Source organism: Chthoniobacter flavus Ellin428 (assembly GCF_000173075.1).
Classification (GTDB): domain Bacteria; phylum Verrucomicrobiota; class Verrucomicrobiia; order Chthoniobacterales; family Chthoniobacteraceae; genus Chthoniobacter; species Chthoniobacter flavus.
The window spans coordinates 172,728-283,346 of sequence record NZ_ABVL01000003.1; the positions used below are offsets into that span (position 1 = coordinate 172,728).

121 protein-coding genes, 1 tRNA gene and 1 pseudogene (2 of these 123 running past the window's edge) are annotated in these 110,619 nt (G+C 60.6%); 74 read left to right on the forward strand and 49 right to left on the reverse strand.

Features of this window, described 5'->3' with window-relative positions; translation table 11 throughout:
- Positions 1–583, forward strand: the end of a protein-coding gene (locus CFE428DRAFT_RS06055; protein WP_006978588.1) for a glycerol-3-phosphate dehydrogenase/oxidase. 890 nt of this gene lie to the left of the window's left edge; 583 of the gene's 1,473 nt are visible here — the last part of the coding sequence; the start codon falls outside the window, past its left edge; it ends in the stop codon at positions 581–583.
- Entirely contained in the window at positions 580–1,329 is a 750-nt protein-coding gene (locus CFE428DRAFT_RS06060) for an MIP/aquaporin family protein (protein ID WP_006978589.1), read from the forward strand. The genes CFE428DRAFT_RS06055 and CFE428DRAFT_RS06060 overlap by 4 nt, the downstream gene beginning before the upstream one ends.
- Before the next feature lie 121 nt (positions 1,330–1,450).
- On the opposite strand, the gene CFE428DRAFT_RS06065 is transcribed toward CFE428DRAFT_RS06060, so the two are convergent.
- The 3 genes and pseudogenes from CFE428DRAFT_RS06065 to CFE428DRAFT_RS40970 all read right to left on the reverse strand — a co-directional run.
- The gene (locus tag CFE428DRAFT_RS06065) at positions 1,451–2,038 is read right to left on the reverse strand and encodes an acetate uptake transporter (RefSeq protein ID WP_006978590.1); all 588 of its coding nucleotides are present in this window, start codon (positions 2,036–2,038) and stop codon (positions 1,451–1,453) included.
- A gap of 343 nt (positions 2,039–2,381) precedes the next feature.
- On the reverse strand, positions 2,382–3,410 hold the full coding sequence (locus CFE428DRAFT_RS06070) for a sulfatase (RefSeq protein WP_006978591.1): 1,029 nt from the start codon (positions 3,408–3,410) through the stop codon (positions 2,382–2,384).
- 128 nt (positions 3,411–3,538) lie between these two features.
- Positions 3,539–3,934 (reverse strand): annotated as a pseudogene (locus CFE428DRAFT_RS40970) (sulfatase-like hydrolase/transferase); the annotation flags it as partial.
- A 793-nt stretch (positions 3,935–4,727) separates the two neighbouring features.
- Here CFE428DRAFT_RS40970 and CFE428DRAFT_RS40975 point away from each other — a divergent pair.
- The 4 genes from CFE428DRAFT_RS40975 (at position 4,728) to CFE428DRAFT_RS06095 (ending at position 8,900) form a co-directional block, all read left to right on the forward strand.
- Complete coding sequence (locus tag CFE428DRAFT_RS40975) at positions 4,728–5,210, forward strand: DUF6431 domain-containing protein (protein WP_420196873.1); 483 nt, start codon at positions 4,728–4,730, stop codon at positions 5,208–5,210.
- Between the two features lie 381 nt (positions 5,211–5,591).
- The gene (locus tag CFE428DRAFT_RS06085; RefSeq protein ID WP_006978594.1) at positions 5,592–7,142 is read left to right on the forward strand and encodes a recombinase family protein; all 1,551 of its coding nucleotides are present in this window, start codon (positions 5,592–5,594) and stop codon (positions 7,140–7,142) included.
- 26 nt (positions 7,143–7,168) lie between these two features.
- Positions 7,169–8,038 (forward strand): ParB/RepB/Spo0J family partition protein, encoded by an 870-nt coding sequence (locus tag CFE428DRAFT_RS06090; protein ID WP_237705455.1) that lies wholly within the window; start codon positions 7,169–7,171, stop codon positions 8,036–8,038.
- The gene (locus tag CFE428DRAFT_RS06095) at positions 8,022–8,900 is read left to right on the forward strand and encodes a plasmid partitioning protein RepB C-terminal domain-containing protein (protein WP_006978596.1); all 879 of its coding nucleotides are present in this window, start codon (positions 8,022–8,024) and stop codon (positions 8,898–8,900) included. The genes CFE428DRAFT_RS06090 and CFE428DRAFT_RS06095 overlap by 17 nt, the downstream gene beginning before the upstream one ends.
- Positions 8,901–9,158: 258 nt before the next feature.
- Here the strand turns inward: CFE428DRAFT_RS06095 and CFE428DRAFT_RS06100 are convergent, their stop codons facing one another.
- The 16 genes from CFE428DRAFT_RS06100 to CFE428DRAFT_RS06175 all read right to left on the reverse strand — a co-directional run bounded on the left by CFE428DRAFT_RS06100 (position 9,159) and on the right by CFE428DRAFT_RS06175 (position 30,533).
- The gene (locus CFE428DRAFT_RS06100; protein ID WP_006978597.1) at positions 9,159–10,352 is read right to left on the reverse strand and encodes an HNH endonuclease; all 1,194 of its coding nucleotides are present in this window, start codon (positions 10,350–10,352) and stop codon (positions 9,159–9,161) included.
- 123 nt (positions 10,353–10,475) lie between these two features.
- The gene (locus CFE428DRAFT_RS06105; protein WP_006978598.1) at positions 10,476–12,377 is read right to left on the reverse strand and encodes a GmrSD restriction endonuclease domain-containing protein; all 1,902 of its coding nucleotides are present in this window, start codon (positions 12,375–12,377) and stop codon (positions 10,476–10,478) included.
- Positions 12,378–12,409: 32 nt separating this feature from the next.
- The gene (locus CFE428DRAFT_RS06110) at positions 12,410–13,393 is read right to left on the reverse strand and encodes a DUF932 domain-containing protein (protein WP_131989749.1); all 984 of its coding nucleotides are present in this window, start codon (positions 13,391–13,393) and stop codon (positions 12,410–12,412) included.
- 65 nt (positions 13,394–13,458) lie between these two features.
- Entirely contained in the window at positions 13,459–14,901 is a 1,443-nt protein-coding gene (locus tag CFE428DRAFT_RS06115; RefSeq protein ID WP_006978600.1) for a serine/threonine-protein kinase, read from the reverse strand.
- Complete coding sequence (locus CFE428DRAFT_RS06120; RefSeq protein WP_006978601.1) at positions 14,898–15,491, reverse strand: hypothetical protein; 594 nt, start codon at positions 15,489–15,491, stop codon at positions 14,898–14,900. The genes CFE428DRAFT_RS06115 and CFE428DRAFT_RS06120 overlap by 4 nt, the downstream gene beginning before the upstream one ends.
- Entirely contained in the window at positions 15,484–17,166 is a 1,683-nt protein-coding gene (locus tag CFE428DRAFT_RS06125) for an ATP-binding protein (protein ID WP_006978602.1), read from the reverse strand. The genes CFE428DRAFT_RS06120 and CFE428DRAFT_RS06125 overlap by 8 nt, the downstream gene beginning before the upstream one ends.
- Before the next feature lie 14 nt (positions 17,167–17,180).
- Positions 17,181–18,332 (reverse strand): hypothetical protein, encoded by a 1,152-nt coding sequence (locus tag CFE428DRAFT_RS06130; protein ID WP_006978603.1) that lies wholly within the window; start codon positions 18,330–18,332, stop codon positions 17,181–17,183.
- Positions 18,329–19,033 (reverse strand): hypothetical protein, encoded by a 705-nt coding sequence (locus tag CFE428DRAFT_RS06135; RefSeq protein ID WP_157447438.1) that lies wholly within the window; start codon positions 19,031–19,033, stop codon positions 18,329–18,331. Before CFE428DRAFT_RS06135 ends, CFE428DRAFT_RS06130 begins: the two co-directional genes overlap by 4 nt.
- A gap of 107 nt (positions 19,034–19,140) precedes the next feature.
- The gene (locus CFE428DRAFT_RS06140) at positions 19,141–20,313 is read right to left on the reverse strand and encodes a hypothetical protein (RefSeq protein WP_006978605.1); all 1,173 of its coding nucleotides are present in this window, start codon (positions 20,311–20,313) and stop codon (positions 19,141–19,143) included.
- The gene (locus CFE428DRAFT_RS06145; RefSeq protein WP_006978606.1) at positions 20,297–23,383 is read right to left on the reverse strand and encodes a hypothetical protein; all 3,087 of its coding nucleotides are present in this window, start codon (positions 23,381–23,383) and stop codon (positions 20,297–20,299) included. The genes CFE428DRAFT_RS06140 and CFE428DRAFT_RS06145 overlap by 17 nt, the downstream gene beginning before the upstream one ends.
- A gap of 4 nt (positions 23,384–23,387) precedes the next feature.
- Positions 23,388–24,590 (reverse strand): hypothetical protein, encoded by a 1,203-nt coding sequence (locus CFE428DRAFT_RS06150; RefSeq protein ID WP_006978607.1) that lies wholly within the window; start codon positions 24,588–24,590, stop codon positions 23,388–23,390.
- Positions 24,590–25,423, reverse strand: coding sequence for a hypothetical protein (locus tag CFE428DRAFT_RS06155; RefSeq protein WP_131989751.1), 834 nt, complete (start codon positions 25,421–25,423; stop codon positions 24,590–24,592). The genes CFE428DRAFT_RS06150 and CFE428DRAFT_RS06155 overlap by 1 nt, the downstream gene beginning before the upstream one ends.
- Before the next feature lie 6 nt (positions 25,424–25,429).
- Positions 25,430–26,971, reverse strand: coding sequence for a restriction endonuclease subunit S domain-containing protein (locus tag CFE428DRAFT_RS06160; protein ID WP_006978609.1), 1,542 nt, complete (start codon positions 26,969–26,971; stop codon positions 25,430–25,432).
- Positions 26,972–26,975: 4 nt separating this feature from the next.
- The gene (locus CFE428DRAFT_RS06165) at positions 26,976–29,027 is read right to left on the reverse strand and encodes an HsdM family class I SAM-dependent methyltransferase (protein ID WP_006978610.1); all 2,052 of its coding nucleotides are present in this window, start codon (positions 29,025–29,027) and stop codon (positions 26,976–26,978) included.
- Complete coding sequence (locus CFE428DRAFT_RS06170; RefSeq protein WP_006978611.1) at positions 29,020–29,415, reverse strand: hypothetical protein; 396 nt, start codon at positions 29,413–29,415, stop codon at positions 29,020–29,022. The genes CFE428DRAFT_RS06165 and CFE428DRAFT_RS06170 overlap by 8 nt, the downstream gene beginning before the upstream one ends.
- Complete coding sequence (locus CFE428DRAFT_RS06175) at positions 29,412–30,533, reverse strand: restriction endonuclease subunit S domain-containing protein (protein WP_042724506.1); 1,122 nt, start codon at positions 30,531–30,533, stop codon at positions 29,412–29,414. Before CFE428DRAFT_RS06175 ends, CFE428DRAFT_RS06170 begins: the two co-directional genes overlap by 4 nt.
- 530 nt (positions 30,534–31,063) lie before the next feature.
- On the opposite strand from CFE428DRAFT_RS06175, the gene CFE428DRAFT_RS06180 reads away from it, so the two are divergent.
- The 3 genes from CFE428DRAFT_RS06180 to CFE428DRAFT_RS06190 are packed head-to-tail and all read left to right on the forward strand — an operon-like array spanning position 31,064 to position 33,073.
- On the forward strand, positions 31,064–31,324 hold the full coding sequence (locus CFE428DRAFT_RS06180; protein ID WP_006978614.1) for a DUF1883 domain-containing protein: 261 nt from the start codon (positions 31,064–31,066) through the stop codon (positions 31,322–31,324).
- A 10-nt stretch (positions 31,325–31,334) separates the two neighbouring features.
- Positions 31,335–32,327 carry a ComEC/Rec2 family competence protein gene (locus CFE428DRAFT_RS06185; RefSeq protein ID WP_006978615.1) on the forward strand — a complete coding sequence of 331 codons (993 nt, stop codon included), beginning with the start codon at positions 31,335–31,337 and terminating at the stop codon, positions 32,325–32,327.
- The gene (locus CFE428DRAFT_RS06190) at positions 32,327–33,073 is read left to right on the forward strand and encodes a hypothetical protein (protein ID WP_006978616.1); all 747 of its coding nucleotides are present in this window, start codon (positions 32,327–32,329) and stop codon (positions 33,071–33,073) included. The genes CFE428DRAFT_RS06185 and CFE428DRAFT_RS06190 overlap by 1 nt, the downstream gene beginning before the upstream one ends.
- A 131-nt stretch (positions 33,074–33,204) precedes the next feature.
- Here the strand turns inward: CFE428DRAFT_RS06190 and CFE428DRAFT_RS06195 are convergent, their stop codons facing one another.
- Genes CFE428DRAFT_RS06195 through CFE428DRAFT_RS06205 form a run of 3 tightly spaced genes read right to left on the reverse strand, consistent with a single transcriptional unit; the run spans position 33,205 to position 37,246 of the window.
- Positions 33,205–34,224 (reverse strand): response regulator, encoded by a 1,020-nt coding sequence (locus tag CFE428DRAFT_RS06195; protein WP_006978617.1) that lies wholly within the window; start codon positions 34,222–34,224, stop codon positions 33,205–33,207.
- The gene (locus CFE428DRAFT_RS06200) at positions 34,218–35,357 is read right to left on the reverse strand and encodes a sensor histidine kinase (RefSeq protein ID WP_237705445.1); all 1,140 of its coding nucleotides are present in this window, start codon (positions 35,355–35,357) and stop codon (positions 34,218–34,220) included. Before CFE428DRAFT_RS06200 ends, CFE428DRAFT_RS06195 begins: the two co-directional genes overlap by 7 nt.
- 11 nt (positions 35,358–35,368) lie before the next feature.
- Entirely contained in the window at positions 35,369–37,246 is a 1,878-nt protein-coding gene (locus CFE428DRAFT_RS06205; protein WP_006978619.1) for an AAA family ATPase, read from the reverse strand.
- 256 nt (positions 37,247–37,502) lie between these two features.
- Here CFE428DRAFT_RS06205 and CFE428DRAFT_RS06210 point away from each other — a divergent pair, with 256 nt between their 5' ends.
- The 27 genes from CFE428DRAFT_RS06210 to CFE428DRAFT_RS06340 all read left to right on the forward strand — a co-directional run bounded on the left by CFE428DRAFT_RS06210 (position 37,503) and on the right by CFE428DRAFT_RS06340 (position 61,324).
- Positions 37,503–38,312 (forward strand): ATP-binding protein, encoded by an 810-nt coding sequence (locus tag CFE428DRAFT_RS06210; RefSeq protein ID WP_157447440.1) that lies wholly within the window; start codon positions 37,503–37,505, stop codon positions 38,310–38,312.
- A complete protein-coding gene (locus CFE428DRAFT_RS37040; RefSeq protein ID WP_157447441.1) occupies positions 38,309–38,458 on the forward strand; it encodes a hypothetical protein in 150 nt (49 codons plus the stop codon). The genes CFE428DRAFT_RS06210 and CFE428DRAFT_RS37040 overlap by 4 nt, the downstream gene beginning before the upstream one ends.
- Positions 38,455–39,057 (forward strand): PD-(D/E)XK nuclease family protein, encoded by a 603-nt coding sequence (locus tag CFE428DRAFT_RS06215; protein WP_006978621.1) that lies wholly within the window; start codon positions 38,455–38,457, stop codon positions 39,055–39,057. The genes CFE428DRAFT_RS37040 and CFE428DRAFT_RS06215 overlap by 4 nt, the downstream gene beginning before the upstream one ends.
- A gap of 80 nt (positions 39,058–39,137) precedes the next feature.
- Positions 39,138–39,473 (forward strand): hypothetical protein, encoded by a 336-nt coding sequence (locus tag CFE428DRAFT_RS06220; protein ID WP_006978622.1) that lies wholly within the window; start codon positions 39,138–39,140, stop codon positions 39,471–39,473.
- A gap of 5 nt (positions 39,474–39,478) precedes the next feature.
- Positions 39,479–39,916 (forward strand): DUF669 domain-containing protein, encoded by a 438-nt coding sequence (locus tag CFE428DRAFT_RS06225; RefSeq protein WP_006978623.1) that lies wholly within the window; start codon positions 39,479–39,481, stop codon positions 39,914–39,916.
- Positions 39,897–41,234 carry a DEAD/DEAH box helicase gene (locus tag CFE428DRAFT_RS06230; RefSeq protein ID WP_006978624.1) on the forward strand — a complete coding sequence of 446 codons (1,338 nt, stop codon included), beginning with the start codon at positions 39,897–39,899 and terminating at the stop codon, positions 41,232–41,234. The genes CFE428DRAFT_RS06225 and CFE428DRAFT_RS06230 overlap by 20 nt, the downstream gene beginning before the upstream one ends.
- Entirely contained in the window at positions 41,215–41,439 is a 225-nt protein-coding gene (locus tag CFE428DRAFT_RS33090; protein WP_006978625.1) for a hypothetical protein, read from the forward strand. The genes CFE428DRAFT_RS06230 and CFE428DRAFT_RS33090 overlap by 20 nt, the downstream gene beginning before the upstream one ends.
- A 196-nt stretch (positions 41,440–41,635) precedes the next feature.
- Complete coding sequence (locus tag CFE428DRAFT_RS33095; RefSeq protein WP_006978627.1) at positions 41,636–43,615, forward strand: AAA family ATPase; 1,980 nt, start codon at positions 41,636–41,638, stop codon at positions 43,613–43,615.
- Positions 43,616–43,884: 269 nt separating this feature from the next.
- Entirely contained in the window at positions 43,885–44,454 is a 570-nt protein-coding gene (locus tag CFE428DRAFT_RS06245; RefSeq protein WP_006978628.1) for a hypothetical protein, read from the forward strand.
- Positions 44,426–45,091, forward strand: coding sequence for a hypothetical protein (locus CFE428DRAFT_RS06250; RefSeq protein ID WP_006978629.1), 666 nt, complete (start codon positions 44,426–44,428; stop codon positions 45,089–45,091). Before CFE428DRAFT_RS06245 ends, CFE428DRAFT_RS06250 begins: the two co-directional genes overlap by 29 nt.
- Positions 45,088–45,336 (forward strand): hypothetical protein, encoded by a 249-nt coding sequence (locus CFE428DRAFT_RS06255; RefSeq protein WP_006978630.1) that lies wholly within the window; start codon positions 45,088–45,090, stop codon positions 45,334–45,336. Before CFE428DRAFT_RS06250 ends, CFE428DRAFT_RS06255 begins: the two co-directional genes overlap by 4 nt.
- Positions 45,337–45,424: 88 nt before the next feature.
- On the forward strand, positions 45,425–45,661 hold the full coding sequence (locus CFE428DRAFT_RS06260) for a DNA-binding protein (RefSeq protein WP_006978631.1): 237 nt from the start codon (positions 45,425–45,427) through the stop codon (positions 45,659–45,661).
- A gap of 59 nt (positions 45,662–45,720) precedes the next feature.
- Positions 45,721–46,080, forward strand: a complete 360-nt coding sequence (locus CFE428DRAFT_RS06265; protein WP_006978632.1) for a PDDEXK family nuclease — start codon at positions 45,721–45,723, stop codon at positions 46,078–46,080.
- A 590-nt stretch (positions 46,081–46,670) separates the two neighbouring features.
- Positions 46,671–47,546, forward strand: coding sequence for a hypothetical protein (locus CFE428DRAFT_RS06270; protein WP_237705446.1), 876 nt, complete (start codon positions 46,671–46,673; stop codon positions 47,544–47,546).
- A 2-nt stretch (positions 47,547–47,548) separates the two neighbouring features.
- Positions 47,549–47,986 (forward strand): GNAT family N-acetyltransferase, encoded by a 438-nt coding sequence (locus CFE428DRAFT_RS06275; RefSeq protein WP_042724508.1) that lies wholly within the window; start codon positions 47,549–47,551, stop codon positions 47,984–47,986.
- A 78-nt stretch (positions 47,987–48,064) separates the two neighbouring features.
- Positions 48,065–48,991, forward strand: a complete 927-nt coding sequence (locus CFE428DRAFT_RS35440) for a pyridoxal-phosphate dependent enzyme (protein ID WP_006978635.1) — start codon at positions 48,065–48,067, stop codon at positions 48,989–48,991.
- A complete protein-coding gene (locus tag CFE428DRAFT_RS06285; RefSeq protein WP_006978636.1) occupies positions 48,991–51,258 on the forward strand; it encodes an ATP-binding cassette domain-containing protein in 2,268 nt (755 codons plus the stop codon). Before CFE428DRAFT_RS35440 ends, CFE428DRAFT_RS06285 begins: the two co-directional genes overlap by 1 nt.
- Complete coding sequence (locus CFE428DRAFT_RS06290) at positions 51,239–52,051, forward strand: class I SAM-dependent methyltransferase (RefSeq protein ID WP_006978637.1); 813 nt, start codon at positions 51,239–51,241, stop codon at positions 52,049–52,051. The genes CFE428DRAFT_RS06285 and CFE428DRAFT_RS06290 overlap by 20 nt, the downstream gene beginning before the upstream one ends.
- Positions 52,052–52,960: 909 nt before the next feature.
- Complete coding sequence (locus CFE428DRAFT_RS06300; RefSeq protein WP_006978639.1) at positions 52,961–53,578, forward strand: hypothetical protein; 618 nt, start codon at positions 52,961–52,963, stop codon at positions 53,576–53,578.
- A 37-nt stretch (positions 53,579–53,615) separates the two neighbouring features.
- Entirely contained in the window at positions 53,616–54,743 is a 1,128-nt protein-coding gene (locus CFE428DRAFT_RS06305) for a type III PLP-dependent enzyme domain-containing protein (RefSeq protein WP_042724512.1), read from the forward strand.
- A 9-nt stretch (positions 54,744–54,752) separates the two neighbouring features.
- Positions 54,753–55,010: an acyl carrier protein gene (locus CFE428DRAFT_RS06310; protein ID WP_006978641.1), complete on the forward strand. Its 258-nt coding sequence runs from the start codon at positions 54,753–54,755 to the stop codon at positions 55,008–55,010.
- A 218-nt stretch (positions 55,011–55,228) separates the two neighbouring features.
- Complete coding sequence (locus tag CFE428DRAFT_RS06315) at positions 55,229–56,185, forward strand: hypothetical protein (protein ID WP_131989758.1); 957 nt, start codon at positions 55,229–55,231, stop codon at positions 56,183–56,185.
- A complete protein-coding gene (gene nadE, locus CFE428DRAFT_RS06320; protein ID WP_337442639.1) occupies positions 56,172–57,044 on the forward strand; it encodes an NAD(+) synthase in 873 nt (290 codons plus the stop codon). The genes CFE428DRAFT_RS06315 and nadE overlap by 14 nt, the downstream gene beginning before the upstream one ends.
- Positions 57,041–58,537, forward strand: a complete 1,497-nt coding sequence (locus tag CFE428DRAFT_RS33100; RefSeq protein WP_006978644.1) for a class I adenylate-forming enzyme family protein — start codon at positions 57,041–57,043, stop codon at positions 58,535–58,537. The genes nadE and CFE428DRAFT_RS33100 overlap by 4 nt, the downstream gene beginning before the upstream one ends.
- On the forward strand, positions 58,512–59,447 hold the full coding sequence (locus CFE428DRAFT_RS33105; protein ID WP_006978645.1) for a hypothetical protein: 936 nt from the start codon (positions 58,512–58,514) through the stop codon (positions 59,445–59,447). Before CFE428DRAFT_RS33100 ends, CFE428DRAFT_RS33105 begins: the two co-directional genes overlap by 26 nt.
- A gap of 3 nt (positions 59,448–59,450) precedes the next feature.
- Positions 59,451–60,386: a 3-oxoacyl-[acyl-carrier-protein] synthase III C-terminal domain-containing protein gene (locus tag CFE428DRAFT_RS06335; protein WP_006978646.1), complete on the forward strand. Its 936-nt coding sequence runs from the start codon at positions 59,451–59,453 to the stop codon at positions 60,384–60,386.
- Positions 60,383–61,324, forward strand: coding sequence for a radical SAM protein (locus tag CFE428DRAFT_RS06340; RefSeq protein ID WP_006978647.1), 942 nt, complete (start codon positions 60,383–60,385; stop codon positions 61,322–61,324). The genes CFE428DRAFT_RS06335 and CFE428DRAFT_RS06340 overlap by 4 nt, the downstream gene beginning before the upstream one ends.
- A 1,696-nt stretch (positions 61,325–63,020) precedes the next feature.
- Here the strand turns inward: CFE428DRAFT_RS06340 and CFE428DRAFT_RS06350 are convergent.
- The 17 genes from CFE428DRAFT_RS06350 to CFE428DRAFT_RS06420 form a co-directional block, all read right to left on the reverse strand.
- The gene (locus tag CFE428DRAFT_RS06350; RefSeq protein ID WP_237705447.1) at positions 63,021–63,428 is read right to left on the reverse strand and encodes a hypothetical protein; all 408 of its coding nucleotides are present in this window, start codon (positions 63,426–63,428) and stop codon (positions 63,021–63,023) included.
- Positions 63,429–63,640: 212 nt separating this feature from the next.
- Complete coding sequence (locus tag CFE428DRAFT_RS06355; protein WP_006978651.1) at positions 63,641–63,862, reverse strand: hypothetical protein; 222 nt, start codon at positions 63,860–63,862, stop codon at positions 63,641–63,643.
- Positions 63,852–64,595, reverse strand: coding sequence for a DUF6573 family protein (locus CFE428DRAFT_RS38765; protein ID WP_006978652.1), 744 nt, complete (start codon positions 64,593–64,595; stop codon positions 63,852–63,854). The genes CFE428DRAFT_RS06355 and CFE428DRAFT_RS38765 overlap by 11 nt, the downstream gene beginning before the upstream one ends.
- Positions 64,588–65,316: a hypothetical protein gene (locus CFE428DRAFT_RS06365; protein ID WP_006978653.1), complete on the reverse strand. Its 729-nt coding sequence runs from the start codon at positions 65,314–65,316 to the stop codon at positions 64,588–64,590. Before CFE428DRAFT_RS06365 ends, CFE428DRAFT_RS38765 begins: the two co-directional genes overlap by 8 nt.
- A gap of 39 nt (positions 65,317–65,355) precedes the next feature.
- On the reverse strand, positions 65,356–66,288 hold the full coding sequence (locus tag CFE428DRAFT_RS06370; RefSeq protein WP_006978654.1) for an ATP-binding protein: 933 nt from the start codon (positions 66,286–66,288) through the stop codon (positions 65,356–65,358).
- A 210-nt stretch (positions 66,289–66,498) separates the two neighbouring features.
- A complete protein-coding gene (locus tag CFE428DRAFT_RS06375) occupies positions 66,499–67,116 on the reverse strand; it encodes an ATP-binding protein (RefSeq protein ID WP_006978655.1) in 618 nt (205 codons plus the stop codon).
- Between the two features lie 55 nt (positions 67,117–67,171).
- Positions 67,172–67,330, reverse strand: a complete 159-nt coding sequence (locus CFE428DRAFT_RS37045; protein WP_006978656.1) for a hypothetical protein — start codon at positions 67,328–67,330, stop codon at positions 67,172–67,174.
- Between the two features lie 2 nt (positions 67,331–67,332).
- Positions 67,333–67,926 (reverse strand): hypothetical protein, encoded by a 594-nt coding sequence (locus CFE428DRAFT_RS06380; RefSeq protein WP_006978657.1) that lies wholly within the window; start codon positions 67,924–67,926, stop codon positions 67,333–67,335.
- Positions 67,927–67,947: 21 nt separating this feature from the next.
- Entirely contained in the window at positions 67,948–68,607 is a 660-nt protein-coding gene (locus CFE428DRAFT_RS06385; protein ID WP_006978658.1) for a class II glutamine amidotransferase domain-containing protein, read from the reverse strand.
- A 37-nt stretch (positions 68,608–68,644) separates the two neighbouring features.
- Positions 68,645–69,259 (reverse strand): hypothetical protein, encoded by a 615-nt coding sequence (locus CFE428DRAFT_RS06390; protein WP_006978659.1) that lies wholly within the window; start codon positions 69,257–69,259, stop codon positions 68,645–68,647.
- A gap of 48 nt (positions 69,260–69,307) precedes the next feature.
- Positions 69,308–69,664, reverse strand: coding sequence for a hypothetical protein (locus tag CFE428DRAFT_RS06395; RefSeq protein ID WP_157447443.1), 357 nt, complete (start codon positions 69,662–69,664; stop codon positions 69,308–69,310).
- A gap of 136 nt (positions 69,665–69,800) precedes the next feature.
- Complete coding sequence (locus tag CFE428DRAFT_RS06400) at positions 69,801–70,682, reverse strand: ATP-dependent DNA ligase (protein ID WP_006978661.1); 882 nt, start codon at positions 70,680–70,682, stop codon at positions 69,801–69,803.
- Positions 70,683–70,811: 129 nt separating this feature from the next.
- Complete coding sequence (locus tag CFE428DRAFT_RS06405) at positions 70,812–71,054, reverse strand: hypothetical protein (protein WP_042724516.1); 243 nt, start codon at positions 71,052–71,054, stop codon at positions 70,812–70,814.
- 258 nt (positions 71,055–71,312) lie between these two features.
- On the reverse strand, positions 71,313–71,441 hold the full coding sequence (locus tag CFE428DRAFT_RS40315; RefSeq protein ID WP_006978664.1) for a hypothetical protein: 129 nt from the start codon (positions 71,439–71,441) through the stop codon (positions 71,313–71,315).
- Positions 71,441–71,863: a hypothetical protein gene (locus tag CFE428DRAFT_RS06410; RefSeq protein WP_202797372.1), complete on the reverse strand. Its 423-nt coding sequence runs from the start codon at positions 71,861–71,863 to the stop codon at positions 71,441–71,443. Before CFE428DRAFT_RS06410 ends, CFE428DRAFT_RS40315 begins: the two co-directional genes overlap by 1 nt.
- A 156-nt stretch (positions 71,864–72,019) precedes the next feature.
- Positions 72,020–72,739: a hypothetical protein gene (locus tag CFE428DRAFT_RS06415; protein ID WP_042724517.1), complete on the reverse strand. Its 720-nt coding sequence runs from the start codon at positions 72,737–72,739 to the stop codon at positions 72,020–72,022.
- Positions 72,654–73,460 carry a ParB/Srx family N-terminal domain-containing protein gene (locus tag CFE428DRAFT_RS06420; RefSeq protein ID WP_006978667.1) on the reverse strand — a complete coding sequence of 269 codons (807 nt, stop codon included), beginning with the start codon at positions 73,458–73,460 and terminating at the stop codon, positions 72,654–72,656. Before CFE428DRAFT_RS06420 ends, CFE428DRAFT_RS06415 begins: the two co-directional genes overlap by 86 nt.
- Before the next feature lie 67 nt (positions 73,461–73,527).
- Between CFE428DRAFT_RS06420 and CFE428DRAFT_RS06425 the strand changes: the two genes are divergently transcribed.
- The 19 genes from CFE428DRAFT_RS06425 (at position 73,528) to CFE428DRAFT_RS06520 (ending at position 85,107) form a co-directional block, all read left to right on the forward strand.
- On the forward strand, positions 73,528–73,746 hold the full coding sequence (locus CFE428DRAFT_RS06425) for a helix-turn-helix transcriptional regulator (RefSeq protein WP_006978668.1): 219 nt from the start codon (positions 73,528–73,530) through the stop codon (positions 73,744–73,746).
- 48 nt (positions 73,747–73,794) lie between these two features.
- On the forward strand, positions 73,795–74,388 hold the full coding sequence (locus tag CFE428DRAFT_RS06430; protein ID WP_006978669.1) for a hypothetical protein: 594 nt from the start codon (positions 73,795–73,797) through the stop codon (positions 74,386–74,388).
- Complete coding sequence (locus CFE428DRAFT_RS40740) at positions 74,385–75,314, forward strand: phage terminase large subunit family protein (RefSeq protein WP_042724518.1); 930 nt, start codon at positions 74,385–74,387, stop codon at positions 75,312–75,314. The genes CFE428DRAFT_RS06430 and CFE428DRAFT_RS40740 overlap by 4 nt, the downstream gene beginning before the upstream one ends.
- Entirely contained in the window at positions 75,311–76,222 is a 912-nt protein-coding gene (locus tag CFE428DRAFT_RS35445; RefSeq protein WP_042724519.1) for a terminase gpA endonuclease subunit, read from the forward strand. The genes CFE428DRAFT_RS40740 and CFE428DRAFT_RS35445 overlap by 4 nt, the downstream gene beginning before the upstream one ends.
- Positions 76,219–76,449 carry a hypothetical protein gene (locus CFE428DRAFT_RS06445; protein ID WP_006978672.1) on the forward strand — a complete coding sequence of 77 codons (231 nt, stop codon included), beginning with the start codon at positions 76,219–76,221 and terminating at the stop codon, positions 76,447–76,449. The genes CFE428DRAFT_RS35445 and CFE428DRAFT_RS06445 overlap by 4 nt, the downstream gene beginning before the upstream one ends.
- Positions 76,450–76,458: 9 nt before the next feature.
- Entirely contained in the window at positions 76,459–77,148 is a 690-nt protein-coding gene (locus CFE428DRAFT_RS06450) for a glycoside hydrolase family 75 protein (protein ID WP_006978673.1), read from the forward strand.
- Between the two features lie 2 nt (positions 77,149–77,150).
- Entirely contained in the window at positions 77,151–77,405 is a 255-nt protein-coding gene (locus tag CFE428DRAFT_RS06455) for a hypothetical protein (protein ID WP_006978674.1), read from the forward strand.
- Positions 77,402–78,844, forward strand: a complete 1,443-nt coding sequence (locus CFE428DRAFT_RS06460; RefSeq protein WP_006978675.1) for a phage portal protein — start codon at positions 77,402–77,404, stop codon at positions 78,842–78,844. Before CFE428DRAFT_RS06455 ends, CFE428DRAFT_RS06460 begins: the two co-directional genes overlap by 4 nt.
- A gap of 68 nt (positions 78,845–78,912) precedes the next feature.
- Positions 78,913–79,710, forward strand: coding sequence for a S49 family peptidase (locus CFE428DRAFT_RS33115; RefSeq protein WP_131989764.1), 798 nt, complete (start codon positions 78,913–78,915; stop codon positions 79,708–79,710).
- Between the two features lie 19 nt (positions 79,711–79,729).
- A complete protein-coding gene (locus CFE428DRAFT_RS06470) occupies positions 79,730–80,251 on the forward strand; it encodes a hypothetical protein (RefSeq protein ID WP_006978677.1) in 522 nt (173 codons plus the stop codon).
- Between the two features lie 12 nt (positions 80,252–80,263).
- Positions 80,264–81,157, forward strand: a complete 894-nt coding sequence (locus CFE428DRAFT_RS06475; protein ID WP_006978678.1) for a hypothetical protein — start codon at positions 80,264–80,266, stop codon at positions 81,155–81,157.
- Between the two features lie 927 nt (positions 81,158–82,084).
- Positions 82,085–82,393 (forward strand): hypothetical protein, encoded by a 309-nt coding sequence (locus CFE428DRAFT_RS06485; protein WP_006978679.1) that lies wholly within the window; start codon positions 82,085–82,087, stop codon positions 82,391–82,393.
- A 2-nt stretch (positions 82,394–82,395) separates the two neighbouring features.
- On the forward strand, positions 82,396–82,803 hold the full coding sequence (locus tag CFE428DRAFT_RS06490; RefSeq protein WP_006978680.1) for a hypothetical protein: 408 nt from the start codon (positions 82,396–82,398) through the stop codon (positions 82,801–82,803).
- The gene (locus tag CFE428DRAFT_RS06495) at positions 82,800–83,009 is read left to right on the forward strand and encodes a hypothetical protein (protein ID WP_006978681.1); all 210 of its coding nucleotides are present in this window, start codon (positions 82,800–82,802) and stop codon (positions 83,007–83,009) included. Before CFE428DRAFT_RS06490 ends, CFE428DRAFT_RS06495 begins: the two co-directional genes overlap by 4 nt.
- 3 nt (positions 83,010–83,012) lie before the next feature.
- Entirely contained in the window at positions 83,013–83,345 is a 333-nt protein-coding gene (locus tag CFE428DRAFT_RS06500; protein ID WP_006978682.1) for a hypothetical protein, read from the forward strand.
- 2 nt (positions 83,346–83,347) lie between these two features.
- Positions 83,348–83,791: a hypothetical protein gene (locus CFE428DRAFT_RS06505; RefSeq protein WP_006978683.1), complete on the forward strand. Its 444-nt coding sequence runs from the start codon at positions 83,348–83,350 to the stop codon at positions 83,789–83,791.
- The gene (locus CFE428DRAFT_RS06510; protein WP_006978684.1) at positions 83,788–84,237 is read left to right on the forward strand and encodes a hypothetical protein; all 450 of its coding nucleotides are present in this window, start codon (positions 83,788–83,790) and stop codon (positions 84,235–84,237) included. The genes CFE428DRAFT_RS06505 and CFE428DRAFT_RS06510 overlap by 4 nt, the downstream gene beginning before the upstream one ends.
- An 8-nt stretch (positions 84,238–84,245) precedes the next feature.
- Positions 84,246–84,452, forward strand: coding sequence for a hypothetical protein (locus tag CFE428DRAFT_RS06515; RefSeq protein ID WP_042724521.1), 207 nt, complete (start codon positions 84,246–84,248; stop codon positions 84,450–84,452).
- Complete coding sequence (locus CFE428DRAFT_RS06520) at positions 84,442–85,107, forward strand: hypothetical protein (RefSeq protein ID WP_006978685.1); 666 nt, start codon at positions 84,442–84,444, stop codon at positions 85,105–85,107. The genes CFE428DRAFT_RS06515 and CFE428DRAFT_RS06520 overlap by 11 nt, the downstream gene beginning before the upstream one ends.
- Before the next feature lie 12 nt (positions 85,108–85,119).
- Here the strand turns inward: CFE428DRAFT_RS06520 and CFE428DRAFT_RS06525 are convergent, their stop codons facing one another.
- Positions 85,120–86,082: a hypothetical protein gene (locus CFE428DRAFT_RS06525; protein ID WP_006978686.1), complete on the reverse strand. Its 963-nt coding sequence runs from the start codon at positions 86,080–86,082 to the stop codon at positions 85,120–85,122.
- Between the two features lie 33 nt (positions 86,083–86,115).
- A complete protein-coding gene (locus CFE428DRAFT_RS06530) occupies positions 86,116–86,331 on the reverse strand; it encodes a hypothetical protein (RefSeq protein WP_042724522.1) in 216 nt (71 codons plus the stop codon).
- 64 nt (positions 86,332–86,395) lie between these two features.
- Here CFE428DRAFT_RS06530 and CFE428DRAFT_RS06535 point away from each other — a divergent pair, with 64 nt between their 5' ends.
- Genes CFE428DRAFT_RS06535 through CFE428DRAFT_RS06590 form a run of 12 tightly spaced genes read left to right on the forward strand, consistent with a single transcriptional unit; the run spans position 86,396 to position 97,642 of the window.
- Positions 86,396–87,757: a phage tail tape measure protein gene (locus CFE428DRAFT_RS06535; RefSeq protein WP_006978687.1), complete on the forward strand. Its 1,362-nt coding sequence runs from the start codon at positions 86,396–86,398 to the stop codon at positions 87,755–87,757.
- 4 nt (positions 87,758–87,761) lie between these two features.
- Positions 87,762–88,475, forward strand: coding sequence for a hypothetical protein (locus tag CFE428DRAFT_RS06540; protein WP_006978688.1), 714 nt, complete (start codon positions 87,762–87,764; stop codon positions 88,473–88,475).
- Positions 88,472–89,119, forward strand: coding sequence for a hypothetical protein (locus CFE428DRAFT_RS06545; RefSeq protein ID WP_006978689.1), 648 nt, complete (start codon positions 88,472–88,474; stop codon positions 89,117–89,119). Before CFE428DRAFT_RS06540 ends, CFE428DRAFT_RS06545 begins: the two co-directional genes overlap by 4 nt.
- A complete protein-coding gene (locus CFE428DRAFT_RS06550; protein ID WP_006978690.1) occupies positions 89,116–90,177 on the forward strand; it encodes a hypothetical protein in 1,062 nt (353 codons plus the stop codon). Before CFE428DRAFT_RS06545 ends, CFE428DRAFT_RS06550 begins: the two co-directional genes overlap by 4 nt.
- Before the next feature lie 2 nt (positions 90,178–90,179).
- Positions 90,180–90,362, forward strand: coding sequence for a hypothetical protein (locus CFE428DRAFT_RS06555; RefSeq protein WP_006978691.1), 183 nt, complete (start codon positions 90,180–90,182; stop codon positions 90,360–90,362).
- A gap of 15 nt (positions 90,363–90,377) precedes the next feature.
- Positions 90,378–92,753 (forward strand): hypothetical protein, encoded by a 2,376-nt coding sequence (locus CFE428DRAFT_RS06560; protein ID WP_006978692.1) that lies wholly within the window; start codon positions 90,378–90,380, stop codon positions 92,751–92,753.
- 2 nt (positions 92,754–92,755) lie between these two features.
- A complete protein-coding gene (locus CFE428DRAFT_RS06565) occupies positions 92,756–93,493 on the forward strand; it encodes an Ig domain-containing protein (protein WP_006978693.1) in 738 nt (245 codons plus the stop codon).
- Positions 93,490–94,263 carry a hypothetical protein gene (locus CFE428DRAFT_RS06570; RefSeq protein WP_006978694.1) on the forward strand — a complete coding sequence of 258 codons (774 nt, stop codon included), beginning with the start codon at positions 93,490–93,492 and terminating at the stop codon, positions 94,261–94,263. The genes CFE428DRAFT_RS06565 and CFE428DRAFT_RS06570 overlap by 4 nt, the downstream gene beginning before the upstream one ends.
- Before the next feature lie 19 nt (positions 94,264–94,282).
- Positions 94,283–95,104, forward strand: a complete 822-nt coding sequence (locus tag CFE428DRAFT_RS37050; RefSeq protein WP_006978695.1) for a glycosyltransferase family 2 protein — start codon at positions 94,283–94,285, stop codon at positions 95,102–95,104.
- Entirely contained in the window at positions 95,101–96,498 is a 1,398-nt protein-coding gene (locus CFE428DRAFT_RS06580) for a glycosyltransferase family 2 protein (RefSeq protein WP_006978696.1), read from the forward strand. Before CFE428DRAFT_RS37050 ends, CFE428DRAFT_RS06580 begins: the two co-directional genes overlap by 4 nt.
- Complete coding sequence (locus tag CFE428DRAFT_RS06585; RefSeq protein ID WP_006978697.1) at positions 96,495–97,349, forward strand: hypothetical protein; 855 nt, start codon at positions 96,495–96,497, stop codon at positions 97,347–97,349. Before CFE428DRAFT_RS06580 ends, CFE428DRAFT_RS06585 begins: the two co-directional genes overlap by 4 nt.
- 2 nt (positions 97,350–97,351) lie before the next feature.
- Positions 97,352–97,642, forward strand: a complete 291-nt coding sequence (locus CFE428DRAFT_RS06590; RefSeq protein WP_006978698.1) for a hypothetical protein — start codon at positions 97,352–97,354, stop codon at positions 97,640–97,642.
- A gap of 122 nt (positions 97,643–97,764) precedes the next feature.
- On the opposite strand, the gene CFE428DRAFT_RS35450 is transcribed toward CFE428DRAFT_RS06590, so the two are convergent.
- From CFE428DRAFT_RS35450 to CFE428DRAFT_RS06600, 3 genes are all read right to left on the reverse strand, one after another.
- A complete protein-coding gene (locus CFE428DRAFT_RS35450; protein ID WP_131989767.1) occupies positions 97,765–97,968 on the reverse strand; it encodes a helix-turn-helix domain-containing protein in 204 nt (67 codons plus the stop codon).
- A gap of 46 nt (positions 97,969–98,014) precedes the next feature.
- Positions 98,015–99,319, reverse strand: a complete 1,305-nt coding sequence (locus tag CFE428DRAFT_RS06595) for a tyrosine-type recombinase/integrase (protein ID WP_006978700.1) — start codon at positions 99,317–99,319, stop codon at positions 98,015–98,017.
- A gap of 51 nt (positions 99,320–99,370) precedes the next feature.
- A tRNA-Glu gene (locus CFE428DRAFT_RS06600) sits at positions 99,371–99,443 on the reverse strand.
- 135 nt (positions 99,444–99,578) lie between these two features.
- Here CFE428DRAFT_RS06600 and CFE428DRAFT_RS39580 point away from each other — a divergent pair.
- The 3 genes from CFE428DRAFT_RS39580 (at position 99,579) to CFE428DRAFT_RS06615 (ending at position 102,781) form a co-directional block, all read left to right on the forward strand.
- Entirely contained in the window at positions 99,579–100,520 is a 942-nt protein-coding gene (locus tag CFE428DRAFT_RS39580) for a DUF1186 domain-containing protein (protein WP_006978701.1), read from the forward strand.
- Between the two features lie 299 nt (positions 100,521–100,819).
- On the forward strand, positions 100,820–101,818 hold the full coding sequence (locus CFE428DRAFT_RS06610; RefSeq protein ID WP_042724524.1) for a hypothetical protein: 999 nt from the start codon (positions 100,820–100,822) through the stop codon (positions 101,816–101,818).
- A 12-nt stretch (positions 101,819–101,830) separates the two neighbouring features.
- Entirely contained in the window at positions 101,831–102,781 is a 951-nt protein-coding gene (locus CFE428DRAFT_RS06615) for a DUF6268 family outer membrane beta-barrel protein (RefSeq protein WP_042724525.1), read from the forward strand.
- On the opposite strand, the gene CFE428DRAFT_RS37055 is transcribed toward CFE428DRAFT_RS06615, so the two are convergent.
- The 4 genes from CFE428DRAFT_RS37055 to CFE428DRAFT_RS33125 are packed head-to-tail and all read right to left on the reverse strand — an operon-like array spanning position 102,778 to position 105,426.
- Positions 102,778–103,122 (reverse strand): EamA family transporter, encoded by a 345-nt coding sequence (locus CFE428DRAFT_RS37055; protein ID WP_006978704.1) that lies wholly within the window; start codon positions 103,120–103,122, stop codon positions 102,778–102,780. The two genes, CFE428DRAFT_RS06615 and CFE428DRAFT_RS37055, sit on opposite strands and share 4 nt — an antisense overlap.
- Positions 103,119–103,577, reverse strand: coding sequence for a DMT family transporter (locus CFE428DRAFT_RS37060; protein WP_006978705.1), 459 nt, complete (start codon positions 103,575–103,577; stop codon positions 103,119–103,121). The genes CFE428DRAFT_RS37055 and CFE428DRAFT_RS37060 overlap by 4 nt, the downstream gene beginning before the upstream one ends.
- Before the next feature lie 27 nt (positions 103,578–103,604).
- Positions 103,605–104,537, reverse strand: a complete 933-nt coding sequence (locus CFE428DRAFT_RS06630; RefSeq protein ID WP_006978706.1) for a fatty acid desaturase family protein — start codon at positions 104,535–104,537, stop codon at positions 103,605–103,607.
- A gap of 7 nt (positions 104,538–104,544) precedes the next feature.
- Entirely contained in the window at positions 104,545–105,426 is an 882-nt protein-coding gene (locus tag CFE428DRAFT_RS33125; protein ID WP_162145242.1) for an arginase family protein, read from the reverse strand.
- A gap of 509 nt (positions 105,427–105,935) precedes the next feature.
- Between CFE428DRAFT_RS33125 and CFE428DRAFT_RS06640 the strand changes: the two genes are divergently transcribed.
- The 4 genes from CFE428DRAFT_RS06640 (at position 105,936) to ltrA (ending at position 110,369) form a co-directional block, all read left to right on the forward strand.
- Positions 105,936–107,921, forward strand: a complete 1,986-nt coding sequence (locus CFE428DRAFT_RS06640) for a DUF4178 domain-containing protein (protein ID WP_006978708.1) — start codon at positions 105,936–105,938, stop codon at positions 107,919–107,921.
- 4 nt (positions 107,922–107,925) lie between these two features.
- On the forward strand, positions 107,926–108,093 hold the full coding sequence (locus tag CFE428DRAFT_RS37065; protein WP_006978709.1) for a hypothetical protein: 168 nt from the start codon (positions 107,926–107,928) through the stop codon (positions 108,091–108,093).
- 8 nt (positions 108,094–108,101) lie between these two features.
- Positions 108,102–108,305, forward strand: coding sequence for a DUF350 domain-containing protein (locus CFE428DRAFT_RS06645; RefSeq protein ID WP_006978710.1), 204 nt, complete (start codon positions 108,102–108,104; stop codon positions 108,303–108,305).
- Between the two features lie 735 nt (positions 108,306–109,040).
- Positions 109,041–110,369: a group II intron reverse transcriptase/maturase gene (gene ltrA, locus CFE428DRAFT_RS06655; RefSeq protein WP_006978711.1), complete on the forward strand. Its 1,329-nt coding sequence runs from the start codon at positions 109,041–109,043 to the stop codon at positions 110,367–110,369.
- A 201-nt stretch (positions 110,370–110,570) separates the two neighbouring features.
- Here the strand turns inward: ltrA and CFE428DRAFT_RS06660 are convergent, their stop codons facing one another.
- Positions 110,571–110,619 carry the final stretch of a valine--tRNA ligase gene (locus CFE428DRAFT_RS06660; RefSeq protein ID WP_006978712.1) on the reverse strand. 2,633 nt of this gene lie beyond the right edge of the window, so 49 of the gene's 2,682 nt are visible here — the last part of the coding sequence; the start codon falls outside the window, past its right edge — the gene reads right to left on this strand; it ends in the stop codon at positions 110,571–110,573.

The following is a 110,619-nucleotide window of genomic DNA, read 5'->3' on the forward strand; positions in this document are numbered from 1 at the left end:
CACGCCGATTCCCGTCTCTACGCTCGAGCCCCGCGCGCAGAGCGAAGAGATCGATTTCATCCTCGAGACCGCGGGCGACTACCTCGCGAAGCGCCCGACGCGTGCCGATGTGCTCAGCGTTTTTACCGGCATCCGTCCGCTGGTCAAGGCGGGCGACGCGTCCAATACCGCTGCGCTCTCCCGCGATCACACCATTGAGATTTCGTCTTCCGGCATGCTCACGATCGCCGGTGGAAAATGGACGACGTATCGCAACATGGCCGAGGACGCCGTGGACCACGCGATCGTGCTGGGCAAGCTCGACGAGCGCCCGTGCCTCACGCGCAACCTGCGCATTCACAATCCCGGAAGCCACGACGATTCCGCGGCGTGGTTCGCGCGGCACGAGATGGCCCGCACCGTCGAGGACGTACTCGCCCGCCGCACGCGGCTCCTCTTCCTTGATGCCCGGGCCGCGCTCGACAAGTCGCCGCAAGTCGCCCGCGAACTGGCCCAGGAACTCGGCCGCGATGAGGCCTGGCAGCAGGCGCAGCTCGCGAGCTTTCAAGAAACCGCCCGGTGTTTCCTGCCCTCCTCCCTATGACACCTTACGTCGCAGAATTCATCGGAACCGCGTTACTGGTCCTCTTCGGCAACGGTGTGGTCGCCAATGTCGTCCTCGCGAAAACGAAGGGAAACAACGCCGGCTGGATCGTCATTACCGCCGGCTGGGGGCTCGCCGTCTTCATCGGCGCGTTTTGCTCCGCGCCCTACAGCGGCGCGCATTTGAACCCGGCGGTCACCGTCGCCATGGCGATGGCCGGCAAGCTCGAGCCGGCCAAAGTCGCCGGCTACCTCGCCGCGCAAATGCTCGGCGCGATCGTCGGCGCCACGTTCGTTTTTTTCCATTACCACGCGCATCTCCGGGTGACCGAGGACAAAGACGCCAAGCTCGCGTGCTTCTGCACGGCGCCAAATATCCGCAGCATCTCGCAGTCGTTCTTCTGCGAGGTGGTCGGCACCTTTTGCCTCATCCTGCCGATTTTCCTGATGACCGATGTGAAGTTTCAGGTGCCGATCGGCGCGGAGCCCAAGGACATCGTCGTCGGGCTGGGCAGCCTGGGCCTCGTTCCCGTTGCCATGCTCGTCTTTGCCATCGGCCTCTCGCTCGGCGGCACCACGGGTTACGCCATCAACCCTGCGCGGGATCTCGGCCCGCGCATCGCCCACGCCTTGCTCCCGGTGCCCGGCAAACGCGACAGCGACTGGGGCTATGCGTGGGTGCCGGTGGTCGGCCCGCTCCTCGGCGCAGTCCTCGCCGCGGCGGTGCACACCATGCTCATTCGTTAGAGTCATCGCTCCAAGAAGCATCCGCTTCGGCGCTCACAGAAGACCGTGCGGGCAAATCTCGAAACCCACGATCCGGCACGGGGCGATTGGATGCGCCGGCGCCGGCCTCTCTTCAGCGCACCTAAACCGGACCCAGGGGCAGGACCGTCCGGCGCGCCAATTCGTTGAGCACCAGGGCCAATCCCGCATACATGGCGGACAGGCCGCAGATAATGCCTTCGTAGCCGGTGAAATGTTTGAAGCCGGAACTGACACCCCCGACTTCACCATAAGCCAGGAGGAAGAATAGAATGGTCAACGACAAAAAGACGAATTGCAGGGCACGGTTCAAGTGCAACGTTCCGACAAACATGACCCCGGTAAAGACGCCCCAGCAAATGAGGTAGGCGGCCATGGCCTTGTCGTCAGCCGCGCCGATCGCACCGGTTTTGGGCAGAAGCACCAGTCCCACCAGCGTGAGCCAGAACATGCCGTAGGAAGTGAACGCAGTAGTCCCAAACGTGTTATTCTTTTTCCATTCCATAATCCCGGCGATGACCTGCGCGAGACCACCGTAGAAAATGCCCATCGCTAAAACCATGCTGTTGAGTTCGTACAGCCCGATGTTGTGCAGATTGAGCAGGACGGTCGTCATCCCGAAAGCGAGCAGCCCCAACGGACCCGGATTGGCCGTCGTGTCCTTCATTTGAATCGAGTTTGGTTCGGTCATATGAGTTGTTGTTTACTAGGGATTCCGAGTTCGGCAGGCAAGGTGAACGATTCGTAACCGAGCAATTGGGCCGAGGCATCTGACCGAACGACCAGCGAAAGCATAACTATCACTGCGAATGCCCAGGGCGCGCGGTTCATCCCACAAGCCGGTCAGAACCGTTGGGAAAAGGCAATCCTCAAATGCACCACTTTGAACACGAGTGGAAACGCGTGAACGCGAGGGACGAGTCTTCATGGTGGAAAGAGCAAGTCCAACGACGCCCGAAGCGACCGCCCGCAAAGCATGGAGCCGCCTTCTCTTGCTCTACATCGAGTGCGGGGCCTTGTCGCCGCTCTTTCCCTTAAGGAGCGTTGTTGTGCTGCGTGAAGGCTTGATGGAGTTGCTTTGACAAGGACTCGACGAGAGCTGCGTTCTCGGGCCGTCCGGCGAGATTTGCGGCCTCATGCGGATCGGCTTCTTCATCGTAGAGTTCACGGGCCAGTGGTTTGCCGCTGCTTTGACTCTGCCACTCGGTGTAGCGATACCGGTCCGTCCGCAGGCTGCGGCCCATCGCATTTTTGCGCGGAAACTGGCTCAAGGCTGCTTTGAAAAGGTCGCGGTCCGGTGCATCCATGAGCGAGGCAAAGCTTTGGCCTTCCAAGTGTGCGGGCTTCGGCAGATGAGCGAGGTCGCAGAGCGTGGGATAGAGGCCGACGAGTTCCACGAGGGCGCGGCTTTTTCCGCCCGGGGCTTTCATTCCCGGCACGCGGATGATGAGGGGGATGCGGGTGGCCACCTCGAAGTTGGTGGCTTTGCACCACTGGCCAAGGTCACCGAGATGGAATCCATTGTCGCCGGTGACAACGACGATGGTGTTTTCGCTGAGCCCGAGGCGGTCGAGTTCTTCGAGCACGCGCCCTACCTGGGCATCCACATAGCTGGCGCAGGCGAAGTAGCCATGCACGAGGCGGCGGGCCAGCGGCTCCGGCAGCGGGCCGCTGGCGGGCACTTCGCGATACTGCGTGCGCAACTCGGTGGAGTCGTTTACCGCGAGAGCCGGCGTGGTGGAGGGCAAGGTGCTGACGGGAGCGCACGGCAGCGTGGCCGGGTCGTAGAGATCGAAATATTTCTTCGGCGCGACAAAGGGTAGGTGCGGGCGCACGAATCCGACCCCCAGAAAAAACGGACGGTCCTTGACCTGTCGCAGGACCGAGATTGCCTTGTCGGCGAGTTGTCCGTCGCCCAGTTCATTATCTGCCACATCCAGCGATTCCACGGGCAGGCCGCGCCGTATCTCTTCCGGCACATTGAGAAACGGATCTGGCTGCCCTGCCGCCGCCGCTTCGTCCTGCATTTTTTTACGAGTGCCCGTCCAGCCCGTGTGCGGCATTCAAAAGGCGTGTTGGGCGGCCAATAATGCGGCTCTGACCAGCATGCTGGAATCTCCCAGCCGCTGTGCTCAATCTTCCCGAGGCCGACGCAGTAGTAGCCATTCGCCCTGAAGTATGCGGGCAGAAACGGAATGTCCGCGAGCTGGTCGCGCACGTCCTTATTCGTCCAGATCCCGCGCGTATCCGGCCTGCACCCGCTGAGCATGCTGTTGCGCGATGACATGCAGATGGCCTCCTGGCAATACGCCCGCTGAAAGAGCACACCTTGAGACGCCAGTCGGTCGATGTTCGGCGTCTTTATCTCCGGAATGCCATAGCAACCCAGCTCCGGGCGAAGATCGTCTGCGATGATGAAGAGGACATTGGGCCTCTTCTGCGCCGCGTGCGCCGCGTTTCCGCAGATGATGGCAAAGACCAAGACGAGGCGTTGGAGAGGAAGCACAAGGTGCATAGGCCGAGCGAGACTGTGAAGGGAAGGGAGTGCGATGCGGGGCTTCATGGCGGGGGTGAGTTCAGCGAACATTCTTTAGTTGGCTCAAAACATCAACCGACTCGCGCTCTGGAAAAGGGAGCCTAACTGGATTGCGTTCGACCGCCCCGCGCGGAAGCGCCTTGTCGCTTTGCTGGAGGCGGATACTGCGGGTCCTACGGAAATGCGGGGACAATTCGCTGCGGGATCGCCTTAACGGGATTGGCCCCATGTTGCCGTAGGCCCTGCGTCTTCCGCCTCCGGCGGTTTGGAGTGACGCTTCGCGTTACGCAGTCGAACTGCGTTCGACCGCCCCACGCGGAGCGCCTTGTCGCTTTGCTGGAGGCGGATACTGCGGGTCCTACGGAAATGCGGGGACAATTCGCTGCGGGATCGCCTTAACGGGATTGGCCCCATGTTGCCGTAGGCCCTGCATTTTCCGCCTCCGGCGGTTTGGAGTGACGCTTCGCGTTACGCAGTCGAACTGCGTTCGAATTCGCCCTGACAGGCGATCGCCAGCTGGAAGCTGGCGACCCTAACGGGATTCGAATCTTCGAATTCGCACCCAAGGCAGAACCGGAGTTCTGCTTTAAGTGCTTCATAATTAACTGTTTCTGATTTTGGTGTTTTTGAGCCTCCGGCAAGCTGGGGCAAGCCGGAGCACGCCCACATTCATGCTTTTTCATGCCTCCGGCAAGAATTCCCGAGGGTGCATCAGGGCGCAGTTGAGAAACCAACGGGTGTGCTGGACGAACTTGACGATTTCCTCTACCAGCACGCTTTGCAAATTATCGTCCGGGTGAAGTGGACGCCAGAGGACTATCTTGTCGCGCAAAGGCATTACAGCATGTCGCGACCCCTTCACTGTCCCAATTGTTCGGCGGCAAAGTCGCTCGTTGCCTTGGGATATTACGAGCGTTGGTTGTCGGGCACCGGTCGCGGGGATCTGCGGCTTCCAGTGCGGCGGTTTCGTTGCCGCGCATGTAGTCGCACGGTCAGTCTGCTGCCGGACTTTGCCCAGCCGTATCGGCTTGTCCGCAACGAGGCCATTGAACGCTATTTCAGCGGTGAGTCGGAGCCTATTGGGGCGCGGCGCCACGTTTTGCTCATGCGCTGCTATTGGCGCAGGTTCACAACTTGGCTGCCAAACCTGAGCCGCGCTGTCGGTGAGGATTTCGGCCGCGCGCCGCCGGCATCGGAACCGCGGAAGTGGTGGGTGTTCCTGATGGACGCGACGGGTGACTTGACGCGAGCGACCGGTCGGCTGGTTGAACACGTGCGAGTCACGGTCTTTGGCAGGTATCAGTGTCATCAGCCGAGACCTTCGTAGATGTCCACACACCTCAATGATTTCCCTCCGCATGGAGCAGTGTAACGGTCCCAAGCGTGACCCATGCACCGTCGCTCAAAAGACTTTCATGAACTTTTCGCCGCTCTCATGGCTTCCGGGCCGACCTGGATTGCGGCGGATGCCGTTCTTCTGAACCCGCGGTGCCTCTCGATACCAAGGGCTTCGTGGGAGGTGTGCCCGAAACACCGAAACATCCGTCGTGAATTCCAGCGGGTGCGAAGCCGCCGGGCTCGGCTCCGGAGGCTTGGCAAAGGATTTTGTTCTTTTAGGCCGACGCCGCCACGCAGGCCCTCCGTCGCGGAGGTTATCGCTCCTCGATCTTCCGGCGGAGGGTTCTGCAGCGCCGTCATCGTCATCCTCATGAAACCCGACAACAATCCCCAGGAGGGCAAGATACGAGCGGCGGCTTATGTCCGCATGTCCACGGAGCATCAGCAGTATTCTACCCACAACCAGCGCGACGTCCTTGACGAGTACGCAACCAAGCGCGGGATGGAGATCGTTGATCTCTACTCCGACGAGGGAAAGAGCGGGCTCAACATCCAGGGCCGGGATTCGCTGGCGCAGTTGATCGCCGACGTGCAGGAGGGACGCGCGCAGTTTTCGTGCATCCTGGTCTATGACGTCAGTCGGTGGGGTCGCTTTCAGGATGCCGACGAGAGCGCGTACTACGAATACATCTGCAAACGCGCCGGGATCGCGGTTCACTACTGCGCGGAACAGTTTGAAAACGATGGCAGTCCAGTGGCGACAATCGTGAAGGGTGTGAAGCGGGCGATGGCAGGTGAATACAGCCGCGAGCTTTCATCCAAAGTGTTCCAAGGCGCCTGCCGGCTCGTGGAGATGGGTTACCGGCAGGGTGGCACGGCCGGCTTCGGGCTGCGTCGGATGCTCATCGATCAAAGCGGCAACCAGAAGGGAATGCTCAAACTTGGTGAGCAAAAGAGCATCCAGACCGACCGTGTGATCCTGGTGCCGGGTCCGGACGATGAAGTCACCACCGTGCGCTGGATGTATGACGCGTTCGTGAATGAGGAAAAGATCGAACGGGAGATCGCCGAGATTCTCAACAATCGCGGAATTCTCACCGACTTCGGCCGCAAATGGACGCGGGGCACGGTGCACGCCGTTTTGACCAACGAAAAATACATCGGCAACAACCTCTACTACCGCACCTCATTCAAGCTGAAGAAGGAGCATGTGGTGAATCCCCCCGAACGATGGATTCGCGCCGACGGAGCATTCCAAGCCATCATCGAGCCGACGCAGTTCTTCACCGTGCAGGGCATCATCCTGGCGCGCAGCCGCCGCTTTACCGATGAGGAGATGCTGGAGAAGCTCCGCGCGGTTTTGAGCAAGCACGGGCAAATCTCGGGGCTGCTCATCGACGAGGAGGAGGATGCTCCTTCCAGCTCTGCGTTTCGGCACCGTTTTGGCAGTTTGGTCCGCGCCTACCGTCTCATCGGCTACACACCTGAGATCGATTATAGCTTCCTTGAGATCAACCGTGCGCTCCGGGAGCGGCACGCAAGCGTGCTGGCCGAGGTTGTCACCAAGCTGCGCGAGCTTGGCGCAGTGCTGCTCCAGGACGAGGACACCGGCCTGCTCACGCTCGACGGCGCGCTGACGGTCTCCATCGTAATTGCCCGGCATCGGGCAACGGATGCGGGGTTCTCGAGATGGATCGTCCGATTCGACACTGCGTTGATGACGGACATCACCATCGCTGTGCGGATGGCACCAGGGAATTCGGAGATCAAAGACTTTTACCTTTTGCCCGCGCTGGACATGACGGAAAGCAACGTTCGTCTGGCCGAGCACAACGGCATCTGGCTGGACGCCTATCGGTTCGATTCTCTGGATTTCTTTTACGGCATGGCCCGTCGCTGCCGAGTGGAGGAACTTTCATGAAACCAAAAGACGAAAATCATGTACAGATGATCCCGATCGAGAGCATTCGGATCATCAATTCGCGGGAACGCGACCGCGTGAAACACGATCAAATCAGGGAAAGCATCGCGAAGGTCGGCTTGAAGAAGCCGATTCAAGTCAGCCGCCGGAGTGAAACGGACGAAGCCGGATATGACCTCGTCTATGGCGAGGGTCGTTTGAAGGCGTTCATTGCGTTGGGTGCGAAGGAAATCCCGGCCATCGTGGTTGATTTGCCGAAGGACGAGCGCCTGCTGCGGAGTCTCGTGGAGAATATGGCGCGCCGTCATCACAATCCTATCGCCCTGGTACGCGAGATCGAACGGCTGCAGGGGCTCGGCCACACCCCCCAAGCCATCAGCAAAAAGATTGGTGTGGCCGACAGTTTCGTTTACCAGTTGCTCAAACTAGTCCGGGCGGGAGAAGAGCGTTTGGTGAACGCGGCACTCACCGGGAAGGTGCCCATCAGTGTCGCAATCGACATCTCGAACACTGACAGCCCGGAAGCCCAGCGTGAATTGCTAAAGGCGTACGAGACCAAGAAACTCACGCTTTCATCCCTGCGAGTAGTCAAACGACTGATTGAGCAGCGGCGCATCTTCGGAAAATCGCGCGGCACCGGCCCGCGCGGCACGGGACAGTCACCGAGCGCCGATACCTTTGTGAACGCATATCGCCGCGAGACGGAACGCCAGCGAACACTCGTCAAGAAAGCCGCCCTCGCCGAAGAACGCCTGCTGTTCATTATCACCGCGTTGAAATCACTCCTCGAGGACGAAGATTTTACCACCCTGCTTCGCGCGGAAGACCTGGACACCATGCCCGAGTATCTCGCCGAGCGCATCAAAAAGAACACCAACCGTGAGCGCGCCGCCTAAACCGTCTTTCGATCCTCGTGGAATCATCCTGCCTCTGGAGAAGCTCCTGCCGGTGCGACAGATCAAGGATTGCGAAAAGAATCTCATTACCTTCCGCACCATCCTCGCATCGTTGCGCGCGGTCGGTTTGCTTGAACCGCTCGTTGTTCATCCGCAGAAGGGCAGCGACCTTTACACATTGCTTGATGGTAACTTGCGCTACCACGCCCTAAAGGAACTCGGTAAGAAGGACGCGCAGTGCATCGTTGCCAACGATGACGAATGCTACACCTACAACTATCATGTGAATCGGCTCGCGCCGATCCAGGCCCACAAGATGATCATGCGCGCGGTTAAAAACGGTGTTGCGCCTGAGCGGATTGCCGAAGCGCTCAACGTCCGCCTGCAACTCGTTGAATCCAATATGAACCTCCTCGTCGGGATTCATCCCGACGTCGTCGAACTGCTAAAAGACAAACAGATCCCCGCCTCCGTCTTCTACACCCTGAAAAAGGTGACGCCGCTCCGGCAGATCGAAATGGCTGAGCTGATGACGAGCGCGAACAATTTCACCAGGGGATACGCCCAGGCGCTGCTCACCGGCACGCTCAAGGAAGATCTCGTAAATCCGGACGAGCCGAAAAAGGCGAAGGGCATGACACCCGAGGAACTCGCCCGCCTGGAGCAGGAGATGGCGATCGTGTCCCGGGATTTCAAAGCCGTGGAGGCGACCTACGGCGAAACCGTGCTCCACCTTACGCTTGCGAGGAACTACGTCGCCAGTCTACTCGGCAACGCCAAGGTCTCTCGCTTTCTCTCCTCCCGCAGTGATTACTTCGCTGAATTTCAGCGCCTCGTTGCGTCGGAGAAGCTGTCGGCGTAAGAGCCTCCGAAAAGCTGGGGCGAGCCGAAGCACGCCACATTCATGCCTTTTCATGCCTTGAGCAGGAACTCCCGAGGGCGCGTCGGGGTGCGGTGGTGATTGCGCGCGACCGTTTCCTTGCTGCGTCAGCACACCGCCTCAAGAGGGCGATCTTGCACTTGCTGCTAACTTCCACTCTTTGAGGAGAATGTTCACAAGGGAAAGGGGACGCTTCCTTTTCGGAAGCCGCAGTGCGCTTTGACAGCGCGGACAGGGACGCTAAGAATTGTTGAGTTTGCGGAGTTCTGCAACTAGCCCGTCCTTGCGCTTGTAAACGTATGATTTCCGCAATAGGTAATGAGCGATGTAGTGGCAATTCGGACAGAGCGTGATCAGGTCTTTCAGCCCCGTTTTTTCCGGCTGTTTCCGTTCGCTCAACGGATCCAAGTGGTGGGCCTGCACAATCTGATCGTCATAATGAAACTCACAGGCGACACAAGTGAAGCGGTCTCGCATCTTGGCGCTAAGAACCAACTTGCCGCTTCGCCGGAGTCGGTACCCCGTATTTCCCATCCTCTCGCCCTCCAGTTCTCCGGCGTCTTCTTCATCCCGGAGTTCTGCCATCACGGATGCCGTGCGCTGATCACGCCTAGTTTTCCTCCCGATCCATAGTGGTTTTACATCCTCTAGATAGAAGAACCAGCGTCGCTTCCTGTCGGAGTCGTCTGTCACTCCATGGGAGTCGTAGAGTTTTTCCCGGATGCGGCTGATCCGACGTTCTCGATCCAAGATCGCCTCCTCGGCGATGACGTGGGCGAATACGGATACGATGCGCGTCTTATGATTTTCGGAAACAATGGCCTCGTAGCGATCCGGAAAGGCAAGATGAAGAAGTATGTGATAGATGCTGCATTTGTTTTCCGTGAAGAACTCAGATTCGGAGTCAATCTCGCCGTAGATGGCGTCGTAGGCCAGCGTCTCGATCATGAGTTTCGCTTCTTCCACGGTCTTGACGGTGGGATCCTCTGCCACGATTTTGAAAATTCGGCAGAGGGAGAGAATTTCATGGTACTTGTTCGTCAAGTGCCACATTCCAGGATTGGCGATAGTGTCATCTCCACTGAAGAAGTACCGGGTTCCTGATACAATCTCGCGATCCGCGAACCAGCGTAGAGCATAGGAACGTTTTATTTCACCCGTGATACTTCGAACTGGCATGGACCAAAGATATTCCAAGTTGGCAAACAAACGCTTCGTGTTTGAGGCCGCGCCTTGAAACTGTTGTTCCGCCTTCTCGTCAAATGACGCTTTAGACGCATCGAAACCTTCGACAAACCTCGACTGGATCTCGTCGAAAGCGTCGGTGAAGTCGAGCGGCTCATTGCTAACGGTGACGTAGCTCCTGCGATCGATAACGACGCTCCGCAGGAACTCGTCAAACACTCGGTAGGAATGATACTTCTGCCAGTTCAAAGGGTAAGGAGTTTTAGGTCCGGCAATGCTTTTTCAAGGCTAACGTCCGATCCTGAATCGCGCGCCGAAATGATCGAGCGGCCATCACGCTGGAAACAAAACATGAATTGGGCCTCCGCGCATTTATGACTCACTTTCGACGGAAACTGTGATGCAGCCATCGGGAAACTCGCTGCCATCTGGCAAGGTCAGTCTCGCAAATAATGCCTTTAACCGTTCGACCTTCTGCGACCGCTGGGAATGACCACAGAAACACAAATCGCTTCCAGGGATCTTCGTGTAGCTGTAGGGTTTGTTCTGCGCCCTGTTCATGAAGTCCGACGTTGGATTCGTTGACAGCGGGAATCTCACGATTGGCATCTCCATGAGCTGATCTCGCATCGGCTTCTTAAACGTATCAAGAAGAAGCTTCAGAAGCTCAACAATCGTATCGGTATCATTGTTTTTCCTAATTATTTGTTCCGGCCGATCAATGTCGAGAGCACCCCAATCAATCACAACTTTTATCCCCTCTCTTCCACCGTTTCGCTCTTCTTGCGACTCGCCGTATTGTTCATCCGCAAAAAGGTCACCGGTGGGAACGCGAGCATCAGCGTAGATGCGGGCAATATAGTCCTGAAAGTGTTGGGTTAGGTTCTGTAAGCCAGCGCGATTGGCATGGCATTCGGGACAGATTAAGACGCCATTCTTTAGAGTCGTTTCACCTCCTGCCGTATGCTCGACGATGTGGTGAATCGTTGCATCACGAAATGCGACCCGGTGGTCCGGACGCGAACACGTTGGATTTTGGCATAGCCCGCGGTCACGATTCCAAATCACCTCCCGTTCCAGGGAGTCGAAAAGACGATTCGGGTCTCGCAAAACAAACTTAATTTTCGGGTAAATTTCAGACAGCATGAACGCGTGCCTGATGCGAATAATCTCGGCGGTGTCAGAACCTGAGCCGGACAACAGTCGGCCAAAGCGTTCATGGTGAGGAAGTGATTCGCGGTTTTCCCTGTGATGTAACCGCGCCGCTGCAACCTCCTGCTTGAAAGCCAAAAAGGCTTCGACAACAGTTTCCTTCCATTCGTTGGTGTAGTTTCCTTGATCTAGCGTATCCGCTAACATCGCAAAATGGAATGCCATCTGGAACGAAATGGGACCCGCCTCTTTCAAGCTGCTGAACTTCGGAAGAGCAACGACGCGATCAAGTAGATCAACAACCCGTTTCGCACCTGGATCGTCGAGAGGAAGATCAAGATTATCAAGGTAGAAGTCATTGATCGTTTTTCCCTTGAGGTCGACAAAATCGATCTCCGACCGTTCCCTAAGCATGACCGTCATCGCCAAACCCGCGAAAAATTTGCGCATCTCAGCATGGCCGTCTACGTAGTGCTCCCCGTCCGCGACTGTTAGGCGTTTTGCACTGGCCTTCTTGAATTGATTGAAGAACGGCTTGGGGTTTGAAAGCCGATGGCCAGGCTTGCCCGCGTGTTGAATCACAAAATTCGTGAAATCGCCGGGCCAGGCGTCTCGCTTTTCTTGTGCTGTCAACGGGGTACCCGCTTGCAAACGAATAAAAAGGTCCCGTACTTCATTCCGCTCTGCTGTAATCTCTACTATGAGTAATTCGTGACTAAGCAGTCTGTTCCGATCTTCCTGTTCAAGTTCTTGAAACTTCTTCCCAGTCCATGCTGGAAGTTGCGCCGGATCGACTGGCACGATAGTGCCAGGTCTCGCCCTTTTCGGATCAGGCAAGGAGAATTCATTCTGAGAGTAGGCGACGATAGAGGCCAGCCTTTGTTGGCCATCAACAATCCAAGCGGTGGTTTCGAACGCCTGGGTATAGTTATTTGTTCGAGTTTCAAGATGGATGTAAAAAATAGGAATTTGGTAGCCGCGAAGCAGTGAATCAATCAGGCCTTGCTTTTGCGCTAAACCCCATTGCAATCCGCGTTGATACTCCGGATTGACGCGCAATTCCTTAGCGATGTAGGCATCACTAAGATTTTTCAGGGACCGGGTTTTCAGTTCGGATTTCATATTACATGGAGTCCAAGGCGGGGTTGCGTCTTTCAGTTTTTCCAGCGCACTGCCAGTTCGTCCGCTTTGACGAGTGCAGTGAGTTTGTTATCTGCTCCAGCTCCGAACCAAGTCCTCTCCAAGCGCTGATCTGGCAGTTCATCCTGCTTGGGTTCCTTGTAATCCTCGAACCGAGTGATGGCATTGTAAGCCCCCCAAAGCGTGCCTTGCACACCAGGAAGCTGGAGATCGGGTTGTGAATCGAACATCTCCTGGAGAAAGCCCCACCGGGGCGGCTTTTCATGGCGCTTCTTTTGAACATCAGTGCGCGGAAACACTGCATCAAAGTATTGTTCGAGTCGCTCCGATGTCATTTTCACGGCAGCAAGCCGGCGAAACGTCTGCTCTGCCTCTTGGAAAACTTGTTGTGTGATGGCAAGAAAGTCTGCCAACTCGTCGAGCTTGAACTGCATTTGTTTGCTGTGGCGCACCCGGTAAGCTTTCTGGCCATCTTCCATCGCCAGCATCAGGGTATTCTGGCACACGACCCTTACAGTGGTAAACTTCACAATGACCGAGCCCTCGCCATTGTGAGTATTCGATAAAAGCAGGTATTTGAAGCAGTCATCCCCTCGCACGACCTCCATCACTTCGGGCATTCGGGCCATCACCCAAATTCTCTCGCCTTCTCCCAACGCACCTGCCGTTTCAAAGTAAGCTTTCCGATCACCCACGATCGGATCGAAGAACTTGAATGCTTCTGAATTCTGGAGCGGCCGGTAGCGACGACTCACGACGCCAAGCAAGACCGGTGATTCCTTCTCCTTTTCGCGAGGCACACGCACAACCTCATAGCGCGAATACTCGCCCTTCTTGTTGATCTTGCGAGCACCCAAAGCGGGCTTCAAATCCACCGTCCAATCTAGTCCTGCTGCTTGAATCATCTCCTCGGCGGAAATGCCCTTTGGCACCTTCTTACCAAGACCATGCCAAGGCACTTCGCCGTAATAAGCCATTGTTTGAACATTTGCAGGCATCAGAAGGGTCCTCCGGTTGTAAGGTTACGCGGGTTCGCGTTAGAATGTTCGTTCATGGTATCTTTTCAAATTGGAATTTGGTACGCGGCTAGTTTCTCCCGAGCCCAAGAATCATCCGGAGTGACCTTGCAGAGTAGCTTTAGGAAGACGACAGCCTTTCCAGAATCGCGGAGCTGCTCATGAACGAGTGCGAGTCTTCGGAGGATTCGTGGCTGATTAGGAGCACGGCGGTTAAGGTCCATCAACACGTCGCGCGCCTCCAGGTAATGTGCTTCCAAGCCGAGGATCGAAGCCTTCTTCAATAGAAGCTCGGGGTGCTCTGGTGTGTCCACGAGGCAGGCATCAAGCACCTGCGCTGCCTTTTCGATCTGTCGTGTATGGAGAAAACTATCAAGAGCCGTCCGACGAACCTCCTGATGATTGGCGAACTCCGGATGGGCTGCGATCAAGCGGAGACACTCCGCAAAACGTCCATCTTCCCTTGCGGCTGCCAGCATGAGCAAAAATGCATGAGGTTCGCGGTCCGATTCGAAGCGTGACCGCGCGATTTCACCTGCCGCCGCGAAATTCCCAGACTCAAACTCCCGCATTGCATCCGTCGACCAATCTTGCGTCGTTGGGAAAGTGCCGACCAACCGCTCCGGGTGGTAGTCGAGCTGCTGTTGCCGGACCCGAGGAAAGTGCTCGAGCATCTCGCTGACGGACGACCACCGTTCGAGTGGTTCACACGCGAGGCAGCGCATCGTGAAATCCTCGATCGCTGGCGAAATGCCGCGGCTGATCTCACGCGGCCTTGGGAATGGCGCGTAGCGAATCACTTGGCTGGAAGTGTCATGCGGGGTGCGGCCGGTGAGGATGTGATAAAGCAGCACTCCCAGGCTATAGACGTCAGCGCGGATGAATGCGCCCGAGCCCCGCACCGTCAGCTCGTTGCCGACAATCTCCGGAGCCGAGTAAAGAATTGTTCCGCCGTTGGCTCGCGTACGGACATACATTTCCTCCGGCTGCAGACTGGAACCAAAATCCGTGATTTTCGCCTCGTCGTTCGAGACAAGAATGTTTTGCGGTTTGATGTCACCGTGGCTGATTCCGAGATTGTGGAGGTGCGCCAGCCCACGAAGCACTTGCTCGTAGAGATCGAGAACCCGCGAGAAGGTGGTCACATAACCGGAGTCAGGTTTTTCCAGGAGCTGCGCGAGCGTTTGGCTCGGGAAATACTCCATCTCAATCGCATACCATTCACGCTGCGGCGGCACGCGGCCCATCCAGTGAATCGCGACCACATTCCGATGGGGCGGAGCACCAACGAGCTTTTGCCCCTCAGCGAGTTCTTCATTCTTGTCCCCTTGTGCCTTCGGAATCTTCACCGCTACGATCTGGTGATCGCTCAAGCGCTGGGCTCGCCAAACCCAACCGTGTGAACCGTCGCCAAGGCATTCGAGCAGCTCGTATCGATCGCCCAGGCGTCGATCGGCGGGAGGAATGAAGAATTTACTACGTGCGCTCATAAGACTCCTCTCTCGATGGTTTGTTGCAGGCGCCAGTGGTTGGCGGCACTTGGCTCGTGGACGAATTGAACGAACAAAACGTCGCCCGATCTGATGCCATCGACGCGCTGCCGCTCACTCGTTTCAAAGCCGTGACGTGCGATCCGGCGCAAGTTTTCGTGATCAGGCAAGCTGGCGAGGCCGCGGGTCCAATATGCGAGAATGAGCAATTCCGCCGTGCTGCCCCAGCGATGCTGGGCCAGGACAAGGTTCTGCATTTTGCCGCGCAATTTGAGGGCATCGACTTCACCGGCATAACGCTCGAACTCAACAAGAAGCCGCGGCTTCCATGATGCAGGCTGCGACCAGGCGGAGTCGGAACGGACGTCGCTGCCGGCAAACGCGAACGGCCCAAGCGGCGGCGCTGGCATCTCGGAGACGGCCTCGAAGCCAGAGTGCTGGCCAAAAGTCGTCCAGAAGCTCACGCCGACACTGTGCAAATTGCAGGAATCGTCCGACCAGCCAGCGCCGAACCAGGTCGGGAAATATCGGCGCGCGACTGCCAGTGTGCGCAGTTCCTCGCGAATTAGCGTTGGCAACCCATCAGTCATGAAACTCTCCCCAGACATTCAGGACCGCCGGGGATTCGCCCCCATGCACCAATGCCTTGCTGCCGATTTTAACGAGCAAAGGTGCGAGAATGGACCGACCGCAGATGAGTGCCTCTCCGGTCGAAAGACTTGGAAGCTCGTCGATGTCCGCCTTTGAGAACATGTCCGAAGTGCGGGCGATGAACCGTTGATCGTCCGGATTCTTCAACCGCATCGCGATCACCGTGTTGCATTGTGAAGTCACGTCAGGGTCCAGCTTGGACGGACGCTGACTGATGATGGCAAAGCCCACACCAAACTTGCGCCCCTCGCCGGCAATCTTGCGGATGATCCGGTGACTGACCGCCTGACCATTAGCGGGCGCAAAATTGTGTCCTTCCTCATAAACGAGGAAGACGGGCCGGATCGGGTCCGTCTTGCTTGATGCCGCTTTGAGGATCTCGCTGGAGACCAACGCCGCAATGATCTGCCGCGCGGTATCACTCAGTCCTTGGAGATCAACCACTACCAGCCGTCCTTTTCGATCGGCAGGTCGGCCCGTGATGTCATGAACGTTTGTCGGCTGCGCGATGGCGGCAGAATAGAAGCTTTGTGCCTCATACAGCACGCGAGCCAGCTTCATGGAGGCGACCGCAGCGCTTCGACTATTCAGCGCCTGGGCCTCTGATGCACTTAACTCAGACCATTCCTGAAGTTCCTCAAGCCCATCACCGAGGAGGTGTCGGAGCCGGTTGATGTCGCGTGGCTCCTCCGGCTGGATGTGCCTCCAATACCGAATCGCCACGTCGAGAACTCGCTGCTGCGGCTCTGTTAGCCCCGGCAGAATTTCGGCGATGTCGTCCATTTCAAAATGGTCGAACTGGAGCGCCAGCTCGGAGTTGGCGCCGGCGTATTTTGCCCGGAAGGAAGGATTCTGGGGTGTATAGACCGCGATACCGGCGCCCGCCTCGTTGAGGCGCTTCATTAGCTCTCGAATTCGTTCGAGGCTGGCGGCATCTCGCGGGTCATCCTCTGGAGTGCTTTCCCCGAAGCGGATTTGCCCACCCTGCAAGGCGCGTCCGTATTCACCATGCGGATCAAAAACTACGACGGTGCCATTGTGCAATGCTACCAGCCGCTCGATGATGCGTCCCACGGTGTAGGACTTTCCTGCGCCGGTCATCGCGAGCACGGCCAGATGCTCTGTGACCAACTTGTTCACGTCGAGATAGACGGGGACGATGTTGGCTCCGCGATCGTATCCAACGAGATTTCCGATGTGCAGGCTCGACTGCTCGTCGAACTGGTAAAAATTGCTGAGGAATTGGTAGTCAACCGTTTCCACGCGAGCGCCTGGATCAAGCGGTCGCCGCGGGATGCGAATCTGGCCGGTGACCGGATCGCGGTAGCCTACCACGTCGATCTTCCCGAAGAGATTCTCCCCGGTCAGCCGTGCACCCGGCATGAGTTCCAGATCGGTTATTGAGCTACCCATGCCGGAGTTGTAGAGCAGGTTCGATCGCGAAAGGCTGAGTACTCGACCGAGCACGTCAGTTTCTTCCTCCTCCTCGCGTTCGCGGTGACGGATGCGGACGAATTCACCTCGGCGACAGGCAAAGGACGAGTTCAGCATCATGCTCAGGTTGGTTGGATCGCCTGTGTCTCCCACGAGCCGTCCGAGGACTTGGTGTCTCATAATTGTGTATTCCTTTAGGTGAGCGGCTCGTCGAAATCGGCGAGCCAGATGTCTTCAACAGATCTGTTCTTCATCTCCGCCCCGATTGATTTCGAGTAGAGCGCGAGAAAGTGTTTGAGGGCGAGGTGCTCACGCGAGGCTAGTTGCAATGGGAGGGGCACCGCGTTGTGGCCAGCGAGAACGGTCAACGCCATCAACCGACCGGCGAGAAGGTCGAGGGCGGTGCTATTCCACCCTGGCTCCGCTCCAAGCAGTTGAACCAGTAAGGGAGTGGTTTGTGTTCCCGCACGATAATGAAACCCGATCACACCTTCCTTGACCACATCGCGCGGCTCCATTTCGGGAAGCTGAAGGTTCATGCGGAAAGCGGCGGTGCGGCAGCATGAGCCGACGATCCCATGGATGAAGCGCCGTTCGCCGATGCTTGTAATCGTCGTTTCCGAGCTGAGGGCCTCTTCGAGGACGGCGAGCTGCACGCCTTCGCAAGCGAGGATCTGCTGACGCCCTTCCGGCACCCGCAGATCTTGCTGTGAGATCGCGGCGATGGCACCGAGCTGTGTCGTATCGACTCCCGCGATCACCGGCCCGTTTGGATTCCACGGGAAAAGGTGTTCTCGGTATTTGGCCCAAAATTTACTGATCGCTTCGACCGCCGATTGATACACGTCGCGGTGCGCCGCACTCTTCCCGCGCTGGATAGGCACCATGCTCCGATTGAGGACCAGCGGGCCATCAACTAAAATTAGCTCATACGGTGACCCGCTTTCCATCGCGGCAGTGGCGAGTTCGTAGCACTGGCGAATACCAGTGAGCTGAAGCCGCTTCGTCTGGTCGTCAAAGTCGATGTCATCGATCACACAGCGGCTGTCCTGGCCGGAGGTTGCGAGTGCGTTGTTCTCAATCGTCACGTCCACGCGCACTCCGGCGGATACATAGACGAATCCCCCGAAGACTTTGTCAGTCTGATAGTCTGAGGCAATGCCAGCCACTCGCAGGGTGAGCGGATTAGGCCGTGGTACCGGGCGAACCAATCGTGCTTTGATAAAAGCCGGTGCGAGCCGTTCAAGGTCGCGGATTTGCTTGAGCAGGCGGCCGACCGTCCCGGGCAGATGAACCTGCGATTGCACGGCGAGTGTCTGAGTGAGGGTATTGGCAGGCGTGTTCATGGCGTCGGCTGCAACTCGCGGGCATAGACCGCGTAGGGACTGGCGAAAAGAAGCGCACGACCGCGCTCGGTGATGTTTCCATTATGGGCCAAGTCTTCGCGTTCCAGCTGATCGAGTGCGCACGCGGCCTTGTCCGGGGAAACGTCAAAAATTGGCGACCAACCGAGCGCATCGAGCGCTTCGCGACGGCTCTGAAAGGTCCGGCTTAGGAGATGGAGCAGTATCGAGTAGTGCTCGGAACGAATGCTGAACGCGGCGGGTGTTGGCGCAGGAGTGCGCGCTTCACCCGCCAGCCGGTGCAGCGCAACGAGCCAATCGCGAAGAAGTCCGGAGTGATCAAGCAAGGCTAGCGACCAGAGCGGCAGTGCGGTGATTGCGAAGACGCCGGAATGCGGATGTGCGCGATGGAACTGCGTGAGCGAACCATCAATCGTTTCGCCAAGATCGGGCGCACCCTGTAACTGCCCTTCCAGCCGGTGGCGTGTTTCGTTGAGCACGAACTGCACGATTTTCGGCGGCGTGCCCAACAAAGCACCGACCTTGTTGATCAAGCGCGCGCGCCATCCACCGGGATCGCAGACGATGTCGGCTCTGAAGGGTGGCATGAGCAACACGGTGCGCCCCGGCGCTTCGCACCATTTTAGCCAGCTCGCTCGTGACGACTTGTCTGCGTTCTGAATCTCTTCTCCGGACAGCAACACGAGGCCGTCAGAGGTCGGCGGCGCCGGCGTCGGCGAGGCATCGAGGAGCGAGGCGAGCCGGCGACCGCGGGCGCTCTGCGAGAACACGTCGCTGATCCAGACCGTGTTCACTCGGCAGGTCCTCCCAAGGCGTAGGTGCGGCGGAGCAATCGCCCTTTCACCAGCGCGTCAGCTTCACTCGTTGAAAGCTCGGGCTCCTGCCGATTTTCCAACGCTGTGAATGTCTCCGCCCATCGCTCAAAGGTAACGCCAGTCGAGACCAGGGCCGCACCCCCTTCCTGGCGGCAATCGGCGGCGCGCTGCGCGACCAATTCTTTCGCCGCCTTCAGCGTTGGTTGTGACGCAAGATCATTGACGCTCGCAGACGGTACCTGCGGTCGTTCGAGTGCGCGCATAATCGCGTTGAGCGCTGCGACCAGGACATTGATCCCGGACTCCGCCAATAAGTGCTCACGATACCCGGTGAGTCTATTTTCCGCAGTGAGCACGTCGCCGCCGAGTGCGCCGAGCGTTGCTTTCGGGCTTTCGAGGAGCTTCCGCGCTTCCTGCATCAGGGGCTGAAAATTGCCGAGCTTGGCGGGAGCATCGAACTCCTGGAGCAGCCGCTCTGCTTCGACGGGCAATTCCTCGGACAGCGCATCCGCGATGATGCCGGGTCGCGCCTTGATCGTGTTCCAGTTTTCGAGCGGATCAAAATCTGCTGGTGCGTGCAGCGTCTGCGCGTCGATTGCCCGGATTCTGGCCGTTTGATTTTCGAGATCACCCGCCACTTTCTCGAAGGTCGCACGGAACTCACGGTATCCGCTCGCGAGGTGTCCCCCGATCTCCGCGAGCGGCTTGGGTGGGTCGCCGTCGAGACCAACCTCGCGAGCCAGTGCGTCGAGTTTTTCGGTGGCGTGAGCCACGTCGAGATTCTGAAGGTGGTAGCGGAGCGTCCCCGGCTCCTCGTGCTGCTTGCGTTGTGTGCCGCTTTCACCGGGCGTCTCGCGGAGCGCACCGTCGAGGATGTTCCGAATCTTCTCCAATGGCCGGGTAAAGAGCGCACGCGGGAAAGCCGGCAACGCGTGGGTCTCATCTTCGATCGTCTGCTTGAGTTCCTGAATCCGCGCCACGATGCGATCACGCTGTTTGTTCACGTGCTCTGCGAAAAGTGCGGCCTTGCCAATCCGCTCCCAGAGCGGCACCGCGTCGTTCTCGAAATTCAGCGTCTTGAGATTATCGGCGGGCCGCAATTCGCGGAACCGATCGGCGCGGTAAACCCAGTCAACGGCCTGCTGCACTTCCAGGGCGAAGTCGTGCGCCAGTGCGCAGCAACTCGGCGAACTGCACCGGGTCGCTGGTGGTGGCATACTTCGCTTCGACGGTGTCGAGTTTTTCGAGGCACTCCTTTGCCCGGTCCAGCTTTTCCCTGGCGCCGAGTGTCTTGACGCCGGTCGGCCCGAAAAGAGCGCGCACACGATCATCGCCGAACACCACCACAAGCTGGTCGTTTACGATCTTCGTGTAGGTGTCGTTGAGCCAGTTCTCCGCCGCTTGTCTTTCTCCCGCGAGATGCTCGCGAAGGATAACACAATAACGCTTCTCATTGTCACCGACGGCGGGATCAAGCCGGGCAAAGCCCATCTCGCAGAGAAGTGCCATCCACTGTCCGAACACCTCTTTTTTTCTGAACTGTGGCTCGAAGGCGTAGCCCCAAAACCACTCGCGTTCTGCAACATCGAGCGACCACGTGCGACCGGCGAATAGGCGACGCAAGAGCGTGGCGACGAAGGCCGGCAGTTGGGGCTCGGCTCCTTCATTCAACCGATCGAACAAGCCGGCGCGTTCTTCCGCACGATACGAACTCCTGGCCGCGGCGGAGCTTTCCATTCGGCGCAGCAGATCGAGAATCTCCTCGACCTTGAGCCCGCTGTGTTCATCGGCATGAGCAAGCGTTCGGCGCGCCTCATCGCCGAGAAACATCCAGCGCCAGGCGCTGAGCAATTGGTCGCGGTCTTCATCACGCAGCACGCCGCCCGGTCGGAAGGGCCAAGCGATGCGTCCGAGCTTATCCAGCGCCTCCCGCCAGTTGCCGACGTGATCCTTGAGCAAACGATAAAAGCTCTGTGCGCGGGTGTGAAAGGCCGAGGTAAGCTGCCCGGAGCCCAGGACGAAGCCGCTCCACGTGGCCCGCGGGAGACCGATCTGATGGAGCATAGTCTCCTCGCGAGGCGATAGCTGAAAGACAGTAGCGAAGGTGCGGGAATCGCGCACCTTCGTCGATGCGGCCGAGGCGATTTGATCCGCGAGAGCGCGCGACGACGTTAAGACCACCACGGGCGTTCGACCCAGCTTGTCGAACTGCGCCGTCACCACGTCACAAAGCTTCTCGTATTCCTCGATGTTCCGCACCCATGCGAGCACCGCGCGACCATCAGGATGCAGCTTCAGCCAATCCGCACGGAGTAGTCCCTTCTTCGTGCCGCCGACGGTCTCGATCGCGACGAAGTCCCCGCGCAGCGCCGGTGTGACTGGATCGTATTCCCAATGATCATCGAGCACCCGCATTGCACCGGTGAGGATCTGGCGGGCGCGTTCATTTTCGTTCTGCGCCTTGACGGCGACGAGAGCGGACTCGAGCGCGGTGTTGCCTTCCGTGTCGCGAAGCACCTGCGTCTGCGCGTTGTCGCGGCGGAGCCGCAGGTTGACCCGCTGAAGCATCGAGGCAGACGGTCCGAGATGCGTGGCGCGCTCGGGCGGAAACTCCGTCGTGTTGTGGAAAAAGAAACGCCAGAGAGCACGGGCCGCATCCTCCACCGCCGGATGCGGATAAAGCATCGCTGCAAGGTCGCAGAAATCCCGCTGTGCCAGCGGAACGAGTAAAACGTGCCGGCCACCTTGCGGCGGTTGACCTTTGGTCTCGTGGATCGCGTAGGTGCCGAGATTGGCGAGGAGCTGCCGCAGGTCGAAGAAGCTGGTCGATGCCGCCGAGTTTCCAGCGCTCTTTCTCCCGCTGAACCGTCCGTCGCGCAACGCCTGCGCACATTGCTCCTCCGACCAGTCCACGCGCTGAAAGTATTCCGAGATTTCCTCGCCGTATTCGTTGTTCGCCTTGGTCAGCAGCTCGCGCTGTTCGTCCGTCCAAGCGGTGAGCGGTCGCGGGAGCTGGCCGTAGAGAAATTCCTCGACCGGTGCCTTCTGCGCCGCGGGAACGTTGATTCCGCGGAGCACGGTGTGGTCGAGCACATGCGTCTTCACGCGGGCGGATTTCGCCACGCACTCGCTGAAAATTCGCCCGAGCGTCGCTTCGCCACCGAGATCCCGCAGCACCTGATCCACGGAGGACATGATGACATTGAACCAACCGAAGTTGCCGCCGCTCATCGCGTAGGCAGCTTCGACGACGCCGGTCGGATATTCCTGCGCCAGCCGCCCCTCTTCGCGGAGCTTGCGCACGAAATCGCTCACGTCGGCGAAGGCATTGCGGCTCAGGTCCACGAGTTCAAAGCGCCGCGCCGTGGACTGCACCTCGCGCAATTCGTCACCGATAGCTGGCGAGCAGAGCGCGACGTAGCGGAGCCACGGGAGTTTATGCCGCGGGTCTTCCTCCTTGATCGCCCGGGCGATTAGTTTGATCGCAGCACCGTCGAGCCGGCGGAGGTCGCCTTCCTCTTTCCCAAAGGTCACGGACTCAGTGATCGTTTCCAACTCGTCGAGCACCACAACGACGTAGGCGATGCCGAATGCTTTAAAATAGGCGTAGGCTGCTTCGCACAGGCGTGTGACCAGTGTCTTGTCGCCATAGAGTTTTTCCGGCGTGTGTCCGGCATCTAGCTCCAGCGCCGCGGCGAGCTTGTCCTTTTCAAAGCCGAGAGCGAAGAGCCGGTCGTAGGCTTCCTTGGCGATGTTGCCCTGGATCGAGCCATCGAACTCCTCCTTCGCGAGCGGTAGCAGTGCTTTGTAGAGCCCGTAGCCAAACCAGTTGTCTGTGTTTTGGTGCTCATTCGCGATCTGCGTGTAGCGGATGAATAGGCCGAGATACTTGTCACGATCGGGCGCGTCGCGGAAGAGCGCGGAATCCGCGATGTTGCTCCCCGACTGACGGGTGAACCAACCGCGACCCGCATCATTGATCTGTCCGATGAGTTCGTAGCCAAGACGCGATTTACCCACGCCCCACGGAGCCACCGCGGCGAAGACCTGCACGAAGCCTTCCTGGTCGTGTTCGACCACATGGATGAAGTGCTGGAAGGTTTGGAAAAACTCACCCTGACCGACGATCGGATGCGTGAGAGGATAACCGGAGACACCACCGGGAGACCACTGGTGCTGGCGGCGTAAAGCTTTGGAGTCTGGAACAGAGGCCGGCATAACTTCAGGCTGTGACGAGAGTGGCAGGTTTATCCAGCGCCGAGCGGCTGGCTGGAGCTTTTTTAATTAGACGTTCCTGTGCCCATTGCTCGGCCGCGGTGCGCAGCGCGCGGGCGAGCCGTTCACCGGCGCGATAGAAATGGTTGCTGCCAAAAATGCGCAGGCAGGCGCTGCCGAATTCCTCCGCAATCCAGTATCCGGGCCGGCGGGCGACGCGTCCGCGTTCGTCGAAGGTCCACACTTTGCACCGTAGCAGCTCGCGGATGACTGGGGCAAGGCGGGCGTCGAGGGTGGCGGCATCTCGCGTGGGAGCGATCAGGCCCACGCCGAGGATGGCCAGAGCGCGTTGAAGCAGTTCGCTCAGTGGACCGCACACGACTTCGCGAGCATCCGGCAGGGTCACCACCACATCCACACGCGGTGGCTGATGAAATTGCGCGATGTCGGCCACTTCGAGCGCCAGGCCGCCGGTGAGCCGCTCCGCCGCCCACGTTTCTTGCGCGAAGACAAGCTGCGCGAGCAGCATCGGCCACGGGCGCATCACTACCCAGCGCAGCACGGCTTCGTGGGGAGCATCGTCGGCTTCCCTTTCGGCTTTTGAGAGCGGCGCCCAGGTCCCGTCGAGAACCGCGGTTGCGTCATAGCAGGGCGCTTCGTCGGCATCGGGAAGGCGGAGGAGGCGGTTGCGCACCCAGGCCCCGGTCGGGTCGAGGGGGCGGAGGTCCACCGGGGCGATAATCTCCGAGGTTGGCAGCGATGCGGTTGCAGCGAGGAGCCTCAAGAGCGGCGGCGTGACGACGGCATTCTCGGCTGACGCGCCCAGCAGGCTGCGTTCGAGTTCCGCGTGGGCCGTGGGTTTGAGCGAACCTTCCGGTAGGACGGCGCGCACTTCTTCGGCGGCGGGACCGAGCGGGCCGATGAGGTTACAGAGCGACGCAACATCTCCGCGTAGGCCGGCCTCGTGGACGCGGGCGGCGATGACGCGGAGCCAGCCGACACGCACCGCCGGTTCGACGGCGGCGAGGGTGGCCACGGCTTCGGCTTCGTTCGGGAGCGCGGACCAAAGCTGCATGAGCGCGGGCGTAGCCACGGCACGGTTGCCGTCGGTAGAGAGCGCCCAAAGCCCGCGAGCCCGGCTGGCGGGAAATTCCCGTAAGTCGGACGCCGCCGTTTCGCCGGTCTGCAGGAGCCGAAGCAACCCGCGCATCAGGATCGCCTCCTTTCCAAGGCTTCGGTCTCTCGATCCAGATAAGCGTCAGCTTCCGGGAAATCCTTTGCCAGCAGGTGAATCAACGCCTCGATCCGGTTAGCTTGGATTTCGCGGTCTTCCTCAAAGAACATGCTGTTGATTCCGATAAGGCGCATGCGCGCGGGAATCCAAAACAGCGAATCTTTGAACCGAGCTCTCCAAATGCCACCACCGCTCATTCCATAGGGCTCAGGGAGGTCTTGCCATTCGCCCGTGAACACGTCGAGCACCCGCTCCGGATATTCCATTCGCATATTCAATGGGCGTGATCCCGGCTTGCCCCAATCAAAGTCCTCCGGAACGTTTGTTTGGTAGAGGAACGAGTCGTAGAGGTGGATTATGCCGTGTTCGGTCTTGTGCGCGGCTTCTGGCATTCCAAAAGTCATCGTCAGGTCTTCCGCCAGGCCTTCTGGAAACAATTCGAAGTCATCCAACGTCAGCCAGGATTTATGCGCCAATTGCCGCAGACACCATTCGGACGGGCGGAGATAGCCCACGTCGAGATCATCATCGCTCACGCCGCTCATAAAATCCTTCTCCTCGGGTGCGGCACGCAGATTGGAAGGTTTTTCCTGCGCCACAATCTGCAGCCGCTCCACGTCATGTCGCTCGATCACATGCGCCGCCGTCACGATTAGAGGAGTGTCGTTCGCACGCACCAACATTCCCGTGCCATGGTCATAAGGCGTCTGCTCATTATGAGCAGCGATCACGACGGTCCGATCGAACAAATACCGGTTAATGGCGGGCTTTGCCTCCTTCATTATCGCGATTTTCGTCTGATCAGTCACAGCGTCCTAAGTGGCTTGAGGTTGGTCGCTCTGTTGCAAGGCGCCATAAAGCGTCTCGATGTCGGGAAAGAGCGGATCGCCGGGCAGGTCAAAGCCAGCACGAGTGAGACGGGAGAGGAGAGCGCGGTCGGGCGCAGTGTCGCCGCGATCTAGTGCTTGCTGAGCAGCAGCCAGTTCTGCCTCCGTCACGCGGCCTTCGATGAGGGCTTCAACTAGTTGCTTTGAAGCAGTCGTCAGGCGCACTGCAGTGCGTCGCAGGTCAATAGATTGCCGTCGACCGGAAGAAACTGATTGGAAGAAATATGGGCTAACGCTTGCCGGGTCAGGCACGGGGAAAACGCGAAGGTTCTCTAATGAGAAAAATGCATTTATCGCTCCGTAGACCTGTTGTTCGATCAACACTTGGCCGAGGTTCGACTCGCAAAAGGCGGCAACGAAGTCCGCTGTCGCCAAATCGCGAATCGGAACACGCGCGATGTCTTGGTTGATATTGCAACCTCGAAGTTCCTCGTCGATGGCTGCCGCGTCACCGACGGTTCCTTTGATTGAGATAACCAAATCTCCCACAGCCAATCTGCTCCGTTTGATCGTTTCTTCGCTGTCCGTGTCCATTCGTGGAAGCGTGTCCCGATAGATGTCGCCGTCATGAAAATCTTGCCCCCGAATCCAAGGCACACCCACAGCGCCAAAGCGCGCATCCCCTGGTGTCCCCCCATTAGTGATGCCGGGATAAAGCGCCCCTAAAAAAGCGAGAGCGGTGCCAGATTTGCGGATTGCCGCCTCGGCGTGCACGAAGCGCGGGTTGTGATACCATGCGTCCACGCGCCCGTTGAGCCGCTCAGGCCGAACCCTATAACCGCGCGTCATCGGTGCTGGTGAATAGTGGCTGAAGTATTCGTTGAAGGACGCCGCGACTCTCCGCGCTAAAGCCTTCCCTGCCTCCCTCAAGCCCTCGGCCTGGCGCACTTTCTCTCCGACGTAGCGTTCACCGTCCGAACTAAGCTCCGGTAACAAGACGTCCTTTGCATCCGTCACGCCCAAATACTGAATGATGCTACCCAGCGAGCGTCGTTCGAGTTGCCTCCGCCCGTAAGGAGTGAACAAAAAAGCTGCAACGAATTCGGTGTCGTGACTGCCATTGGGATGAATGGCGATGATGTGCTGGGTGATGTTCGCACGCGGAATCCAGTCCGGGACGACGCAAATTTTTTCGCCGACGCTGGCTTTGACGATGAGCAGGTCGCCGGGGCGAACCTCCGACGCAATCAGGTCATGATGCACCGCCTCATCAAGGTGAGCCATGCCATCGTAGATGACAGTCATCTCGCCGACATTGCCGACACGGAAAAGGGGAACACCCGAGGCAAGGTAAAGCTCGCTCGGCAGTGCGGACCCGAACGGGCCGGCGAAGAACTTGCCGGTCTCGCGAAGTTCAACGGAGCCGAACTCACGCAAGATGCGTTCGTCGCGAATGTGCTCGGGCCGGTAATAGTCCGGGTCGAGCCGCTTGGGCGCGAGAAGCAGAGAAGGAACGCGGGTGGCCAGCATCTTGTTACTCCCCGCGGATGTATGAACCCGTGATCCCTGCGAGATCGTTAGGTACGCCTTTGCTGTAGTCTTCGACATTGTTCTTCACCTCGTAGCCGAGGTGGTCGGCCACGCCCATGAACACATCCTTCTGCGGCTCATCGGCAAAGTGCTCGGGGTCATTGGGACGGGCGTGACGTTTCTGGAGGTAGAGGTAGCTGGTCTTGGCTCCGGTCCCGGAGAGTTTGAAGGTGTCTGACGGCAGAGACACGACCGCTTTGACGATCGCCTTGCCCCCGTGGAACTCACCGGTGACCGGGTCTTTCTTCCCCATGATGTATTCGCGAACGTAGCGCTCGCCGGAATTGCAGAGGACTCCATCGGGCAGGATGATGATGAGTCGTCCGCCGGGCTTGAGCAGTTCCAGGCAGCGATCGATGAAGAGGACGGCGGGATCGATGCTGGTGGGGCTGATGGGAGTCCACCGGCCCTTTTTGTCGGGGCTCGCGCCCATCGCCTTGCCGGCGACCGTCGGTGTGTAGCGATAGACCTCTTTTTTCCCAATCGGGAACCAACCCATGCCTGCCACAAAGGTATAGGCCGTCTTGTCGCCATCGGGTTCGAGGTCGGTGCGAAAGCGTTTGAGAATCTCGCCCATTTCGGTCTCGTAGCGCTCGCGAGCTTCGTGCTGGCCTTTCTTGAACTTGGGCGTGCCGAATGGCGGATTGGTGCAGATGAGATCGAAGGTGCCGGGTTCGAGCTGATCGGTGGTGAGCGAGTTCTGGACGTAGAAGATGCGGGCCTTGGGCGCGCCGAGCAAAGCCATGTTCACGCGGGCGAGCGTGACCATGACCGGCGCCGAGTCGGCTCCACAGAAGCTGTAGGTGAGATGGTCCTCGAAGAGTTTCTTCCGCTTCACGTCGTCGAGGTTCAGCTCGGCAAGAGCGCGCTGGAGCCGGCCGACGGCGACGACTCCGAAGCCGTAGGTGCCGCACGCCGGATCGCAATAGCGGAAGACGGGCTTGTCGCCTTTGTAGGCGGCGAGCAGCTCGGGGGTCTCGGCGAGGATGTCGTGGAAGGCGATGTCGAGCATCGACTGCTTGACCGGCGCAGGTGTGAGGTAGATGCCAAGCCCGCCCTTGCTGTCGAAATTGCCGCGCAGGAAGACATCGAACGCCCGCCCGAGGGCATCGGCCGCCATGTCGGCGAAGGTGCCGTTGGCTTTGATTTGGACGCCACGGTTGTCGGTGACGGGGCCGAGGTTTTGGATTAGGTCGAGGAGCGTCTCGTAATTGCGCTGCTGCTCGAGCTGGAGGTGGACATTCTTGTCGAAGATGGGGTGGGACTCGCCCTTGTCGTCGGTGACGACGTAGTCCGCGTGGCCCTTGAACTGATCGAACGCGGCCTGGATCTCGGCGACGGCGGCTTTGCCGTTTGCCCGGACGTAGTCGGCATCGAAGACATCGGCGAAGCGGCGCTTCCGGTTTTCGTGGGTGAACTCAATGTTCGGATGATGAAGCCGGAAGGATTCGAGGAAGAGGAACTTGGCGACTTCGAGAATGATGTCGTTCTTGCCGTTCACTCGGTCCTTCACGGTCTGATAGACTTGCTCGTGGAACGAGTTGAAGCCGTTCATCAGGCGCTCGTATTGGCGCATCGACCAGCGATAGGTCGGGTCGGCTTTGAGGCGTTTGTATTCGCCGATCTCCTGGACAGTGGGAAGCTGGTCGATCTCGTGCGGCGGATGATTCGCGATGTCGAAAGTGCGCTCGTGCTCGCCATCGGTGGCGATGGCGAAGACCGGGTAGGCATCCTCGGCCGTCTCGGTCGGCGTCAGCGCCCAGGCGCGGGATTGCACATGCTCCGGTCGCGCCTTATCCCACTGCTCGGGCGTGAGCGCGAGGAGCAGGAGGCGTGGGGTGAGCACGCCTTTATGCCGACCCCAGACGATGGCGGCGGATTCGTCGTCGCCGTCGGTGAGCGGCTGTTCGAGATCGAAGCCGCGTTCGGCGAGCTTGGTGGTGAGGGACGCGAGGGCGTCCTTGGCGGTGAGTGTTTCAGTTTCAGTTTCAGGCATGGTCGAGGAGTTGGACGAGACCGGGGCCGAACAGGCGAAGGGCGCGATGTTCGCGGGTCAGAGCTTTGAGTTGCGCAGTCGAAGTCTGGAATTGAGCGGGGAGGAGTTTGCGGATTTCGTCCGGGTGGAGTGGCCCTCCGCCGCGGGCGCGGAGAATGCCGATGACGGCTTCGAGCAGCGCCTCCTGCGGGGAACGCTGGCCGGCAGATACGGCGATGTCGTTGCCTTCACTCCTGAGGTGGATCCCGGGCGCGACGGTGAGAAAGAGCCGGAGTTGTTCGCGAGTCCAATTACTGCCCGATTCACGGACCATGGCGTGGACCTGCGAGAGCGCCACGGGTGCGGCGCGCAGAGTCGGGAGCAGTCGATCGAAAATGGCGGGGGTCATGGGCGCCGGAGTGTGGCTTGTTGGATAGCACGCGCGCGATGCAAAACGGAGCGCCATTGGCCATGGAGATCGTTCCGCCGACGGAGCACGCGCGCGAGCGTGCGTTCCCAGCGGACGAGGGTTTCGTGCGGAAAGCGCGGGAGGAAGACGTGGGCAAGATCGGCGGCGCGGATGAACTGCTGAGCGGTGCCCGAGGTGAACAGGCGGATTTGCCGGGCGACGGGTTCGGTGGCGAGGATGAGCGCCCATGCGCCAGGCGTGTCGTGGAAACGCAGCCGCGCCCAATGATCGACGGCGAATACCGGAGCTGGCGGGTCGTCGGCCAGCCAGGCGACACGGGGATCGGAGCCGAGCGTGGACATCAGCACATCGCCGGCGTGAAGCGGCCGGCCGTAAAGCCGGGAGCCGGCCGAGGTGGAACGAGGTTCATCCGGGATGTTCAGGTCGAACGAGCGGCGAACATCGCTGAGGCGCAGTGTACGCACTGGCTGGCCGGTTTCACCGAGCCGCTCCGACGGGGTCGGAAAGACAAGGTCAGGCAAGCGCTGCCAGTCGGCGTCCCGGTGAAGAGTCTCCGCCTGGGCGTTAGCCGCGACATGCACCGGGACCAGCGAGTCATCAATCAACTCGCAGGAGAACCAATCGCACCACGTCGGCGCGCCATAGCGAGATGCGGTTTCGTTCCAGCTCGTCCGGGCAACTTCGTTCTCGACGGTAGTACCGACCTCCCCGTGGAGTCGCATCAGCTCGGTGTCGGCCTCGGCCAACGCTGCTAGGGCCACCCAGGCTTCCTGCGCCAAAGGCGCGAGCACTGCTGGCGGCGGAGGCAACGCGAGATCGCGCAGCACAGAAAGCCTAAGCCGCGGCAAAACGGCAGCTCCCGACCGGCGTACCAGCATATCCGTGAACGCCGCAGTGTTCAGCCAAAGAAGCCACCAAAAGGCCACGCTGCGGTCGAGGCCACGTAGGATTATGCAGTTTGCATCCACGGGATGCCGATGATGCACGGGCATGACCCACGCGGCGCGGATCGGCGCGATCTTCGTAATGAGAACGTCTGCAGGGCGAATGCACCGCGAATGCTCGACCTCGGGCACTTCGCCATGCTGGGAGTCCATGGACAGGAAAAATTCTCCGATGTGGGCGGATCGGTACAAAATGGAGGCCTTCCCGTCGGCATCCGGATCCGCCCTCAGCCCTTCCAGGAAGTGGCGGGACGCTCCGCGAACTTTATTACTAAAGAATAAAAGATACGGACTGCGACAGAAGAAGGCGGCGTCCAGAACGTCAAAACCCGCTATGGCACTAGGGGAGATGCGCGAAGTGGCTGACGTTTCTGATTCCATGCAGGCTCACACCTTGCAATAGTTTGCGCGAACGTGCAAGACAAAATGAAATGTGAGTTCGCATGTATGAACACATTTCTGATTGACGACGCCAAAAAACCTGCCAAGATCGGGACCGTGATTCACCGATTCGCGAGTGCGGTCGGGGAAGAGCATCGGGTGGGAACGCGGAGTTACACGCGCCCCACCCGACGCTGGAGACAGACCGAAGCCCGTCCGTGAGAAGACTTCAGCTTCGGTCGGTCTGAAAGCGGAATCAAGACAAACCAACGCCGGTAACCTCGGCAGCAGTTCAGACCGATATGAAATATCTACACGAAGAGTTCGATTGTGCGGGCGGCGAGACCGTCCGCGTGGACCTCAACAAGCAGGCCAACGTGCGCCTGCTCGACGACAACAACTACCGCCACTTCCGCTCCGGCGGCAGGTATCGATGCGGAGGCGGCTTGGCGAAAACGACGCCGGTCTTGCTCACCGTTCCCAACGCGGGTCGCTGGCATGTCGTCGTGGACCTCGGCGGTTACGCCGGCAGCGTCCGCGCGTCCATCACCCTGCTCAACTGAGGAAACGACCATGGCAAAAATTCATTTCCTCAACGTTGGACATGGCGATTGCACCGTCATCGAACACGGAAACGGCAACCTGTCGGTCATCGACATCAACAACGGCACTGAACTCGACGACGATTCCGCCGATATCCTCCTCCACGCTTATGCCCGCAACACCACGGACTACTTGGCGAAATGGATGGAGTGGAAAATTGGAGGGGTTCAAACGACCAGAATTCTCGCGGAGGCGGGATACGAAATCGAACTCACGAACCCGATTGAATTCCTCAAGAAGAACTATCCGGGACAACCGATTTTCCGATACATTCAAACCCACCCTGATTTCGACCACATGCGTGGCCTCGCGGCTCTTGAGAACTCTGGCATCCCGGTGCTCAATTTTTGGGACGTGGCGCACACCCGGAAGTGGAAGGAGGGTGAGGACAAAGAGAGCGACAAAGCGGACTGGGAAGCCTACCAGCGCTATCGTTCGGGGAAGAACAGCGCCACGGTGCTCAACCTGCTCCGCGGCTCCCATGGGAAATACTACAACCAGGACGACACTCCTGGTTCCGGCGGCAACGGTCTCCACATCCTCGCGCCCACCACAGAACTGGTCGCGGACTTCGACGAAGACGGGAAGCGGAACGAACTGAGCTACGTCCTCCAATATCGGGTCGCCAACCGCCGGATTATCTTCGGTGGCGACGCCGAGCAGGCGGGCTGGGAATCCATCCACAACCATTACGGCGCGAATTTGAAATGTGATGTGCTGAAGGCCAGCCATCACGGTCGCGATACGGGATACTATCAACCGGCGGTGAAGGACATGAGCCCAACGGTGGTCATCGTCTCGGTCGGCAAGAAACCCGAGACCGATGCGAGCGACAAATACGCCCAATATTGCCAGGAGGTCGCTTCCACCCGCTGGTATGGAGACATCACCCTGGAAATTGATGGTGAGGGAAACATGGCATGGACGACGAGCAAGCAGCGCAAGAGTAGGAGGGCGGCCTGATGAAGACGAACTACTTCGACCACTATAGTTTCCGGGCTCGGCTCCAGCCGGCGTTTCTGGCGCTGGTGCCGCTCGCCGTGGGCGTGATGGCCTGGGCACAGCCCGGAGCAAAATGGGTGACGGCACTGTGGAGTTTGCTCGGCGCAGCGGGCTTTACCTTCTTCCTCGCGAATATCGCCCGAAACAGGGGGAAGAGCATCGAGCCGAAACTGTGGGAATCGTGGGGCGGCACACCGACGACGCAACTCCTGCGGCATCGAGGCGAAGGAAATCCCGTCCTTCGGGAACGCTGGCATCAGCAACTCGCGAAGCTGCTCGGCCGACCGATGCCGACCGCGGCAGAGGAGGTCGAGGACCCGGCTGCCGCAGACGCCCTGTATGAAGCCGGAACGAAACTACTCATCGGGAAAACCTACGACGCAAAGGCGCATCCGTTCGTTTACCGGGACAACGTGAACTATGGCTTCTGCCGCAACCTACATGGCCTTCGCGGGCTCGGCATCGCTGCCTCGGTTGTCGGTGCTCTCGTGAGCGTCGGCGCGGGTGTCTGGTTTGTTGCGCAAGGGAAAGCACAACTGCTCCCGTGGGGCTCTGCCGGTATCTGCGTTGTCATGCTCCTCTGGTGGGTCTTCACCGTGACCGCAGCGTGGGTAAAAGTGCCGGCGATGAACTACGCGCAGCATCTTTTCGCGGCGACGGAGAGCCTGACAAAAGCGAAGAAAGTGAAGCAACCACGCGACGATTAGGCGTGCGTCTTCAAATAATTTTCGACGCGAAACTCAATCCCGCGAATGCTCTCCCACGTGTGCGCTTCGGGCCTGAGAACAGTTCGTAAGCGTCGTGGTAGAGCTTTGTGTCATCGATCTGCTGCACCGAGCTAACGGATTTGATAGTGCCCCACTTCTCCGGCCCCTACGAACTCGATTTGTGGCCCAAGGCTCGCCAAATCCCGTTTCGCGGTGGCGATTGAGACGGTGAACTGCTTCTCGTAATCTCGTCGTGTCAGCCGCTTGCCTTTGCGGAGCTGGGTGAGGAACCACTGCTTTCGTTCTTCCCCATCCGATTTCTCCGGCACAGCCACCTTGCCGTTCTTGCGCGTGACGCCGGCAGCAACCTCGACGGTGAGTTTGGGCGAGAGCTGATACCCGCGAGGCGTGGTGGCAATGATGTCGTTGCCGTCGCACGCCAGCCCGGCCTGTTCGGCGAGCAACTCAGATGCTCGCTTGCGGAACGTCTTCACCGCTTCAGCGATGGCCTTCTCCCCGCGCTCCACCTTGATTCGGTCAGCGAGGTCTTTGCCGGAGCAGGCTGGGAGGACGCATTTCGCCGTCCGGACGCAGAGCAGATTGATGATCTGCCAGATGCGACCGCTCGTGTTTTCGCAGAGTCGGACGCCGCACAATTCAACCGCCTCAGCGGTGACGATGAAATCGCCGCCGGTGAATGGCGTCAGAGCATGGCGTTTGGTCGTCGAAATCCGCGTGCGTTCGGTCGATGGAAGCCGGCGAGCGATGGCGTCGCCGATGGCTGTTTCGAGATTGTCGAAGGGCTTCTTCACGAAGTCGCTGGCACCGAGCTTGAAGACGCGCGTGGCGAGGTCGGGGCTGTCGTGACCATGCGCGGTGACGACGATAACGGGCGTGTGCCGATGCAGGACTGAGCCGCGAATCTGTGACAGCAAGTTCGTGCCGGTCGGGATGAGCGGGGTCTTGCCGAAGCGCGTCGGGAGTTCGAGATCGAGCAGGATGTAGTCGTAACCTTGCTCCTTGAGCCGCAGGAGCGCGTCGTCCTGGCAGCCGACGGAATCGAACGTGTGACCCATTGATTCGACGCGGTCTTCAAGCGCCTCACGGACGCCTGGATTGTCGTCGATGATGAGGGCGTGCAGTTTCACCATAGCGTTTCCTCCCGGCCTTCAATGGGCAGCAGCACAGTTACCCGCGTTCCTTCGTTCTCCACGCTGTCGATGTTTATCGATCCTCCGTGGGCGGCGATGTTCCGCCGGGCGATGGGCAGGCCAAAGCCAGTGCCGCTAAGCTGCTTCGAAGTCCGCCCCGGCACGAAGCGGCGGACCTCTTCCAGTTCGAGCGCGGAAAAGCCCATCCCATCGTCGGCAATCTCGACCTCGATCCACTCGCCTCGCAAGGCACGGGCAACGAGACGTATTTCGCCAGCACGGAAGCGGTTCGCGTCAATGGCGTGAGCTTCAAACGCGTTCTTCACCAGATTGCGAAAGGCGAGGACGATCTGGACTCGAGAGACGCCGACGGTGAGGTCCAAAGGCACCTCGGCGGAAAACTGCACGGACGAAGCATCGCACCCCCGAGCGGCAAATTCCTCACGCACCATGTTCACGGCCTCATTCACCAAGTCGGCAATGCGTTCCGTTCGCCGTTCCCGCGACGGTGCTTGCGTGTAGAGGCGCATATCGTCGAGGAGACGTTCGAGGTAGCCGACGTGGGTAGTCATCCGACCCGCGAGCCTTTGAGTCAGCGCGGCATCGGTGCCACCACTGCGGACGAGCTGCTCGATGTTGGATTTCATCGCCGTGGCCACGCTCCTCATCTCGTGGACCGACGCGCCGACGAGTCCTTCATACATCCGCTGCGCCACATCGCGGGCGAGCCGCGCAATCTTTATACCCTGCGATTTTTCCAGCCGAGCCAGATCGTCTTCCACTTTATCCAGCCCGCGGCGGCGTTTCGCTTCAGTGTTCTGCCCACGTCGACGGCGCTCGACCGCACGTTCGGCGGAACCTTTGACGAAAGCATTTTCATCGGCGGTCAGTTGTGCGGCGAGTGGGGCGAAATCCGAATCGGGCAGGACGTGCAGGGCGTCGGCGACTTCCTTCCGAACCTCCCACTTCGTATCGCCTGCGAGCAGCCGGAGCAGCGCGGAAGCCGACGACGGCGCGGTTTGGCCTGGACTGAGCAGCAGTGCTGCGTCGCGCACGAACTGCGCGCGGCGGGTCCACGCGAAGGCGTTTCGATCCGCTGTCAACGCGGCCACTGCATCATCCAAACTGGGCACGGCCTCGGACATCAGAATTGGTATCGCTTGCCGCGTTTGCGGAATGCTTCCTCCCCGCCTTCGAGCAGTGTGACGATGCTGTCCTTGCACTCATCCACGGTGCCTTCGCGCGTCTTTCGTCCGTGCTCGCCATCGGACTCCATCACGACGACGCGCTCGGCCTCTCCAAGCACGGGGATGTTTGGATTGTGGGTCACGAAGATGAGCTGCCGGGTCGCTTTCACCGCTTGGATATTGGCCACAACAGCCTCGAAAATGAAGCTGTTATCGAGGTTGTCCTCCGGCTGATCGATGAGCAGCGGGTTTTCGCTTTCAAGTAGCAGGATTGGCAGAATCGTCGTGCATTTCTGGCCGGTCGAAAGCTGCGTCGAGGGTTTGTAGCCTTCGCCGTCGCGCAATTCGATGGTTGGCTCATCGAGTAACTCCACGGTTTCCAGCTCAGCGAGCGTTGTCGGACGATTGAACGTGACCATCATCTTGGCAGCCTGGTCTGCGTTGAGTTCGCCACGATCCATCAGCAAGCGCGAATCGCCCGCACGCACGAGAGCCGCCAATTGCGTTGGAGGCAGCAGCCGGACGAGCTTTTGCGCGATCATACCCCGCTGCACACCGGCGCCTTTGAGCGTGTCTTCGATGAGACGCTGGTAGGTATCCGGGTTGCCATCCTGCGCCACGGTCACGCGGATATTCGGTGCGAGAGCACGGTTCAGCCGGTCGGCGATGCCCTTGCGAAGATTGAAGCGCCGATCGCGTAATTCGGACAGTTGCGTGATCAGCTTCTGATGTGACTCAGAGTGTTTCGCGAGTTGCCGGGCAATTTCGTCCGCTTCGCGTTTGCGCTCACCGAGTTCATTGCGGCGGCGTTCAAGAGTGGCGCGCTCTGCCGACTGTGCTTGATGCTGCTTGTGTTTCTCGATCAACTCGCGGAACGCGAGTTCCTGCTGCTCGTGTGCGTTTTGCAGCTCCGTCTTGAGGGCGCTCAGATTCGCGAGAAAATCCTCAATTGTGTGGCGCGCCTTGTTGAGGTGGCCGTCGGTCGTGGTCGCGCTCGCGAGCATTTGCGTGTGCAGCCGGGTCAGGATCGCGGCATTAGGGCCGGTGAGCAGGTCTTTAGGAAGGTGGGTTCCGGTGATCGCCTTGGCATGTCCGATGAGTGACTGGATCTGCTCTACGTATTCGCAAAGTGAAGTGCTCGCTGTGCGCACAGCCCGAACTTCCCGGTCGCGGTTCCCCTTGAGCCGGTGGGCTTCGTTGATCACGGCTGCGTCGTTGCCTTGCCCACCCGCGAATGCGGCGAGCTTCGCCTCAATCACGGGCAACTGCTTGGCTTCTTCCTCAGCGGTCGCGCGCTTCGTGGTCAGCGTTTCAACCTCGCGGGCCAGCGCTGTGATGTTCTGGCAGACCACGCTGATATGCGCATTCAGACCGACAATGTCGTCCGCCGTGAAACTGTCGATGAGGTCGAGTTGATACCGACTCTGATCGGCGATGGATTCGACTTCGTTTTGGCTGAACACATCGGCGCGGAAGAGCGACTTCACTGCGATGCCTGTCGGCTGACGTTTCAGGTCCAGAACAATGGGGTCCTCGTCGACTGCCCGGCTGATGATGTAGTGGAGCCCGTCCGCGGTTTCGATCTCGAGTTCAATCCGGCCGCCTTCGAGGTTGCCATCGACGAGCGCCTCAATGCGTTTCCGAGCCGAAGCGGCCACTTCGCGACGCGGCAGCGCGTCCATCGCGTAGCGGATGAGTTCGAGGATGGTCGTCTTGCCGGTGCCGCGCGCGCCGATGATGCAATTGAGGCCGGTGGCGAGGTCGATGCGCACGCCATCGAGGAAGCCGCCAATGATCGAGAGGCTTTTGAGTTGGTGTCTGCGTTTCGTTTTCATCGAGACGACCAATCTTGCGAAAAGCCGGTATCACCAAGCGAAACCCGGCTCGGTATCACAGTCCATATGGCGCGCGTGATACCGGTATCACGGATCGGCTGATACCGGCATCGTCAGCCGGGCGGCGCCATCCGGCTGACCGTACGGGATTGGTAATTCGGAACCGCACCGGGAGGACACGATACCGGCACTCATGGGATTTCTCGGCCCGTCACGCAAACCGCGGGGCACCGAAAATCAAAACCAAATCGCAACCATGAGTATTCTCGCATCCACCATCCATCGCGGCCCGCTTGTTCGGGCGCAGAAGACAGTCATTTACGGCCCCGAGGGCATCGGCAAGACCACCCTTGCGGCGCAGTTCCCATCGCCTGTGTTTCTCGACACCGAGGGCGGTACCCATCATCTCGACGTGGCGCGTTTCCCCGCGCCAAAGACTTGGGATGACGTGACGAAAACTATCGCCGCACTCGCGTCCGAGCCGCACGAGTTCAGGACTCTTGTCGTCGATACGGCGGACTGGCTTGAAAAGCTCCTCATCGAGGACGTCTGCCGCCGCGCGAACAAAACGAGCATCGAGGAATTCGGCTACGGCAAAGGCTACGTGGTGCTCGCGGAGGAGGTAACAAAGTTCCTCGCATCGCTCAATGCGCTGCTCGCTCGCGGAATGCACGTCCTGCTGCTCGCGCACTGCCGAATTGCGAAGTTCGAGCAGCCCGACGCGGCGGGCGCGTATGATCGCTACGAGCTGAAGCTCACCAAGCAGGTCGCGCCGCTGGTGAAGGAGTGGTGCGACATGCTGCTCTTCGCGAACTACTTCACGAAGATCGCGGAGAATGACAGTGGCAGAAACGCGGTGTCGGCGGACGCGAGCGCAAGCTCTATACGACCCACACGGCCGCGTGGGACGCCAAGAACCGGCACGGCTTCGAGGAAAATCTGCCGTTCGAGTTCGCCGCCGTTGCGTCGGCTTTCGGTGCCAGCACAGAAATCAAACCAGTGGCTCCGGTCGCGAATCCCGTCGAGAGGCTCGCGGAGTTGGTCTCCGGAAAAGAAGACGTGGTGAACGCATTCCTTGTCGCTCGGCAGCAAATCAAGACCGGGCAGACGTGGCGTGATGTCGCACCCGACTACGCCCTGCGCGTCATCAGCAAACCGGATGATTTCCTCCGCGCCGTCGAAGCGCAGCTCGCGAACGGAGGTGCGAAATGACCCTTCGCCCCTCGAATCTCCCGAAGCTCGCCATCTGCGCGTGTTTTGAGCCGAATCCGGATGCGGGCTCCGCAGCAGCACGCGGTACCATGCTGGATGGTGTGTTCCGGCGCCGCGTCCACGGCGACAAGTCCGACGACACGGCCGTCGCGAAGGACGAACTCGACGCGGTGGATTGGGCGATCAACCAGATCGCCGCGATTGCCGGCACGACGGAAATCGTCACCGCAGAAGCCCGCTGCAAAATCGAGTGCCTTGGCCTCACCGGGACGGCGGATGCCTGGCTGCCGGAGCTGGGCATGAGCGCGGATCTCAAGACCGGTCAGCTCCGAAACTACCGGGAGCAGATGGCCGCCTACGCACTTGGTTTCATGGAAGCAACCTTTTGCAGCGAATGGACGGCGCATTTGCTGTTCTGCGATCAGCGGCAGTTCGTCACGTATCGTTTCAACTATGAGGAAGCGAAAGCGGTTGTGAGTGAAGTGATCGCCCAATTCCACGACCCCGCGAAACAGCCGGTGCCGTGTGACTACTGCTCGTGGTGCGCGAAAGCTGAGACGTGTCCAGCCCGGCTTGAACTTGCGGCGGCGGGGCGCTGACGCCCGCCGGGCCGGCGTTCAACTTCGAGGCCGTCCTCGCGGACGACGAGCAGCTTGGTCAATTCCTCTCCGCCTGTGCGGTGCTCGATGATTTCCGCGAACGCGCGGAGGAAATCGCGAAGAAGCGCCTCATTGGCGGCGACAAGATTCCGGGCTGGAAGCTGAGCAGCCGGAAGGCGCCGGAGTTCGTCTATCACGATGCGGTCGGACGCTACATCGACCGCTTTGGTTTCGGCGCGGTACTCGGCGCTTACGGCAATCTCAGCGGCGCGAAATTCCGCGAGCTGTGGGCCGCGAAGATGCCGGCTGACACGCCCTTTCCCGAGGAACTCATCCAACGCGGAGCCGGCTCGGTCAGCTTGCGGCGCGTCTCCACCAAACCCACGACCACCAAACCCACACTCACTAACGCCTAAACGCCATGCCTTCCTACCGCTCATCCGAACCCACCGCCCGCCCAGATTTCGTCGAGCCGGGCGAATACACCGTCGAAGTCGTCAACGCCGAGGAAACCGTTTCCCAGAAAGGAAGCGACATGATCGAGCTGAAGCTCCGCGTGCATCCCAGCGGCGCGACCATGTTCGACCATCTCGTGTTCATGGAGTCGGCGTTTTGGAAGATCGACTCCTTCCGCGCCGCGACCGGCGAATCGGTCACGCCGGACGAAGAAGTCGATATCCACGCCGATGACCTCATCGGTCGCACCGGCCGCGCGCGGCTCACCATCGAGGAATTCAACGGTCGCAAGCGCAACAAGATCGCCGCCTGGCTGCCGCCGAAACCGGCAGCATCCGCGCCGGCGGCAGTCGCAGCAACTGCAGGCACCAAGCCCAAGGACGATGACAACATCCCCTTCTAAGGTCGCATTGCGCGGCTATCAGGTCGCGGCACACGAAGCGATCCAGCGCGGCTTCGCGGAGCATCAGCGTCAGTTGCTGGTGCTCCCGACCGGCGGCGGCAAGACCGTCGTGCTCGCACATCTTGCGGCTACGCATCAACCGCGGCGGACGCTCGTGCTCGCGCACCGCGAGGAACTCATCACGCAGGCCGTGGACAAAATCCGCGCCGTCACCGGACTGATTCCCGAGGTTGAAATGGCCGACTTCCGCGCCAGCCTGAACGCTCCGGTCGTCGTGGCCAGTGTGCAAACGCTGGTACGCAGCTCGCGGCGCGAACGCTGGCCCCACGATCATTTCGGCCTTCTGGTCGTGGACGAAGCCCATCACTCGCTCGCGGACAGCTACCTCAACACGCTCCGCTACTTCGATGAAAACGCTTTCGTGCTCGGCGTCACCGCGACGCCTGATCGTGGCGACAAGAAGAATTTGGGTCGCTACTACCAGAACATCCCGTACGAGGTGACACTGCTCGATCTCGTGCAGCAGAATTGGCTCTCTCCCATCCGGGTGAAGACGGTGCCGCTGGAAATCGACCTGGACGACGTGGGCACGACCGCCGGCGACTACAACGCCCAGGATCTCGGCCATGCCATCGAGCCCTACCTGGAGCGCGTCGCCGACGTGCTCGCGGAGCACGTGCAACGGAAGATTCTCGTCTTCCTCCCGCTGATCTCGCTCAGTCGCGGCTTCGCCGAGCTCTGCCGCCAACGTGGACTGCGTGCGGAGCACGTCGATGGCACGAGCGACGACCGGGGCGACATCCTCGCACGCTTTCGCCGCGGCGAAACGCGTGTGCTCACTAACGCCATGTTGCTCACCGAGGGCTATGACGAGCCGAGCATTGATTGCGTTGTCTGCCTGCGGCCGACAAAAATCCGCTCGCTCTACAGCCAGATCGTCGGGCGAGGCACTCGGCTCTATCCGGGCAAGGATCACCTGCTGTTGCTCGACTTTTTGTGGATGAGCGAGGAGCACGTGCTGATGAAGCCGGCGAACCTCATCGCCGCCGACGCCGAGGAAGCAAACGCCATCACCGAGGCGCTCGGCTTTGGCGGCGATCTCGAGGAAGCGAAGGGCAAAGCCGACGCCGACCCGTGCGGCCACGCTGCGCCAGCGCCTCCGCCAGAATGCAAAGCGCAACGCGCGGACATTCGACGCGCTGGAGTTCGCCCTGTCGCTGGGCGACGTGGACCTGGCCGACTTTGTGCCGACGATGCCCTGGCATGGCGACCCGGCCACGAGCCGACAGCGCGAGATTTTGGGCAAGTTCGGCGTTGATCCCGGCACGCTTACCTGTAAAGGCCAGGCAGCGGCGCTGCTGGACAAGCTCTTCCTCCGCCGCGACCTCGGCCTCGCCAGCGCCCGCCAGGTGCTCTGGTTGCGGAAGCTCGGCCATCCGAAACCGGAACTCGCCACCTTTGACGAAGCGAAGCAATTCCTCGATGCGAAGTGGAGCAAACCCGCCGTGCCGGCCCAGCCATGAGCCGCCTACTATTCAACGAGTTGGAGGCGAGGCTGTCGCGCGTCCACACGATCCTCACGGAGCTTCTATTGAACGAGCAGTGCCTACCCACAGATGCGTCAGACCTTGCCGATGAAGCCGAGGAACTGACGAACGAGGCAAGGGATATCCTTCATCAAGGGTATGCCTACTTCGACTCACAGCTCGGAGACCGCTTATGAGCTTCCGATACCACTCGCGCCCGCCCCTACCGCCACGCACGCTCGATTATCTCGCGCGTGGGGCGGCCGAGGGGCAGCGCAACGCCGAGTTGTTCGACGCTGCGTGCCAGTTCCGCGATGCGGGTTTCCGCGCCGAGGAAGCCGAGCAGCAATTGCTCGCCCGCGCCACGCTCGATGGCTTGAGCGAAGCCGAAGCGCGCTCGGCGATCCGTTCCGCCTTTACCCACGGTGCCCGCGAGCCGGCGGTGGGTCATGCGGCTGAACCTGGGGCCTTGCCGCCGCCGAAACGCGTGTCCGCGGTACAGCCGCCAAAAGCGCCACTAGCGCCGGTGTCGCTGCCTTCGCCCATTGAGGGTGGATTCACCAAACTGCTCGACGCTTGCTTTGCCGCCGAGGAGTTCGTCGCCATCGCCCCGGCGCGCGAAGACGAGGCTGGAGACGTCGTGCCGACGCGCGGCGTGACGATGACACGGGAGGAATGGAAACAGCGCATCGTCGCGCGAGGCGGTATCGAGAAGTGTTTCAGTACGACGCTCGGATTGTTCGTGCGCATCAATCCGATGGCGAAAAACGGAGCGAAGAACGAGCACGTTACGTCCTTCCGGCACGCGCTCGTCGAGTTTGACCGCGACGATGGCGGCACGCAGATCCCGAAGGAACAGCAACACGCCGCCATTCTCGCTAGCGGGCTGCCGGTCTCGGCCGTCATCGACTCCGGCAACAAGTCGCTCCACGCCTGGGTGCGCGTGGACGCGCCCGATGCGGCGGAGTACCGGCGGCGCGTGGACATCATCTGGGATTGGTTTGAAGGACGCTGCCTCGATCGCCAAAACAAGAATCCATCACGGCTGTCCCGCTGTCCCGAGGGCCGACGCACCGTGGAGGGCGAGGTCCGCATGCAGCAACTCCTCGCCCTCCATGTCGGCGCGAAATCGTGGTCCGAATGGGAAGCAGCGCATGCGGCCGATGGTCTGCCGAAGATCATTGGCGGCGCGGAGTTCATGGCCGTGCCGAAGCCGGAACCGCCGCAACTCATTACCGGCGTGCTGCATCAGGGCAGCAAGATGATCCTCGGCGGCGCGAGCAAAAGCCGCAAATCATGGACGTTGATCGACATGATGCTCTCCGTGAGCACCGGCGTGACGTGGTGGGGTTTTGCCACGCAACGCGGGCGTGTGCTCTACATAAATTTCGAGCTGCCGGATTTCGCCTTCCAGCATCGGTTGCAAGCCATCGCCAGGCACAAAGGCATTACCGACTTTACCGGCATCGATCTTTGGAATCTGCGCGGGTTCGCCACCGATTTCTCCGTGCTCATCCCGAAGATTCTGGCCCGGGTGAAGGATGAGCGATACGCGCTCATCGTCCTCGACCCCGTCTACAAGGGCCTCGGCAAGCGCGACGAGAACAAGGCCGGCGATATCGCATCGCTCTGCAACGAGATCGAGCAACTCGCCGTTCAATCCGGAGCGGCTGTTGTCTTCGGTGCGCACTACTCCAAGGGCAACCAGGCGGGCAAAGATGCCATCGACCGTATCGGCGGCAGCGGCGTTTTCGCGCGCGATCCCGACGTGATCCTGACTATGACGCCGCACGAGGATGACAATGCCTACGTCGTGGATCTGACGCTGCGGGCCTTGCCGCAGGTCCCATCCTTCGTTGTGCGGTGGGCTGGCTGCATCTTCCAACGTGACCAGCACGCGGACGCCACGCGGGGTGAAGACCATCGCCAAACCTGGCGGCAAAAAGAAACCCGAGCCGCAGGCCCATTACCGGCGCGGCAGCCATGCCGACCGCTATGGCGCCATGTTCGAGCAAATGCCGCCAATGGCGAACCACGCGGAGATGGAGCACAGCGATGTGCTTCACCATATCCTGCGCACCATCGAGGCCTCCGGCGAGAGCTGCACGCCGGTCAAAGCCAAGAACGTCTTCGACAGTCTGCGCCACAAGAGCTGCGGCATTATGGTCTTTGAAATGCCGTGCTGGCGGGGTCGCAAATACCGCCCGGAAGGAGGCGCGCAATGAGCGCGTTTTCCGTCGTAAGTCGTTCCAGGGAGCTTTTCCCTGGCATTCCCCAGGGGAAACTTTCCCTGAGTTTCCCTTGGGGAATTCCCTATTTATTCTCTTACGAGAATAAAGCGCGAAACCGCTTCCACGGTCTTCGCGCGCGCCATCGCGCTCACTTGGAGTTCGCGCGAGCGCAAGTGGTGTCCGCCAGATCGCCAAACGGAGTCGTCAACCCATGAGCTACCAAGCCGACGACTACTCCAAAAAGCAGACGATCAAGGACGCCTCCTACGCCCGCGACTACAAGGCCTGGCTTGCCACGCTCACGCCCGAGGAACGCTGGCGTGTGGCGGAGCTGGGCCTCGACGCCCCGCTGCTGCCCAAGGACGGCGGTGGCTTCCTCGACAAGGATGCTGCGGATTCGCCAATGGCCTCCGAGGCACCCGCGCCGATCCCCGAGGACGCGCCGCCGGAAGCCACTGCCGGGATTCTCGGGACCGAGGACGTCTGGGACGTTCTCCGCCGACTGGTTGGCCAGTTATTGGCCGAACGCAACGCGCGCCTCAGTCTCGAATGCCTCGCGCTGGTCAGCGGGCTTTCTTTTCTGGGCGACTCGATGACCGCAGTAGCCCGGCGCCACGGCGTCACCCGCGCGGCGGTCTCAAAACGCTGCGTCGAACTGACCGAACATCTCAATCTCCTGCCTTCGCGCGCCATGCGCTCTTTGACAGCCCGCCGCGCCTATCGCGCGGCCCAGGTTTCCACCCGCACCCACTATGAACGATTTGGCCATCATCACTCCTAAAGTCAGGATCACACCGCTGGGCCTCGATGTTCTAGAGGACCTCACGTTCGAGGAATGGAGTGAACTCGCTCCTCACCTCGGCCAGGCCGCCCGCTCCATCTCCTTCGTGATCGGCGACTGGCTGATCTATGGCGACCGCTTTGCCGTCCAGTTCCCGCTTCCCGGTTTCACCGAGAAACTGCCCCGGACGGAACCCGAGCGCTATGAGAAGGCGATGGTCAATACCACCCTGGATCGGGTCACGCTGCGCAACTACGCTTACGTCGCCCGGAATGTTGGAAAGTCGTGCCGAAACGACTTCCTCTCGTTTGACCACCACCGCGCTCTTGCGTCGCTGGATGAGACCAGTCAGCGGCACTGGATTGCCACCGCTTTGGCCGAGATCGACGCCGGACGGCGCATGACCGTTCGCCGTTTCCGGCGCTCCATCGAGGCCGGGCGCGTCCTCGGTGTGGAGGAACTCTACACCGATACCGGCGACACGGGTCTAACCAATCACATTCCGTTCGTGAACGGTTTGGTAGGTTGGTGGGCGCGGATGCGCAAGGCCGGATGGCTCCGGACCGCGACCGCCGAAAAGCGCGCTGCACTCAAACGCGATCTTCAGCCAGTGGCCGACATCATTTCCGAACTATGATCACCGACATCCAAGACCTCGAACAACAGAAAGCCCTCGACCACATCCGCGAACTGATGACCGCCCACTGGCGCGAAGCGCAGGACGCACAGGACGACGACGGCAAATTCGGTATCGCCTTCAAGGCTACTTTCGACCACGGGGCATCGCCGACAAAGTTGAAGGTGACCTGCCGCATTGCCAAGACGATCAGCGACGAAATCGAGAGTGAGGTCGAAGATCCACGGCAGCCGAAGCTGTTGTGACGAGCAAAACGGCCGTACCAAGCGTCAGCAATATGAAAAGTGCTATCCCGGACGGCTTTTGAGACAAAAGCGTTCTCCACCCCAAAGTATGTCTGATTTCGATTCATCGCAGCGACCGCCACCGTCCCCGCCGATTGCCTCAGAAAAGGTCTCTATCGAGCGAAAAATCTTTTTCCTCGACCTGAAAGAGAATCAAAGAGGGCGCTTCCTCAAAATCACTGAGGATGTCGGCGGGCGGCGTGATACGATCATGCTACCAGCGGAAGCTTTTAAGGAATTCGTCGAGGCGTTGGAGCGACTGATCGATTTTGAGGCAAAGCTTTAGAAGGCGATCCGGGCGGCTCTCGAAGGTAACTGCCTTTATTTTGACAGCCGCCAGGGAGCGTGAAGCTCCTACGTCATCGAGACGCCATTCCGCCGTCCCGGCTCGAACGGAAGTTCTTCCTCTTCTGGCAATCGCTGGGCGGCCCCGATCTAAAACGCGAGTTCCGATTCCACCAGACGCGCAAATGGCGCGCGGATTTCGCCCACATCGAGAGCCGCACCCTCATCGAGATCGAGGGCGGCATCTACATCCAGGGCCGACATAACCGTCCGCAGGGCTTCGCTGCGGACGCCGAGAAGTATCTCGAAGCGGCCCTCGACGGCTGGTGCGTTCTTCGCCTGACCGAGCTTCAGATCACCGCTTCCACCGTTGAGCGGATCATCGCGCTCATCCAAACGGCAGGTGTAAAGTCGGTGTAAAGTCAGAGCCCAACTTTACACCTTTTGGAGGCTCGTTTTGGCCACGTTTCCGGCCAGATATATCCGGTATAAACGGCTCATCAAAAGCACTTTGTAATCGCGTTTTCAGTGCGTAGCAGGCCGATTTTGCGACGACAAAAAGTGGAAGGTTCAAAAACACTTCCTCATAGGATTTGAGTGATGGTCGCCTCACCCAAGTGCCAGAACGAACTCGGGAATAGATTTCCTCCTCACCGCAGTCGTAAACGGAAAATCGCCTCGCCGTCTGCTGAGTTTCCGCCAAAGTAGGGGAAATGTCACAGGCGGATTCTATTGGAGCCTTAACACTCAACCTGCTGGGACGCAAGTTTCGGCAGGGGCGGCCACTATTTGCTCCCCCGGCTCAGTCGGTGCGCAGTTATGGGGCCGCGTACGCCGAAATCTGGTTCCCATCTGGGGGATGCCACTTCGACGCGAAGGGCGAATGCACAATGTGCAATTATGGGCGTTCGAGGAAGGTCAGCGCCGCGACGATGATTGAGGCGGTACGGGCGGGACTCGCCAGTCTGCCAATAATCCCAAAAACTTTATGGGTGAGTGCGTTCAATGTCTTGGACGATCGCGAAGTCTCCCCGGAAGCGCGCCGCGGTATTTTTGCCGTGCTCGAAACTACGCCGGTGGAGCGTGTGTTGCTCGAGACGCATCCGTTGAGTGTAACCACAGAGAAGATCCAAGAATTGCAGGCTTTAATTCCTGGAAAATCCCTCGGCATCGAACTTGGGATTGAAACGATGGCAGATTTCGCGCGCAAGTGGTGTATAAACAAGCAACTTACGAAACAAGAGATTCGGCACGCGATCGCGACCATCCAGGCGGCGGGCGCAATTCCCTATGTAAATCTTTTAATCGGCACGCCTTTCCTCTCGGCGGCCGAATGCCTCCGCGAGACTCGGGCTTCCATTGAGGCCCTGTTGGCGCTCGGCGTCCGCGACATCTGTCTTTTTCCCACCCATGTCAAAGAATTCACAGTCGTCGAGCAACTTGCCCGCCTCAACCTTTACCAACCACTTCCGCTGTGGGCACTGGTAGAGTTGCTCGTAAGCGTGCCTCCCGAGACCAGATGTAGTCTTTACTACGCTTGGGTGACCGATGTCGACCATCCCGGAAAGCCGGTCTCCATCCCCCCGCGCACAGGAGCCGAGGTCTACGCCGACGTCGTCTCTTTGCTTTATGCGTACTTGGCGACGCGTGACGACGAGCAGATCGCGAGACTCGCTGCTTTACGAACGCCGTGCCGTGATGAGTTTTGCACCCGCCTCGCGCAGAAGCCCGCTTCGCCGCTGCCGCAACGCATTCTGGAAGGGGTCGAGGCACTTTGCGGAAGTGCCTTGCCTGGTCACTTCGAACGCTACAAGCAGGAAATCATTCAGGAAATTACGAATGACTGGGAAATCGCGTGCCAAGAAACGCACCATCAACTATGTTAACAATGCGCTCAGCCGCCGAACACGAGGTTCCGACACTGCATCGGCTCGGTCTGTCGAGCTTTCAAAATCGGGATCGTTTCGATTGGGGTTGGACTGAGGAGTATTTGCAGTACCTGCTGAGCACTTCAAGCGGGTTCCTCCACGTGGCGGAGGTTGCCGGAGAACCGCAGATCGTTGGTTTGCATTGCGGTGTCTGGAACTACCCGGAATGCCGGGAGGACCAGTGCCGCTTTTATTGGCTGTACATCGACAGCCGATTTCGCCGGCGCGGAATCGGAACACAGTTGATTCAGTATTCGCTAGCGCGCGCCGCAGAAAGAGGCAAGCGGAGCGCCATCGTGGGAATATGGGGTTCGGATGAGCCGGCGAGGCAGGTCGTTGAGCACCTCGGTTTTCAGCAAGTGGAAACGTTGAATCTGATGCGTCTCACGCTGGATTAAACGAGTTGGAGACAATAGGCTGCTTGTCTTCCACCAATCTTTTCCCAAGTGAGTTCTACATCCGGCCCATCCCCAATTTTGATCGCGGAAACCCCGCTGCACGCCGCGGAAAATTATCACCCGCCGGGAAACTTGTTTGTGAAGCTCGAGGGCGAGCAGCCTACGGGCAGCATCAAGCATCGTGCGGCAGTTTTCATGCTAGAAGCAACTCGCCGCGAACTGCAAGATGCCAAACTGGAGCTCATCGAGTCGACCTCTGGCAATCTCGGTGTTGCGCTCGGCTCGCTTGCACCTCATTACGGATACGAACTTCTCTGCATTGTGGACCAGTTGATTCCGTCCTCGAAACTCGATAGGCTGCAGCGGGTCGCAAAAATTCAGAGTGTTCCGGCGACCGGTCATTCCGATGCGCGTGCCGCCCGTATTGCTTTGGCGGAGGAGCTAAGCCATCGCCCGGGCTATTTTTGGGTCAACCAGTATGCCAGCGAATCCAACCGGCGCGCGCATCTCGAATCGACCGGGCCAGAGCTCTCGCGTCAGGTCGGAGCTTCATTGAGGTGGCTCGTCTGTTCCATCGGCTCGGGCGGCACGGCCTGCGGTTTGGCCGCTTGGTTCGCTCGCCAGAATCCCGCCGTCTCCGTGGTTGCCGTGGAACCTTGGGGGTCCACCATTTTCGGAACGCACGCGGCACCTTACCTCTCCGTCGGAGCGGGCTTGCACGAACCGAGCGCCATCGTGAAGCGGTGGGGCAGTCCGCTGGCAGCTCATGCGCAGGTACCGGATTCTGCGGCCATCTCCGAGGTTAAGCGTTTCCAGGAACTCGAAGGAATCGCCCTTGGCATTACCTCCGGCGCTTGTCTAGCCATCGCCCGGCAGCTGGCCGCTTCGCACCCGGGGGACATGGTCGTCGCGCTCTCGGCCGATTACGGAACGGCTTATCGCGATATCATCGACGCCGGCCAAATCATCGACCGCTATCCCTTCCCCATAAACTCACTCAAATAGTGCGCCCGCCGTCCACCGATCAACTTTCCGTCACGGGGGTACGACTTCACAACCTGAAGAGCGTTTCTGTCTCGATTCCACATTTTCGGCATACCGTCTGCACCGGTGTCTCGGGTTGCGGCAAGAGTTCCTTAGTTTTCGACTGCATTTACGCCCTGTGCGAATACGAGTTGCTGCAGTCGCTTTCCACATACGCTCGCGGCGCCATCCCACTGCCTGTCGTGCCGGACGTTGAGCACGCAAGCGGGTTGCTCCCACCGGTTGTAATCGATCAAGCGGACTTGGGACGAAACCCGCGGTCAACCATCGGTACTTCTACGGAAGCCTACACGTTTCTACGGCTTCTTTTCGCCCGTGCCGCCGTGCCGGTGCTCGACGCCAGTGCGTTCTCCTTCAATTCTCCCGAAGGAGCGTGTCCGGCTTGCCGTGGGCTCGGCCAGATTTTGACGCCAGATCCGGAACGCCTTTTCGATCTCTCCAAATCGCTCGGCGAAGGCGCCATCCGACACCGCGCGTGGAAGGTTGGAGGCCGGTACTGGAACATCATCAAAGCCACAGAGTTTTTTGAGATGGACGCTCCTCTCGGTCAGTGGCCCAAGGAAAAGCTCGATCACCTTATGCACGCGGCCCCGGCCGAAGTTGCCAACCGTGTGCCCGGATTCGTTCAACGGTTTACCTTTGAGGGGGTGGTTGAACGCCTCCGCGAGCGGCTCGCCGACGATCGCGGACTCGATTCGGCGGACTACGACGCGCAGTTCTTCACAACACAGTGGTGCGCGACCTGCGGGGGAACAAGGCTCCAGCAGAGGGCGCTGGCCTGCCGTCTGAATGGACTCAATATCGCCGATGCAGCGGGGCTTGCTGTTCCAGAACTGAAGAACTTCGTCCGCAGCCTGGAGATGAGCACCCTCGCCACCGTCGTCGATTCGCTAAGTCGCATCCTGGAAAACCTGGAGATGGTGGAACTCAGTTACCTCACCTTGGATCGCCCTATTACCACCGTTTCCGGTGGCGAAATGCAGCGGATCAAGATTGCGCGGGAGCTGGGTTCCCGTTTGATGGGCATACTCTATATTCTCGATGAGCCTTCGAGGGGTCTTCACGCCAAGAACGTCGAGGCGGTGAATTCGATAATCACCAAACTCAAAGAGCGGGGGAATACGATCCTGAGTGTCGAGCACAACCGCGCGGTCGTGGAGTTGGCTGATAACATCGTCGAACTCGGTCCTGGCGCCGGCTCGCGGGGTGGCCAAATCACCGAGACGGGAACTCCAGCGGATTTCAAAAACAGCAGCGGGCCGACGGGCAGGCTCCTATCTGCGGCGAAGCAGCACATCTCACCGCCCCCGCCGAAAGCGTTTACTGAGTGGCACTTTTTTAGCGATTTGCGGCGCAATAACTTGAAGATTGAGAAACTCAAAATTCCGCGCGCGGCACTCACTTGCCTCGTGGGGGTTTCTGGCGCAGGAAAATCGTCACTCCTGGAGGAGATGCAGTTACGCGATCCCGCTAGCGTGCGCGTGGCTCAGCGGCAGATCGGAGCGTCCGTGCGCTCGAACGTCTGCACCTATCTCAATTTTTTCGACGAAATTCGCAATCTGTTCGCCAAGAAAGCAAATGCGTCCGCAAGCCTTTTCGCGTTCAACAGTGACGGCGCTTGTCCCGAGTGCGGCGGACGCGGCAGCATCACTCTCGATCTCCACTTTCTGGGCAGCGCAATGGCACCCTGTCGCACCTGCAATGGAAAACGCTACCGGGCCGAAGTCCTTGGGTATACTTGGCAGGACCGCAACATCTCCGAAGTCTTGGAACTTCCTGTAGAGGAGGCCGCCACTTTTTTCCGGGAAGGGAAGAAAATCCGCAGCGCGCTGGAGTTGCTCTTGGGATGTGGCCTGGGCTATATCCGGCTTGGGCAGTCGCTGGACACCTTTTCCGGCGGCGAACTGCAAAGAGTGAAGTTGATTTATGGTCTGAACGATCCCACTGCTCTCTATCTGCTTGATGAGCCGTCGCGCGGGTTGCATCCGGACGACATCGAACGCATCGTCTCTTTGCTACGTACGCTCACTGCTCGCGGCAAGACCGTGGTTGCCTCGGAACACTCGTTGGATCTGGTTGCTCGCGCAGACTGGGTGGTGGAATTGGGACCCGGGGCAGCCAATGCCGGCGGGAAGGTGATCGCTGCTGGCACGGTTCGAGAGATCATAAGAGCGACGACAAGCATCACCGCGCAATATCTTAAGTCCTATGTCAGACCTGGAACTTGAGGGCTCGCCGGCAGTGGCTCTGGCCGACTACGATTCGATTGCGCGCGTGTACGATCTCTGGGCCTCTTGCGATCCAGCTTCCAAGCCGTGCTGGGATTTCTATCGCAGGGAAGTGACGCGTCATGGTGGAGTTTGCCTCGAAGTCGGCGTGGGAACCGGTGCTGTCATGCTTGGGGCGGGTCCTACCGTCGCTCACTATTACGGGATCGATCTTTCCCGCAGCATGCTCGCAGAACTGGAAACAAAACGGGCTAGCCTGCCTCCTCTCCCTTTCTCCTACACACTCATCCATGGCGACGTTCGACAAATCCGGCTGAGCGGCCCCCCGCCAACGCTAGCGATTGTTCCCTTTCGCACTGTGGGGCATTTTCTGACTGCAGACTCTAGGATAGCTCTGTTGCGCCACTTACGGGAAATCTGTGCGCCGGGAGCACGCTGCATCCTCGATCACTACAAGTTTAACCTGAAGTGGGCTCAGCAGCACGATCGCGTTACCCGATGGATGGGCGAGGGAACCATCAATGGCCAAACTTTCGTACTCTCGGACACGTATGCTTATGATTTCGCGCGCCGCGAGATGGAATGTCTGCTCTGCGTGGAGGAGATCGCCAGGCATGGGACGGTGGTGAACAAGCGATACAGCGCGTTTCGTTTTTCGTGGCTCGAAGACGACGAAGTCTATCGCTACGCGGAAATAGCGGGGTGGCGGGTCGAGCAACGGTGGGGTGACTTTGAGTATTCCGATTTCTCCGGCGACGCGAAAGACCAGGTCTGGCTCTTACGTGCGCCATGAGGCCGAACGATTGCTACTCGCTCGCCCGTACATCGGCCCGGAGTTCCACATTCCTGTCCCTGCTAGCGCATGCAACTGGCTTGCCTGGAGCAGCCGTTTGGACAGGATACCTGGCTTCGTTGAGTCTCGATCTGGATCTCCCTCGGCGCTGGCTTGCCTCCTGCGTGCCCTATCTCGATCTACTTTTACAGGCCATGGCCTACATGCCTTCCGGCGCGTCCGTTGGCGAGGTCGAGTCGGGGCAGATCGATGATTTGGCCCGTGGCTTTTCGACCGGCGAACACCTCATTCTCGGTCCCTTGGACAGAAGTTCCTTGTGCGGACGACCGGCGCCTTTGCTATGGGAAGGCGCGCCAACTTTTGTGCAAATCATAGGGTGCGAAGAAAATACGGGCGCGATGATCCTTCGCCTACCGGGGACGCATTCGCTTTGCAGCTTGTCCGCAGAGGCATTGGTAGCGCCGCCGGGAATGCGGAGCGCGTGGTTTGCTGCCACCCCGCTTGGCCTACAGGCTTGCGAAGAGCACCTCCGACGCCTTCTGTCCTCCTGCCGTTTGGAGGTAGTTTGCCTTGCGGATCTGGCACGGTGGATGCGTGCGCTGTGCGAACGAATTGCCGGGTGTCCGCTAACCTCGACGGAAAGGCATTGCCTTCGGGCTGCTCTTCGGGCTCTACAGGAGTGTCTGTGCGATGCTACTCTGTTTGCGCAGCGGCTCCAAAAGGTGGCGCAGTTTCTGCCGCCTGCCGAGCACGCATTCCTCATCGAACGGGCTGTATCAGCGATGCACCTGCTCGCACGCGCTCCGTCCGTCCTTGTAGGCTTCGACGTAAATCCAGCGTCCTGGCTGGAGGAGCTTGGGCGCGTGCTGGCGACGACGACGGTGGTGAGACTGGCACCCAAACAATAATATGCCAATTTCCCATGCAAACGTCCTGTTCGGACTGGATTGCGCCAGCGCACCTGTGCGCGGTTCCGTTCCGGCCGAAAACCTGCTGTTGAAGCTCAATCCTGCGCTGCTTCCGGAAAGCGAACCTGCGGCCATAATTATCGCTGCCGAGGCACCGATACTGTCCGATGCGACAATCTCCTACCAGACACTCGTGCATCTGCGGCAGCCCCGCGCTTCCTCACTTGTTTTTCTCACGAGCGCCGGTGAAACGCTCGCGATGGCGCTCCTCGCTGCGAGCCTCACACTTGATGGTGCCGAAGCCGGTGCTTTTGTGCTGGCCTACATTCTTGAAAGCGTCTCCCCCGCTCCTGTCGGCGCGCGGGATTACGAGGCGTTCGCTTTCCTGATCCATCGGGTTCCCCCGCCGGACTGCGCCGTGTTGGTGGCGGAACTTAAGGAAGGCACGTCCAAGAGTTTCGCCCGTGAGGTTCTTTCCGCGGCGGCACTGCAGCGGATTGTCGAGCATGCCCGTGCGGCTCGGCCTCTCAGGCAAACCACGCTGCTAATCGGTCGCGCTCCCGGGTTGGACGGGGAGCAAAAATGTCATTTGCTGCGCCTACATGAGAAAGAAATGTGAAGCTTTCTGGCAACGATGGGCAGCCGAGCCGGGGAACTTGTCTGCCACGCTCGAAACGCCGAGGTATTTCTATTCGGGCGAACTGCTCACCCTCGCTTGGCACGCCCTGCACTCGAGTCTGCCCGCGGACGCGCAACTGCTGTACTCGCTGAAGGCCAACCCGCATCCGACGATCGTACGCTACTTTGCCGAGCACGGTGCGCTTTTCGATGTGGCCAGCCGTGGGGAAATGGAACTGCTCCTGGCGACCCAGGGCTCGCTGCAGCGGGCGGTATGGATCAGCCCGTGCAAAAGGGAAGCAGACTATCTCTGGGCGGTGCAACACGGCCTAGGCGCATCCGTGATCGATTCCAGAGAGGAAATAGGCACCGTGCGCCGGGTTGCGGCGACCCAGCCAGACACCATGCCCAGCTATCTGCTACGCGTTCAGCGACGCGCGGCTTCCGCGGGGACTTCCCTCTGGGCGGACTCGCAGTTCGGTGTCACTTTGGATGAGGCAATCGAGTTTACGCACACCCTGCGCCGGGACGGGATCCAGATCGCCGGGTTGCACGGCTATTTTGCCTCAAACCTTTTCGCCGAACAGGAGATTGCCCAAAATACCCAGGACTTGATGGCGCAGGCGCTCACCTGGCAGGCGTCTACTGGCACCTCGATGCGTGTCCTTGACGTCGGAGGAGGGTTTGGCTGGCCGCTTGGCGTTGAGGACGGCGAGCTTTCGTTACCGAGACTCCGGGACTGCCTAGCCCCCCTGGCCGCGGAGTTTTCCCCAGGCACTGCATTGTGGTTCGAATCGGGCCGTTTTCTCACCGCCGGCGCGGGTGTGCTCGTGCTCACCGTGATGAGCGTAAAAGAGCGCCCCGGCACGACCTCCGTCGTGCTAGACGGCGGAATGAATATCTTCGGCCTTCCCTCGATGCGCCTGGGATTTCGTCCGCTGACGGTGATTCTTCTCGCGCGCGAGTGGGCTGGTCCCCTGCAGCCGCACACGCTTTTCGGCCCCTTGTGCACCCCGGGGGACAAATTTTGCGAGAAAGTGCTGCTGCCACCGCTTAAGGCCGGTGACCGCTTGGCTATTCTGCATGCGGGTGCTTACGGAGCCACGGCGGGGCGCTCTTCATTTCTCTCTTTCCCGGACGCGCACGAAACTGTACTTGCCGGTTGACCACATCCCATGAACGAAGTCACCGAAATCGAAGAGTTGAAGCGGCTGCTTGCGCAACTTGCCCCAGGGAATCAACCCGCGATCCTCTCCCTTGCGCCCGAAGACAAGCTGCCGTTGGACTCGATGGGAATGGTTAGTTTTGCGGTCGCCTTAGAAGATTATTATGGGCTCAGATTCCGGCCCGATGTCCACGATCTCGTTTCAATTTTTTCCAACCTGCGGTCGCTTGACGAATTCATCGCTCGCGAACGCCAGGCCGCCACATGAGAGACACCAATCCTTTTCTCTCCGCGGTAATGCGGAAGGTGCGAAGCGGCCGTCCCCGGCTAGAGACCGCCGAACCTTTCTTCACGCGGGTCGAGCCGGTCCCCCGGGGAAACTACGTCGAGATTTGGTTCCTGACCTCGGGTTGCACTTGGGATGCCCGCGGCGGATGCACCATGTGCAATTATGGCGCCGGTCCTCAAAACATTGCGCCACTGTTCATGCAGCAAGCCGTGGAGCAGGCGCTCGCGGTGCTTCCAGTCGCTCCTGCCGAGCTCATGGTATCGCCGTCCGGTGGCATGCTGGATGACCGCGAAGTTCCGCCGAAAGCTCGCCAAGGAATTTACGCCGCGATGGCGAAGAGCACTGCCGATCTGCTGCTGATCGAGACGCGCTCGGAGACGGCTACCGAGCGCCATCTCGACGAGTACCGCGCGACCTTTCCACACCGATCCCTAGCCATTGAGTTTGGGTTGGAATCGGCCTCTTCGTGGATCTCGACGTTCTGTGTGAATAAGGGCGCCGAGCCGGACCGCTTTGCCGCCGCCGCCGCCGCCGCACATCGGCGCGAGATCGGCGTCTATGCAAACGTCTGTATCGGCACGGCCTTTCTCTCGGCGCGTGAGTCTGTTGAAGACGCGGTGCAGACCGCGCGGTGGGCCTTCGCGCACGGAGGCGAGCGGGTGGTCCTTTTCCCTCTGCACATCAAGCGATTCACACTTCTGGAGGTCTTGCACCATGCCGGCCTATATCCGCGCGTCTCTCTCTGGTCGCTGGTAGAATGCCTGCGCCGCTTGGGTTCGGAAAACAGTCACCGGGTCGAGATCGCGTGGTACAAATCGTACTACACGCAAAAATCGAAGATGACCTTCTCCCCTACGACCTGCGACATCTGCCTGCCGACCGTCCTGACGCTCATGGACACCTATCGCCAAACGCAGGATTTCGCCGTTATCGAGAAGCTCGCAGCCTTTTCCTGCGCTTGCCACGAGGAATGGAGAGCCGCCATCGAAGCGGAGCCTTCGTCGTCGCTGCCGGAACGCGTCCTGCGCTCGTACGAATTTCTAGACGATCACCTCGGCGTTGGTGCGCGTGATGAACTTGCGAGCGTTTCGCGTCGGCTTTTTGTAGAAGAACCCTTCACCTATGCTACTTGGAAGGCCCATGATCTCGCTTGAAGTCGCGCAGAATTTTCTCCGCCGGAACGTTCCTTCCGGCAGACCTATGCTTGTCTTCCTTTCCGGCGGAGTCGACTCCGATGTCGTGGCCCGTCTGGCTGTCGCCACCTTCGGCGCCGCGCGCGTCGTCGGCGCCACCTGCTTGCAAGCCGCGCAAGATCCCGCTCATCCAGAGAATGCCGCGCGGCTCGCCCGCACTTTGGGCATCGAATACGCGCAATTGAACTTGGGGCAGATGCCAGCCGAACTCGCCGCCGAGCTGGCGCGGGCCTCTCCCCGATTCGACGATGGGGAAAACGGCTGGCTGATCGAGGCGAGAGCCAAGTGCGCTTTGCGAACCTCCATCGCCGCACTCTACCACGATCGGGGCTACTACATCTTAGGGTGTGGCAATCGCACAGAATTGCGCTTGGGGTTCTTCATGCCACTTGGGGACGGAATTTGCCACGCCGCCCCAATCCTGCACTTGTTCAAAACCGAGGTGTATGTCCTTGCCCAGGCATTGGGCACCGACTCCCAAGTGATCGAGCAACCGCCGTCTGCGGGTTTTTGGCCCGGTCAGTCGGACTTGGAGGATATCGCCTACTGGATGCTCCATGGTGGCCCCATCGTCCGGCCCGTGCATTTTTCGGAAGAAGATATCGCGGAGGTCGAACGGATGCGCCGCGTCCTGAGCTTTGCAGGGCTCGACGCGGCCCTTAAGGAATACGAGCGCGGCTCTGCTCCCGCCTTTGCGGCGTCCGTCTCAGGTCTGGAGCTCAAGATCGTGGAACGTGTTTACCGCGTCGCCGAGGCAGCGCGGGCGCTCAAGCTAATTCCCATGTGTGCGTCGCTTCTCTCGGAAGCTGCGCCGACATGAAGACGCTGGCGCTCCTTCTCCGAGCCGCGAGCGCTGACGCCGGATCCGCCGTAGCCCTGCTTTCGGACCGGCATCGGCTCTCTTATGCAGATACGTGGCGGCAAGTGGAGCAACTCGGTTGCGAGTTGCAGGCTGCGGGACTGACGCCTGGGAAGCGTGTAATCGCGATCACATCCCTGACCGTCGAGACTGTGCTCATGTTGGTCGCCATTTCGTGGACTGGCGCCATCATCATTCCGGCCGTCGCCTCGGGGCCTGGAGCCGATCTGAACGGCGTTAGGCAGTTCAGTCCTTGTCATTTGATCGGCACAGCCGAGCATCTCGAACCCTTCGATGTAGAGCTTTGTGCAGAATTCAGGGTGGGTGAAAAGCGTTACTTCCTAGGCCGGTGGGAAGACGACCAAGATGGTGATGCACCGACCCGCGACGAAACCATCTTCCTCACCTCGGGCACCACGGATGGCCCGCTGGGTGTGGTCTGTTCGCAAGCCCAAATCGCTTTCTGCCAAGCGGCAATCCAACAACGGCTCCGTTACGTTCCACAAGATCGCGTGTTGATCGGCGGCCCACTTTCATTCGATTACCACTACTATCAACTGCTGCTCGCCTTTGCCGCGCGCGCGACGTTAGTCGTCTGCGATCAGGTGCAAAACCCCCTGGCAATGGCCGACCGAATTCTCCGGATGAAAGTCACCGTCCTGCCGTTGATCCCATACAGCTTCCGCCTGCTGCTAAAGTCGCGCATGCTGGAAAGGGGCGACTATTCCTGCGTGCGCCTGCTCTCTGCCACCGGAGAGGTGTGGCCCAAGCGCGAAATCGAACTCCTTGCGCAAGCGTTTCCCGCTGCCAGCGTATTTCCAATGTATGGGCTCACGGAGTGCAAGCGGGTCAGTATCCTCGATCAGCGGCTCAATCCGGAGTTACTCGGGGCGGTGGGCTTTCCGCTCACAGGGACACGAGTGCAGATTTTTGACCCCAACCACAGCGCATTGTCCACTGGCGACGTTGGCGAGATCGCCGTTGAAGGACCTCATTTGGCTGATGGGTACTTTCAGCGTCCCGAGGCCACATGCAGACGTTTTCATCAGCACCCGGATGGGAGACGCTTCCTGCTCACGGGCGACCAAGGCTACCTGGACGAGCGGGGCGCTCTTTGGTTCGTCGGGCGTGATACCCAACTGATCAAATACCGGGGCATTCGCACCTCCGCGGCGGCGATTGAAACCGCCTTCCTCCAGTGCCCGAATGTCCAGCGCGCCGTCGCGATGAATGTTCTCACGCGGTCCGGAGAAAAGGTCGCCGTGATGATCGAACTGGCCGATCAGAGCGCTGCCGGCGACACGAAGATCGCGGAGACTGTGCGAAGTCTGTGGCCCTTACACGGGCAGCCGGATTACTTTGAATTCGGCTTCATTCCTCTCCTTGCCAATGGCAAACCAGCCCGCGCCAAGGTTGCCACTTTACTCCATGAACGGTGCACCCGAATCGAATGAACGGAACCCGTGGATCGAAGGAGCTCTGTCGCTCCGTCAACTCTCGTATGGATGCCACGTTCTGGCAGCCTTTCAGCTCATGCCGGAACTCGAGGAATTGCTGAGCGCTACCGAACTAGCCGGTCTTACGGGACTCTGTTTTGGTTTGTCTCACGTCGACAGAGATCGCGCGCGTCAACTCGTTCCTAGTGTTTCTCCTCTTCCGGCATTGTCCAGCGCCTTGGGTGCCTTGGGAATTGCCTCGTCGCTGAAACACTGGGGCGAACAGGAGGGCGATGCCGCGTACCGCGATCTGGCCGTGCAGACCGAACGCCGTCCCACGTTGGTCGGTCCGTTGGATATGGGACTGCTTTTCCACAATCCGTCGGCGCTGGTTTACCGTGGTCTTGATCACATGCTCGTCGCGCTCGAGGTGCACGAACACGAGATACTCGTAACCGACAGTGAAGGATTTCCCGCCGTCGTCATTCCACGGGAAGAATTCTTGACGGCGTGGCGGGCTATCTCCGTTCCTGAATCGCATCGCTCTTTCAATAGTCTATGCGTCGACAGAGTTTCGCCGTTTAGGGATGAGGAGCGTGAACGTGCGCACCTCCGGGAGGCGCTGCTTGCGCAGCGCCCTGCTTCCAGTGCGCACGTCGCGGCCATAATACAGCGGATCAGCGCCAGCCAATCTGAGGACGAGGGCAGTGGATTGGAACTCAATCTGGCGGCTCTCTTGGAGAGAGCGTCATGCACGTTGCAGATTACCTATTATTTCTCCGACGGAGATTGGGCTACCATCTCTGAAGCTCTGCTCGAATTGGTCGCGACGCTCGGCGGCATTCTCGGCCCGCCGCTGGCTCCAGGGCGCCGCATGGCCGCCCTCAAGGGTGTGGCGCGCTATTTCGACCGCCTTTGCGCAGTATAACCCATGCAGATTATTGCGATCACCTACGCCTTGGGTTCAGAGCAAATTCCCGTTGAAAAGCTCGGACTTCAGGCCGCACTTCCTCCGGCGGCGATTGCTCAAATGCTGGACAATGGTTTGCAGACGGTTCCCGTTTGGCCTGGTGAAAAGCGCCCCCTGGCTTTGCAAAGCTTTATCGCCAGCTTTGGACGCGAACAATGCGAAGCGCTTCATTCCCTCAAGGCGGTGATCGTGGCCAAAACTCACTTGGGAGCGCACACGTTGCGAGCCGAGGATGCTCGCGATTGGTTTTCCAGCCGGGAGGGCCATCCGGCGCTCGCAATGGAGGTTACGGGCCAGCCCTGCGCCATCCTGCACAGTGGCGTCGAACTCGCACGAAGGCTTCTTGCGCGATCGAATGGAGAAGAACCCAGCTGCGTCTTGCTGGTCGGTTGCGACGTTGCGGAAAACGCTGCAGAGCGGTGCTATTTTGGAAGCGCCATGGGGGATGCCTGTGTAGCGATGCTATTGAGCATGCGGGCGGGAGGACCAGCCATACTGGGATCCCACGTCGAAACGAACATTGTAGCGCCCCTCGGAGAGCAAAGCGATCCGAACGAGATTGCTCGATTCCGCCAGCATAATGTATTTTGGATTCGCGAGGCCATTTTCAGAGGGTTGGCGAAAGCGGATCGCTCGCTTGATACCCACTGCATCATACTTCCTCACACTCCAAACAGGCACATCGTCGAAGCCATCCGCCAGTCACTGGCTCTGCCGCACGACCGCATCATTTCGGAGTTCATGGCAACGACTGGTCATTGCTGCTCGAACGACTCATTCATCACCTTTGCCCGCCTCGTGGCCCAAGGTAGACTCCAGAAATACTCCACAGCAGTGCTTGTGAATGGCGGATTTGGTGGTACTCGTGGCGTGACGGTGATCGAGCCCTCATCATGAAGCTTCCGCTCAACATCCACCTCTACATCACCCCGTATTGCCCGGTGCCATGCCGGCACTGCTATTATGAGGCGTTGCGGCCCGGGGCACCTTACAGTGGACAGCTTTCGGCAGAGCAAATGGCCAGCGTGATTGTGGCGCTGGATACGGAATACGACATGGACGTTCATTTGGAGGGAGGGGAAGCATTCCTGAGCGACGACCTGGCCGAGCTTCTGGCACGCGTGCCGACGGACACATGGCAAAAGATCACCATCACAACCAGCGGCGCCCTAAAGCCGAAATTCGACGTCAAACTCCTGCGCTCGGTCGGAGATTTGCGCGTGTCGGTGGAAGGAATGAACGCCGAGCAGCATTTCACCTTACGAGGAATGCAGATCGATCGCACCGAGAGCTTCATGCTCGATCTCCAGCGCGATGGCGTTCGCTTTTCCATCCGCTCGACCCTGTTCACGGAGAACGTGCAGCATTGGATGGGGCTTGCTCAATACGCCCGTCAATTGGGAGCTGCCCAATTGTCCTGGTATGAACTCCAACCGGTGGGCCGCGCGAACCAAACGGCCGAGCATGGCTTCCTGACCCCGCAACAGATCGATAGTTTTTTGGCCTCGCTCAGTGCGCAGAGAAGTTCGGACCTTCCGCTCCTGTGTCGCTTTCAGTTTCCTGAGCGGCGCGTGGAAGCCGTCGGCCAACGAACACGCTCATTGAGCGCCTCGGGTTGGCACGTGCGAAGCCTGCCCGATATCCCTAGCCTCACGATCAACCCCAATGGAGATATCGGCGTCAGTCCCTGGAAGATTACTGCTCAACATGTAGGCGACCGGTTCGGAAACGTGAGGGACTCGGGATGGTTGGAAAAGGTCCGAAAAGCTTACGGGGAAGGCAATCTACATGACGCCTCGCCGAGCACCTCTAGGCTTCGCATCAGTTCCGATTAAGACCTGCGCAAACCAAGATGGCGTGAGCGGAAACAGTAAAATAGACATCCCGTTATTGAATCGGGTCACGTCCCCGGGTTCCGTCCGACTCGCCGACAGAGAGGAGGCAGACGTGTGTGTCGAATTCTTTGCTCGTCACCTCACTGAGGACAATGTTTTCTCTCGGGAATTCCTGTGTCCGATGGGAGTGAGAGCGGCAGTGACCCGCGGGCAAGTCATCGTTTGCAAGGTCGGTTTGGAAGTAATTGCGGCAGTCCGGTTTTACTGTCGCAAACGAACTGCCTGCGTTTCAATTTACCAATTTGCGGTGAACCCCACCTGGCGCGGCCATCGGCTTTCGCTAGAGATGATAAAGGCGGTGCCTCGGGGTTTGCGCATTTCATGTTGCTCGCCATCGTCCTCCTTAAATGAGTATTACGTCAAAACGGGGTGGACGTTGCGCCGCCGAAGCTGTCAGAAGAACGAGTGGACATTGCCATGCAGCAGCGCAGAGCAATCACCACCCCTTTGAGTGGTTTCCAAAGCGCCGGGCTCCGCATGCGGGCGGACGAATCCGCGCGACCCTCTTTGGCGCGCAAACCTCGGAGTGACCCGCCGCGCCGAGATCGCGAGTTTCAGCTCGTTACCGCTAAAACAAGTGAATGCCGTGCTGGGTGCGTCCGTTGGTAAATTGCCGTGAATTATCTTTCCGCACCACCGGGCAGTAGACTTTGGTTAAAAACTTTGACTCATCTAATGCAGGCACCATTGAGCCAGCCCCTCCCCCTGCAATCAAAGAGCCATATATTTCGAGCCAGTCTCCGCCTGAGTAGGCGAACTCAGTGCTCGGAAGCTGGTCGTGGAGCAACGTCTCTACAGAAGGCCGGATGTTCGCATACGGACCCTCCACTACAAGCTCCGCATATTGTCCTCCCTGCGTATATGTTAGTGCAAGCGCAGACTCGCGCCCCGCACCATCCTTGTCGAGAATCTCTCGCAGAGCAGAGAACGGGGATGCATTGTTCTGCAAGAACAGACACAACGAAAACGCGGTCAAGGCTGAGTGATCTCCCCTCCACTCGCCGCGCCATCTTGCGCCGTGTGTGATAAGTTGCCCCGGTGCCAATTCACAACCGAGGAGCGAAGTTCTTACGCCAGTCCTTTGCTCCCAATTCACAAAGGACGCATGAAGATCTCTCATTTCAGAATCCGGCGACCGCCCGCTCGTAAAGTGGGTTGGGATTGACGCAATACGCAACGAGGGCAATTCTAGAATTTGCATGGTCTATTCGACAACTTTTAATAAATGGAAGAGAAGCGCAGACGATTTGTGCCTCTGGAGTCAATTGACCGTCAACCAAAATTCTTAAAGGTGGACAGACGGGTTTAGGCGGTTGGAACGGAGCATGATGCTCTTGGCTTTCTGCGTAGAGGCACGTTCAAGGCTTTGGCGCCTGCGTCTTGGAAAGGGCCGAGATTGCGCGTTTAACAGGCGAATTCGGCCTGCGATTTCGGTGAGATGGGCGCTTGTCTCGGACGCACGAAGCACGAACGGCCTTCTGTTTCCAACACGCCGAACGCCCACCGGCTCGTGGCCGCAGGCGCTTGCGTTCAGCCCGGGCGTCTCAACTCTCGTCCAGGTTGCCAAACAGCCGGGCTGGGATGGCTTCAACGCCTTCTGGTCATGCCGGAAGAAATCCGCCTTTCGCTTCCCGTACTACCCCAGAAACCGATGCTTGCACCACCCCCGGCACTCCTCCATCGCGCTCCGTAGCTGCACCGGGTAGCTCGAACCTGCCTTCTTCATCACCACGCCTTCGAAGAAATCGCAGCCAAGCGCGCGGTTCGCCTCGCGAAGCCTCGCGTAAAACGTCAGTGCACCGGCTTGATCTTCAACGCGCAGATTCGGCGTTAGGCACACAGCATTGATCGGAACTGAGCGCGTCGTATCTCCCGAGAACACCGGATCGCGAGGCAGCAAAGATTCCAGCATCGCCCGCCGCTGCTCGTAGCTCGGCGTTTTGGCTTCTTGAACCACATCCAGCACGACGAGCGTGCCACGACCGAGATTGTGGCGGCGTTCCAACGCTTCACAATCAGCCCAAACGAGGCCGCGGCTGGCCAACTTCGCCAGGGAAGCCAGCGCGGGCCAGAAGCAATCTGCGATTGTGAGCAATGCACCGTGCCGATTCCACATCGTCCCGGTCGGCGTGTGGATGAGTGCGCGCCACCCGTTCAATTTTGGCTCAGCATACCACAGCCCGCGTTTCGGCGGAGCCAACTCGAGTCGCCCGCCCTGAATCGGCCGTGCGGGATACGTGATCAGCGGAGGCACGTTCATGGCCTTGGAACCTCCGTCTCGGAAGGGTCGGATTGCGCATTTATCACACGAATTTGGCCTTCGATTTCCGCGCCAAGTATGGAGGGATTGGCGTTCGTCTCGGAATCACGAGCGGCCTTCTGATGGATGGCTTTCGCGGCAGCTTCGAGATCATCGAGCGTGGTGACGCAGCGTTCGCCGTCGAAGATCGTCAGGACAATTGGTTTGCTAGTCTTCATCTGGGAGCATCACGGTTATCGCAGGCTGCGGATCGTCGAGATCGCTGGGACCACACACTGCCTTCAGGTTCACGAGTGGCGGCGTACGGTCGCGATTGTCGTTGCGGACATGCAGGCCGAAGAGCATCTGCGGGCCGCTGGTTCGTCGGGCGGCGCAACGCAACATCCACATCACATCCCACAGCCGGCCTTTCTCATCCTGGCAGCGTACGCCCTCGGGCACTCGCACGTAGTTCTCCCACACCGCCCGGGTGAGATAGACCGGGAATTTCAGCCCGGCCTCGCGGGCCATTTCGCTCACGTCGATCTGGACGCCATCGGAGAGCGCGTCCTTCCGGGTGTAGCTGTAAATCACGTCACCGAACAAGCGGTCATCGGGGACAAACTTGTGCCGGCCGGCGTGCCCGGCGCCAAGCTGGCAGCGACGGCCGCCAAACTTACTTTCGTAAGCGTCGCACTGCATATTCGAGCCGCAGTCGTCGCATTTCAGGTGATCGGGCGGTTGACCGGAACGGCCGCAGGCTGGGCACGTTGAGCCACTCTCTTTCTCCTGCCACAGCACGATTTCCAACGGGCCATGAACGCGCTCCATCGCCTGCCGCAGTTCCGCCGCCGACTCTTCATCGGCGGCGGTGAACACTCCCGCGAGGTTCGGGTTGCTCGTCACGGTTTTCGTCGGCGAACTGACCCAGTGGCCGTCAGCGAGCCGCAGCGTGAACTTGATCTCATTCATCTTCGTTTCCTCCGCGTCCGAGTTTCGTCTTCACGCTCGCGCTGATCGGCACGACCTTGTCGAGTTCGTGGTTCTCAGCGACCGAGAACAGCGTGTGTCGCGCGGTGTGAAACTCCTTCGTCGGCTTGATGGTCGCCTTCGCCGAGAGCGCCGTGCTGGCCCCGTGCCGGGCAAACAACTCCTGCAGTTCCGCGAGCAGCGGCTCGACCGCAGCATCCGGAATGAGATCACCTTTGATCTTCAACTCGAAGGACTGCTTGAAATACCGGGCCGCGTGCCCACCGGCGATTCGCGTGATGGCGGGTTCGTCGCTCGTGCCACGGTAGGAGTTGGAGAACCCCACGCGCACGACCTTGCCGTCTTCCGACCGCGCCTCGACCGACGAGGCCACGGCGTGCTGGCCGTGGTAGTGCTGGAAGTAGAACGGCTTCGCGATAGCGATCAGCTCGGCTTTCTCCAGTTCGAGTGCGCCTTCGAGCGCTTCGACCTGGGCGCTCTTGTCGAGGATGCTGGTGACCAACTCGCCGACTTGGCCGTCGGGGTCGGGCAACAGCGGGTAGGCTTTCGCCGATTTGCTGGCCGGCGTCTGCGTGGCGAACCCTGCGAGGCTGACCTTCTTTAAGGCCGGAGCGGGTGCGGGTGTGGGTGCTTTCGGTTCTGCGGGTCCGGAGCCGGACTGGCGTTCGGGCGCCGCACTGGTGGTTGCTTTCGTTTTCTTCATTGGTTTTTCGGTTTGGTTGTTTCTGGTTCTCGCCGTCGACTACGCGGACTGCGTAGCTTCACGGCAAAAAGTGGTGCGGTGATCGGCGTGGGCGGACTTCACCTTGGCAACTTCGGCGATCAGGGCCGTGCCGGTGACCTTCCACCGCTGCGGGTCGTCCGCCGTGGAGCCCGCGAAGATCGCGTTCAGGCAGACGTTCAAAATGTCGCCGCCAGACAGCCCCTTCGATTCCGTGGCGAGGATGTTCAGGTCGGCGAACACGCGCTCGCGGTTCGGCAGGTGCAGCTCGAAGAGCCGCCGGCGCATCGCCTTGTCCGGCAGCCGGAACTTGATGTGGCGTGAAATGCGCCGGAGCAGCGCCGGATCGTAATTGCCGAACAGATTCGTCGTCACAATCACCACGCCGTTGAACCGGTCGAGTTCCTGCATCAGCACATTGCGGTTCTGATTGATCGAGGTCGCGCAGCTCTCCCCGATGTTCACACGGCGGGAGAGCAGCGAATCCGCCTCATCGAAGAACAGGACTGCGCCGAGTTCGCTCGCCCGCTTGAAACACGCGGCGATGTGCTTGGCCGTGTCGCCGAGGTATTTCGAGATCACCGCGCTGTAGTCCACTTGATAGAGCGGCTGGCTGAGCCACAGCGCTACGCCGAGAGCGGCGCGCGTCTTGCCCGTGCCCGGCGAGCCGTGGAAGTTCAGGATGCAGCGGCCGTCCTGCGGCTGAAGGCGGCTGATGCTCCACACGGCCTCGAGGTCGGCGCGACGCTGGATGGCGCGCAGGCCGGCGGCGATGTCTTCGCGCACGTCCGCGTGGAGTACTAGGTCATCGAGCGCGTGGTGCGGCTGCGGGGTGACGAGCACGCCCAGATCGGGCGCTTCGCCATTGGATGCGCCGTTATTGCGGCGGCGCGGGTTACGATGGTCTGCCGCGGTCGCGGCATCCGGTGGCAGGGTTTCTTCGTGTTCAGGCATAGGTGGTTTAAGGTTGCGTCCTTGTCCTCGTTCGCGCCGCTCGCGGAAGTCCATCGCTGATAGGCTCCAAATTTTTCGCCTTTTGCTTCACGCCCTGGCGCTTGGCGCGAGAAGTGAGTCGCGGGCGTTTTTCGTAGGTCCGCTCGCAACGGGCGCAGACTCCCGACCCGTCCTCGCTTGGTCGGCCGCAGTATCGGCATCGGGTCTCTTTCACAGCAGCCCGCCTCCTTCCACATCGAGCCACGTCTCCAGATCAGCCATCGCCGCGCGCACGCAGCCGCCGCTTCCGACGGCAATACGCAGGGCCACATCGCGCGGCACTTTCCAATGCGCCCGCAGGAAATCCGCGATTTCCTCGGTGCCCGGCGCCGTCAGCTTGATCGACTGGAACCGGGTCTGGAACCGCTCCGTCAGCAGGTCGAGCTGCAGGTTGCTCGTGCCGATCAGCGCTTTCCCGGGCGGCAGCTTATCGAGATACGTCAGGAGGATGTCCTGCGCGTCCTTTGAGCAGCGGTCCAGCTCGTTGATGATCTTCACCGACCAGTTCGAGAACAGCGACCCGTAAGGCAGCGTCTCCATCCAACTTCGCACGGCATCGACGGTCACTTCCTTACCGTTGAAGCTCTCAATCCCGAGCGCCGTGCCGGTCAGTTCGCGCGCCACGAGTTCGGCGACCGTAGTCTTGCCGACGCCGGGCGGGCCGTAGAGCAGGAGCTTGCAGGCCGCATTCCGCACATCACGCACCCGTCGCGCCTTCGAGGCCTGGGCTGCACACACCGAACGGGCCTGACCGATCAGGTCGTCCGCCGACTGCGGCCGCCAGTTCATCGGTGAAGGCCTGGGCTCTGGCTTCAGTGGCGCAGGCTTGTGGCCGTTCCTTGAGTTAAGCCGCAACCGCATAGCCGCCTCCTTTCAGGCTCACCAATTCGCGCAGCTTCTCGGCCACGGTGGCCGCGCCCCTTTTATAGAGCGCGACCACCACCAGTTCGCCGTCGAGCCAAACGGCCCAGTGCCGCGTGCCGTAACGAGTGACTGTGACCACGGCTACCAGCCCTCCCGGCGCACGCGTGCCTTCACGGTGTTGATCGACAGGTCGAAGTGCGCCGCCGTCTGCTTCGGGCTGCGGCAGTGCTTGTAGAACCGCTTCACAGCCCGCCAATCCGTCATCGCGGGCAGCGGCGTCTCCGGCTCCGCGCTGCGTCCGTTAGTGGCCGGTGTATCAGCCTCTCGGGAGCGCGTGGAATCGCGTTGGAAGGCGTCGAAGCGACGGCTGGATGGGGAGTGAGTCCCATTCGTCGAGGCCGCGGTCTGTCGGCCTTCGAGTGCGGCGAGACGCTGCTCGATGGGGCGCAGCCGGTCGGCCACGGCGACGTTCGCCGCGTCCCCGACGATCTTGCTCACGTCGATGGACGAGCAGCCGCTCCTGCGGGAGCCGATCACTTCGAGCACCTTGGTGGCGACGATCTCACGGATCAGTTCCACGGGGATTTCCGTGATCGAATAGACCACGCCGGTGAGCGACTGCAGCCCGAGCAGACTCTTCATCTGCTCGCGTGCCGTCCGCGGATTCTCGGCCTCGATGCGATCATCGAAGACGACTTTGCCAGCCTTGCTGGCGATCAATTTGAACAACTTCATTTTGGTTTCTGTGGATGCGGGTCAGCTTTGGTGATTGCCGAGTGCCAGCGGGAGCTGCCCCATGTTTCCCGTTGGATTCGGTTTGCGACGCGGCTCCGCAGACTGCGGAGTTTGTGCCGAAAAAGATGCGCGCCCCGCGCTCGCGGTGAGGTAGGGCAGAAAGCTAGTGTTGCTGACGAGGAAGCGGCGCCACGGCTGCCAGTCGCCATAGAGTTCAATTTCCTTGTCCGTCATCACCGCCCAACGCCCCGGCAGCTTTTTGAGCAGCTTCGTTCCCTTGTGATGCACGAGCGCGGCCACCGCGCGGCTGTCGCTCATCGGGCCTTCAAGGTCGCCGATGACTTCCGACGCCGCTTCCCAGTTGCCCCATGTGCCGTTGTGGAAGAGCACCGATTTGCACACACCCTCATAGCCCAGCGCCGCCTCTGCGGTCACGGGAAACGGATGGCAGAGCAGCGGCTCGACGCCACCAACACTCGCCCACCGAAAATGGATGACCACTTCACCCGGCACCTGCTGAATCAGATGGTTCACTTCCCCGGGCGTGAGCGACTTCTCCCAGTGAATGCGGCGCTTCTCGCGCCATGCCACACCCGCTCCGTGCGGATTGGCGGCGTGACACGCGCGGAGGACAGTCAGGTCAGGGCGTTGCTTGGGCGGGCAGATCAGGACGACACACATGGGAAATGGATGGGCTGAGGATTGAGAAAGGCGGGGTTCACAGCCGGGCCTCCGGGTAGCGCTCATCGAACTTGCGGCAGAGGCGTAGCGCCTCCGGGCCGTAGCTGGGGAAATCGCGGTGCAGCCGGCCGAACAGTCCCAGCGCGCAGGGCCGCGCGCCGCCGGTCCACCCGAGGTAATCCCAGAGAAAATGCATCGCGCTCTCGGCGGTGGCCGTCCGCTTGGCTTGCAGCTTGTTTTTGCGAAACGCGCCAAGGCACTGGACTTGGGCGGCCCGGCGGCAGAGCCCAAGCACCGTCGCCAAGTGATGCAGCACCTTCTCGAGGCTCGTGGTGCCAGCGAACACGCGGAACTCCACCGCGCCCACATACTCGTCGCCGCGCATCCGAAAGGATTTTTGGAGGTTCAACATTCCGCGCCCGCAGGCCACTGCCGCGGCTTCTTTGTCCGCGACGCTGCTCGTGTTCACGATCTTCCTCATGTGGCGCTCGACATCGGCAGCAAGCGTGTGGCTGTAGCGGCTCAGGTGGCGTCCGGTGCCCGTCTGGCCATAGAGCGACATGGCGTGCCACTGGGCGATGTGCGCGAGCTTCCGGACAAACTCGCTCACCTTGCCCGCCTCCTGGCTGCCGATCACCGACTCGATGCCCACGGTGATATGTACACCGCACGAGGTATCGACGGGTCGCGCCGATCGCGGTCATCCAATCGATGAAGCTGGCCAGAGCGCCTCAACGCCCTCGGTTCCGTGGAGGATAGGCGAAACAAACTCGCAGGGCATCTCGCCCGGCTCACAGGTGATGGAACCGTCGCGATCAGCCCGCCACGTCGCACCGTTAAAGGTGGGCGCGGTGAGAGTCTCTCCGTTGGTCGCACGGGCGCTCCTCACCGGATAACCGGCGTGATAGCCGCCGACGGCGAGCCCGCACGTACGCGGCACTTTGGTTTCAAGTTCAACGCCGAAGCGGATGTTCATCGCTTCAACGTCCTCGGGTTTCCGCAGACTACGCGGAGTGCGTAGTTTTTGCGCATGGCTTGGGATGGTGGTTGCAGACATGCCCTTGCCTCGTTCAGACGGCCCGCGAACGGGAAGCCGAAGTGATCGCCATATTTTTCACCATTTTGCGGAGCGGCCTTCGGTTGGCGCGAAAGATGAAGTTCAAAAAGCCTGCTAACGCTCGCGGCCATTTTGTTCACAGGTCCCATGCCTCGCGGAACCCGACGAACTTGGGGAAACGCGGCGCTTCCTTCGCGCCGCTGGGCTGATGCTTGAACTTCACCAGCCGGCCAATCAGCGACTCCCGCTGATGCCACAGCGTCACACGATCAACGCCGCCCAGGACGTGGTTGTAGCCCAAGCGGAACTCCACGTCCGAATCGACGAGCTTGACGATGAATCCGCCGAGTTCGCCCCGGCCCACCTTGCCCGCCTGCGCCGAGCTGCGCTTGGTGCGCCCGAAGGCGTCACGCTGCGCCTCGTTCAGGTTGCTCATGCCTTCGTAGGTGTCGAGCACCACGGCTTCCGCATCCTCGAACCGTTTGATCTTTAGCAACCAGCCCTCGCGCTCGGTCGAGCGTCCGCATTTGTAGGGCGATTCCGGCGTGCGGATCATTACGCCCTCGTAGCCGTCTGCGAGACAGTCTTCCTCGTAGTGTGCGAGCTGCGCGGCATCGCGAATCTCAACCGGCAAGACTTTCTCGACGTGTGCGAACTGCGGCAGCCGCTTGAGTTCCTGCATCCGGCAGGCATAGGGCACGTCCACGCCGTCGCTCACGTAATCGAACACGGCGAAGGTGAAGTCCGGCTCCCCGGACTCGCGCCCGATGTGACCGGCGGTTTCACTGAACGTGGTCCCGTTGACGACCAGCTCGCCATCGAGGCCGTCGGGTAGGTTCGCTTCAATCCAGCCGCGCGTGAAGCGGTTGGAAACGGGCTTGAACGAGCGCGTCAGGGCGCGCCCGTTGATCTTCAGGCAACGTATGCCGTCGAGCTTCGGCGTGGCGAGCACGGGGAAGCTCAGGGCATCGGGGCGCTCGCACTTTCCGGCGAGCATCGGCTTGGTGATGTGGTTCATCGTTTGGTTCCTGGTTTTGGTTTCTGGTCTAGGCTGCGGAGGAACACGCCGAGTTCGGCGAGCGACTCCGCGAAAATGGCGCGCATCAACCGGCGGAGGATTTTGTACGGCATACGCGGACTGCGTAGTTCACGCACAAAAGGAGAGCTGGCCGTCCGTCGTGACCGCGCTCAGCCGGCCGACGAGCGTGGCGAGGTTGAACTTGCGCAGGCTGCGCTTCTCCACGTCGAAAACGGTGATCAGCCCGCCGCCGCGCAATTTTTCCGGCGAGGTGACAAAGCGCATCGTGCGCGTAGCGCCCGAGGCTTTAATGAAGGTGCCGACAAATTCAGTGCGCCTGCCGGCTTGGGCGGTGGTGGATTGCATATACATGGCCTTGCCTCGTCCGCCGCCCCTCGCGGAGTCCATCCGTTTGCTTCTCCTTATTTTCCACCATGTTTTCGAGCGCCCTTCGGTTGGCGCGAAAGATGAAGGCGAGCCGGAATCCTGCTGGCAGCCTACGCCATTTGCGGAAAATGTGCCGGCAAGTTGCCCGCTCGTTTATCACCCGAAATTGCCCTTCGATTTGGACAGCGGCAAAAGAGTCAGCGCCCGCGGGTGGTATGGTGATATTGCCCGCAGCCGCACAGATCAGTCGTCGATAATATCGTCGAACAGCCCCGGCTGGAATGGTTCCAGTGCCGCCTGCTCATCGCGGAAAAACTCGGCCTTGGTCTTGCCCATCTTGCGGCCCTTCTGCGTGTGGCAGTCGAAAGGCATTATTCGGGAATCTTCTCGCGCCCGCCCTTGAGTAGGTCGCCGGCGAGCTTATCCGCATCGAGGCCGGCCATCTGGTCATAGACGAAGTTCTGCAAATGGTCGGCGTCGCGATTCTTCTTCGCCGCGCACAGTAGGATCACGGCCTTGCTGATAAAGATGCGGCCTTTCGGCTGCTTCGCCGGCACATTGGCGTTCACGACCGCGTAGCTGTCGTGCAGAGCCTTCACCTCTTGGGTCAGGATGCCCCAGCAATCTTCCGCCGAAACCGTGAGTAGTCGCTTCCAGACATAATTGCCGTAACCGCTGGCCCACAGTTCCAGTGCCCAATAACCCGCAAGACGAGTATCTCCCCGGCGAATAGCCTTCTGCATCGCCGAGGAAACCTCGCCAAATTCATACCCGCGTTTGGTTAGGAATCGCATGTCTTGATTTTCGTTCGCCAAGAACGTGAGGCCAAAAAGAAAGGAGGGTGTTGAGGGGTGCCGCGAGCGGTCGGACGATGGGTTTGAGGACATTCCTTCCTCCTCGTCGTCCGGCCCGGGTGGTGTCCATCGCGGAATAGCTCCATTTGCATCGCGCTACGCATCGAGGCTGAAGGACTGGCGCCGGTGCACGTCAATCGCGGTCTTGTCCTGGCTCTGGTAACTCTCGAACCGGATGTGGGCCTTCCATTTCCGCTTGAGGTACCGTTTCTCAGCCGCAATGCGATCGGCGGAACGGAAGAGCGAATTGCCGCCGAGGTTTTTGTCCCGCTCCTGCACGAAACAGAAACGGGCCTCGTTGAACACGAGACGATTGATCATCAGTTCTTCGAGCGTGGCGTCGATGTCACACTTGCACTTGAGCAATTCATCCCATCTTGGCACGCCGCCGCTCGCATCACGCACGACACCAACTGCCCCACCGACCCAATGGTGAACACCAAACGGATCATTGCGCTGGAGCAGCCGCGGATCGCTGCGCTGATGCCACCCAAACAATCGCGCCCCGGCGCCGCGCGCACAGTAGACGCTGTTTTCCAGCATGGCCAGCGTTTCGTCCGTCGAGAGCTTCCGGCAGCGCAGCGACACCATGCAGACACACGCGGTGATGTCGTCGTCGAGCATCACAATGGCGCCTTCGGTGAAGTGCGCGAGGATCCAATTCCGCACGGCGCTGACTCCGGTCACTTCGTCGGGAATCGTGACCGTCTCCAGCGTGACGTGCGCGTAATCAGCCCGCTCGCTTTCGGGGACGACGAGCGTCGCCGTCGGGAACAGGCGATGGCTGGTGATCGCCCGTGGGCGGCTGCGGGACATGATCACCAGGCGCAGGCTCAGTGGGGTCAGTTCCGGCCAGTCCTTCGGGGAGAGACGGTTGATTTCCGCTGGCCGCAGCGGCTTTGCGGGCGAGTTCGAGGAGACGTTTTCCATGGAGCACACGGCCGAGGCCGATCTTTTTGGTTTTGCGGGTGATCGAGAAATCCACTTCGCGGACACCGAGGAGCTGGAGTGCGAGCATCCAGTCGCGGAGATCGTGGAAAAAAAATGCGAGATAGTCGTGATGTTCGAACGCCTGGATCTCCATCCGCGGCACCGTTTCCACGTCATCCTCCGGCTTCTCGTCGTAGAGCCGGGCGATCTCATCTTCCATGAAACCCGTGAGTTCCACGTCGAACGAAGGGTCGCTCGTACGGATGGCTTCGATCACACGCTTGAGATCGTCTTCATCCAGCTCCGCCAGTTCCGAGAGGCGGTTGTCGGCGAGCAGGTCCGCGAGTTCCTCCGCCTCGCTCGCGTAGTCCTGATAATCCACCGGCACTTTCTCCGCGCCCATGAGCAGCGCGGCCTCCAGGCGTCCGTGGCCGCGCACGATCATGCCGCTGCGTTTGCTGACAGTGATCGGTCCGCGCCAGCCCTGCTCCTGAATGATGGAGGCGAGAAGCTGAATCTGATGCGCGCTGTGGCGATTCGGATTGGCCGGGTTCGGCTTGAGGGTCGCTGGATCGACGAGGGCGTTGTGGGCGCAGTGGACTTTCACGATGCCCGCCGCGTGTCAAAGCGGCCCGCCTTGACCGAACTACGCTACCTGCGGACATTGGGCGGCGATGAAGCACAAAAAGTTCAAGGAGACGCTCGTCGCGTGGCGCAAGGATAACGCCTACACGCAGCAGGAAGCGGCGGACCGGCTGGGTGTTTCGCGGCGGTCGCTGGAGAATTGGGAACAGGAGCGAGCGATGCCGCAGGGCTTCGGACTCAGCGCCATGCTGAAGATCATTCAGGAGCCGAATGCGAAATCGGCGCGGCGGCACAAGCGCGGAAAGTGAGATAATCGTTTCGGCACGATTATCGTGTGTTGACGCACGGCGGGGCGCATGGACGCCATTCCGCCGGACGTAGCCAAGAAACTCCTCAACCGCGACTTCGCCAATCTCGTCAAACGAGTGCAGGCGGGCGGGAAGATTAGCCGCGCCGAACGCGCGATGTTGCAGTCGCTGGCGGCGGGCGCCGGCGGTGACGGCCCCGCCTACGTGCGCAATTTCGTCGAGCTGGCCGAGACGCTGAAGGTCACCCGCCAGACGATCAACGGCTGGAAGAAATTCGAGGATGCGCCGAAGCCCGAATCAAACGGCCTGCATGACGTGGCGAAATGGAAGGAATTCATGCGTCAGCGCGGGCTCAAAGGCGGCGAGGAAACCCCGGACATCCAGCAGGCGCTCAGGGCGCGGAAACTTCTCGCCGAGGTCGAGGAGCGGGAATTGCGGCTAGCGGTGAAACGCGGCGAGTTCATTTCCGTTGAGCAGGTGCGTGGCGACTGGACGAATCTCGTCGGCCAGGCGACTGCGTTGCTGCGCCGCAAGTTCGAGAACGAGCTGCCGCCGATCCTTTCGGGCCTCGACGCCACCGGCATCCAGGAGGAGTGCCGCAAAGCCATCGACGAAGTGCTGGCAGTGCTGCACGCGGAATGAACGAGAAGCTTGTCGCCATCTGGCGCGAGGCATGGCGGCCTCCGGATCGCCGACCGCCGTGGGCGTGGGCCGAGGAACACATCGGTTCGATCCCGTACTCGCCGATTCCGGGCCGCTTTCGCTCGGACAACTCCCCGCAGATCCGCGAGCCGCTCGAGGCCATCGTCGATCCCAAGGTCCGGCTCGTCTTCATCATCGCGGCGATTCAATCGAGCAAGACGAGCGTGGGCGAGATCGGGCTTTGCCACATCATCGCGAATCTCCCAGGCCCAGCGCTGTGGCTCGACCAGACGGACGACGACGCCAAAGACCAGGCGGAATCGCGTCTGCACAAGCTTTTCGAGGATTGCGCGCCAGTGCGGGCGCTCTTTCCCGGTGACCGGCACAAGAAGCGGAACACCACGATCCATTTCCGCAATGGCATGACGCTCTGGGTGCTCGGTGCGCACAACAAGACGAATCTTCAGCGCCGGTCGATTCGCTGGCTTTATCGGGCGATGAAACATGGCGCTGGCTTTCTCGGTCACATGGCCGAGGGCCGAGGGCGCGCGTCACCGCATTCGGGCTGGCTGGGCAAGTGCATCTTTCATGTCGCAGGGTGGCGAGGAAAACGACGATACGCATCGGAAATTCGAGACGACCGACATGCGGGAGTGGGACGTTCCAATGCCCGAAATGTGGCACGCGGCAGCCGTGGTCGTGGGAACAAATCGAGTGGTCCAAATCGGCGCGTGATGACCAGGGAGAATGGGACTACGCGGAAGTACGGCGGACGGCGGCGATGCGCTGCGCCTCCTGCAACCACTACTTCGACGATAGCGACCGCACGCGCCGTGAACTCAACGCCAACGGTCGCTTCATCCCACAGAACCCACGCGCCGCGAAAGAAAGCGTCGGCTTCCACTGGAACAGCATTTCCGCGATGAGCTGGGGCGCTCTGGCGGAGCTGTATCTGCGCGCCAAGGCCATTGCCCGGCGCGGCGACATCAGCGCGCTCAAGCAATTTTACCAGAAGAGGCTGGCGTTTCCGTGGCGTGAATACGAAGAGGACTACAAGCTGGAGATCACGCGAGGCGGTTACCGCAAAGGCGAACTCTGGGAGGACGAAGCCGGCGTAAACGGCCGTGGCCAGCTCGTGGCGGCACCTTTCGAGCCGGGCGACATCGCCGCTCCGCTGCGCATCCTGACTGTGGACTGCCAGATGGATCATGTGTTCGCCGTGGTGCGCTCGTGGAGCGCCAATGGTTCATCGCGACTGATCTGGAATGAACGGCTCCTCACGTTCGACGATGTGGAGGCGCTGCAAATGCGCTTCGGCATTCATCCGAGCCTCGTCTTTCTCGATGCCGGCTACGCGACCTACGACGTGTATAGGGAATGCGGCAAACGCGGCTGGGTTGCGCTCATGGGCGACCGCCGGCCAACGTTCGTCCACCGCACCAAAACAGGGAAGTCCGTGCAGCGGTTCTACTCGCCGAGACGCAAGGTGGTCCTCGGGCACGCCAGCCATTGCTACGTCCATTACTGGAGCAACCTGAACCTTAAGGACACGCTGGCCCGACTGCGGCGCAACCAGGACCCGGAGCGGGGCGCGACCTGGGAGGTGCCCGACGACATCGACGACGAGTATCTCGCGCAGATGGAAAGCGAACGCCGGGTGAAAAAGGGCGGCAAATGGATATGGGAACGGGTCGGCAAGCGGCCGAATCATTACTGGGATGCCGAGTGTCTCCAGGCGGTAGCGGCCACGATGCTCAAGCTGATCGGCCGCGAATCGGTGAGTGCCGAACCCGTGAAGGAAGGAGCCGCAGTTGACGCGGCGGAGTCGGCATGAAACACGACTCTTTCTTTTATCCGCTCAAACTTACCCTCGGTTTCCTGGCGATTGTCGCGGTGGGACTTCTCGGAGGCTGCGCCGGCAGCGCCCTCGACCGCGAATTTCGCTCGAAGGTCAAATCCGACACTGTCGACGTCCAGGGCACCTACGACCCGGCCACCGATTCAGTGGGCGGCGAGATTCGCAACACTCTCGAGTTTCGCGACCCCAAAACCGTCCGCTGATCGCGCGCCATGTTCACCGTCCCGCCTGCCTCCGCCGCCACACTTGGCGGCATTGATTTCAGCGTCGCCACGCCCGTGGCCGGCTTTTGCCAATCGCTTTTCGATACGTTTGATCGCCAAGACAGCCAAAGCGATCCGAGCCAATGCAAAGCGATCCTCCGCTTCCCGAGCGGCGTGATTTCCTGGAGTTCCAAGCTCGCCATCGATGCCGACGGTGTTGCCGCCGACCCCGGCCGCCGCTGTGGCACGCAACTCGACCCGCTCGACGGCCAGAACGACACGTCGTTTCATTTTCCGAACGGTTGCCCGCTCTCCAGCGAGCGGCATCCCTTCATCGTTCTCCCCCTCGGCGTCTTCCGTGCCGCTACGGGCCTCTCGATCGGCGATCTCGCTGTCGTCATCTATCGCGACATTCTCACCGCAGCGATCTGCGGCGATCTCGGGCCGAGCCACAAGATCGGGGAAGGCTCGATCCGCGTGCATGAAGCGTTTCATCCACCCGCGCCCGACCCGTGTGCGGTGCGAAATCCCGACGGCAGTTGCCGCCGCATTCACGATGCGAGCATCGAGCAGGATGTGCTCTTCTTTGTCTTCCCCGGTTCCGCCATCGGTTCCGCGCTGACTCCGGACAACGCCGAGATGCTCATCAAAGCGCGCGCGTTCGCGCTGTTCGCCCAACTCCACAGCCCATCGGCATAAGCATGGCCGCTCCCGATTACTCCATCGGCTTCACCCGTGAAGAGGTGGAGGAGATTCTGGCCGCGCAGAAAGCAGAACTGAAGCGCGCGCTTGCGGCCTGGCAGGAGTCGGGTTCGACCATCACCAAACGCCGGATCGACGAGATCCACGCGATCATCGAGGCCTGCCAGATCGCGCTCAAGAAACTTGCCCCCGAGGTCTATGGAAAACGGGCGCGCGTCGACACGAGCGCGGTCTTCGGCTTTCTCCCGAAATGAACCCGTTGCTCAAATTGGCGCGTGCGATTCTGCCGCGCGCGTGGTTCAGCCCGTATGAGGGAGCCAATTACTCGCCGCGCCGCGCGCGCGTGCCGGGGTTCTTTCCACGCGACGCGAAGCTCGACCTTTCGTCGGGGCCGCGCCGGGAATTGGTCCGCCGCTCGCGCTACCTGCACAAGAATTCCGGGTTCGTGCGCGAACTGGTCGGCAGCATGGCCATCTACGCTACGGGTGACGGCATCAAGCCGCAGGCGCTTTCTGCGGATGCCAATTGGAACAAAGCCGCCCATGAATACTTTGCACGCTGGGCAGCGCGGTGTGAAATCACCCAGCGATTCTCGTTCGCGGAATGCCAGTCGCTCGTCTGCCGCGGCATGGACGTGGACGGTGAATACTTCCTCCTCAAGACGCGGGACGCCCTTGGGGCGGCAAAGCTCCAGCTTATCGAATCGCACCGGATCGGGGATGCCGAGCAGGGTAATACAGAAGATGGCATCGAGTTCGATGCCTACGGCGCGCCCGCATTCTACCGGATCTTGCTCGATGGCGGAGGGTTCAAGGACATCCCCGCGCCGTTGATGCTCCACGTCTTCGAACCGGAGAATGTGACCGGCGTCCGCAATGCGCCGACCTTGCAGCATTCGGTCAATCATCTCCTGGATGAAATGGAGCTAATCGCCCTGGAGAAACACGCGGTCAAAGACAACGCCGACGTGGCGCGGGTGCTCAAAACCGAGCGCGGCGATCTCGATGAGGACGGAGACTTCACGATCCGGCAGCCGGGAAACGTCGACCCGGCGGCAACCGAGCCGAGCGCGTTGCAACGGATCGTCGGCGGCAAACTCGTGGCGCTCAAACCCGGCGAATCCTTGGACAGCTTTCAATCGAACCGGCCAAGCCCGACCTTCACCGGATTCCTCGAATATCTGCGGCGGGATTCCGCGCTTGGCCACATCCCGTACGAGTTTGCGGCGGATTCGAGCAAGGTCGGCGGCGCGGGTGTGCGACTCGTCGTCGCTAAAGCCGACCGCCGGTTCAGTTATCGGCAACTCATCCTCATCGAACGGTTCCTCAAGCCGGTGTGGCTCTTTGTCATCGGCGACGCCATCGCCACGAAGCGTCTGCCCGAGGTCGTGAATTGGACGAAGGTCGCATTCACTACGCCGCGGCGCATCACCGTCGATGCGGGCCGCGAAGCGCAGCAAAACCGGGCGGACGTGGAAACCGGCTTAAAAACCATCGAGGAACATTTCGCGGAACAGGGCATGGACTTCGCCGAGGAAATGGAGATTCGCGCGCAGAACGCTCGGGCGCTGCTCGATCTGGCCAAGAAATACGACATTCCGCTGGAGATGCTTTGGAACCCGGATGGCGGCACCGCCGCAACGCCCGCTGTCGGCGAAAGCGACGACCCGCCGCCTTCGGGCGTTGCGCGATAAGCGAGATAATCGTTTCGGCACGATTATCTCCCTGTTTTTGACAGACGGCGTGGGACGTGACCCAGCTCTTGCACTCCCTCTACCATCAGCCCTGGCTCATCACGCCCGAGGCTCACGCTGCAATGCGCCGGGCGGCCCGGGCCTGCGACCTCTTCAGCGATCCGCCGGCTGAGCCGCCGGACTCCGATCTTCTGCAAATCGAGAACGGCATCGGCATCATCCCGATCACCGGCGTGCTGATGAAGCGCCCGGATATTTTCTCGCGCGTACTGCTCGGCGCGGCCGACATGGACGAAATCAGCGAGGCTATCAACGAGGCTGGCGACCGCGAAGATGTGCAGGCGGTTCTTTTGGACATCGACTCGCCTGGCGGCACCGTCACCGGCACGCCCGAGCTCGCGGCCGCGGTGGCGGCGCTCTCAAGAGCCAAATACGTCTATGCGTTCTCGGACGGGCAGATGTGCAGCGCGGCCTACTGGATCGCGTCACAGGCCGATGTAATCTTCTCGACGCCCAGCGCGCGGGTCGGCTCCATCGGGGTGCTACTCCCGATGCTGGATGAGACCGAGGCGTTCAAGCAGGAGGGGCTGAAGGTCGATCTCTTTGCCGCCGGCAAATACAAGAGTGTCGGCGTGCCGGGCGTGGCGCTGACCGACGACCAGCGCACCTGGCTCCAGTCCATGATCGACGAGATCAATGGCGAATTTCAGGCGGCGGTGCTGGCCCGTGGCCGTGCCATCGATCCCGCCGCGATGGAAGGGCAGGATTTCTCGGGGCAGAAAGCGTTTGAGAATTCCCTCACCGCCGGGGTCATGCTGGATCGCGCCACGGTGCTGACCAAGATGCAGGCGCGGCATGTGAGTTGACAGCGAACGCCGGGAAACAATGAAAACTCTCGACGAGCAACTCGAAGACGCCCTCGCACGGGTCAAGCAACTCGAAGCCGACGCCCAGGCGAGCAGCACGCTGCTCACCGAGGCGGCCCGGCAATCGGACGAGTTGCGGACGAAAGTCACGGCGTTCACCAAGGAATCCGACGCACTCACCCTGGCCAATCAGGAACTCTCCGAACAGCGCGACCAACTTTCCCGCGACCTGGTGGCCGCCAAACAGTCACTTACCTCCACGGCAAACACGATCGAGGAACTGGCCAAGGCCAAGGAACAAATCACCACGCTGACCAGCGAGATCGAAACGCTCAAGGCCAACGCCAAGACCGCTGAGCGTATCGCCGCCGAGCACTACGGCGCCGCCAGTCCGCAGCCCGTGCCCGTCACGCCCCGGGGCGATGCCGAGGCCGAAGCTCTGCTCACCCGGTTCAAGGCCATCACCGACCCGAAGGAGCAAACCACCTTCTGGCGCTCCCTCACCGCCCAACAGCGCACCCAGATCCTCAACGCCAAGTAACCGACCACTCCCATGCCGAACACACTCACCAATGTAAATGACATCAAGGTCGCGCAAACGGCGCTCCAGCCGTGGATGGCTGCGCTCCTGCCGTTGCGCGCCTTTTCGACCAACTTTTCGCCCGAACCCGCCGATAAGCTCGACACCGTGCGGGTGCCCGTCGTGGGCGCTCCGTCCCAGTCCAGCGATTTCGTCGACAGCTACACGGGCAACCCGGATTCCACGGTCACGGTAATCCCGGTGCAGTTGAACCGGCACAAATTCAAGACGATCCACGTCACGGCGCGGGAGGCAAGCGAGACGGCGCTCAATGTCCTTGAAACGCTGGTTTCCAGCGCGGTCAAGCAGCTCGCGACCGATGTTCTCCAGGACATCTTCTCGACGATCACCGCAGCCAATTTCGGCAATCCCGCCATTCCCGCGGTTGCTGCCGCCAATTTCGACTACAAGAAGGTGCTCGCCATCCGCGGTGCGTGCAGCAACGCGAAGATGCCCGTGACGGATCGCGGCCTAGTGCTCGATGGCGCCTACTACACCAATCTGCTCGGCGACGATGTGGTGGCGAAGAGCTTCATCCAGCCGGTCGCACAGCCCGGCGTGGTCGAGGCGCAGATCCGCCGCCTCGCTGGATTCGACATGTATGAGACGGTCATCCTGCCGGACAACGGAGAAAAGCTTGTGGGCTTCGCCTCGCACCCGAGCGGCATGGCCGTCGCGATGCGCTACCTTCCGCCGGTCGCCGATTACGATGAATCGGGCGCGGTCACCGATCCCGAGACGGGCCTCACCTTCGGCTACCTGCGCTTCACGGAGATTCAATCCAACCGGATCTTCGTCACAGTGGAATGCCTCTACGGCTTCATGCCTGCCGTCGCGAACGGCATCCAGCGCATCGTTCAGCCGTAAGCGCGGCACGAAACATTTCGGTGGTTGCAAAAGCCCCGCTGCTGGAAACGGCAGCGGGGTTATTTCTTAAACCGCGCCCGCCTCCCGACGAATCGCATGTACGCTTCGGTTCCATAGCATGCGCAACGGTTGAAAAGCACCGATCCGCGACCAGAGCATTCTAACTTCCCCGTTGCGATTTAAGAAAGAGCCGGCGACTCCAGGGCGGATGGCGTGACGTGAAATAAAGAATTGAAACGCGAATCCGCGAAACGTCAGCAGACAGCCGTTGTGTCCCTCAGTTCTAGTGCTGAAAGGCTGCGAAAGTAGCTGGCGCACGTCGATTTCCGGCTCAGGCAAAAAGGGCGCTACCAAACATCCGTATTCATCGGGCTCCCCTGGGTCTTCTTTGTCCAACATGCGTCGCATGATTTCCTCGTGAGGCCCAAGATCGACACATCGAAAAAATGCACCTTTCGCAACTCCTACGCGCCATAAAAGTGACAACAAAAAGAGCTTTAGCCGAGGGTAATCTAGACCACGGAGAGTGACAATTCTGTCCTCTGGCTTCTGAGGAAGAGGAAGCACGACGCTCAACACGCTCTCAGACGCATACTGTTCGTACCTGCTAAAGCGCCTTTCGCAATTTTCGCACAACAGACGCTCCCAAAAGCCAGTCTGATGCGTCGTGTCCGAGATCCGGCCTGATTGAAGATCACGAACGACAACCATGCGAGGATGAACCGTAGGATCAAGCACCGCCTTGTAGGCCAAATCGGGCAAGATGTGTGATCGGCATAGCTTTGCGGATCTCCCGCAAAGCGCGCAAGATTGGGAAGATGGATTCAAGATTGTGGCACTCTTTATAGTGCAGAAGTAAGACGACCGCAAAGCCGCGCTCGGACTTCAATTCTGGAGCGCCGCCGCCTTTGACATCCGCGCGGGAGCATGTCGCTCCAGGATGAAAAAGCCGCCGCCCTCACCGAGATTCTAGCTGTCACCGGCGAACCCGTCGTGTGGCAAGGTCAGACCTACCAGGCTCTGGTCACCGACAATCCGCTGAGCCTCGAACTCGCGCTTGGTGGCTTCGTGGCCAAAGGCGATTGCACGATGAAGATCCCGCGCGCGGCGTTCACGGACGAGAAACCGAAGATCGGCGATCCGATTCAATTCCAGGAAACGGACTACCGCATCACACGCGTCACTGACCATCCGCAGTATCCAATGCTGGTGCTCGTGGCCGAACCGAAGGAGTAACGATGATCGACCACGCTCTCGACGATACGCTGCTTGCGTATCTCAAACAAATGCCCCAGCTCACGGCGCTCAACGGTTACACCGGCCAGGAAAACGCAGAACACAAGCTGCCGGCGCTCACGGTCAGCACCACAACGGCCGAGGCGCTTGCCGGCTCCGACCTGGCTTTCAAGGGCGAAGTGGACGTGATCATCGAAAGCGAGGCGCACGACACGACTGCCGATGCCCATGCCGAGCGCGTGGAATCGGTGCGCGCAGCCCTCGCGGATCGCGCCACGGTCATTGCCGCGCTGAACGCGACGGAAAAACTGCACATCTATGGCTATGCCCCAATCGGCACCGAGCCCACCGTGGGCGACGCCCGTTTCAACACGAAGATCAAGTATCGGTTCGGCTTCGGGCCAGCATGAGCGTTGACACCGAAAGCGAGGCAACCGTGAACGCCATCCAGGAAACCCTCACCAAACATCGGCAGGAAAAGGCCATGATCGAAAAGCGCTCGGCGGGCGATCAGCAACGCCTGCGCGAACTCGACGCCATCATTGCGGCGCTGGAAGCCATTCCCCCGGCACCCACCGACGTTCTGGCCGAAGCACTCACCACGAACCAGAACTAAGCCATGCCCGCCAGCGACGTATCATTCGGCATTACGCGCCATGAAGGCGCGCTCATCGACTCGGTGGAGACCGACGACAGCGTGCAGGTCAAGGAATTGGCGGGCAGCGACGGCGAAATCGCCCGCGTCCGGCCCTATCGCAAAATGACCGAGGGCTCGGTGAAGGGACACGGCACACTTTCGGTGGTACCCGGCGTCGGCGACCCCGGCGTGACCGGCGTGGGCAGCACGGGCGTGACCGTGATCACGAACGTGAAGCAGAACGAGACCAACGAGGATTTCGACGGCTGGGAATACAGCTTCAAGAATTACCCGAACGCCGAGGCCGTGAGCTAACCATGAAAAAAGGCGATCAACTTTGCATCCTGCGCGCCGATGTGAACACCGAAGCGGACGCACTCAATATCCTGCGCCTGGTCGGGGCGCTCACGGCAGTCGGCGTTCAACTCGATGACGATTGCCCGTATCTGGAAACGCGCGAGCTGGTCGAAGCCGGCGAACGCCGTTTGGTCACTTGGACCCTCAAGGCCCGGAGCATTTGCGGCCGGTTTGAAACGCGCAAACTCATCGACGCCTGGCACGATCCGGTCTGGACGACGCAACACCTGGAGCATCCCTTCGCCTACATCAAGACGGCGTTCCAAAACGCCAGCTTGCTCGGCGCGGAAGTCGCCCGGCTCGCACCGGTCGCACTCATCCGTAAAGGCCGTCGATTCGCGCTCGTGCCCTTCGATGCGACGCCGGAACGCCGCCAGGAACTTCTCACCGCTCTCGAAAAATGAACGCTGCCGAAAGAACGCAAGCCAATCTCGACACGTTCGTCGAACCCGCGCCGTGCGCAGGCGGTATCACGCTGCGCCCGTTCTCCGCTGGAACACTTACGCTCTGCCGTGCGCTCGGGCTCACCATGATCACTGGGGCCGCCAAGGAGGAGCTTGAGGCGATGTCGGCCGAGGACAAGCAACGGCAGCTCACGACGTTTCTGTTCATTCAATCCCAGCCGCTGGGCGTGGTGAAAAAGGCCGTGAAGATCGCTCGCGAAAATCGGGCGGCATTTGAGGAGGAGTATCTGCTGCCATTTGAGCTGGACCTGCCGGTGGCGGCGATGTTCGAGACTATGAGCCAGCTTGAGCAGAGCCTCGTTTCCATCGAGGCCGCGCAGGTGGAAGTCCACGCCCGGCCAGGCGGACGACAGAACGAGTCGAAGACTCAGCCAACCCCAAACTGATTGAGCCGGTGTGGACGGCGAGTTTCGTCTTCACACTGGCGCGAGAAACCGGGTGGCCCGAGCACTTCATCTTCTGGGAACTGCCGCTCGCGCGACTTCTGCAATACCAGCACTGCGCGCTGCGGGCCTACGACGTATGGACGGTGCCGATTGGTCCGGCGCCTGACGCGCAATTCGACCGGTTGCTCACCGGATGGAGGCCGCATGAAAGCTGATGTAAAATTCGATCTGCGCCCGATCCAGCGTGCCATTAAGAAGCTCCAGCCGCAGGTCAAGAAATCTCGGCGGGAACTGACTGAGCAGGCCGCCAAGGGGTTCGTGAAAGAAGTTATCGAAATCACGCCGCCCGGTGGGAGCGGCCGGCGCGGCAACGCCGCGAAAAAGACGGGCGAAGCCGCCATCAAATACGATCTGGCACGGGTGATGATCGCCGTGCGGGCGGTCAAGAACGTGATCCTGCAAGACCCGCGCGCGATTCATGACCGTCTGCGCGACATGCGGACCGGGCGCATCAACCCGCGTAATCTCAAGCACCCGTATCCGGTCGAGGCCTCGGCGCTGCGAGCGTTGCAGCGCGAACTGCTCGCGCGCGTCGGTAAGCTCGCCGGGGGCTGGAATGCGGGCGCGGACAAACTTGGCGCGAAAGTGCCCGCGTGGGTTTCACGCCAGGGCGACGGGCGCGGCGCAATGAGTGTTGTGAACTCGATCCGGCAGTTTCGCATCACTCTGACCAACTCCGTGAAATACGTGACCAACGTGGCCGACTACGTGCGGCGGGTCGAATCGGCCATTGGGATCCAGGCGGCAAAGATGGAACGGAAAGCGGAGTTCCTTTTGACCCGTGCTTTGAGACGAGCGGGTTGGAAGTAGATTGCTAACATCCTAAGCCGCCCGAATCTTTAGCTTCGGAGCGAGCAGTCTATATCGGTCGCGACAACGTTCCCACAACCCGGCGCTTTTCAGGGACGCGATTGTTTTGCTAGCAGATACGTCTCTTGCATGAAGCCTGTGAGTGAGCGCCCAGTTAACGACCGCTTCAGGACCTCGAGCCGAATTCCCCCAAGGAGTTGGACTATCCGTCAGCAACGAGTGATAGGCAGCCATATACAGGAGACCTTTTTCACCCATGTCGTTGAGCAGAAGTGAGCTAACTTCGGCAGCCAATTTTCTACAAACACCAGAATATAGAATGACGTCGCGCGGACGCAGGATTACTCGATCGCCCGAAATATTAGGCAGCGGCATCGATGGCGTTCCCCGAGGCGTATTCACTTTCTTCCACTTCTTCGCAAAGTCAGGATCGCTGAGAGATTTGGCGAGTTCGCCAGTCATACGTCCATTGCGATGCGCGATGCAATTTCTGGCGCGGTGAAAGAACTGATAGACGGCAACAAGCTCTTCGGTGGGTTTCGATTTCCAGCCGCAAGCATTCCATAGTTTCACTAGTGGAAGTGTAGAATAGTCGTCAGCCGCTTCATTCACCACAGTAGTCGCTTTCCGTTGTTCTTTGCCGTGACTGCGATGCGCCACCCAACGACTCATTTCGGCATCAGTCGATACTAAAAAGTCCTCCATGGCGGAATCAACACGGACAATGGCCATCTCGACGAAAAAAAGCGTGGCATCTGCCAGTTCCTTTTGCGGGTCGTAGTGATTCAGTCCGCCCCACGGTTCGCCTGCGCCCTCGATTAGTGCTGAGAGCAGCTTACTACCCACATGGCCAGTGCCGACCGAACGTTCAGTGAATGCGAGAGATCCCGCGATCGTTTTCACCAGACGATTCAAGGACTCGTGGAACCGATGAAAGGCGTAAAACGGCTCAGTGTTCGCTTTGGAAATGTCCATCCAGCTTATGATGTCATTGTTGGCGAGTGCTCGTCACGCCTTGAGAATGCGAGATGTTTGCGTTGACGCGGCGCGGCAGGCATGCCGAAAGCCACCGCCGTATTCGATGCCGACGACAGCCGCCTGGGAGCGGCGCTCGTGCGCATCAACCAGCGGATGCTCGCCCTCCAAGAGCGTGTGGCGAAATTCGCCGGGGCTTGGGTGGCCGTTCAGTCCGTATCGCATCTCGTGGCCACCGGATTCGAGCACCTGCGTGGAGCGTTCGAGGTTGGGGACAAGCTAAGCGAACTCTCGGCCAATACCGGCGTGGGCCGTGGGCGATCTTGTCGTGCTCCAGCAGGAATTCGCCAACGCAGGAAAGTCGGCGGAGGACCTCGGGCCTGTCTTCGCCAAGATGGCCAAGTCCGTCCACGGCGATGCCGCCGCGGAAACGATCGAGAAGCTCGGCTTGAACCTCGACGCTCTCAAACACAAGACACCCGCGGAGCAGTTCCGGGCGTTGGGTGCGGCCATCAACCAGGTCAAAGACCCATCGCAGCGCGCGGCCATGGCGATGGAGATTTTCGGGCGCAACGGCGCAGAGATGCTCGCGGTGTTTGCCTCCAACGGGTTTGAGGAAGCCGCCGAGCAGGTCGGTTCCCAGGCGCAGATTCTCGGGCGTGACGCGACACTCTTCCATGACGTGAGCGACAAACTCAACGCTACGGGGGTTAAGGTGCGCGGGTTCTGGGTTGGCGTGGCCGATCAGGTCGCCCCGGTGCTCAAACCACTGCTCGATCAGTTCATGAAGATGGATCTGGCGAGCTGGGGTCAAATGGCGGGCGAAGCCGTGGCTTTCATTGTCCAGGCATTCGCCGATGGAAAGATCGGCGACATCCTTTTCACCTCGGCGAAGATCGCCTTCGCCAACGCCGTGAACTTTCTCGCGGGGGCCATCATGGCTGTCGCCCAGGCGCTCTGGCAGGCCTTTTCCGAGTCGATCAAGAACGCCATTGCCCTCTTTGAAATCCTGACCACGGCCGATTTCTGGGTGGGCATGGGCAAGGCGCTGCTCGGCATCGCGCAAGGTTTCATCGCTTTCCTGCTCGAAGGTGTCGCCAAGCTCCTCGATTACCTGAAGGAAGTGCCGCTCGTCGGCGACAAGGTGGGGGACACCGCGCAATCGATCCGGCAGACCGCACAATGCTTCCGAGACGCCGGGCAGGACAATCGAGACGCTGGCGCCGACTTGCTCACGCCTGCGGTCGACAAGGCCGCCGAGCGGATGCGCGACGCGGTGGCCAATATCGGCAAAGCGCTGGGCGAAGGTTTCGGCAAGGGCAACACCGCCATCGACACGAGCGAGTGGCAGCAACACATGGAGGACGCCATCGACGGGGTCATGGCGCGCGTGCAAAGCGTCTCCGAAAAATCGCGCGCGGACGCGAAACCGCGCCCGGAGAATACCGGGGCGTACGACGAGGAACTCGACGCCAAGAAGAAGCCGTCCGTGTCCGCCTTGCAGAAAATCGGCGGCGGCGGACGCGCGAGCTACAGCACGGGTGACCCGATGCTGCGTGAGGCACAGCGGCAGACGCGCGAATTGAGCACGCAGACCGGGCTGCTTCGCGACGTGAAAAAGCTCCTCGATAAACCACCGGTTGCGCCACCGACGCCGATGCCGGTTTTCGGCTAAGTCCATGTCCTCGACTCCGCTTCAAACCACCGGCATTACGGGCGGCATTTCTGAGACAGGCATCGCGACTATCGAGGTGCCCGTCTTCGTCGACACGCTGGCTGAGGCGCTCACGGTGCTGCCCAATCTCGGCATCCTGCTGCCTTACCGGTCGCGCAATTTCAGCCAGGAGGACGATGGCACCTACAAGGTCGTCTTGCATTTCGAGGGCATCGCCCCGCAGGGTCCCGACGACAACCAGGTCACTTTCGAGCTGGATACATCCATGGCCGAAGACCCCATCCAGACCCATCCGTTCTTCGACACCCTCAAGACCAAGTATGCCTGGGACGCGGTGAAGGAACAGTTCGCCGAATTGCTGCCCGACACCGGTGGCCAGCAAACGGCGCTGAGCGGCGGCAGCCAGAAAACGAAAAAGAACCCGCTTTTTGGCGTGGAAAACTGGCTCTCTGTGGGTGCCACCTTTCGCAAGACCTACTCCGCGCTTACCATCCCTTCGACGATACTGCGCGGCATCGGCACGATCGTGGACCAACCGCCTGGCATCGCTCAGTTCAACATTCCATCGGCGGCCAAGAAACGGAATTGGCTCAAGCTTGCGCCGAAGATCAAGCGCAAGGGCAACGCGGTCGAGATCACCGAAGAATACATGCTCTCGGGTCCGAACGGCTGGATCGCGGACGTATATGGCCAGGCGCAACTCGAAGGTGGCCAATGACCGAACTGCCCTTTGTCCGGCGCGGCCAGCCGATCACTGCCGAGCTTTGGAACAAGCTCGTGGCCGCCGTGCGCTCCGTGCGGCTGCTGCCGGGCGACGGCGCGCGGCTGCGCTCGACTCCGGACGGAACGCTCGTCGGCTTCGATGCCGCGCCATCGCCGTGGCCGCATGCGTTTCAAGTCACACTTTTCGGACAAACCGCGGCGCAGATCAGCTCAGGACTGGTCAATGGGATCGAACCGAAGATCGGCGATGTCCCGATGAGCGGAACCGACAAACAACCTCCGCCCCGGCTGGAATTCGGCAAGCTTAAGCTCGATCCTAACAATCGCGGCTACGTCGCCATCGAGATCACCTGCGACGACAAATGGAAAATCACCACCATGGAGATGGTGCAGGTGGCGTACTTCGATTCCGAGAACGGCGAAGACCCACCGACGAGGAGTGGCGGCGTGAGCGCGATTGGCGGCATTCCCGGCATCTCCGGCCGGCGCGTGCGCTATCCCGTGGCCATGCTGGTCCAGCGCAAATCCGGGCAGCTCGACGTGGTGCAAATCGTCTTCTTCAACCTGGCCCATCGCGCCCAGCCGCGGGACAACCAGAGCGATGCAGCGCGGCATTTCTTCTGGCCGGGCGCCGCATGAAATCTTTGATTTCCGCCGAAGCTTGGAATGGGCAGGTGCGCGCGGTCCGGCGCGCTCGCGTCACCCCGGGGCAGGGTTGCATCATCGAGCAGACCCCGAACGGCTGCATCCTGAGCGGTGCAGGGAAGATCCGGTGGCGGCATCCGTGGCAGGTCAGCGCCCAATGGAACGTCGATCCGACGATTCAACCTCTGGGCGGGCAATGGACAGCGACGCTCTGGCCCGGCTTCGTGAACGCGCAGGACGTGACCATCGAAGTCGAAGTCGCCTCCAAACCCAACGTGCAGAAGCAACCGGTTCAGGTGCCGCTGACTGAGGAAGACCCGCCGCTATTGATCCTCTCCGGCTTCCGCGATCCGGCGGCGCCCGGCCTGCCCCAGGCATCGGACGACGGCGACATCATCATCCCACCGGGCGAGGGGTATCCAAAGTTCTTCGATTCCCTCGGCGTCGTGCCCGCTTCCAACGGCGGCACCGGCCTCGGCGCACTCGACTCGACGCCAGACCCGACCCGCACGCGGCAGATTCGCGGCTGCGACATCGCGCTCGTTACGCCGCGCCTGGCTACCCACCAGCAGGTCGATGTGCTCGACCCGGGCACCGACGCGCAGAGCGTTTCGATCTCAACGGTGTTCGACAACACGGCACTCATCAACGCCAAGTCTGCGCACTGGCTGATCGCCACGTCCAAATGGGAGCCGCCGATGGAACCGACCGATCTTGACCGTCTCATGGGCACGGCCGTCGAACCGCAGACCGATGAAATCAAGATCGCCACGGTCTGGCTGGTCTCGCCGCCCGACGTGGGGAGTGATGCTCAGCCCGATGAGACGTGGACGGCGTATCCCCAGCACTTCGTATTCTGGAATTTGAATTACGCCAGCCGCGCGCAAATTTCCGCAGCCCCGCCGCAGCCGTTGAAGCTGGTCACTGGTCTCGCCTTGGGTGTCGCCGACACGCTCATCAATGGGCTGCTCTCGCCGCTCAACGATGCCAACGCTGAAGTTTCCGCCATGCTGAATGCGGCGAATTTCAGCGGGCGCTATTGGAGTATATAGCGATGCCTGGACTCGATCCTCACCAGCGTCGCCTCGAACGCGAAGCCCAGGCCGTTCAGCAGAATCTACCGCCACCGCTCGACCCGCCGTTCCCTTTCCAGCCCACGCCCTTCGATCCGTGGTTCTTCGGGATCGAGAACGATCCGCCAGCGGCGACTGGATCGCCGCCCGCCAGCACGGATTGACACGCCCCGCCCGGCGTGAGCGACCTCGAACTCTATGCTGATCTTTCGACCCGCACGCTCGTGGCCAGCGACGGCAGCACGTTGACGCTCCCGACGTTGGTTCTGGGCGACCAGTGCGTTTGCTCGCTGAAAATCCTCGACCGCATCGACGGCGGCGATTTGACCGCACGCGATCTGAACGTGCGCACATTGCGCGCCTCGATCGGCAACGTGCTCGCACCTCCGACCGATGGCGCGTTCACGCTGCGTTTCGCGGGCGATCCATCGGACGCATTGAATCCGGGCTCCTCAGCGGCGGAGATGAAGGCCGCGCTTGATACCCTCGATCCGAACGGCACCTATCAATTGCAAGAGGTCACCGCCAGTGTGCCGGGCTGCTGGCTGCTGCGCTTTGCGAACACAGGCGCGATTCCGCTGGCCGTGGCAGCGAATACTCTCCAGCCAGAATCCTTCGTTCGCATCCGCGCCTTCGAGCAGAGCGGACGGCGCTGGCACGAAATTCGGCTCATTCAAACACCCGTCGTTTTCACCGGGACGTACGAGCGCGTGCTCCCACCGCCGCCCACCATCACGCGCATCCGCAGCGGAAACTCGCAGGGTGACTTTCAGGTCGATGAAATCCAGGCGCTCATCGTGCCATCGAATTTCAACGGCACTTACTACCTGGCGTGGAACTTTCGCACGACCAAGCTGCTCGGAATCGACGACGGCCCCGATCAAATTGCCGCGGCGCTCAACGCCATGTTCGCCGATGGCGCCACGCGCTTCACGGTGAGCAATCCGGAGCCCAACTACGCTTACATCGATTTTGGCGGCGACCTGGCGGGCACACCGCAGCCGCTCATGACCGTAACCGTGCACTCCTTCCAGCCGGGAGTGCTCACGTTCACCCTTGATCTGGCACGGGCGGAGCTGGCTTCGGCATTACGCAACGTCGCGCAGATCGAACTGCCCTTTGAGGTGGAACTGGAAATGGTCGATAACGATCAGGACGCAGCGGATCCCACGGTGCCGGGGCGGCTGATCACGCTCTTCCAGAAACCCATCACCATCGAGCGCGAGTTGATCTGGGATGAACTCGCGGACATTCCGGCGATTGACTGGATGCGGCCACCACAGCCGCGGGACTACATCCCATTCACGCGGGACCAGATCATCACCGGAGCGCAGCACTACATCTCCGTCATTGGGGACGGCGCGCGGAGCAGTATCCAGCTTGATCACAACCTTGGCACGTCCGCGCTGCATCTCACCGTGCGGGAAAACCAGGCCGACGGCCGCCGTCTACTCGACAACGAGTTTGAACTGCATTTCCCGAGCAACAACGAAGTGGTGCTCGATTTTCCCGCCGGTTCGCCACCGGCACTCGACGGCCTCGTCGTGACGATCTCGACCGCTGGCCCGGCCTCGGCGTTCCAAAATCACACGCACACCATCGCCCAAATCATCGGGCTACAGGACGCGCTCTTCGCCCTCGGGGCACGGCTGGCGGCCATTGAGGACCTGCTGCCTACGGTGCAACCCACCCTTCCGGCGGCCAACACGCAACCGCTTCAGATTCAACTTCCAGATAAGACCGAAGTTTTTCCCGGAAAACTGCCGGCGGGCTTCGATCCGAAATCGCTTTCCAGCAGCACCGCTACTACCACTGCGATGCCACGGGCTGCCGGACTCCTTCCGGCGATTCACAATGTCACCGTGCAGCCGATTGCCGTTCCGCTGCCGCCTGCTGCGGCCAGCGCCGGAAAGGTTTTCCAGAACAACACGGCAACGCCGCTGCTCGTGCCGGGCGGACTTGGGCGGCGTGGTGCTTATCTGGAAGCGGGCGGGTTCGCGGGCAGCGATGGCCGGGTCTGGTACCGCCTCACGCACGTCGCAGCCACGACCTCGTATTTCCCGACCGACTTCGAGCGCGAACTGTTCCTCTTCCACGTCAACGAGCAGATGCTGCGCGCCGGACAGGCACTCACGCTCGAGTTTGATCTCGCGTTGCAACTCCTGCAGGCGACCGGAGCGCCCCACGAAACGCGCGGCCAGTATCTGATCGTGATCGAACTGGGCAGCGCGCCGAGCCAGACCACGCCTGCGCCCACTGCCGAGAACCTCCTCGATGTGCAGTGGCAGGACACGCCGTTGCTCTCACAGCGGCTCATCGTCTCTTCCCTCCAGCTTAAGCACCACTTCGGCGCGAACATCCGGCGCGACATTAACGGCGCGCTACTCGCCGACCGCCTGCTTTACAATGTCTGGGCCGGGGGCGCTCCCACACCCGCCGGGCCGAACTTCGTCGTTCGGGCGCGGCTCATTCAGTGGGACACGGAGAACTCCGTACGCGGTGCCAAGGGCAACATTTTCTATGCGTTCACCGGCGCGAAAGCCTCCATCGCCTGACCATGGCCATTCCCGTCATCACCACCACCCAAAGCGTGCTCGGCTATCGTCAGTGGCAGACCTGGGCTTTCCAGCCGTGGGCGGATAACACGCCGACCTATTGGCTGTGCACGCCACTCCCCTCGGGCCTCAAGTTCGATCCGGCGACGGGTCGCATCCATGGCGCGGCGACCGTGCCCGGCGTCTATGAATTCTCTCTGCGCGCTGGGAACACCAGTGGTGTCAGCGATCCGATGCTCTTCACGATGGGCATCGAGGCGGCAAGCCAGGCGCAGGACAGCGAAGTGGAACTCTTCATCGACGTGACCTCGCGGCTCGTCGGATTCGAAGCAACGTCCCTGGCGGCCAGCACCACTCCATTGCTCTGGCTCAAACGCGGCGACACGATGATCTTTCACGTCACCTTCGTGAAGAATGGCGCGACGGCTGATCTCGACCTGGCAACGCTCAAGTTCGCCCTCAAGCAGCTCGAACCGGAAAGCGTGCTCGTCGAGGGCACGAGTTGGCAGCGGCTCGGCACCGGCGATACGGCCGCCTTTCGCGTGAGCATCACTCTGGCCAGCGATCTCCTCGACTCCGCCCTGAGCGACAACGAGGACGACGCGGGCACGCAGTTCAACGCGCTCGCGGAGTTCGAGTGGACGGAAAACAACCCCTACGCGGTCGGTCCGCCGCTGCTGCGCTCCAGTTCGCGCACCTTCCTCGTCGTCATGGCGCGCGACCTGATCCGTGATGCATGAAGAATCTCAACTGGTTCCAAGCGCGTGACCTCGCGCAGAAGCAGGGCCGAGCGGTGCGTCGCGATGCCTGGCGCAAGTGGCTCTATTACACGCCATGGTATCTGTGGTTCATCGCCGAGAACGATGCCCACGGCGTGCAACACCGCTGGGTCGTCAAGAACGGCGATTTCGGTTCCGCCGAATTCATCGCCTTGGATTGGACAGATGAACCGTGGCCAGACGAGCCCGATCCTGTGAACGGCCCGGTCACGCCCCCGAGCCCGGGTCCGAGCTGGGGTCCATGGCCGCCGATCAGTTCGAACCTTCCGCACCCGATCCCCCCGATCGTAATCTTCAGTGGAGGCGGCGGCCCGCCGAGCGGCCCACCCACTGATCCTCCGCCCCATCACAATCCCCCTCAAAACCAGCCGGCGACGGTCAGCGTATCCGTGGACTACATCAACATGGACGGCTACGATGAGGAAAAGGGATGCATCCAGGACAATGGTGGGGGCAGTCACTCCGGTAGCTTTTCCGTTAGCGTGACCGTGTCCGGCGGGCCACCCGGCGTCGGTACCCTCGACGTGCGCATGGGCACGCAGAGCCCGCAGCTCGGCACCGCGTGGGATGGTTACAACGGCGATTTTGAATTCGACGATATTCCGTTTTCGCCCGGCGGCTCGCTCACGGCCACAGCCAATTACTCGATCAACGGACAGACGGCCACCGGCTCCGGCCAATTCCAGGTCCCGGACACCTGCCAACCCGACTACGGCGACGACGGCCAGTGATTGACATGGCGGCGTCGGCATGAAGCCACCCGCCTATCAGTCGCCTAATTCGGCCCAATCGGATCGTCCTGCTGGCGCGCGCGACGCGCACGCCATTCTTCCACCTCCACGGGCCCGTTCCCAACCGGTCCGCTATCTCGAAGGCGTCACCACCTGCGTGAACTACGCCGATTTCCTCGACGTGACGCTTTCCGAGAATCTCCACCACTTCAACGAGTTCGTCGTCGTCACCACTCCAGATGATCTGGCGACACAGAACGTGTGCAGCAAACACGGCGTGATCTGCGTCGAGACGAACGTCTTCTCGAAGGACGGCACGCACTTCGCCGCGGGCAAGAGCCACGCGATCAATCTCGGCCTCTCCCATCTCAAGCAGACCGGTTGGCTGCTGCATCTCGACGCCGACATCGCGTTGCCAGATCGCTTCCGCGCCATGCTGGACAAGGCGGCGCTGGATCCGACTTGCCTGCACGGCGCCGACCGACTGGAGGTGCGCTCCCATGATCGGTGGGCGCAAGTCCAAGGCGACGAGGGTTATGCTCGCCAGTACCGCTACCGCTTCCTGCTCTCGGCGCCGGAGTTGCCGCTGAGCCCGCGCTTCGTCCACGACGTGCACGGGTTCTGTCCGCTCGGCTATTTCCAGCTCTGGCACTCCAGCCAGCGCCGGCAGTATCCCTACAACCAGGGCGGGCGCGAGCAGACGGATGTGCTCTTTGCCACTCAATGGGAACCGGAGGACCGGCGCATCCTGCCGACCGTCCTCTGCTATCACCTGCAATCCGAACCGGCGCCGCTCGGTGCCAACTGGCATGGCCGCCGCACGAAACCCTTCACGCCGTGAATATCGTCTTCGGTTTGACTGTTCACGACGAACCTGCCGGCCAGATCGACTGGTGTCTGACCTGGTTGCGCCGCGCGTATCCGTCCGCGCCAGTCTTCGTTGTCAGCGACGGGCCGCATCCCTATGAATCGGCGGTGCTGGCCGTCTGCCGTCAGCATCGAGCGCACTTCGAGCGGGGTAAACGGCTCAAGGTGCTCGAGGCCGGTGCGGCGTGGTGGCAGCGGTTCTTCACGCTTGGCCACGCCTATCGCCCCGACTGGCTCGTGAAGTTCGATGCGGACACCAGGATTCGCCGGTGTGTGGATTTCTCGAAGGCTGCGTCGACGGCGGATGTGATCGGTCGCGTCACGACTCCGGGCCTCCCCCACGAAAATGTGCAGGGTGGGTTCCAGGCGATTCGCGGTTCGGCCGTAGAGCGCATCCTCGACAGCGACGAATGCCTGTCACTCCTTTGGCGTGACCCGGCAAGCTGGGCACGTGGTGAGTGTGGCCGGCTGATTCGTCGCGGGGAGATTTCGACGGATTTCACCTTGATGGCGATTCTGCGCGCGCTGCGAATGCACTGGGCGAATCATGACGAGATCGATTCCCACTGGCGGGCACCGCGAACCTGGTGTCCCAGCGCGGCGGTGACTCATCCGCACAAGGGCATGACGCCGGCCGACGCCGAGCCGCCGGGAATCAGTCTCTGCATGACCTGCTACAACCGGCTCTCGTTTCTCCAGCAGACGCTCCCCCGCAATCTCGCCTGCCTCGACCCTCGCGATGAAATCGTGCTCCTGGATTACGGCTCGACCGATGGGCTGGGCGATTGGGTGCGCATGGCGCTGCTTGATGCACTGCGCGACGGGCGGCTGAAATACTTCCGCGCTGAAACGAGTCGCTGGCATGTTTCGCACGCGAAGAATGTGGCGCATCGGCTCGCCACCCGGCGGGTCGTCTGCAATCTCGATGCCGACAACTTTGCTCCAGCGGGATTTGCCGACTGGCTGCGCGAGGTGTTTCTCGATGGCCCGGCGATCACGCATGGAGATGCGCAGAGCTATGGCGGCGGCTACGGCCGGATCGCGTTGTTTAAGGAAGACTTCCTGCGGCTCGGCGGTTACGACGAGCGCTTCGTCGGCTGGAGCTATGACGATGAGGATCTGCGGCGGCGGGCCATGGCCAGCGGTCTGCGCGCTGTGGTCACGCCAGCACCGTTCATTACGTTCTTGCATCACTCCCACGCGATCCGGCAATTCGCACCCGGAGCGACGACGCAAGAAGAGGACCTCGCCTTCGGCCGCGCAATTTCCCGCGGTTCGCTGGCGCAGGGCCGGTTGCGTGCCAATCAGGGCCAGGTCTGGGGCCGGGCGCTGGTCCGGTGCTTTGACGGGGAACTCGTCGCCTCATGAAGAAGCTCGTCTGCGTGTCGTCGTATTCCAGCGGGCTGAAGCATCGCTTCGCGCTCCTCAACCAGGTAAGGAACTTCGGCCACCTGCACGGTTACGATGTGCATTTCCTCTGGGGCGTGAGTAGGGGTGTGGCCTATTGCCACTGGGAGGAACTTTTCGGGCCGCTTGAGGGAATTCGCGTGACCAACGTCAGCGAGGCGGAGGTGGATCGGATCGGTCGGCTTCAGAAAGCGGCTCCCCTGATTGAGTACGAAGGCGAGCGGCTTGATGTGGTGAGCGATGGGTGTCCGCTCACTGATCGGATGTTCGCGTTCAACCTTCCCGCGACCGATTATCTCGAAAGGCTCGTGCCGAACTCCGCACGCCCGAAAATGCGCCTCCTCGCTCCGCCGAATGACGCGATCCGGGTGAGCGTGGATGCCCTGGCGCGCAAACACCGGCTCGCACAGCGCACCGGCATTCGCGTCCGCGTGACCGAAGCGGCGCACGATCCGCGCAAGCCGCACCGCAACAAAGCCGAACTCGATCAATGTCTCGTGCCGTTGCTGCGGCTGCCAGCCGACATGCCCGCGTTCATCGTGACCGATTCTGAATACGTCCAGTGCAGGCTCGCGACGCACTTCGTCGATGCCGTCTGGCTGCCGAAAGAGTTCGATCTGACCGAGAATGGCAGCCACTACGTTCACCGGTCCGACAAGGCCGCGATGTTCACGTTCCTCAAGGAAGCGTTCTGCCTCTGCGCCTGCCGGCGCGTCATCAACATCGGCGGATTCCTCAACGATCAAGCCGCGTGCGTCTGGCTCCCACCGTATCAAGAAACTCCAGCGCCTTTGACAGCGCTAGCGGTGTAACCATGGACATCAACGAAGCCATTCAAACCATCGATCACGCCGCCCACCAGGACGACCGCTGGATGTTCGTCGCCCTGCTCTTGATTGGCCTGATCACGATCTATTTCCTCGCGCGGTACTTCATGAAGCAGATTGCGGAGCTTCAGCAGGAGATCGCGGCCGTGCGAACCGAGTTTGAGAGCCATCTCAAGACGGCCAACGCTGACATGGTGGCTGCGCTCACCAAGAGCACCGAGGTCATCGCGCACAACTCCGCGATTCTGGAGCAGATCCAGAAAAAGCTCGGCGCGTGATTTGAGAACCGGAGCAGAGGTTGAGGCCAACCTTGACCGCCGCCAGTGGAGCTAATCACGGCGGCGCAAGCAGCCCCGGTTTCATAAAAGGGGAGATAATCGTTTCGGCACGATTATCTCCTTCATCCGGCGATGCCCCGAGTCAGGCGCGCGAGGGCGGCGTCGATGGCCGACTTGCGAAACCGCAGCGCGCGCCCGATGCGAATGAACGGGATGTGTCCCCCGATCCGCCAGTTGTAGAGTTGGCGCGGTTTGATCCGGAGATAATCCGCGGCTTCCTGCTCAGTCATCAGGCGATCTTCGATTGCTGCTGTTTGCGTGCTCACGCCGGATGGCGGTGTGTCAAACCGCCATCCGGCACCAAGCGCTGGCTCACGCCACGGCCGTGATCGGGACGATGTTGGCGGGCGTCTCCGGCAGCACGCCGAACCACAGGTTGCCCTGGCTCTTGGTCACGACCTTCCGGTAATTGCTGAACACTTTCTGCGGCGAATTGCCGAGTTCCAGCGACAGCTTCGAGACGTCTTCCATGACCGCGAGCCGGTAGCTCGCGTAGCTATGGCGCAGCCCGTTCTGCTTCCACTTGAACGGCGGGGCCTCCGGGTCCTGCTCTCGCCGCACGGCGTCTGCCTTCTTGGCGGCCGTGCCGAATGCCTCGGCAAGGCAAACGGGCAGGCTGTAGTTCAAGACCGGGCCGTGGCGTTTCACGAAGGGACGAATCCAGGCCGAGAGCGGTTCGAGGATCGGCACGAGTCGGCGCGACGCGGTCTTGGTCTGGTCGCACCCAATGTCGATCACCCCTTCCTCCCAGTTAAAATTCTCCCAGTTGAGCCGGAGCATTTCCGCCGAGCGGATGCCGGTGAAGGCGCCGATGAGGATCGCGAGTTTCGGTTGTCCCTCGGACACGGTGAGCAGCTCGCGCAATTCCTGCGGCGTGAAAATCTGGATCGGCTTCGACTTGATCTTCGGTTTCTCCAGCCAGCGCGCTTCCGTCTCCCGATCGCGAGGCAGGTAGCCGCGGCGGCGGGCGAAATTGAACAGAGTGATGATGAGGCGTCGGAAGTTGTTCCTCGTGGCCAGGCCGATGGAGAGCTTGCGAAGCCATTCCTCGATGTCGCGCGTGCAAACGTGCGAAATTGGCGTCTGGAAATCGGTGGCGAAGACCCGCAGCCGCCAGCCACAGTCATCGAGGTAGACCTGGCTCAAGCCGTCGGCGGTTTTCGTCGCGATGAATTCCTCGACCACTTGCGACACCGTGCGGATCAGGTCCGGGCGCACTGCGTTGTGGAGGAAGAACTCGATGGCCTGGCGCACCGTGCCGTTGTCCCCGAGCTTCTGCAGGATGTCGGCGTATTCGCCGGCGACGACATGCAGCGGCACGGCCACCGGGCCGAGCCGGCGTTGGGCTTCACGGTAGGTTTGGGCGTCCGTGATCGAGATGGCCGGTGCATTCACCTGCCCGGCGGCGAGCTGCTCAGCCTGGGCCTTGGCGAAGTCTTCGGCCTTCTGCGGATCGGCGAAGAGCTTCCGATACGGCTTTTCACCAACTCTCCAGTAAACAGTGTAAATCGGGCGCTTTTTGAGGGTGCCCGAGTAGATCTTGAGGTGCACGGAACCTGCCTTGATCGTGCGAATTCGGGCTCGATTTCCGGGGGCCGAAGCGCATGGTTTTTTCATGCTTTCTTCATGCCTGTCAACGCCTTCGACGTAAGTCGTTGGCGCTGAGAGCGACCCTAACGGGATTCGAACCCGTGTTACTCCCGTGAAAGGGGAGTGTCCTAGGCCACTGGACGATAGGGTCTTTTGGAAAAGAGCTCGGGAATCTGGCGAGCTTGCCCCTGCCTTGCAAGCAGATTCTCACACGATATTTTTGGGCCGGTCCGTTCGCTGCGCCCTGCTCTTGCGCACAGGTCTTAAATCTCTTCCATTACCCGTGATGACCACCGAAGAGGTTCTAAATCAATTCCGCGATCCCGGCAACGCCATCCCCTACGAGGCGATGATAGAGGTGATTGCCAGTCCTGAGGAGTTTGTCCCGGTACTCATTCGCGAAATCGAGGTCGCCGCCGAACTGGCGGATAAAATTGACCCCGACGATTGCCTGCCGGCGTTCGCGCTTTATCTCCTCGCCCAACTCCGCGAAAGCCGCGCCTTGGAGCCGGTTCTTCGCTACTTCGCCCTCGATGAAAAGACGGAGATGGATCTCTTTCAGGATGTGATTTCCACCGACGGCAAAGACATTCTCGCCGCGATAGGTCGCGATCGCCCCGAACGCCTGCGGGAATATGCCCTCCAGCCCGACCTGAGCCTCATGGTGCGCACCATGGTCTGGGACGCCCTCGTCTGCCAGGTGCAACGTGGCGAACAGCCGCGCGAACCGCTGGTCGCGTACTTCCGCGAGTTGTTTGCCAGCAATGCCTGGCTCGATGACGAAGAGTTGTGGAGCCTTCTCATTGCGGCTTGCCTGGATCTGCATCCGCGCGAACTCCTGGAGCCCATTCGCGGCATCTACGAGCGCGATCTCGTCGATACCTCTTTCGTGGGTGACTTCGACACGGTCGAAGCCGAAGCAGCCAGAGATCCCGAGGAGTGGCGACGCAGCTTTGTCGAAGCCCATCCTCCGTTGACAGATGCAGCGGAAGCCATTTCCTGGTGGAGTTGTTTCCAACCGCCGGATCCTTTTGACGATTTTGGAGATGATGACGGAGACGGCCTCGGTGATATCGAATCCGATCCCTTTTATTTGCAAGACCCTGGTCCGCCCGGGGAACCCTTTCAACGCACCGAACCCAAGATCGGCCGAAACGATCTTTGCCCCTGCGGCAGCGGGAAAAAATATAAGAAGTGCTGCCTGCATAAGCAAACGGAAGGGCAGTGAAATAGATCTCCTTTTCCTCCTCTGTGGCTCTCCGCGTTCCCGGCGGCTCGCCCATTACCGGCTGCCACCATTCCCCACCTCCGCCTCGGTCCTCTGCGTTAAAACCGGGCCGACGTTTTAATTGCCGCTCCGCTGTCGCGGACGAGCACCGCCCCGGAAAACACCACCGCATCGGTTTGCTTGCCAGAAACCCGGAAACGCCCCTACCCTTTGCCGCCCGGGTGGATTTCGAGCCCGTGTCCATTACCGTAGCCCGCATGCATCCACTCTCTCGTTCTCTTTGTGCTCTCGCTGGCGTTTTGGCGTTCGCGGCTCTGCCGCAGGCCAGCGCCGATCCGCTTGCCGAGCTGGCCGCGGTCTCCGCTTTTAAGTCCGTGGATCTCGACAAACTCGCGGCCGGCACCGTGCAGATCGCCCGCGGCCCGGCCATGAATTTCCCGCGCGGCCTGGCCGTGGAAAGCGTTTATGTCATGCGCGTGCCGGTGCAGAAGGCGCTGCAGATTCACGAACAGTGGAATCCGAACAAACATCCGGAGCTGAAGGTCTACCTGCACAGCGAGCTTTCCTCCAAGCCGACCGCGGCGGAATTCCAGAAATTGACCAGCGCTCCGGCCAATGGCTCGGTGAAGGCGCTCGTCGCCGCCACGGATAAGCTCGGCTCCGGCTCGACCTCGCTGCAGTTGAGCAATGCCGATGTCAAAGCCTACGCTAGCACGCCCGGCGCGACCTCCGGAGGCACATTTCCGCCGAAGGTGGCTGGGTTCTGGACCAATCTTCTCCAGCAGCGCACACAGAACTATCTTTCTGGCGGCGCGGCGCGGATGCCAGCCTACGAGACCGGTGGTGAAACGGTGCGGCTCTCGGAAGAAGTCGCCCGTCTGCTCAAGGATGCACCCAAGGTCCGCAGCCAGTTCGGCGCCTTGATCGAGTCCAACCCGCTAACCGGCAGCAAGGGGACTGCGCCGCAATCCATCTACTGGGAGATGTTCGATGAGGAGGGCCTGGCGGCGATCAATCTCGGGGCGCTTTACGTGCGCACCAGCGGCGACAGCTGCCAGGCGGTCGACGGCCAGTTCTACGCCAGCGGTGGCTACTACACGCTGCTCACCTTTTACCAGTTCTGGCCGGTGAAGGTCGGCGGCAAGGACTGCGCGCTCATCTGGCGTTGCGATCTCATTTCCGCCGCCGAGCTGGGCACGCTGAAGGGGGTCGAGCGCATGGGCTCGAGCACCGCGATGATGCGGGAAACGAAAAAAAGCATCGAAAGCCTCTTGAAGGATTCGAGGCAAACACCTTGAGTGATGAGGTTTATGCCGCCGTTCACGAGTAGCCAGCCGGTCGGACACCGCCCGAAATCGCCCGCCATCTGCGCGGCGGGGCTTGGCGCGCTGTTTTCGCTCCTCGCCGTGGCATCCGCCGTGGCCCAGGAGAAAGAACAGACGACCACCACCAGCGGCAAGCTGTCGCTGGAATCCGATTTCTCCTTCGGTCTGGTCGGCAATTCGAATTTCCGCCAGCGTTCCGAGGAAGGAAAAGCTTCCGCATGGGACATGGGCGCGCGAGATGTCGTGTCGTTCCAGGCGCATGAGGGTTTTCTCCTGCGCTTTGGCCTCGAGTTCCATCGCTACAATTTCGACGTCCCGACTACGCTGAATCTGCCCAGCAAGCTCCAGGAGTCCAATCTCGTCGTTGGCGCGGATCTGCAGTTGGGCGATGCGTGGATCGTCCGCGTGGAAGCGCAGCCGGGTTACTATGGCGGTAACACGGAATTGCGGACCTCCAATTTCGATTGCCCGATCGTTCTCGGCGCTTCCTATTTCGCGAGCTCCGATCTGCAATTCGTCGTCGGCCTGAGCGTCGATCCCCAGCGCAAATACCCGGTTCTTCCCGGCATCGGCTTCCGCTACCAATACAACAGCAATTGGGTGTTCGATTTCATCCTGCCGCAACCGCGCATCGAGTACAATCTCGATAAATCGATCCTCCTCTACGTCGGCGGCGATCTCCAGGGCAGCACCTTCCGCGTGAACTCGGAATTCGGCGACAACCATGGCGTACCGAAGCTGAACGATGCCTGGGTCGATTACACCCAGGTGCGCGTTGGCGTAGGAGCTTCGTGGAAGATCCGACCGTCGCTCACCCTCGAGGTCGAGGCCGGCATTGTCCCGATCCAGGAATTCGATTTCCATCGCGCCGACATCCGCGCCAGCGCCACCGAAATCCCGCCCTACGGCGGCGTGGTGCTGAAGGCGGCTTTCTAACTCGCCGAAACCAAAATCACCCCCGCCGTCACCAGCAGAATCCCCGTGATGAGCGTGGCGCTCAACCGCTCCTTGAGGAAATACGCGGAGCAAACCGCGATCAGGATCACGCTCAAATCCTGAAAGGGAAACAGGTAACTGAGCTCCAGCTTTTGCAGCAGACCGATGTTCACGAAGAACGAGATGGTCATGCTGAAAATGCTGCCGGCAAAAATCCACCATGCCTGTCGGCGTCGCGGATCGCCTTTCGGAAATTCTCCGAGCTTGTTCATCGCCGCCTTCAGCAGCAATTGCCCGGCGACGATCGTCACTAATGAAAGCACAATGAGCAGGGCCGTCATAACGCTTCGTCGAGTTTCTCGTTCAGCTTGGCGAAAGGCCGTGCGATGACCAGCAGCCCGAGGATGACCAGGGAGATGCCCAGCCAGCGGCGGGGGCTGATTGCTTCTCCGAGAATCAGCCAGCAGCCGAGCGGCATGAAGACGTGCACCACATTCGAGCACGTGAACGCCAGGCTCAGCGGAATGGCGCGAATGGCGCGAATCCAGGCCACAAAACTGAGGATGGTCAGGACGATCCCCGCCCAGACCCATTTGGATTCCAATCCGGTCAACCCCAGCCACGGCAGAACGGACGGCCGCGATGCGGTCTCCGCGGCGCCCAGCTTGAGACAAATCTCCGATGCCGTCGCCGTGATCGCTGAAGCGAGAATGGCGATGATCGCGCCACGACCGGAATGACGCGTCGCCGGGAGGCTCTTCACCTCGGGCTTTTCGGGAATCGCGGTCAGTTCCATGGGGACGTGGCGTTTCGGCGCAACGGATCAGGAAGTTGCGGGCGTCGTGGTCCCGGCCGTTTCGCTGCGGGGTGGCAGATCGGGATCGAGGAAGCCGAGGGCGTGCGGCGGCTTGATCACGCGCACCCCTTCCCGCTGCTGCACATCCTGAATCTGCCGATGGAGCGCTTCCATGCGCGTCCAATGCGCCTTCGGCCGGAAATGATGCTCAGCGTGATACCCATTGTAGAACCACACCCAGTTATAAAGCTTGTGATAGCTGCTCACGCCCCAGGCGATCGGCTTGTCCGGATTCCCGCCGTAGTGAAGATAGTAACCATTCAGGTAACTCAGGCAGTGGCCAAAGTACATGAACGGCAGGAAGAAGAGAATGTAATGCCAGTTGAGCAGCGCGACCGTAGCGAGACAGGCGATGAAGGCACCCAGCTCCACCTTGCCCCAGCGCGCTTCTTCCGGCCCGCGTTTCCCCAGTTCCCTGGCGATCTCCGCCGGGTTATCGCGGAAGAAACTCAGGAAGGTGTAAGTCCACGGATTCTCCGCCTGCCCATCGTGCCCGTGCCGGTAGATCGAGAGCCAATCCACCGTGTCGCCGTTTTCATCCTGCCGGTCGCTATTTCCCTTGTGATGCTGCATATGCACCACGTCGTAATAGCTCTGCGAAAAACAGCAGGCGACCGACTCCATCACGCTGAAGAGCCGATTGGCCAGCGGCGAGCGGAAGTAGGGGTTGTGGATGAAGTTGTGCGAGATGCCGTTGATATTCCACGAGATGCTTACCGCGTAGATGAAGCCAAGGATGAGCATGACCCACAACGGCGCACGTGGGAACAGATAGAACATCAGCCAGAAATAGGCGAAGTGCGCGACCCCGAGCGCCACGGGAATCGCGTCCCACCGGGTATAGGCAAAGATCCGGGAGTCGGTCTTGACGTCTTCGATGCGGAGCGGTTCGGCAGGCATGGCAGGATCAAATAACGGCGACGCCGGGTGCGGCGGTGAGAGCACTCCAGATCATTCGCAGAGCACGCCCGTTGCGCGCGGCTGCTTCCGCGGGATTCACCGGGTCCAGCCGCGGGTGATCGATCGTGGATTCGATGCGCTGTTTGAAGCGCTCGAAAGTGGGCACGGAGTAAGCGCCGCAGAGATCGCCGCCCGCGAGGCTGGCCTGCGCACGCAGTTCATCGAGCGCCCAAAGAATGTCTTCGACGGTGAACAGCCCCTGCTCCCAGTTGGTCGCCGATTCATCGCTGCTCAGGCAGTCGAGATCGACGGTGACGTACAGCCGCTCGCCGGCCAGGCGCTGCGCGAAGGCACTGAATTTCTCCTGCCAATCCTCGCGAGTCATTCCCGGCCAGCGTTTGCGGCCGGAGGGCTTCAGCCGTTCCGTCCACGGCCAGACTTCGAGCTGCTGGTTGCGCAAGGCGCGGCGGTTCACGAAGAGGTGGCCCGGAAAATTGAGTTCGAAATTGCCGCAGCCCCAGATCACTGCCTTGCGCACGTGGGGCAGCTCCAGCGCGCGATTGATCCACGTGCCGCAGCACCAGCGTGGTGGGCGGATGTCCCAGTCGGGATGGTTGTCGAAAGAAACGATCGTGACCGGCTCCTCGAACTGCCGCAGCCACAGCGCGCTCAGGTGATGGTAATCGCCCGAGCCGAACAGCGTGTATTTCGCCATCTTCGGCCGCACGAATTCATAAAATTCCTCGATGCCCCGCGCGGTGGCGCTGTAGCGCAGACGCGGACCCCAGCTCCGGCAATCGGCATACGCCTCGGTCGCATCCTTCGGCCAGGCGCCATCGAGGTCGATGTGAATGGATTGCGCAGGAGTCATTGTAGGTTCACGAAACAAAGCCGGGAGCATAAGTGCGGACCAGCGATCATCAAGCGATTCATTCCGGCAGACCGGCGCCGCAGCTTCCTCCAGACTGAGTAGGCGTTCAGACAACGTAACGTGTGGCGACCGCGGTAGCGGCGGTCTGTGAGCGTCGAGAGTGGCGTTTGGAATCGACGGTCGAGTATCCATTCAGCGCGCGTTGAATTTTAGCCCGGAGGGCTGTCGGACCGTAGCCGGGGGTAAGCGAGTCTGCGAGCGCTACCCCCGGATCACGTCGCAAAAAGCGGATGCACCCCGAAGGAGGTGCCGGAATTTCTCACTGACGAAAGATTCCGCCACCCCTCCGGAGTGGAGTCGTGGAGGGCGGGTGTTCCGGGGTGGCGCTCGCAGACTCGCTTACCCCCCGGCTACGGTCCGACAGCCCTCCGGGCTGAGGTTGGCGCGCGCTCAACGGATACACGGGCGCAGACCGTCGCTACAGAGTCCCGCTTGACTCCCCCGCCCGCGAGCGATAGCCACGCGCCATGTCGGAGCGTGTTCTTGATTGCCCCCAGTGCGGTGCGCCGGTCAAGCTGCGCTCGGCGGCGGCGGTCTTTGCCGTCTGCGAACACTGCCGCTCGATGGTCGTGGTAAAAGGTGCCAGCGCCGAGGCAATCGGCGAAATGGCCGTGCTGCCGCCCGATCTCAGCCCCTTCCAGGTCGGGACGCGCGGCGAATGGAAAGGCCGCGGCTTCGAAATCGTGGGCCGCGTCCGCGTGGAGTGGGCCGAGGGAAGCTGGAACGAATGGTGCATCCTCTACGACGCCACGATCACCGGCTGGCTGGCTGAAGCGCAGGGTTTTCTCATGGTCAGCTTTGCTACCGAGATCGATCACCCGCTCTCCACCGACGTGCGCGATTACGTGGCCGGCAAGCAACTGCAAATCAACGGCCAGCGCTGGACGGTGAACGACGTGAAGCAAGTAACCTGTCGCGCCAGCGAAGGTGAATTGCCCATGGCCGCCACGCCCGCGTCCAAGCGCCTCAGCGTGGATCTCTTCAGCTCGCATTCCGGCTTCGCCAGCATCGAGCTCACCGATAGCGGCGCGGAAATTTACATCGGCGAGTACGCCGGACTTCGATGCCCTGAAATTCGCGACCCTCCGTCCCGTGCCCGGCTGGAATGCCGAGGTCGCGCAGGAGAAGAATCAGACCACCCGCGCTCTCCTGCCCGTCGTGTGGGGCGCCCGGTGCAGTTGCGCGCCGTGGGTCTCTCCATGTCGGTAGTCTGCGGTTCGTGCGCCGTGGTCATCGACACCTCGAAACCGGAATGCAAAATCATCCAGCGCGCCGATCTGGCGAATCGCAGTCTCGCGCCGCTCCTCCCGCTCGGCCAGCGCGGGAAACTCTTCGACGTCGACTACGAAGTCATCGGCTTCGTGAAGCGTGAGGACAGGACCTCCAGTTGGTCGGAATTCCTGCTCTTCAATCCGTGGCAGGGCTTCCGCTGGCTCGTGACCTATCAAGGCCACTGGAGTTTCATCGAGCGCGTGCCCGCCTTGGCCGATGTGCAGGCCAACGTCGTCGAGTGCGAAGGCCGCGACTACAAGTTTTACACCAAGGGCACGGCGAACGTGGCGGGAGTGCTCGGCGAATTTTACTGGAAGGTGCAGCGCGGCGAGCGCGCGGATGTTTTCGATTACATCGCGCCACCTTACATTCTCTCGAAGGAGGTCTATCCGGGGCTGAATGAATTCACCTGGTCACGCGGCAAATATGTGGAGCCGGCGGTGATCGCCAGGGCCTTCGGCCTCGCGAAGCCGACGCTGCCGGTGGATATCTATCTCAACCAACCGAACCCGTACTACGAGAGCTGGAGGGACATTCGGTGGGTCGCTTTCGCGGCGCTCCTCCTCCTCCTCTTCCTGCAGGTCCGGGCCAGTCGAGGGCATCCCGAAATCAGCGTGGCGAACGAACGATTCATCTTCCAAAAAGTGACCGCTTCGCCCAAGCCGCCACCCACCGATCCCACCTCGCCCGACATCGCCAATTCGACCCCGGCCGACCCGGCGAAGACCTTCACCACGCCGCACTTCACTCTCGCCGGTGGCGAACAGCGCGTGGACATCGACGCCGCGGCTGACGTGGACAACAACTGGATCGATCTCGACCTCCGTCTCGTCAATGTGAACACGAACGCCTCTTTCCCCGCCTTCGTCGAGCTCAGCTACTACCATGGCTCCGACGAAGACGGCCCGTGGAGTGAGGGTTCGTACAGCAGCAGCGTGTCCATCCCCTCGGTACCACCCGGAGAATATTTCCTCTCCGTCGAGCCCAGCGTCGATACCCAAACCACGCGGGTACCCTTCTCCGTGATTGTCCGCTCCGGCGGAGTCTTCGCCTCGAATTTCATCGTGATGCTCCTCTGCGTGTTGTTCTATCCAGCCATGCTCTTCTGGCGCCGACACACCTTCGAAGCCGAGCGATGGTCGGAAGCCGACGGCGGTTACCCGTGGCAAAGGAACGACTGATTTTATGATCCGCCACCCCTTCTACATCGCGCTCTGCGTTTTCGCCGTGATCTATCTCGGCTACGCCAACGCTCGCGGCTGGAGTTTCTGGAGCGGCCTGGCGCGACCCTTTTCATCCTCCGGCGGTGGCGGCTCACGAGGCGGCTACTACGGTGGATTCAACCATAAATAACACCCACCATGAACTGGCTGCCCGTTGCCAACTCCCTCCTCTACGCGCTCCTCGGCGTCCTCATTTTCTGCGTGACGTTTATCGTCGTGGACAAATTCACGCCCTACCACCTGTGGAAGGAACTCGTGGAAAAACAAAACACCGCCATCGCCATTGTCGTCGGCTTCTTCGCCCTCGGCATCTGCGTGATCGTCGCCGCGGCCATCCACTAGCGAATCTGCCCCTCCCTCTGCGGCCCTCTCTCACCCGTCCGCAGTGCCAATCCTAAAAATGTCCGCAGCCTGCGTAGATTTTTTTAACCGCGAATGGATGCCAATGAATGCGAATAGAGGAGGAAGATGAATGCATTTTCCATTCGCGCCCATTGGCGTCCATTCGCGGTTTTTTACTCCACCAGCCCCTCTGCACTTCTTCTCTGCGCCTCTGCGGCCTCTGGTGCGCCAGCACCGCCAACCCAAACCCATGAACTGAAAAGTGTTCGTCAAGCCAACTGAACATCGAGCTTGTAGAGAAGCGGACGATTCTGGGAGCAATCCTGGGGTTGAAGCTCCGTGGATCGAACCTGTGAGCCGCAGCGCAAGCAAACCTAGAAGAGCCTCGTTACGCTTAGTGAGGTCGGCCAATCTCTCGGAGGAGCCGAAGCCTAGCATTCACCGTGAAGGGATGTTCACGAGCAACGGTGAAGACCTCCGGGGTCGCAGGGGGCAGCGCGCAGGGAAGGTGGGGTTGGGCAGACTGGGAGACCCTGGTCTTGGGTTTCGTCGCGCGAGAGCGGGACGGAACGCGGCCCGAGCCGAAGCCATAAGGATCGAGCTGGAGATTGGGGAGTCGGAGAAGCCCATAGTAGCGATGAAGCGGAGTAACGTCCGTGGAGCGAAGGGGCTTTGGCAGAACGAAGCGGACTCAAAGAGTCCTTGGAGCTGATTGGAGCGGTGAAAACCGAACCTATGACAGAAGAGACAAAAGTGGAGCTGACCATCCGGGAGGCGCTGCTGCCGTCGAAACTTCAGGACTGGCGAGCGAAGCTGAGGGCGAAAGCCAAACAGGAGAAGCGCGAGCGCTTCTACAGCCTTTACGGGCTGATCAGTCACCCGGAAACCGTGCGGGCGGGGTGGGCGCAAGTCCGCGCCAATCGTGGAGGACCGGGAGTGGATGGGGTGAGCATCGAAGGGATCGAAAAGGAAGGCGAGGAAGCCTTCGTGGGGGAGTTGGTCAAAGAACTGCAGGAAAAGAGTTACCGCGCTGGAGTGGTGCGGCGGGTCCACATCCCCAAAGCCAATGGGAAGATGCGGCCGTTGGGAATCCCCAACGTGCGTGATCGGGTCGTGCAAGCAGCGGTGCTGCTGATCCTCGAACCGATCTTCGAAGCCGACTTCCTGGAGTGCTCCTACGGGTTCCGGCCGGGGCGCAGTGCCCACGAGGCGCTGGAAAAGATCCGGCAGAACTTGATCCATGGGCGGAGCAGCATCTATGACGCCGACCTGGAAGGCTACTTCGATAGCATTCCGCACGAGCAACTCATGAAATGCGTGAGGATGCGGGTGGTCGACGGCAGCGTGCTGCGGTTGATCGAGCAATGGTTGCGAGCGCCTGTGGAAGAGGAGTCCAAAGGAGGTGGCCGGCGGCGGCGGCGGCGTCCGGAGAGCGGGACCCCGCAGGGCGGAGTCCTCTCACCGTTGTTGGCCAACATCTACCTGCACTGGTTCGACCATGCCTTCCACGCGGTGGAGGGTCCGGCGCAATGGGCCGGAGCGGTCCTGGTCCGCTATGCGGATGACTTCGTCATTATGGCGCGGCAAGTGGGGACGAAACTGGAAGAGTTCGTGCGGGCGAAAATCGAGGACTGGCTGGGGCTGAAAATCAACCGGGAGAAAACCCGCGTGGTGGAGGTGCGAGAGCCCTCTGCGGAGCTGGAGTTCCTCGGTTACAGCTTCCGGTTGGACCGCGACCTGGGTGGGCGGAAAATACGCTACTGGAACATGCAGCCTTCGGCCAAAGCGCTGGCGCGTGAGCGCGAGAAGCTCCGTGGGTTGATCAACCGTCGGCGTGGCTGCCAAGCGCTGCCCGAACTGATCGCCGAACTCAACCGTCATCTGCGCGGCTGGGCCAACTACTTCGGAGCCGGTTACAGCCGCAAGGCGTTCCGGGAAATCAACGCTCAAGTCAGTCGGCGGCTGGCGCGTCATCTGCGTCGCCGCAGTCAACGAGGGTGGCGACCACCGAAAGGTACTTCGATCCACGCTCATCTCCAGCAACTTGGCCTGATCTACTTGTGAATGCCTCGTCCAAGAACGTTCTGCGAAAGCCGGATGCGGGAAATCTGCACGTCCGGTTTGACGAGGGGAGGGGCGGTCGACGGTCATGGCCATTACGGCTCTCATTCCGTCACCCCCCTCCTACTCTACCGGTAAAAAATTTCTTTGATTGCGGCACTGCCGCGCTGCGTCCTCCGCGTTTGATTTGGCGACGTTTAATGATTACGCGGCGCCCAGCGCTTCGCGCATCTTGGTGAGCTGCGCGTGCTTC

Excerpts from the sequence above, each read along its gene's own strand:
- CFE428DRAFT_RS06060 (WP_006978589.1), top strand. The coding sequence starts at position 580 with ATGACACCTTACGTCGCAGAATTCATCGGAACCGCGTTACTGGTCCTC.
- CFE428DRAFT_RS06065 (WP_006978590.1), bottom strand. The coding sequence starts at position 2,038 with ATGACCGAACCAAACTCGATTCAAATGAAGGACACGACGGCCAATCCG.
- CFE428DRAFT_RS06070 (WP_006978591.1), bottom strand. The coding sequence starts at position 3,410 with ATGCCGCACACGGGCTGGACGGGCACTCGTAAAAAAATGCAGGACGAA.
- CFE428DRAFT_RS40975 (WP_420196873.1), top strand. The coding sequence starts at position 4,728 with ATGTCGCGACCCCTTCACTGTCCCAATTGTTCGGCGGCAAAGTCGCTC.
- CFE428DRAFT_RS06085 (WP_006978594.1), top strand. The coding sequence starts at position 5,592 with ATGAAACCCGACAACAATCCCCAGGAGGGCAAGATACGAGCGGCGGCT.
- CFE428DRAFT_RS06090 (WP_237705455.1), top strand. The coding sequence starts at position 7,169 with ATGATCCCGATCGAGAGCATTCGGATCATCAATTCGCGGGAACGCGAC.
- CFE428DRAFT_RS06105 (WP_006978598.1), bottom strand. The coding sequence starts at position 12,377 with ATGAAATCCGAACTGAAAACCCGGTCCCTGAAAAATCTTAGTGATGCC.
- CFE428DRAFT_RS06110 (WP_131989749.1), bottom strand. The coding sequence starts at position 13,393 with ATGCCTGCAAATGTTCAAACAATGGCTTATTACGGCGAAGTGCCTTGG.
- CFE428DRAFT_RS06115 (WP_006978600.1), bottom strand. The coding sequence starts at position 14,901 with ATGAGCGCACGTAGTAAATTCTTCATTCCTCCCGCCGATCGACGCCTG.
- CFE428DRAFT_RS06120 (WP_006978601.1), bottom strand. The coding sequence starts at position 15,491 with ATGACTGATGGGTTGCCAACGCTAATTCGCGAGGAACTGCGCACACTG.
- CFE428DRAFT_RS06125 (WP_006978602.1), bottom strand. The coding sequence starts at position 17,166 with ATGAGACACCAAGTCCTCGGACGGCTCGTGGGAGACACAGGCGATCCA.
- CFE428DRAFT_RS06130 (WP_006978603.1), bottom strand. The coding sequence starts at position 18,332 with ATGAACACGCCTGCCAATACCCTCACTCAGACACTCGCCGTGCAATCG.
- CFE428DRAFT_RS06145 (WP_006978606.1), bottom strand. The coding sequence starts at position 23,383 with ATGCCGGCCTCTGTTCCAGACTCCAAAGCTTTACGCCGCCAGCACCAG.
- CFE428DRAFT_RS06150 (WP_006978607.1), bottom strand. The coding sequence starts at position 24,590 with ATGCGCGGGTTGCTTCGGCTCCTGCAGACCGGCGAAACGGCGGCGTCC.
- CFE428DRAFT_RS06160 (WP_006978609.1), bottom strand. The coding sequence starts at position 26,971 with ATGCTGGCCACCCGCGTTCCTTCTCTGCTTCTCGCGCCCAAGCGGCTC.
- CFE428DRAFT_RS06165 (WP_006978610.1), bottom strand. The coding sequence starts at position 29,027 with ATGCCTGAAACTGAAACTGAAACACTCACCGCCAAGGACGCCCTCGCG.
- CFE428DRAFT_RS06170 (WP_006978611.1), bottom strand. The coding sequence starts at position 29,415 with ATGACCCCCGCCATTTTCGATCGACTGCTCCCGACTCTGCGCGCCGCA.
- CFE428DRAFT_RS06175 (WP_042724506.1), bottom strand. The coding sequence starts at position 30,533 with ATGGACTCCCAGCATGGCGAAGTGCCCGAGGTCGAGCATTCGCGGTGC.
- CFE428DRAFT_RS06180 (WP_006978614.1), top strand. The coding sequence starts at position 31,064 with ATGAAATATCTACACGAAGAGTTCGATTGTGCGGGCGGCGAGACCGTC.
- CFE428DRAFT_RS06185 (WP_006978615.1), top strand. The coding sequence starts at position 31,335 with ATGGCAAAAATTCATTTCCTCAACGTTGGACATGGCGATTGCACCGTC.
- CFE428DRAFT_RS06190 (WP_006978616.1), top strand. The coding sequence starts at position 32,327 with ATGAAGACGAACTACTTCGACCACTATAGTTTCCGGGCTCGGCTCCAG.
- CFE428DRAFT_RS06195 (WP_006978617.1), bottom strand. The coding sequence starts at position 34,224 with ATGGTGAAACTGCACGCCCTCATCATCGACGACAATCCAGGCGTCCGT.
- CFE428DRAFT_RS06205 (WP_006978619.1), bottom strand. The coding sequence starts at position 37,246 with ATGAAAACGAAACGCAGACACCAACTCAAAAGCCTCTCGATCATTGGC.
- CFE428DRAFT_RS06210 (WP_157447440.1), top strand. The coding sequence starts at position 37,503 with ATGAGTATTCTCGCATCCACCATCCATCGCGGCCCGCTTGTTCGGGCG.
- CFE428DRAFT_RS06215 (WP_006978621.1), top strand. The coding sequence starts at position 38,455 with ATGACCCTTCGCCCCTCGAATCTCCCGAAGCTCGCCATCTGCGCGTGT.
- CFE428DRAFT_RS06225 (WP_006978623.1), top strand. The coding sequence starts at position 39,479 with ATGCCTTCCTACCGCTCATCCGAACCCACCGCCCGCCCAGATTTCGTC.
- CFE428DRAFT_RS06230 (WP_006978624.1), top strand. The coding sequence starts at position 39,897 with ATGACAACATCCCCTTCTAAGGTCGCATTGCGCGGCTATCAGGTCGCG.
- CFE428DRAFT_RS33095 (WP_006978627.1), top strand. The coding sequence starts at position 41,636 with ATGAGCTTCCGATACCACTCGCGCCCGCCCCTACCGCCACGCACGCTC.
- CFE428DRAFT_RS06245 (WP_006978628.1), top strand. The coding sequence starts at position 43,885 with ATGAGCTACCAAGCCGACGACTACTCCAAAAAGCAGACGATCAAGGAC.
- CFE428DRAFT_RS06250 (WP_006978629.1), top strand. The coding sequence starts at position 44,426 with ATGAACGATTTGGCCATCATCACTCCTAAAGTCAGGATCACACCGCTG.
- CFE428DRAFT_RS06255 (WP_006978630.1), top strand. The coding sequence starts at position 45,088 with ATGATCACCGACATCCAAGACCTCGAACAACAGAAAGCCCTCGACCAC.
- CFE428DRAFT_RS06260 (WP_006978631.1), top strand. The coding sequence starts at position 45,425 with ATGTCTGATTTCGATTCATCGCAGCGACCGCCACCGTCCCCGCCGATT.
- CFE428DRAFT_RS06275 (WP_042724508.1), top strand. The coding sequence starts at position 47,549 with ATGCGCTCAGCCGCCGAACACGAGGTTCCGACACTGCATCGGCTCGGT.
- CFE428DRAFT_RS06290 (WP_006978637.1), top strand. The coding sequence starts at position 51,239 with ATGTCAGACCTGGAACTTGAGGGCTCGCCGGCAGTGGCTCTGGCCGAC.
- CFE428DRAFT_RS06300 (WP_006978639.1), top strand. The coding sequence starts at position 52,961 with ATGCCAATTTCCCATGCAAACGTCCTGTTCGGACTGGATTGCGCCAGC.
- CFE428DRAFT_RS06310 (WP_006978641.1), top strand. The coding sequence starts at position 54,753 with ATGAACGAAGTCACCGAAATCGAAGAGTTGAAGCGGCTGCTTGCGCAA.
- CFE428DRAFT_RS06315 (WP_131989758.1), top strand. The coding sequence starts at position 55,229 with ATGCAGCAAGCCGTGGAGCAGGCGCTCGCGGTGCTTCCAGTCGCTCCT.
- nadE (WP_337442639.1), top strand. The coding sequence starts at position 56,172 with ATGATCTCGCTTGAAGTCGCGCAGAATTTTCTCCGCCGGAACGTTCCT.
- CFE428DRAFT_RS33100 (WP_006978644.1), top strand. The coding sequence starts at position 57,041 with ATGAAGACGCTGGCGCTCCTTCTCCGAGCCGCGAGCGCTGACGCCGGA.
- CFE428DRAFT_RS33105 (WP_006978645.1), top strand. The coding sequence starts at position 58,512 with ATGAACGGTGCACCCGAATCGAATGAACGGAACCCGTGGATCGAAGGA.
- CFE428DRAFT_RS06335 (WP_006978646.1), top strand. The coding sequence starts at position 59,451 with ATGCAGATTATTGCGATCACCTACGCCTTGGGTTCAGAGCAAATTCCC.
- CFE428DRAFT_RS06340 (WP_006978647.1), top strand. The coding sequence starts at position 60,383 with ATGAAGCTTCCGCTCAACATCCACCTCTACATCACCCCGTATTGCCCG.
- CFE428DRAFT_RS06355 (WP_006978651.1), bottom strand. The coding sequence starts at position 63,862 with ATGAAGACTAGCAAACCAATTGTCCTGACGATCTTCGACGGCGAACGC.
- CFE428DRAFT_RS38765 (WP_006978652.1), bottom strand. The coding sequence starts at position 64,595 with ATGAATGAGATCAAGTTCACGCTGCGGCTCGCTGACGGCCACTGGGTC.
- CFE428DRAFT_RS06365 (WP_006978653.1), bottom strand. The coding sequence starts at position 65,316 with ATGAAGAAAACGAAAGCAACCACCAGTGCGGCGCCCGAACGCCAGTCC.
- CFE428DRAFT_RS06370 (WP_006978654.1), bottom strand. The coding sequence starts at position 66,288 with ATGCCTGAACACGAAGAAACCCTGCCACCGGATGCCGCGACCGCGGCA.
- CFE428DRAFT_RS06375 (WP_006978655.1), bottom strand. The coding sequence starts at position 67,116 with ATGAACTGGCGGCCGCAGTCGGCGGACGACCTGATCGGTCAGGCCCGT.
- CFE428DRAFT_RS06380 (WP_006978657.1), bottom strand. The coding sequence starts at position 67,926 with ATGAAGTTGTTCAAATTGATCGCCAGCAAGGCTGGCAAAGTCGTCTTC.
- CFE428DRAFT_RS06385 (WP_006978658.1), bottom strand. The coding sequence starts at position 68,607 with ATGTGTGTCGTCCTGATCTGCCCGCCCAAGCAACGCCCTGACCTGACT.
- CFE428DRAFT_RS06395 (WP_157447443.1), bottom strand. The coding sequence starts at position 69,664 with ATGTCTGCAACCACCATCCCAAGCCATGCGCAAAAACTACGCACTCCG.
- CFE428DRAFT_RS06400 (WP_006978661.1), bottom strand. The coding sequence starts at position 70,682 with ATGAACCACATCACCAAGCCGATGCTCGCCGGAAAGTGCGAGCGCCCC.
- CFE428DRAFT_RS06405 (WP_042724516.1), bottom strand. The coding sequence starts at position 71,054 with ATGTATATGCAATCCACCACCGCCCAAGCCGGCAGGCGCACTGAATTT.
- CFE428DRAFT_RS40315 (WP_006978664.1), bottom strand. The coding sequence starts at position 71,441 with ATGCCTTTCGACTGCCACACGCAGAAGGGCCGCAAGATGGGCAAGACC.
- CFE428DRAFT_RS06410 (WP_202797372.1), bottom strand. The coding sequence starts at position 71,863 with ATGCGATTCCTAACCAAACGCGGGTATGAATTTGGCGAGGTTTCCTCG.
- CFE428DRAFT_RS06415 (WP_042724517.1), bottom strand. The coding sequence starts at position 72,739 with ATGTCCCGCAGCCGCCCACGGGCGATCACCAGCCATCGCCTGTTCCCG.
- CFE428DRAFT_RS06425 (WP_006978668.1), top strand. The coding sequence starts at position 73,528 with ATGAAGCACAAAAAGTTCAAGGAGACGCTCGTCGCGTGGCGCAAGGAT.
- CFE428DRAFT_RS06430 (WP_006978669.1), top strand. The coding sequence starts at position 73,795 with ATGGACGCCATTCCGCCGGACGTAGCCAAGAAACTCCTCAACCGCGAC.
- CFE428DRAFT_RS40740 (WP_042724518.1), top strand. The coding sequence starts at position 74,385 with ATGAACGAGAAGCTTGTCGCCATCTGGCGCGAGGCATGGCGGCCTCCG.
- CFE428DRAFT_RS35445 (WP_042724519.1), top strand. The coding sequence starts at position 75,311 with ATGAGCTGGGGCGCTCTGGCGGAGCTGTATCTGCGCGCCAAGGCCATT.
- CFE428DRAFT_RS06445 (WP_006978672.1), top strand. The coding sequence starts at position 76,219 with ATGAAACACGACTCTTTCTTTTATCCGCTCAAACTTACCCTCGGTTTC.
- CFE428DRAFT_RS06450 (WP_006978673.1), top strand. The coding sequence starts at position 76,459 with ATGTTCACCGTCCCGCCTGCCTCCGCCGCCACACTTGGCGGCATTGAT.
- CFE428DRAFT_RS06455 (WP_006978674.1), top strand. The coding sequence starts at position 77,151 with ATGGCCGCTCCCGATTACTCCATCGGCTTCACCCGTGAAGAGGTGGAG.
- CFE428DRAFT_RS06460 (WP_006978675.1), top strand. The coding sequence starts at position 77,402 with ATGAACCCGTTGCTCAAATTGGCGCGTGCGATTCTGCCGCGCGCGTGG.
- CFE428DRAFT_RS06470 (WP_006978677.1), top strand. The coding sequence starts at position 79,730 with ATGAAAACTCTCGACGAGCAACTCGAAGACGCCCTCGCACGGGTCAAG.
- CFE428DRAFT_RS06475 (WP_006978678.1), top strand. The coding sequence starts at position 80,264 with ATGCCGAACACACTCACCAATGTAAATGACATCAAGGTCGCGCAAACG.
- CFE428DRAFT_RS06485 (WP_006978679.1), top strand. The coding sequence starts at position 82,085 with ATGTCGCTCCAGGATGAAAAAGCCGCCGCCCTCACCGAGATTCTAGCT.
- CFE428DRAFT_RS06490 (WP_006978680.1), top strand. The coding sequence starts at position 82,396 with ATGATCGACCACGCTCTCGACGATACGCTGCTTGCGTATCTCAAACAA.
- CFE428DRAFT_RS06495 (WP_006978681.1), top strand. The coding sequence starts at position 82,800 with ATGAGCGTTGACACCGAAAGCGAGGCAACCGTGAACGCCATCCAGGAA.
- CFE428DRAFT_RS06500 (WP_006978682.1), top strand. The coding sequence starts at position 83,013 with ATGCCCGCCAGCGACGTATCATTCGGCATTACGCGCCATGAAGGCGCG.
- CFE428DRAFT_RS06505 (WP_006978683.1), top strand. The coding sequence starts at position 83,348 with ATGAAAAAAGGCGATCAACTTTGCATCCTGCGCGCCGATGTGAACACC.
- CFE428DRAFT_RS06510 (WP_006978684.1), top strand. The coding sequence starts at position 83,788 with ATGAACGCTGCCGAAAGAACGCAAGCCAATCTCGACACGTTCGTCGAA.
- CFE428DRAFT_RS06520 (WP_006978685.1), top strand. The coding sequence starts at position 84,442 with ATGAAAGCTGATGTAAAATTCGATCTGCGCCCGATCCAGCGTGCCATT.
- CFE428DRAFT_RS06525 (WP_006978686.1), bottom strand. The coding sequence starts at position 86,082 with ATGGACATTTCCAAAGCGAACACTGAGCCGTTTTACGCCTTTCATCGG.
- CFE428DRAFT_RS06540 (WP_006978688.1), top strand. The coding sequence starts at position 87,762 with ATGTCCTCGACTCCGCTTCAAACCACCGGCATTACGGGCGGCATTTCT.
- CFE428DRAFT_RS06545 (WP_006978689.1), top strand. The coding sequence starts at position 88,472 with ATGACCGAACTGCCCTTTGTCCGGCGCGGCCAGCCGATCACTGCCGAG.
- CFE428DRAFT_RS06550 (WP_006978690.1), top strand. The coding sequence starts at position 89,116 with ATGAAATCTTTGATTTCCGCCGAAGCTTGGAATGGGCAGGTGCGCGCG.
- CFE428DRAFT_RS06555 (WP_006978691.1), top strand. The coding sequence starts at position 90,180 with ATGCCTGGACTCGATCCTCACCAGCGTCGCCTCGAACGCGAAGCCCAG.
- CFE428DRAFT_RS06565 (WP_006978693.1), top strand. The coding sequence starts at position 92,756 with ATGGCCATTCCCGTCATCACCACCACCCAAAGCGTGCTCGGCTATCGT.
- CFE428DRAFT_RS06570 (WP_006978694.1), top strand. The coding sequence starts at position 93,490 with ATGAAGAATCTCAACTGGTTCCAAGCGCGTGACCTCGCGCAGAAGCAG.
- CFE428DRAFT_RS37050 (WP_006978695.1), top strand. The coding sequence starts at position 94,283 with ATGAAGCCACCCGCCTATCAGTCGCCTAATTCGGCCCAATCGGATCGT.
- CFE428DRAFT_RS06585 (WP_006978697.1), top strand. The coding sequence starts at position 96,495 with ATGAAGAAGCTCGTCTGCGTGTCGTCGTATTCCAGCGGGCTGAAGCAT.
- CFE428DRAFT_RS06590 (WP_006978698.1), top strand. The coding sequence starts at position 97,352 with ATGGACATCAACGAAGCCATTCAAACCATCGATCACGCCGCCCACCAG.
- CFE428DRAFT_RS06595 (WP_006978700.1), bottom strand. The coding sequence starts at position 99,319 with ATGAAAAAACCATGCGCTTCGGCCCCCGGAAATCGAGCCCGAATTCGC.
- CFE428DRAFT_RS39580 (WP_006978701.1), top strand. The coding sequence starts at position 99,579 with ATGACCACCGAAGAGGTTCTAAATCAATTCCGCGATCCCGGCAACGCC.
- CFE428DRAFT_RS06615 (WP_042724525.1), top strand. The coding sequence starts at position 101,831 with ATGCCGCCGTTCACGAGTAGCCAGCCGGTCGGACACCGCCCGAAATCG.
- CFE428DRAFT_RS37055 (WP_006978704.1), bottom strand. The coding sequence starts at position 103,122 with ATGACGGCCCTGCTCATTGTGCTTTCATTAGTGACGATCGTCGCCGGG.
- CFE428DRAFT_RS37060 (WP_006978705.1), bottom strand. The coding sequence starts at position 103,577 with ATGGAACTGACCGCGATTCCCGAAAAGCCCGAGGTGAAGAGCCTCCCG.
- CFE428DRAFT_RS06630 (WP_006978706.1), bottom strand. The coding sequence starts at position 104,537 with ATGCCTGCCGAACCGCTCCGCATCGAAGACGTCAAGACCGACTCCCGG.
- CFE428DRAFT_RS06640 (WP_006978708.1), top strand. The coding sequence starts at position 105,936 with ATGTCGGAGCGTGTTCTTGATTGCCCCCAGTGCGGTGCGCCGGTCAAG.
- CFE428DRAFT_RS37065 (WP_006978709.1), top strand. The coding sequence starts at position 107,926 with ATGATCCGCCACCCCTTCTACATCGCGCTCTGCGTTTTCGCCGTGATC.
- CFE428DRAFT_RS06645 (WP_006978710.1), top strand. The coding sequence starts at position 108,102 with ATGAACTGGCTGCCCGTTGCCAACTCCCTCCTCTACGCGCTCCTCGGC.
- ltrA (WP_006978711.1), top strand. The coding sequence starts at position 109,041 with ATGACAGAAGAGACAAAAGTGGAGCTGACCATCCGGGAGGCGCTGCTG.